At 70.7% G+C, this 112,542-nt stretch carries 107 protein-coding genes and 5 pseudogenes (2 of these 112 cut by a window edge); 45 read left to right on the top strand and 67 right to left on the bottom strand.

From position 1 onward, the window contains the following. Positions 1–2,063: the 5' portion of a branched-chain amino acid ABC transporter permease gene (locus tag OG595_RS40715; protein ID WP_329281165.1), read on the bottom strand. It extends 52 nt beyond the left edge of the window; 2,063 of the gene's 2,115 nt are visible here — the first part of the coding sequence; the start codon lies at positions 2,061–2,063; its stop codon lies off the left edge, out of view. 115 nt (positions 2,064–2,178) lie between these two features. Here OG595_RS40715 and OG595_RS40710 point away from each other — a divergent pair, with 115 nt between their 5' ends. From OG595_RS40710 to OG595_RS40690, 5 genes are all read left to right on the top strand, one after another. Next, the gene (locus OG595_RS40710) at positions 2,179–2,649 is read left to right on the top strand and encodes a pyridoxamine 5'-phosphate oxidase family protein (protein ID WP_329281164.1); all 471 of its coding nucleotides are present in this window, start codon (positions 2,179–2,181) and stop codon (positions 2,647–2,649) included. 56 nt (positions 2,650–2,705) lie between these two features. Further along, entirely contained in the window at positions 2,706–3,125 is a 420-nt protein-coding gene (locus tag OG595_RS40705; protein ID WP_329281163.1) for a nuclear transport factor 2 family protein, read from the top strand. Then, on the top strand, positions 3,122–4,222 hold the full coding sequence (locus OG595_RS40700) for an acyl-CoA dehydrogenase family protein (RefSeq protein WP_329281161.1): 1,101 nt from the start codon (positions 3,122–3,124) through the stop codon (positions 4,220–4,222). Before OG595_RS40705 ends, OG595_RS40700 begins: the two co-directional genes overlap by 4 nt. 2 nt (positions 4,223–4,224) lie before the next feature. Next, positions 4,225–5,013 (top strand): acyl-CoA dehydrogenase family protein, encoded by a 789-nt coding sequence (locus OG595_RS40695; RefSeq protein WP_329281159.1) that lies wholly within the window; start codon positions 4,225–4,227, stop codon positions 5,011–5,013. A gap of 93 nt (positions 5,014–5,106) precedes the next feature. Next, positions 5,107–5,904 (top strand): acyl-CoA thioesterase, encoded by a 798-nt coding sequence (locus tag OG595_RS40690; RefSeq protein ID WP_329281157.1) that lies wholly within the window; start codon positions 5,107–5,109, stop codon positions 5,902–5,904. A 21-nt stretch (positions 5,905–5,925) separates the two neighbouring features. On the opposite strand, the gene OG595_RS40685 is transcribed toward OG595_RS40690, so the two are convergent. Further along, the gene (locus OG595_RS40685; RefSeq protein ID WP_329281155.1) at positions 5,926–7,071 is read right to left on the bottom strand and encodes a thiolase family protein; all 1,146 of its coding nucleotides are present in this window, start codon (positions 7,069–7,071) and stop codon (positions 5,926–5,928) included. Further along, positions 7,064–8,509 (bottom strand): class I adenylate-forming enzyme family protein, encoded by a 1,446-nt coding sequence (locus tag OG595_RS40680; RefSeq protein WP_329281153.1) that lies wholly within the window; start codon positions 8,507–8,509, stop codon positions 7,064–7,066. Before OG595_RS40680 ends, OG595_RS40685 begins: the two co-directional genes overlap by 8 nt. Positions 8,510–8,563: 54 nt before the next feature. Here OG595_RS40680 and OG595_RS40675 point away from each other — a divergent pair, with 54 nt between their 5' ends. After that, positions 8,564–9,328: an SDR family NAD(P)-dependent oxidoreductase gene (locus tag OG595_RS40675; protein ID WP_329281151.1), complete on the top strand. Its 765-nt coding sequence runs from the start codon at positions 8,564–8,566 to the stop codon at positions 9,326–9,328. Then, positions 9,325–10,077, top strand: coding sequence for an SDR family NAD(P)-dependent oxidoreductase (locus tag OG595_RS40670; RefSeq protein WP_329281149.1), 753 nt, complete (start codon positions 9,325–9,327; stop codon positions 10,075–10,077). The genes OG595_RS40675 and OG595_RS40670 overlap by 4 nt, the downstream gene beginning before the upstream one ends. A 70-nt stretch (positions 10,078–10,147) precedes the next feature. Here the strand turns inward: OG595_RS40670 and OG595_RS40665 are convergent, their stop codons facing one another. Genes OG595_RS40665 through OG595_RS40625 form a run of 9 tightly spaced genes read right to left on the bottom strand, consistent with a single transcriptional unit; the run spans position 10,148 to position 19,694 of the window. Beyond that, positions 10,148–10,981, bottom strand: a complete 834-nt coding sequence (locus OG595_RS40665; protein ID WP_329281147.1) for an SDR family oxidoreductase — start codon at positions 10,979–10,981, stop codon at positions 10,148–10,150. Continuing rightward, entirely contained in the window at positions 10,978–11,433 is a 456-nt protein-coding gene (locus OG595_RS40660; protein ID WP_329281145.1) for a VOC family protein, read from the bottom strand. The genes OG595_RS40665 and OG595_RS40660 overlap by 4 nt, the downstream gene beginning before the upstream one ends. After that, complete coding sequence (locus OG595_RS40655) at positions 11,430–12,521, bottom strand: CaiB/BaiF CoA transferase family protein (RefSeq protein WP_329281143.1); 1,092 nt, start codon at positions 12,519–12,521, stop codon at positions 11,430–11,432. Before OG595_RS40655 ends, OG595_RS40660 begins: the two co-directional genes overlap by 4 nt. Next, a complete protein-coding gene (locus OG595_RS40650) occupies positions 12,518–13,474 on the bottom strand; it encodes an LLM class F420-dependent oxidoreductase (protein ID WP_329281141.1) in 957 nt (318 codons plus the stop codon). The genes OG595_RS40655 and OG595_RS40650 overlap by 4 nt, the downstream gene beginning before the upstream one ends. Positions 13,475–13,517: 43 nt before the next feature. Continuing rightward, positions 13,518–13,928 (bottom strand): cobalamin B12-binding domain-containing protein, encoded by a 411-nt coding sequence (locus OG595_RS40645; RefSeq protein ID WP_329281139.1) that lies wholly within the window; start codon positions 13,926–13,928, stop codon positions 13,518–13,520. Further along, positions 13,928–15,505, bottom strand: coding sequence for a methylmalonyl-CoA mutase family protein (locus tag OG595_RS40640; RefSeq protein WP_329281137.1), 1,578 nt, complete (start codon positions 15,503–15,505; stop codon positions 13,928–13,930). The genes OG595_RS40645 and OG595_RS40640 overlap by 1 nt, the downstream gene beginning before the upstream one ends. After that, positions 15,502–16,929: a FadD3 family acyl-CoA ligase gene (locus OG595_RS40635; RefSeq protein WP_329281136.1), complete on the bottom strand. Its 1,428-nt coding sequence runs from the start codon at positions 16,927–16,929 to the stop codon at positions 15,502–15,504. The genes OG595_RS40640 and OG595_RS40635 overlap by 4 nt, the downstream gene beginning before the upstream one ends. After that, a complete protein-coding gene (locus OG595_RS40630; protein WP_329281134.1) occupies positions 16,926–18,104 on the bottom strand; it encodes an amidohydrolase family protein in 1,179 nt (392 codons plus the stop codon). Before OG595_RS40630 ends, OG595_RS40635 begins: the two co-directional genes overlap by 4 nt. A 36-nt stretch (positions 18,105–18,140) precedes the next feature. Then, on the bottom strand, positions 18,141–19,694 hold the full coding sequence (locus tag OG595_RS40625; RefSeq protein WP_329281132.1) for an AMP-binding protein: 1,554 nt from the start codon (positions 19,692–19,694) through the stop codon (positions 18,141–18,143). 65 nt (positions 19,695–19,759) lie between these two features. On the opposite strand from OG595_RS40625, the gene OG595_RS40620 reads away from it, so the two are divergent. From OG595_RS40620 to OG595_RS40610, 3 genes are read left to right on the top strand one after another with little or no spacing between them, the layout of a single operon-like run. Then, the gene (locus tag OG595_RS40620) at positions 19,760–20,755 is read left to right on the top strand and encodes a ferredoxin--NADP reductase (protein WP_329281130.1); all 996 of its coding nucleotides are present in this window, start codon (positions 19,760–19,762) and stop codon (positions 20,753–20,755) included. A 44-nt stretch (positions 20,756–20,799) separates the two neighbouring features. Continuing rightward, entirely contained in the window at positions 20,800–21,522 is a 723-nt protein-coding gene (locus tag OG595_RS40615; protein ID WP_329281128.1) for an enoyl-CoA hydratase/isomerase family protein, read from the top strand. Continuing rightward, positions 21,515–22,348, top strand: coding sequence for an alpha/beta hydrolase fold domain-containing protein (locus tag OG595_RS40610; RefSeq protein ID WP_329281126.1), 834 nt, complete (start codon positions 21,515–21,517; stop codon positions 22,346–22,348). Before OG595_RS40615 ends, OG595_RS40610 begins: the two co-directional genes overlap by 8 nt. Here OG595_RS40610 and OG595_RS40605 read toward each other — a convergent pair. The 14 genes from OG595_RS40605 to OG595_RS40540 all read right to left on the bottom strand — a co-directional run bounded on the left by OG595_RS40605 (position 22,302) and on the right by OG595_RS40540 (position 35,378). Continuing rightward, positions 22,302–22,868: a TetR/AcrR family transcriptional regulator gene (locus OG595_RS40605; protein WP_329281124.1), complete on the bottom strand. Its 567-nt coding sequence runs from the start codon at positions 22,866–22,868 to the stop codon at positions 22,302–22,304. The two genes, OG595_RS40610 and OG595_RS40605, sit on opposite strands and share 47 nt — an antisense overlap. 183 nt (positions 22,869–23,051) lie before the next feature. Beyond that, complete coding sequence (locus OG595_RS40600) at positions 23,052–23,363, bottom strand: DUF1330 domain-containing protein (RefSeq protein ID WP_329281122.1); 312 nt, start codon at positions 23,361–23,363, stop codon at positions 23,052–23,054. 35 nt (positions 23,364–23,398) lie between these two features. After that, entirely contained in the window at positions 23,399–23,587 is a 189-nt protein-coding gene (locus OG595_RS40595) for a ferredoxin (RefSeq protein ID WP_329281120.1), read from the bottom strand. Beyond that, entirely contained in the window at positions 23,584–24,873 is a 1,290-nt protein-coding gene (locus OG595_RS40590; protein ID WP_329281118.1) for a cytochrome P450, read from the bottom strand. The genes OG595_RS40595 and OG595_RS40590 overlap by 4 nt, the downstream gene beginning before the upstream one ends. A gap of 85 nt (positions 24,874–24,958) precedes the next feature. Continuing rightward, on the bottom strand, positions 24,959–25,813 hold the full coding sequence (locus OG595_RS40585) for an NAD(P)-dependent oxidoreductase (protein ID WP_329281116.1): 855 nt from the start codon (positions 25,811–25,813) through the stop codon (positions 24,959–24,961). After that, positions 25,813–26,370 (bottom strand): DoxX family protein, encoded by a 558-nt coding sequence (locus OG595_RS40580; RefSeq protein WP_329281113.1) that lies wholly within the window; start codon positions 26,368–26,370, stop codon positions 25,813–25,815. The genes OG595_RS40585 and OG595_RS40580 overlap by 1 nt, the downstream gene beginning before the upstream one ends. Then, the gene (locus OG595_RS40575; RefSeq protein ID WP_329281111.1) at positions 26,367–27,281 is read right to left on the bottom strand and encodes an alpha/beta fold hydrolase; all 915 of its coding nucleotides are present in this window, start codon (positions 27,279–27,281) and stop codon (positions 26,367–26,369) included. Before OG595_RS40575 ends, OG595_RS40580 begins: the two co-directional genes overlap by 4 nt. Further along, positions 27,278–28,951, bottom strand: coding sequence for a thiolase C-terminal domain-containing protein (locus tag OG595_RS40570; RefSeq protein ID WP_329281109.1), 1,674 nt, complete (start codon positions 28,949–28,951; stop codon positions 27,278–27,280). Before OG595_RS40570 ends, OG595_RS40575 begins: the two co-directional genes overlap by 4 nt. Continuing rightward, positions 28,948–30,312 (bottom strand): cytochrome P450, encoded by a 1,365-nt coding sequence (locus OG595_RS40565; RefSeq protein ID WP_329281107.1) that lies wholly within the window; start codon positions 30,310–30,312, stop codon positions 28,948–28,950. The genes OG595_RS40570 and OG595_RS40565 overlap by 4 nt, the downstream gene beginning before the upstream one ends. Before the next feature lie 18 nt (positions 30,313–30,330). Next, positions 30,331–30,522: a ferredoxin gene (locus tag OG595_RS40560; RefSeq protein WP_327692831.1), complete on the bottom strand. Its 192-nt coding sequence runs from the start codon at positions 30,520–30,522 to the stop codon at positions 30,331–30,333. Positions 30,523–30,542: 20 nt separating this feature from the next. After that, positions 30,543–31,913 (bottom strand): ABC transporter substrate-binding protein, encoded by a 1,371-nt coding sequence (locus OG595_RS40555; RefSeq protein ID WP_329281104.1) that lies wholly within the window; start codon positions 31,911–31,913, stop codon positions 30,543–30,545. A gap of 57 nt (positions 31,914–31,970) precedes the next feature. Then, positions 31,971–33,179, bottom strand: a complete 1,209-nt coding sequence (locus OG595_RS40550; RefSeq protein ID WP_329281102.1) for a CaiB/BaiF CoA transferase family protein — start codon at positions 33,177–33,179, stop codon at positions 31,971–31,973. After that, positions 33,176–34,612: an aldehyde dehydrogenase family protein gene (locus OG595_RS40545; RefSeq protein WP_329281100.1), complete on the bottom strand. Its 1,437-nt coding sequence runs from the start codon at positions 34,610–34,612 to the stop codon at positions 33,176–33,178. The genes OG595_RS40550 and OG595_RS40545 overlap by 4 nt, the downstream gene beginning before the upstream one ends. 34 nt (positions 34,613–34,646) lie before the next feature. Further along, complete coding sequence (locus OG595_RS40540; protein ID WP_329281098.1) at positions 34,647–35,378, bottom strand: SDR family oxidoreductase; 732 nt, start codon at positions 35,376–35,378, stop codon at positions 34,647–34,649. Between the two features lie 311 nt (positions 35,379–35,689). Between OG595_RS40540 and OG595_RS40535 the strand changes: the two genes are divergently transcribed. Genes OG595_RS40535 through OG595_RS40515 form a run of 5 tightly spaced genes read left to right on the top strand, consistent with a single transcriptional unit; the run spans position 35,690 to position 39,770 of the window. Further along, positions 35,690–36,400 (top strand): SDR family NAD(P)-dependent oxidoreductase, encoded by a 711-nt coding sequence (locus tag OG595_RS40535; protein WP_329281095.1) that lies wholly within the window; start codon positions 35,690–35,692, stop codon positions 36,398–36,400. Beyond that, a complete protein-coding gene (locus OG595_RS40530) occupies positions 36,397–36,930 on the top strand; it encodes a carboxymuconolactone decarboxylase family protein (protein ID WP_329281092.1) in 534 nt (177 codons plus the stop codon). Before OG595_RS40535 ends, OG595_RS40530 begins: the two co-directional genes overlap by 4 nt. A gap of 34 nt (positions 36,931–36,964) precedes the next feature. After that, positions 36,965–38,230 carry an aromatic ring-hydroxylating oxygenase subunit alpha gene (locus OG595_RS40525; RefSeq protein ID WP_329281089.1) on the top strand — a complete coding sequence of 422 codons (1,266 nt, stop codon included), beginning with the start codon at positions 36,965–36,967 and terminating at the stop codon, positions 38,228–38,230. Then, on the top strand, positions 38,217–38,537 hold the full coding sequence (locus tag OG595_RS40520; RefSeq protein WP_329281087.1) for a hypothetical protein: 321 nt from the start codon (positions 38,217–38,219) through the stop codon (positions 38,535–38,537). The genes OG595_RS40525 and OG595_RS40520 overlap by 14 nt, the downstream gene beginning before the upstream one ends. 6 nt (positions 38,538–38,543) lie before the next feature. Beyond that, positions 38,544–39,770, top strand: coding sequence for a metal-dependent hydrolase family protein (locus tag OG595_RS40515; protein ID WP_329281086.1), 1,227 nt, complete (start codon positions 38,544–38,546; stop codon positions 39,768–39,770). Positions 39,771–39,873: 103 nt separating this feature from the next. Here OG595_RS40515 and OG595_RS40510 read toward each other — a convergent pair whose 3' ends face one another. The 6 genes from OG595_RS40510 to OG595_RS40485 are packed head-to-tail and all read right to left on the bottom strand — an operon-like array spanning position 39,874 to position 45,907. Next, positions 39,874–40,665 carry an enoyl-CoA hydratase gene (locus tag OG595_RS40510; protein ID WP_329281084.1) on the bottom strand — a complete coding sequence of 264 codons (792 nt, stop codon included), beginning with the start codon at positions 40,663–40,665 and terminating at the stop codon, positions 39,874–39,876. 27 nt (positions 40,666–40,692) lie between these two features. Next, positions 40,693–41,841, bottom strand: a complete 1,149-nt coding sequence (locus tag OG595_RS40505; RefSeq protein ID WP_329281082.1) for an acyl-CoA dehydrogenase family protein — start codon at positions 41,839–41,841, stop codon at positions 40,693–40,695. After that, on the bottom strand, positions 41,838–42,689 hold the full coding sequence (locus tag OG595_RS40500; RefSeq protein ID WP_329281080.1) for an acyl-CoA dehydrogenase family protein: 852 nt from the start codon (positions 42,687–42,689) through the stop codon (positions 41,838–41,840). The genes OG595_RS40505 and OG595_RS40500 overlap by 4 nt, the downstream gene beginning before the upstream one ends. Beyond that, positions 42,679–43,620, bottom strand: coding sequence for an NADPH:quinone oxidoreductase family protein (locus OG595_RS40495; RefSeq protein WP_329281077.1), 942 nt, complete (start codon positions 43,618–43,620; stop codon positions 42,679–42,681). Before OG595_RS40495 ends, OG595_RS40500 begins: the two co-directional genes overlap by 11 nt. Continuing rightward, a complete protein-coding gene (locus OG595_RS40490; RefSeq protein ID WP_329281076.1) occupies positions 43,617–44,633 on the bottom strand; it encodes a phosphotransferase family protein in 1,017 nt (338 codons plus the stop codon). The genes OG595_RS40495 and OG595_RS40490 overlap by 4 nt, the downstream gene beginning before the upstream one ends. After that, positions 44,630–45,907: an acyl-CoA dehydrogenase family protein gene (locus OG595_RS40485; protein ID WP_329281074.1), complete on the bottom strand. Its 1,278-nt coding sequence runs from the start codon at positions 45,905–45,907 to the stop codon at positions 44,630–44,632. Before OG595_RS40485 ends, OG595_RS40490 begins: the two co-directional genes overlap by 4 nt. A 175-nt stretch (positions 45,908–46,082) precedes the next feature. Between OG595_RS40485 and OG595_RS40480 the strand changes: the two genes are divergently transcribed. After that, positions 46,083–46,733, top strand: coding sequence for a TetR/AcrR family transcriptional regulator (locus OG595_RS40480; protein WP_329281072.1), 651 nt, complete (start codon positions 46,083–46,085; stop codon positions 46,731–46,733). A gap of 114 nt (positions 46,734–46,847) precedes the next feature. On the opposite strand, the gene OG595_RS40475 is transcribed toward OG595_RS40480, so the two are convergent. Then, positions 46,848–48,173, bottom strand: a complete 1,326-nt coding sequence (locus OG595_RS40475; RefSeq protein ID WP_329281070.1) for an aldehyde dehydrogenase family protein — start codon at positions 48,171–48,173, stop codon at positions 46,848–46,850. A gap of 231 nt (positions 48,174–48,404) precedes the next feature. Further along, the gene (locus OG595_RS40470; RefSeq protein ID WP_329281068.1) at positions 48,405–48,758 is read right to left on the bottom strand and encodes a YciI family protein; all 354 of its coding nucleotides are present in this window, start codon (positions 48,756–48,758) and stop codon (positions 48,405–48,407) included. Positions 48,759–48,856: 98 nt separating this feature from the next. On the opposite strand from OG595_RS40470, the gene OG595_RS40465 reads away from it, so the two are divergent. Beyond that, complete coding sequence (locus OG595_RS40465) at positions 48,857–49,903, top strand: acyl-CoA dehydrogenase family protein (RefSeq protein WP_329281066.1); 1,047 nt, start codon at positions 48,857–48,859, stop codon at positions 49,901–49,903. Positions 49,904–50,042: 139 nt separating this feature from the next. On the opposite strand, the gene OG595_RS40460 is transcribed toward OG595_RS40465, so the two are convergent. From OG595_RS40460 to OG595_RS45515, 5 genes are all read right to left on the bottom strand, one after another. After that, on the bottom strand, positions 50,043–51,188 hold the full coding sequence (locus OG595_RS40460; protein WP_329281063.1) for an LLM class flavin-dependent oxidoreductase: 1,146 nt from the start codon (positions 51,186–51,188) through the stop codon (positions 50,043–50,045). Positions 51,189–51,233: 45 nt separating this feature from the next. Then, the gene (locus OG595_RS40455; protein WP_329281060.1) at positions 51,234–52,412 is read right to left on the bottom strand and encodes an SfnB family sulfur acquisition oxidoreductase; all 1,179 of its coding nucleotides are present in this window, start codon (positions 52,410–52,412) and stop codon (positions 51,234–51,236) included. 5 nt (positions 52,413–52,417) lie between these two features. After that, on the bottom strand, positions 52,418–52,972 hold the full coding sequence (gene ssuE, locus OG595_RS40450; protein WP_329281059.1) for an NADPH-dependent FMN reductase: 555 nt from the start codon (positions 52,970–52,972) through the stop codon (positions 52,418–52,420). 150 nt (positions 52,973–53,122) lie between these two features. Further along, positions 53,123–54,244: a dimethylsulfone monooxygenase SfnG gene (gene sfnG / locus OG595_RS40445; protein WP_329281057.1), complete on the bottom strand. Its 1,122-nt coding sequence runs from the start codon at positions 54,242–54,244 to the stop codon at positions 53,123–53,125. Positions 54,245–54,361: 117 nt separating this feature from the next. Continuing rightward, entirely contained in the window at positions 54,362–54,439 is a 78-nt protein-coding gene (locus tag OG595_RS45515) for a putative leader peptide (RefSeq protein WP_443073384.1), read from the bottom strand. Between the two features lie 143 nt (positions 54,440–54,582). Between OG595_RS45515 and OG595_RS40440 the strand changes: the two genes are divergently transcribed. From OG595_RS40440 to OG595_RS40425, 4 genes are all read left to right on the top strand, one after another. Beyond that, a complete protein-coding gene (locus tag OG595_RS40440; protein ID WP_329281055.1) occupies positions 54,583–55,545 on the top strand; it encodes a LysR family transcriptional regulator in 963 nt (320 codons plus the stop codon). A gap of 79 nt (positions 55,546–55,624) precedes the next feature. Beyond that, entirely contained in the window at positions 55,625–56,065 is a 441-nt protein-coding gene (locus OG595_RS40435) for an SPW repeat protein (protein WP_329281053.1), read from the top strand. Between the two features lie 123 nt (positions 56,066–56,188). Continuing rightward, the gene (locus OG595_RS40430) at positions 56,189–56,473 is read left to right on the top strand and encodes a GlsB/YeaQ/YmgE family stress response membrane protein (RefSeq protein WP_329281051.1); all 285 of its coding nucleotides are present in this window, start codon (positions 56,189–56,191) and stop codon (positions 56,471–56,473) included. Between the two features lie 241 nt (positions 56,474–56,714). After that, on the top strand, positions 56,715–57,596 hold the full coding sequence (locus tag OG595_RS40425) for a GNAT family N-acetyltransferase (RefSeq protein ID WP_329281049.1): 882 nt from the start codon (positions 56,715–56,717) through the stop codon (positions 57,594–57,596). A gap of 34 nt (positions 57,597–57,630) precedes the next feature. Here OG595_RS40425 and OG595_RS40420 read toward each other — a convergent pair whose 3' ends face one another. Together OG595_RS40420 and OG595_RS40415 are read right to left on the bottom strand one after the other, a co-directional pair. Further along, the gene (locus tag OG595_RS40420) at positions 57,631–58,407 is read right to left on the bottom strand and encodes a GNAT family N-acetyltransferase (protein WP_329281047.1); all 777 of its coding nucleotides are present in this window, start codon (positions 58,405–58,407) and stop codon (positions 57,631–57,633) included. 151 nt (positions 58,408–58,558) lie between these two features. Then, complete coding sequence (locus OG595_RS40415; RefSeq protein WP_329281045.1) at positions 58,559–59,461, bottom strand: GNAT family N-acetyltransferase; 903 nt, start codon at positions 59,459–59,461, stop codon at positions 58,559–58,561. A 190-nt stretch (positions 59,462–59,651) separates the two neighbouring features. On the opposite strand from OG595_RS40415, the gene OG595_RS40410 reads away from it, so the two are divergent. Together OG595_RS40410 and OG595_RS40405 are read left to right on the top strand one after the other, a co-directional pair. Further along, a complete protein-coding gene (locus OG595_RS40410) occupies positions 59,652–61,283 on the top strand; it encodes an alpha/beta hydrolase (protein WP_329281043.1) in 1,632 nt (543 codons plus the stop codon). Between the two features lie 4 nt (positions 61,284–61,287). Then, positions 61,288–61,460: pseudogene (locus OG595_RS40405) on the top strand (chemotaxis protein); the annotation flags it as partial. Between the two features lie 63 nt (positions 61,461–61,523). Here the strand turns inward: OG595_RS40405 and OG595_RS40400 are convergent. Next, positions 61,524–61,964: an SsgA family sporulation/cell division regulator gene (locus OG595_RS40400; RefSeq protein WP_329281041.1), complete on the bottom strand. Its 441-nt coding sequence runs from the start codon at positions 61,962–61,964 to the stop codon at positions 61,524–61,526. Positions 61,965–62,449: 485 nt separating this feature from the next. Between OG595_RS40400 and OG595_RS40395 the strand changes: the two genes are divergently transcribed. Next, positions 62,450–63,895 (top strand): PP2C family protein-serine/threonine phosphatase, encoded by a 1,446-nt coding sequence (locus OG595_RS40395; protein WP_329281040.1) that lies wholly within the window; start codon positions 62,450–62,452, stop codon positions 63,893–63,895. 61 nt (positions 63,896–63,956) lie between these two features. Here OG595_RS40395 and OG595_RS40390 read toward each other — a convergent pair whose 3' ends face one another. Further along, a complete protein-coding gene (locus tag OG595_RS40390) occupies positions 63,957–65,453 on the bottom strand; it encodes a DNA-binding protein NsdB (protein ID WP_329281038.1) in 1,497 nt (498 codons plus the stop codon). 233 nt (positions 65,454–65,686) lie between these two features. On the opposite strand from OG595_RS40390, the gene OG595_RS40385 reads away from it, so the two are divergent. After that, entirely contained in the window at positions 65,687–66,832 is a 1,146-nt protein-coding gene (locus OG595_RS40385) for an aminoglycoside phosphotransferase family protein (RefSeq protein WP_329281037.1), read from the top strand. 219 nt (positions 66,833–67,051) lie between these two features. Further along, a complete protein-coding gene (locus OG595_RS40380) occupies positions 67,052–69,031 on the top strand; it encodes an N-acetylmuramoyl-L-alanine amidase (RefSeq protein ID WP_329281035.1) in 1,980 nt (659 codons plus the stop codon). A gap of 74 nt (positions 69,032–69,105) precedes the next feature. On the opposite strand, the gene OG595_RS40375 is transcribed toward OG595_RS40380, so the two are convergent. From OG595_RS40375 to OG595_RS40345, 7 genes are all read right to left on the bottom strand, one after another. Continuing rightward, the gene (locus OG595_RS40375) at positions 69,106–69,603 is read right to left on the bottom strand and encodes a hypothetical protein (protein ID WP_327692867.1); all 498 of its coding nucleotides are present in this window, start codon (positions 69,601–69,603) and stop codon (positions 69,106–69,108) included. 63 nt (positions 69,604–69,666) lie between these two features. Then, positions 69,667–70,278, bottom strand: a complete 612-nt coding sequence (locus OG595_RS40370; protein ID WP_329281029.1) for a CGNR zinc finger domain-containing protein — start codon at positions 70,276–70,278, stop codon at positions 69,667–69,669. Positions 70,279–70,381: 103 nt separating this feature from the next. Then, a complete protein-coding gene (locus OG595_RS40365; protein WP_329281027.1) occupies positions 70,382–70,624 on the bottom strand; it encodes a DUF397 domain-containing protein in 243 nt (80 codons plus the stop codon). An 83-nt stretch (positions 70,625–70,707) separates the two neighbouring features. Next, on the bottom strand, positions 70,708–71,874 hold the full coding sequence (locus tag OG595_RS40360; protein WP_329281026.1) for a thiolase domain-containing protein: 1,167 nt from the start codon (positions 71,872–71,874) through the stop codon (positions 70,708–70,710). Continuing rightward, entirely contained in the window at positions 71,864–72,922 is a 1,059-nt protein-coding gene (locus OG595_RS40355; protein ID WP_329281024.1) for a thiolase domain-containing protein, read from the bottom strand. Before OG595_RS40355 ends, OG595_RS40360 begins: the two co-directional genes overlap by 11 nt. Next, entirely contained in the window at positions 72,919–73,866 is a 948-nt protein-coding gene (locus OG595_RS40350; RefSeq protein ID WP_329281022.1) for a Zn-ribbon domain-containing OB-fold protein, read from the bottom strand. Before OG595_RS40350 ends, OG595_RS40355 begins: the two co-directional genes overlap by 4 nt. Positions 73,867–73,888: 22 nt before the next feature. Further along, positions 73,889–74,689: a crotonase/enoyl-CoA hydratase family protein gene (locus tag OG595_RS40345; RefSeq protein WP_329281020.1), complete on the bottom strand. Its 801-nt coding sequence runs from the start codon at positions 74,687–74,689 to the stop codon at positions 73,889–73,891. Between the two features lie 194 nt (positions 74,690–74,883). On the opposite strand from OG595_RS40345, the gene OG595_RS40340 reads away from it, so the two are divergent. The 3 genes from OG595_RS40340 (at position 74,884) to OG595_RS40330 (ending at position 79,461) form a co-directional block, all read left to right on the top strand. Beyond that, the gene (locus OG595_RS40340; RefSeq protein ID WP_329281018.1) at positions 74,884–76,503 is read left to right on the top strand and encodes an acyl-CoA synthetase; all 1,620 of its coding nucleotides are present in this window, start codon (positions 74,884–74,886) and stop codon (positions 76,501–76,503) included. Between the two features lie 174 nt (positions 76,504–76,677). After that, entirely contained in the window at positions 76,678–78,717 is a 2,040-nt protein-coding gene (locus OG595_RS40335; RefSeq protein WP_329281016.1) for a sulfatase, read from the top strand. Positions 78,718–78,894: 177 nt separating this feature from the next. Then, a complete protein-coding gene (locus tag OG595_RS40330; protein ID WP_329281015.1) occupies positions 78,895–79,461 on the top strand; it encodes a cysteine hydrolase family protein in 567 nt (188 codons plus the stop codon). Positions 79,462–79,464: 3 nt separating this feature from the next. On the opposite strand, the gene OG595_RS40325 is transcribed toward OG595_RS40330, so the two are convergent. Continuing rightward, complete coding sequence (locus tag OG595_RS40325; protein ID WP_329281013.1) at positions 79,465–80,964, bottom strand: acyl-CoA synthetase; 1,500 nt, start codon at positions 80,962–80,964, stop codon at positions 79,465–79,467. A gap of 112 nt (positions 80,965–81,076) precedes the next feature. Between OG595_RS40325 and OG595_RS40320 the strand changes: the two genes are divergently transcribed. Beyond that, positions 81,077–83,515 (top strand): penicillin acylase family protein, encoded by a 2,439-nt coding sequence (locus tag OG595_RS40320; RefSeq protein ID WP_329281011.1) that lies wholly within the window; start codon positions 81,077–81,079, stop codon positions 83,513–83,515. Between the two features lie 141 nt (positions 83,516–83,656). Here OG595_RS40320 and OG595_RS40315 read toward each other — a convergent pair whose 3' ends face one another. Continuing rightward, entirely contained in the window at positions 83,657–85,207 is a 1,551-nt protein-coding gene (locus OG595_RS40315) for an acyl-CoA synthetase (protein WP_329283572.1), read from the bottom strand. Positions 85,208–85,215: 8 nt separating this feature from the next. Then, entirely contained in the window at positions 85,216–86,373 is a 1,158-nt protein-coding gene (locus tag OG595_RS40310) for an NAD(P)H-dependent flavin oxidoreductase (protein ID WP_329281009.1), read from the bottom strand. Positions 86,374–86,555: 182 nt separating this feature from the next. Between OG595_RS40310 and OG595_RS40305 the strand changes: the two genes are divergently transcribed. Continuing rightward, a complete protein-coding gene (locus OG595_RS40305; protein ID WP_329281007.1) occupies positions 86,556–88,334 on the top strand; it encodes a serine hydrolase in 1,779 nt (592 codons plus the stop codon). A 26-nt stretch (positions 88,335–88,360) separates the two neighbouring features. Here the strand turns inward: OG595_RS40305 and OG595_RS40300 are convergent, their stop codons facing one another. The 4 genes from OG595_RS40300 to OG595_RS40285 form a co-directional block, all read right to left on the bottom strand. After that, complete coding sequence (locus OG595_RS40300; RefSeq protein WP_329281006.1) at positions 88,361–89,956, bottom strand: phytoene desaturase family protein; 1,596 nt, start codon at positions 89,954–89,956, stop codon at positions 88,361–88,363. 66 nt (positions 89,957–90,022) lie between these two features. Beyond that, complete coding sequence (locus tag OG595_RS40295) at positions 90,023–92,257, bottom strand: serine/threonine-protein kinase (protein WP_329281004.1); 2,235 nt, start codon at positions 92,255–92,257, stop codon at positions 90,023–90,025. A gap of 55 nt (positions 92,258–92,312) precedes the next feature. After that, a complete protein-coding gene (locus tag OG595_RS40290; protein WP_443073299.1) occupies positions 92,313–93,122 on the bottom strand; it encodes an oxygenase MpaB family protein in 810 nt (269 codons plus the stop codon). A gap of 170 nt (positions 93,123–93,292) precedes the next feature. After that, positions 93,293–93,991 carry a TetR/AcrR family transcriptional regulator gene (locus OG595_RS40285; RefSeq protein WP_329281000.1) on the bottom strand — a complete coding sequence of 233 codons (699 nt, stop codon included), beginning with the start codon at positions 93,989–93,991 and terminating at the stop codon, positions 93,293–93,295. A gap of 154 nt (positions 93,992–94,145) precedes the next feature. Here OG595_RS40285 and OG595_RS40280 point away from each other — a divergent pair, with 154 nt between their 5' ends. From OG595_RS40280 to OG595_RS40255, 6 genes and pseudogenes are all read left to right on the top strand, one after another. Beyond that, positions 94,146–95,093: a sensor histidine kinase gene (locus OG595_RS40280; RefSeq protein ID WP_443073298.1), complete on the top strand. Its 948-nt coding sequence runs from the start codon at positions 94,146–94,148 to the stop codon at positions 95,091–95,093. Then, a pseudogene (locus tag OG595_RS40275) lies at positions 95,090–95,742 on the top strand (response regulator). Before OG595_RS40280 ends, OG595_RS40275 begins: the two are co-directional and overlap by 4 nt. A gap of 303 nt (positions 95,743–96,045) precedes the next feature. After that, on the top strand, positions 96,046–96,795 hold the full coding sequence (locus OG595_RS40270; RefSeq protein ID WP_329280998.1) for an SDR family oxidoreductase: 750 nt from the start codon (positions 96,046–96,048) through the stop codon (positions 96,793–96,795). Between the two features lie 36 nt (positions 96,796–96,831). Further along, on the top strand, positions 96,832–97,674 hold the full coding sequence (locus OG595_RS40265) for a cupin domain-containing protein (RefSeq protein ID WP_329280996.1): 843 nt from the start codon (positions 96,832–96,834) through the stop codon (positions 97,672–97,674). 402 nt (positions 97,675–98,076) lie between these two features. Then, positions 98,077–99,345, top strand: a complete 1,269-nt coding sequence (locus OG595_RS40260) for an MFS transporter (RefSeq protein WP_329280995.1) — start codon at positions 98,077–98,079, stop codon at positions 99,343–99,345. A 274-nt stretch (positions 99,346–99,619) separates the two neighbouring features. Next, positions 99,620–99,772: pseudogene (locus OG595_RS40255) on the top strand (IS5 family transposase); the annotation flags it as partial. A gap of 62 nt (positions 99,773–99,834) precedes the next feature. Here OG595_RS40255 and OG595_RS40250 read toward each other — a convergent pair. From OG595_RS40250 to OG595_RS40230, 5 genes and pseudogenes are all read right to left on the bottom strand, one after another. Then, positions 99,835–100,206: pseudogene (locus OG595_RS40250) on the bottom strand (aldo/keto reductase); the annotation flags it as partial. 52 nt (positions 100,207–100,258) lie between these two features. After that, positions 100,259–100,387 carry a hypothetical protein gene (locus OG595_RS40245; protein ID WP_329280993.1) on the bottom strand — a complete coding sequence of 43 codons (129 nt, stop codon included), beginning with the start codon at positions 100,385–100,387 and terminating at the stop codon, positions 100,259–100,261. A 339-nt stretch (positions 100,388–100,726) separates the two neighbouring features. After that, entirely contained in the window at positions 100,727–101,827 is a 1,101-nt protein-coding gene (locus OG595_RS40240) for a malic enzyme-like protein (RefSeq protein WP_329280991.1), read from the bottom strand. Positions 101,828–102,086: 259 nt separating this feature from the next. Further along, positions 102,087–102,239 (bottom strand): hypothetical protein, encoded by a 153-nt coding sequence (locus OG595_RS40235; RefSeq protein ID WP_329280989.1) that lies wholly within the window; start codon positions 102,237–102,239, stop codon positions 102,087–102,089. 167 nt (positions 102,240–102,406) lie between these two features. Next, positions 102,407–102,604: a hypothetical protein gene (locus tag OG595_RS40230; protein ID WP_329280987.1), complete on the bottom strand. Its 198-nt coding sequence runs from the start codon at positions 102,602–102,604 to the stop codon at positions 102,407–102,409. Positions 102,605–102,791: 187 nt separating this feature from the next. On the opposite strand from OG595_RS40230, the gene OG595_RS40225 reads away from it, so the two are divergent. The 8 genes and pseudogenes from OG595_RS40225 (at position 102,792) to OG595_RS40190 (ending at position 106,426) form a co-directional block, all read left to right on the top strand. Continuing rightward, a complete protein-coding gene (locus OG595_RS40225; RefSeq protein WP_329280986.1) occupies positions 102,792–102,998 on the top strand; it encodes a hypothetical protein in 207 nt (68 codons plus the stop codon). A 2-nt stretch (positions 102,999–103,000) separates the two neighbouring features. Then, positions 103,001–103,321: a hypothetical protein gene (locus tag OG595_RS40220; protein WP_329280984.1), complete on the top strand. Its 321-nt coding sequence runs from the start codon at positions 103,001–103,003 to the stop codon at positions 103,319–103,321. Then, positions 103,318–103,688: pseudogene (locus OG595_RS40215) on the top strand (ArsR/SmtB family transcription factor). The gene OG595_RS40220 and the pseudogene OG595_RS40215 overlap by 4 nt, the downstream one beginning before the upstream one ends. A gap of 31 nt (positions 103,689–103,719) precedes the next feature. Next, positions 103,720–104,139 (top strand): CBS domain-containing protein, encoded by a 420-nt coding sequence (locus OG595_RS40210; RefSeq protein WP_329280982.1) that lies wholly within the window; start codon positions 103,720–103,722, stop codon positions 104,137–104,139. A 137-nt stretch (positions 104,140–104,276) separates the two neighbouring features. Then, on the top strand, positions 104,277–104,801 hold the full coding sequence (locus OG595_RS40205) for a universal stress protein (RefSeq protein ID WP_329280981.1): 525 nt from the start codon (positions 104,277–104,279) through the stop codon (positions 104,799–104,801). Positions 104,802–105,222: 421 nt separating this feature from the next. Then, entirely contained in the window at positions 105,223–105,603 is a 381-nt protein-coding gene (locus OG595_RS40200) for an ATP-binding protein (protein ID WP_329280979.1), read from the top strand. A gap of 56 nt (positions 105,604–105,659) precedes the next feature. After that, the gene (locus OG595_RS40195) at positions 105,660–105,830 is read left to right on the top strand and encodes a DUF6126 family protein (protein ID WP_329280976.1); all 171 of its coding nucleotides are present in this window, start codon (positions 105,660–105,662) and stop codon (positions 105,828–105,830) included. Between the two features lie 161 nt (positions 105,831–105,991). Continuing rightward, positions 105,992–106,426 (top strand): pyridoxamine 5'-phosphate oxidase family protein, encoded by a 435-nt coding sequence (locus OG595_RS40190; protein WP_329280974.1) that lies wholly within the window; start codon positions 105,992–105,994, stop codon positions 106,424–106,426. Positions 106,427–106,438: 12 nt separating this feature from the next. On the opposite strand, the gene OG595_RS40185 is transcribed toward OG595_RS40190, so the two are convergent. The 5 genes in view from OG595_RS40185 to OG595_RS40165 are tightly spaced (at most 3 nt apart) and all read right to left on the bottom strand, a layout consistent with a single transcriptional unit that may run on beyond the window. Next, positions 106,439–107,917 carry a hydrogenase large subunit gene (locus OG595_RS40185; RefSeq protein ID WP_329280972.1) on the bottom strand — a complete coding sequence of 493 codons (1,479 nt, stop codon included), beginning with the start codon at positions 107,915–107,917 and terminating at the stop codon, positions 106,439–106,441. A 3-nt stretch (positions 107,918–107,920) separates the two neighbouring features. After that, complete coding sequence (locus OG595_RS40180) at positions 107,921–109,576, bottom strand: proton-conducting transporter transmembrane domain-containing protein (protein ID WP_329280970.1); 1,656 nt, start codon at positions 109,574–109,576, stop codon at positions 107,921–107,923. After that, entirely contained in the window at positions 109,576–110,277 is a 702-nt protein-coding gene (locus tag OG595_RS40175) for a hypothetical protein (RefSeq protein WP_329280968.1), read from the bottom strand. The genes OG595_RS40180 and OG595_RS40175 overlap by 1 nt, the downstream gene beginning before the upstream one ends. Then, positions 110,277–111,239, bottom strand: a complete 963-nt coding sequence (locus OG595_RS40170) for a respiratory chain complex I subunit 1 family protein (protein ID WP_329280966.1) — start codon at positions 111,237–111,239, stop codon at positions 110,277–110,279. The genes OG595_RS40175 and OG595_RS40170 overlap by 1 nt, the downstream gene beginning before the upstream one ends. Continuing rightward, a protein-coding gene (locus OG595_RS40165; protein ID WP_329280964.1) for a proton-conducting transporter transmembrane domain-containing protein crosses the window boundary here: on the bottom strand, positions 111,236–112,542 show its 3' portion. The gene runs 730 nt beyond the window's last position; 1,307 of the gene's 2,037 nt are visible here — the last part of the coding sequence; the start codon falls outside the window, past its right edge; the stop codon is at positions 111,236–111,238. The genes OG595_RS40170 and OG595_RS40165 overlap by 4 nt, the downstream gene beginning before the upstream one ends.

The raw sequence follows: 112,542 nt of genomic DNA, 5'->3' as shown, positions 1-112,542 counted from the left end.
TCACGCCGTACGCCCCACCACTCGACCGGAATCTCCGGCTCGACGGCCGGGGCCTGCCGCGCACTCGCCCATGTTCGTAGAGCCACTGCCACGACGACGGCGCCGCCGAGGAAGGTCCAGCCGTTGACGACGTCGCCCAGGCGCAGCAGCCAGGCCGTGGCCAGCCAGGCGACGAGTGCCGTGAGCGCGATGCGGTCGCGGCCGAGCGGCTCCCACTGGCGCCGGAAGTGGGCCGAGATGCCGTCCGGGTTCTTGCCGAGGCCCATGCCCGCGAGGGCGGGCAGCAGGGCCACCGGGTTCTGCAGCGCGGGCGCCACGGCGACCAGGGCGTTGGTCGGTCCGACGAGGGCCGTACCGGTGAACAGGCCGTTGCCGACCGCGCCGAGGCCGCCGATCACCGCGACCAGGAAGATCGGCAGTCCGGCCACGAGGTTGAACTGGTCGGGGGTGATGGCCCGTTGCTGCATGCCGTAGAGCGCGCCGCCGAGGCCCGCGATCCCCGAGGCGAGTGCGAACACCAGCACCTTGGCGATGAGCAGGTTGCCGCCGAGCGTGGCGTAGGCGGCCTCGCTGTCGCGCAGGGCGATCAGCCGCCGCCCGAACCGGCCCCGCCGCAGCGCCGCCGCACCGATCGACGCGAGGCCGAGACAGACCGCGGCGAGGACCATCAGCTCCTCCCCGCTGTCCAGTCGTAGCCCGAACAGCGAGGGTCCGGTCACTTCCACCGAGCCCTGGTCGAACAGCGCGACCTCGACGCCGAGGACGTGGAAGGCGGGGAGGGTGAAGATCCAGCGGTCCAGGACGACGGCGAAGGCCGCGGTCCCCAGCGCCAGGTACACACCGGACAGCCTCAGTGCGGGCAGCGCGATCAGCGCCCCGGCGACCGCCGAGACCAGCACCGCCAGGCCCAGCGCCCACAGCTGCCCGTGGGCCCCGAAGTGCGCCCAGACGACCGCGCCGATCCCGGCCATGCTCAGCTGGCACAGGGAGATCTGGCCCGCGTAGCCGGTCAGGGGGACGTACGAGAGCGCCACCACGCCGAGCGAGAAGATCGGTCCGTAGGTGATGAGGTCGGCCTCGCCGAGCATCGAGGCCAGGACGAGGCCGAACGCGACGGTCGCCGCCGCGAAGACCAGCGTGCCGCGTGCCGTGGGCACCGGGACCGGGGCCAGCCGCCGGTCGCGTCCGCGCAGCCGCCGGTGCGGGAACACCAGCAGGGCGATGAACAGGAGCAGGGCCGGGGCGGCGAGGCGCAGGCCGGGCAGGTAGTCGTTCTGCGGCAGGTAGCCGGTCAGATAGCTCTCCGTGCAGCCGATCACGACGGCTCCGATGAAGGTGAGCGGCACACTGCGCAGCCGGCCGAAGACGGCGGCGGTGTAGGCGCTGACGATCAGGAGGGAGAGCTGCGCGGCGTCGAGGGTGACGCTCGGTGCGATCAGTATGCCGCCGAGAGCGGCGAGTTGGGTGCCCATGATCCAGGCGGCCCTGTTGGCCCGTACGGGATCGGCACCGGTGAGTCCGACGAGTGCGCGGTCGTCGACGGTGGCGCGCATCTCGGCGCCGGCGCGGGTTCGGTAGAGCAGGACGCGCAGTCCGGCGGCGACCGCGAGGGCCACGCCCATGGTGATGGCCTGGTGCCAGGTGACGGCGGCCGGGCCGATGTGGAAGGGGGCCCGGTCGGCGAAGAAGGCGGGCAGCGGCCTGGCCACGTTCGGGTCCCAGATCCAGCGGGCAACCCCAATGAGGCCACTCAATAGTGCGACGGTCATCACCAACCGTTCCGCTTCCCCGAGCGCCTGAACGGGCCGCAGGATGAACCGTTCGACAAGGAGACCGAACACCGGGGCGAGCAGGAGCAGTACGACAGCCAGTGCGACCGGAACCGGCCAGCCCCAGCCGACGGTGAGCTGCCAGTAGGTGAAGGCCGAGAGCATGCCCGCGGCACCGTGCGCGAAGTTGAACACGCCCGTGGTCGTGTAGGTGAGAACGAGGCCGCTGCCGATGACCGCGTAGATCGCGGCGGTACTGAGACCGACGATGCCGAAGGTGAGGAACTGGTCCATGACGCGCCGCCACTCGATGTCGGGGGTAGGCCGACTGAGTGTCCTCCTCTCTAGGGCTGGAAACTAGCTTCTCACTTAGAGAGAATCAACCATTCGGACAATGCTGGGAGAAACGATGACCGGACAGCGCAGGGGAACCGCGATCGCCATGACCGAGCCGGAGCGGGACGCGTTCCTGCGCACCCAGCCGGTGTGCCGGGTGGCCACCGTCGGAGCGGGCGGGCACCCCCATGTCAGCGCCCTGTGGTTCGTGTGGGACGGAACCGCCCTGTGGCTCAACTCGCTGATCCGCAGCCAGCGCTGGACCGATCTGGACCGGGATCCGCGGCTGAGCGTGATCGTCGACGACGGGGGCTCCGACTTCACGCGGCTGCGGGGCGTGGAACTGCGGGGCCTCGTGGAGGTGGTCGGCGAGACACCCCGGAAAGGCGCGCCCGTCGATGAACTCCGGGAGCCCGAGCGGCTGTTCGCGGACAAGTACGCGGGCGGCCGGGACTTCCCGTACGACGGGCGCCACGCATGGCTGCGGGTCACGGCGGAGAAGGTCGTGAGCTGGGACTTCTCGAAGCTGCGGCGGGACCGTTGACGCCTTCGCGAACCTCGTGAGAACCTTCCGCTCACTATGAGAGAATGGAATTCTCAGTGTCCACTGACGACCTGATGGACATCCAGCAACTGCTGGCCCGGTACGCGGTGTACATCACCCAGGGGAACCTGGACGGCGTGCTCGCGGTCTTCACCTCCGACGGGACCTACAGCGCCTTCGGCGACACCTACGGCCTCGACGAGTTCCCGGCACTGGTCGCGGCGGCCCCCAAGGGGCTCTTTCTCACCGGGACGGCCGTCGTGGAACCGGGCGCGGACGACAACTCCGCGTCCGGCACCCAGCCCCTGTGCTTCGTCGACCACACCACCCACGACCTGCGCATCGGCTACTACAACGACACGTATGTGCGCACCGCCGACGGCTGGCGACTGCGCACCCGCGCCATGACGTTCATCCGCCGCAGCGGCGCGCACGACTCCGGTCGCCCGCACGCCTACCAGCGTCCGGGGACATGAACGTCACCGAGTTCCGCACGGACCTGCGGCGTTGGCTCGACGCCAACGACCTCTCCCCCGGCCCCGACGACTCGCTCGACGCGCAGGTCACGCAGCTCGCCCGGGTCCGGCGCGCGCTGTACGAGGCGGGCTGGATGCGGTACGGCTGGCCCGCCGAGGTGAGGGGGCTCGGCGGGCCCCCCGTACTGCGCGCGGTGCTCGGCGAGGAGGTGGCCACCCGGGGCCTGGCCGAGCCCGGGATCTACTCCATGGTCGAGGTCCTGGCCCCGACCGTCATCTCGTACGCGCCTGCGGAGCTTGCTGCCGAGATGGTCCCGCTGCTGCTCGGCGGACGGGAACAGTGGTGTCAGGGTTTCTCCGAACCGGGCTCCGGCAGCGACCTGGCCTCGCTCGGCACCAGGGCCGTACCCCGGCGCGGCGACTGGGTGGTGACGGGCCAGAAGGTGTGGACGAGCCTCGCCCAGTACTCCGCCCGCTGCGTCCTGCTCACCCGCACGGCCCCCGGCCACGCGGGCATCACCGCGTTCTTCGTCGACATGGACACCCCGGGGATCACCGTCCGGCCGCTGCGCACGATGCACGGGGTGGACGAGTTCGCTGAGGTGTTCTTCGACGACGTGGTCGTCCCCGGCGAACGGATGCTGGGCCGCCCGGGCGACGGCTGGCAACTGGCGATGGACCTGCTCCCGCACGAGCGCTCCACATGCTTCTGGCACCGGATCGCCCATCTCTACACACGCCTCGACCACCTGCTGCACCAGATGCCCGCGTCGGACTCCGGCCGGGACGACGACGCCCTCGGCGCCGCCTACCTCGCCCTGCATACCGTCCGATGCCGCTCCCACACGACACAGCGGCGCCTGGCGGAAGGGGAGCACCTGGGCCCGGAGACCTCGGTCGACAAGGTCCTGCTGGCCACGGCGGAGCAAGAACTCTTCGACACAGTAAGGGACTTGCTGCCCGGCACGCTGGAACTGACGGAGACGCCCTGGCGGTCGGAGTACCTGTACTCACGTGCGGCGACCATCTACGGCGGTACCGCCGAGATCCAGCGGAACATCATCGCCCGCCGGTTGCTGAACCTCGGGAAGGAGTAGCCATGGACGCCGCCGAACGGGACCTGCTCTCCTCGACCCTCCACAAGGCGATGACGACGGCCACGGGTCCGGCGCTCGACGCCTCACTGGCCGGCCTCGGCTGGGCCGACCTGCTGACGGAGGTCCCCGAGGCCGCGGTCCCGCTCGTCTTCCGGCTGCTCGGCGAGACCGGCGCCCACGCCCCGCTCCTCAACGACGTGATACTGCACGCGGCCGGCCGCCCGCTCGGGGGCACACCGCCGCTGCCGTACGCGGGCGGTTCGTGGGTGGTGTGGGAGCGCGGCGGGCGCGGGGCACCGGGTGTCTGTCTCGACGGTGAACTGCCGTTGCGGGTGGGCCCTGCCGGGGAGCCGATTCCGCTCGGCGCGGGTCGGCGGGCGCTCGGCTGGTGGCTGGTGGGCACCGGGCGGGCGATGCTCGCGCTGGCCCGCTCGCACGTGCTGGACCGCACCCAGTTCGGCCGCCCTCTCGCTTCCTTCCAGGCCGTGCGGCACCGGCTCGCGGAGACGCTCGTCGCCCTCGACGGCGCCGAGGCGACCCTCGTGGCCGCCGACGACGACCTCGGCGCACTGCTGGCCAAGGCCGCGGCGGGGCGGTCGGCGCTGACGGCGGCCCGGCACTGTCAGCAGGTCCTGGGCGGGATCGGCTTCACCGCCGAGCACGATCTGCACCGGCACGTCCGGCGGGCGCTCGTGCTGGACGGACTGCTGGGCAGCGCACGGGAGTTGACGCGGGAGGCGGGGACGCTCGTACGGGAGGGGCGGTCGGCGCCGCGCCTGGTTCAACTCTGACAGCCGCCTTCGCATCAGCCTCACGCCTGCTTGCTGTGCACCTCATGTCTGCCTCATGTCTGCCTCATGTCTGCCTCATGCCCGGGAGCCCCTGTGACGGATCTCTGGAGTGACCTCCTCGCCTGCCTCGACCTGCGTCCCATCGACGGGGACTCGCAGTTCGAGGGCACCAACCAACACCTTGGCCATCACCGGCTGTTCGGCGGGCAGCTGCTCGGCCAGTTCGTCAGGGCGGCCGAACTCGCCTGCCCGGACAAGGCGGTGAAGTCCGTACACGCCCTCTTCCCGCGCGCGGGGCGACCCGACGAGCCCGTCCTTTACGAGGTGACGCGCCATCACCAGGGCTCCGCCTTCGCGACCTTGGGGATCGTCGCCCGCCAGTCCCCCGGCGTCATGGCCACCGCCTCGGTGTCGATGCACGCCGTCGAGGACGGGCCCGAGCACCAGACACCGTTCCATGTCCCCGCCGTACCCGGCGAGAAGCACGCCGTGCACCTGGATCTGCTGCCCTGGGACACCCGGGCGGCCACCGCCCTGGACACGCCCGGGTCGGAGGCGCCCGAGTACGAGCTCTGGATGCGCACCCCGGCCGTCGGGCCCGGACCGGCCCCCGCCCTCATGGCGTACGCCACCGATCTGAGCCTCATCGGCACCGCGCTGCGCCAGGTCGAAGGGGTCGGTCAGCACGATGCGAACACGGCGTTCACCTCGGCTGTGACGGCGCACACCGTCCGCTTCCACCGGCCCTTCCGGACCGACACCTGGCTGCTCCTGCGCCAGCACAGCCCCCTGCTGGCACACGGCCGTTGCTACGGACTCGGTGACGTCCTCACCGAAGAGGGCTCCCTGGTCGCCTCGTACGCGCAGGAAGCCCTGCTCCGCTTCAAGTGACCGGTCTGCCGTCGGTTCGGCCTACGGCGCCGGTACTTCGATCACCGTGGCCGAGCCCATCCCCCCGCCCGCGCACATGGCGGCGACGCCGATCCCGCCGCCGCGCCGCCGCAGTTCGTGCACGAGAGTGACCAGCATCCGGGCGCCCGTGGCGGCGACCGGGTGACCCAGCGAGCAGCCGCTGCCGTTGACGTTGACGAGGTCCGGGTCGAGCCCGAGTTGTTTGACGGCGGCCACGGGTACGGCGGCGAAGGCCTCGTTGATCTCGAAGAGGTCGACGTCGGAGAGTGAAAGCCCGGCGCGCTTCAGGGCCTTGGGGATCACGGTCACCGGGGCGAGGCCCATGTCGGCGGGGTCGACGCCCACGGACGCCCAGGACCGGACCGTACCGAGAGCCGGGAGGCCGAGACGGTCACTGGCGATGACCAGGGCCGCCGCGCCGTCGTTAGCGCCGCCCGTGTTTCCTGCCGTGATGCTGAATCCCTCGATCTCCGGGTGGAGCGGCTTGAGCGCGGCCAGCCTCTCCGCGCTCGTGTCACGGCGCGGGTGCTCGTCGACGGCGAAGAGACCGTGCGGAGTGTCGATCGGGACGAGTTCGGCCTCGAAACGGCCCTCGTCGATGGCGCGTACGGCGTTGCGGTGCGAGCGCAGCGCCCAGTCGTCCATCTCGGCGCGGCTGAGACCCGCTCGGACGGCGGTGTTCCAGCCGACGGTGATCGACATGTCGGTGTTGGGGGCGTCCGGTCGCGCCGGGTGGGTCGGGGACATCCAGGGTTCCCACTCGCCGTCGACCCTGGTCACCGAACGCGGCGTGGTGGAGGCCGAGTTGACGCCGCCGGCGATGACGAGTTCGTCCATGCCCGCGCGGATGCTCGCCGCCGCGCTCTGGACTGCGGCCTGGCCCGCCGCGCAGTGCCTGTTGTGGGCGAGGCCGGGCACCCAGGTGAGACCGGTGGTCACGGCGGCGTGCCGGGCGATGACTCCACCGCCGTACAGACCCTCGCCGAGGACGATGTCGTCGATGAGGGCCGCTTCCACTCCGTCCGTGGCGGCTGCGGCGGCGACGATGTGATGGGCCAGGTCGAAGGCCGTGGTGTCGCGCAGCGTGCCCTTGAAGGCGGTGCCGACGGGAGTGCGCAGGGCGGACACGATGACTGCTTCAGGCATGGGTGGTCTCCAGGTCGGCGAGCAGGGTGCGGCGCAGCAGCTTTCCGGTGTCGGTCTTCGGCAGTTCGGCGCGGAAGACGACGGTGTCGGGCGTCTTGGCGGAGCGCAGGCGTTCCCTGGCCCAGGCACGGATCTCCTCCGGGTCGCCCTCCCCGACGAGCACGGCGACGATCCGCTGCCCCCATTCGGGGTCGGGCAGCCCGAGCACCGCCGCCTCGACGATGCCGGGATGGGTGAGGAGGACGTCCTCGATCTCGGCCGGGGCGATGTTCTCGCCGCCGCGGATAATGGTGTCGTCGGCGCGCCCCTCGATGAACAGATAGCCGTCGGCGTCGAGCCGCCCCCGGTCCCGGGTGGCGAACCAGCCGTCGCCGTCCAGCGCTGCGGCGCGTCCGCCGTACTCACCGGAGATCTGCTCCCCGCGCACGAACACCAGCCCGGTACGGCCGGCTTGGACCGGCTCGTCGGCTTCCTCGGCGCGGATCCGGATCTCGACGCCGGGCAGGGCCCGCCCCACCGAGCCGAGCCGTTCACGCACCGCCGGATCGTCGGACACCAGTGCCTCGCGATGGTCGTCGGGGCCGAGCACGGCGATCGAGGACGTGGTCTCGGTCAGGCCGTACGCGTTCACGAAACCGGTGTCCGGGAAGGCCCGCAGCGCCCGTTCGACGACGGGTCGCGGGGTGCGGGCGCCCCCGTACGCCAGGCTGCGCAGCGTCGGTGTCCCGGCCGTGGCGCCGTCGGGGACCTCGGCGACGATGCGGGCCAGCATCGTCGGGACGACCAGCGCGTGGGTGACGCGTTCGCGTCGGACGGTCGCCAGCCACTCGGACGCCTCGAAGGCGGACTGGTACACGATCCGGCGCCCCGAGTAGAGGTTCGTCAGCAGGTTCATCAGGCCGGCCACGTGGTACGGGGGCACCGCCACGAGCGTCGCGGCGTCGGGTTCGGCCGAGCCGAACTCCTGGGTGTTGAAAACGTAGGCGAGCAGATGACGGTGGCGCAGGAGGGCTGCCTTGGGCTCGGCCGTCGTCCCGCTGGTGTAGAGCACCACGGCTACTGCGTCCTGGTCCTGCGGGGCTGCCGCGTCGTAGCCCTCACCCTTCTCCGGCCCGGCTTCGAGGAGTGCGTCGAGGTCGGCGGGGTGCAGCACCAGGGCATCCGGGTGGCGATCAAGGAGCCGGGCCAACTGGTGTTCCCCGAGGCGGTAGTTGAGGGGGATGAAGGGGACTCCCGCCAGGGCCGCGCCGAACAGGGCCACGGGGTGGGCGAGATGGTTGGCGCCCAGGTAGAGGACGGCCGAACGGCGCCGGAAGCGGTGTGCGGCGGCCCGGGCGCGGTCCAGCAGCTGCGAGGCGGTCAGGGAACGGCCGTCCGCCGTCACCACCACCCTGTCTCCGGCCGAGCTCGCCATCTCCAGAAGCATGGTTATATTCATGAGAATGCTATTCTCATCTGACTAGAGCCCTGCTTGCAAGAGAGGAAAACCTTGATGCAGATCAGTGGCAGCTCAGCAGTCGTCGTCGGTGGGGCGGGAGGCCTGGGCGAGGCCACCGTCCGCCGGTTGCACGGAGCCGGAGCGAAGGTGGTCGTCGCCGACCTCGCCGACGACAGGGGCAAGGCGCTGGAGCAGGAGCTCGGCGTGCGCTACGTACGGACGGACGCCACCAGCGAGGACGATGTCCTGGCGGCGCTCGCCGAGGCGGAGTCGGCCGGCCCGCTGCGGATCTCGGTGGACTGCCACGGCGGCCCGGCGAGCGGCGGCAGGCTGCTCGGCAGGGACGGCACACCGATCAGCCTCGACGGCTTCCGGAAGACCATCGACGTCTATCTGACGGGCGTCTTCAACGTGCTGCGCCTGGCCGCCGCCGCCATCGCCAAGCAGGAGCCCGGAGAAGACGGCGGCCGGGGGGTCATCGTCAACACCGCCTCGATCGCCGCGTACGAGGGCCAGATCGGCCAACTCCCCTACGCGGCGGCCAAGGGCGGGGTCGTGAGCATGACGCTGGTGGCCGCCCGTGACCTGTCCCCGCTCGGCGTCCGGGTCGTCACCATCGCACCGGGCACCTTCCTGACACCGGCCTACGGCAAGGCCGGCGACCAGTTGGAGGCCTACTGGGGTCCCCAGGTTCCGCATCCCCGGCGGATGGGCCGCTCCCCCGAGTACGCGGCGCTCGTCGAGCACATCTGCGAGAACGGCTATCTCAACGGCGAGGTCATCCGCCTCGACGGAGCGCTCAGGTTCCCGCCCAAGTGAGCGGCGCCGGTGGTTCGTTGACGGGAAAGGTCGCGTTCGTCGCCGGGGCCAGCCGGGGCATCGGGCGAACGGTCGCCGTCGCCCTGTCGGAGGCCGGGGCGTCGGTGGCGGTGGCCGCCCGCTCCGAGGAGGAGGGCCGGCTGCCGGGGACGATCCACTCGGTCGCCGACGGCATCACCAAGGCGGGCGGGCGGGCGCTCGCCGTGCCCTGCGACGTCAGCAGCGAGCAGTCGGTGGAGGCTGCCGTGGCGGCGACCGTCGCCGAGTTCGGCGGTATCGACATCCTGATCGCCAACGCCGGGGTGCTGTGGCTCGGCCCGGTCGAGTCCACGCCCCTGAAACGCTGGCAGTTGTGCCTGGACGTCAATCTGACGGGCGTCTTCCTCGTCACCAGGGCCGTGATCCCTTACGTCCGGGAACGCGGCGGCGGTTCGCTGGTCGCCGTGACGACCACCGGGGTCGGGACGACCGACCGGGGTGCCAACGCGTACTGGGTGTCCAAGGCCGCCGTGGAGCGCCTCTACCTCGGGCTCGCCGGGGACCTGCGGGCCGACAACATCGCCGTCAACTGCCTGGCCCCGTCCCGGATCGTCCTGACGGAGGGGTGGCAGGCGGCGGGCGGCGGCCGGGAGATCCCGCCGGAGATGGTGGAGCCGCCGGAGGCGATGGGCCGGGCCGCGGTGCTGCTGGCCGGGCAGGACGCGGGCGGGATCACGGGGACCGTGCAGCGCTCGGAGTCGGTCGGCTGAGGAGCGAACGCCGGATGCCGGCCACCGGGCGGGGCTCGGTGGCCGGCATCCGGCACTTCCGGTGTGTGTCCTACCGCCCCGCCCCGCCTCGCACCGCCGCGCAGGCGCCGCCGTCGATCAGGAGGTCGATGCCCGTGATGAAGCTCGCCTCCGCCGAGAGCAGGAAGGCGACCCCGGCGGCGACCTCCTCGGCGCGGCCCGGGCGGCCGGTCGCGGACCGGCGTACGAGCGCGTCCATGGTCGGCTGGTTCGCCGCCTCCTGCCTGCCCTGCGGAGTGTCGATGACACCGGGCGAGACCGAGCAGACACGGGCGCCGAGCGGGCCGAGCCGCAGCGCCTCCCGCCGGACGAGACGGTGTACCCCGTGTTTGGCCCAGGCGTAGGCGGTGCCGCTGTCCTCGACGGACGGTCCCAGGGCGTCGTGGAGCCGGTCGAGGAAGGCGTCGTCGAGCGGGTCGTCCAGGACGGCGGCGACGGCAGGATCAGCTTCGAGGCCGCCGAGGAGCGGGGCCATCGAGGCGAAGCACACCAGCGCCGTGCCGTCCGTGGCGAGCGGGCGCAGGGCCTCGGCGAGCCGCGCCGTGCCCACCAGGTCGACCGCGAAAATGGTTCGCCAGTCGGCCATCGTGGGCGAGATGCCGGCGGCGTGGGCGACGGCGCGCAGAGTGCCGGCCCCGGCGGTGCGGGCGGCGAGCCGGGCCAGGCCGTCCCGGTCGGTGATGTCGAGGACGAACGGCTCGACGGCCGCGCCCCCGCCGGTATCTCCCAGTTCCTTCGCCGCCGCTGTCACGGTCTCCTCGTCCCGGTCGACGAGCAGCAGTGTGTCCACCGTGCCGGCCAGGCGCCGCGCGCACGCCAGTCCCATACCGCGCCCGGCGCCCGTGGCGATGCCCACGGTGTTCATGTTCCGCTCCCTCCGTCGGCCCAGAACTTCTCCAGCATCGGCTGTGCCGCCCAGTCCACGAGTTCCACGAGGACTCCGCCCGGACCGCGCAGGAAGGCGAAGTCGGACCCGGAGGAGCCGATGCGGGACGCCTCGACCGTGTATCCGAGGCCGGCGAGTCCGGCGCAGTCCGCGCCAACGTCGTCGGACCAGTAGCCGACGTGATGGACTCCCCCGCCGGGCGCCGCCTCCCAGAGCGTGCCGGGGATGCTGCGCAGGATCTCCAGCCGGGGTGAGGTCCGCGAGTAGACGCAGCTGAGCCGCACCTCGGCCTCGCCGGTCGGCAGGGTCACGGTCAGCGGGCCGGTGATCTCCGCGCACCACCCGTATCCGAACGCCGCCGACAGGCCGGCCAGTGTCTCCTCGAAGTCCTCGGCGACGATGCCGAGATGGAACTGGTCCTCGCCTCTCATGACTCGACGGCCTCGCTCTCAACGGAGCCGCGCAGGACAGGACCGTCGTGCTCGCCCAGCCCGGGGGGCGGCCGGTAGTCGGGCTGGTGGCCCGCGATCCGTACCGGGCTGCGGACCAGGCGGTAGTCACCGGCCGTCACCACGGCCTCGGGTGTGGCCGCCAGCGCCTCCGGCAGCGTGCGGACGGCGGCGGCCGGTACGCCCAGGGGCCGCAGGCGGGCTTCCCATGCCTGGGCGGTGTCACCGGCCAGTGCCTCCGTGACCGCCGCCAGCACCTCTTCCCGCCGCGCCGCCCGCTCGGCCATGGTCGGGAATCCCCCCACGCCCGCCTCCGCGGCGAAGGTCTTCCAGAACCCGTCGTGGGTGATGAACAGCGCCAAGTGGCCCTCGGCGGTGGGGAAGAGCTGCGCCGGTACGTAGTACGAGTGCGCGCCGAGCGGCAGGCGCCGGGGCTCGGTGCCCTCGTTGAGGTAGGCCGAGGCACGGTAGTTGAGCTGCGACAGCATCACATCCCGCAGGGACACGTCGACTTGACCGCCGCGACCGGAGACGATCTGCGCGAGCAACCCCAACGCCGCTGTGAGGCCTGTCGAGTTGTCGGCGGCGGAGTAGCCGGGCAGCGTCGGTGGTCCGTCGGGATCGCCGGTGAGCGCGGCGACTCCGGTGGCGGCCTGGACGACGTAGTCGAAGGCGGGTTCGTCGCCCGTGGCCAGCCCGAAGCCGGTCAGCGCGACGCACACGATCCGCTCGTTCCACTTCCGCAGTGCCTCATAGGTCAGCCCCAGCCGGTGGATCGCCGACGGTTTGAGGTTGACGAGCAACGCGTGTGCGTCGGCGGCGAGTTCGCCGAGCCGGTACTGTCCCGCCGCGGTCGTCAGGTCCAGGCGGACGCTGCGCTTGCCCCGGTTGAGGCTGGCGAAGTAGGCGTCGCTCACCTGCCGCGAGATGTCCCCACCGGGCGGCTCGATCTTCGTGACCTCGGCTCCGAGGTCGGCGAGCATCATCGTGGCGTACGGGCCCGCCAGCATGTGGCCGACCTCCAGGACACGGATGCCCGCCAGCGGTCCGGCCGTCGGCCCGGGGCTCATCGCACTTCCGTCGCGAGGGCAGCCAGCATCTCCCGCGTTCGGCGCTTGGAGGCGACCAGTTCCTCCCTGCCCTCGCCGATCGGCAGCAGCCGTACCGACAGGTCGGTGACCCCGGCGTCGGCGAAGCGGCGGAACCGGGCCAGGACGGCCGCCTCGTCACCGGCCGCGCACAGGTCGCCGATGTCCCGGGCGTCGCCGTAGTCCAGCAGGCGCTGGTAGTTGGGTGAGATCTCGGCCTCCCCGAGGATGCGGTTCGCGCGTTCGCGGGCCGCGTCGACCTCCGTCGGCCGGCACAGACACACCGGGATGCCCGCGACGACCCGGGGTGCCGGGCGGCCCGCGCCCTCGGCGGCCTTGGTGATGCGCGGGACGACGTGGTCGGCGACAGCGCGTTCGTCGGCCATCCAGAGGACGGTGCCGTCGGCACGCTCGCCCGCGAGAGCCAGCATGACCGGGCCGAGCGCCGCGATCAGGACGGGCAGCGGGCCGACCGGGCCGAGGTCGAGGGGGTTGTGCACGGTGAAGGTGCCGTTCTCGACGTCGACCGGGCCGGGGCCGCGCAGCGCCGCGTCCAGGACGTCCAGGCAGTCACGGGTGAACGCGGCCGGCCGCTCGTACGGGAGCCCGAGCATGTCCCGGACGATCCAGTGATGGGAGGGCCCGACACCCAGCGCCAGCCGTCCCCCGGTCGCCGCCTGAGCGGACAGCGCCTGCCGGGCGAGGGCGATCGGATGCTGGGCCTGGAGCGGCACGACCGCCGTCCCGATCTCGATCCGTTCGGTCCGCGCGCCCATCAGCGCGACGGCTGTCAACGCGTCGAAGTCCGTGGGTATCTGGGGCACCCACGCGGTGTCGAGGCCCGCCTGCTCGGCCCACGTCACGTCGTCGATCATCCGCGCGACCTTGCGCGCGGAGTCCCCACGCTCCGGCCCGATCATCACACCGACCCGCACAGTGCCTCCAGGTGTCCGACAGGTGTCCAGCTACAGGTAGGTCCTACGCACCGGTGTCCGCGCTCCCCGTGAGCGCCCGCATCTCCGCCACGAGCACGTCGAGCGGTGTACCGGTCGGGAAGACCGCCGCCGCGCCCGCCGCCCGCATCCGGGGTACGTCGGCCGGCGGGATGGTTCCGCCCACGACGACGGCGATGTCGTCGGCCCCGGCGGCCCGCAACGCCTCGATCACCTTCGTGGTCAGGGCGAGGTGCGCGCCGGAGAGGATGCTGAGCCCGACCACGGCCACGTCCTCCTGGACGGCCGTCGCCACGATGGTGTCGACGCGCTGGCGGATGCCGGTGAACACCACCTCGAACCCGGCGTCGCGCAGGGTCCGCGCGACGATCTTGGCCCCGCGGTCGTGTCCGTCCAGGCCGGGCTTGGCTACCAGGATCCGGGTGGCGGCGCCCATCAGAACACCACCGGCTGCTGGAACTCGCCCCAGACCGCCTTCAGCGCGGCGACCATCTCCCCCACCGTGCAGTAGGCGTTGGCGCAGTCGATCAGTACGGGCATCAGGTTCTCCGTCCCGTCCGCCGCGCGCGCCAGCCGGGCCAGTTGCTCCCGCACGAGGGCGGCGTCCCGGGTGGCCTTCACGTCGGCGAGGCGCTTCAGCTGCCGGTCGCGGCCCTCCGCGTCCAGTTCGTAGGTCGTCAGGTCCGGCGGCGGTTCGTCCGACACGAACCGGTTGACCCCGACGACCGGGCGGGTGCCCGCCTCGACGGCCAGGTGCAGCTGGTAGGCCTCGTCGGCGATGAGCCCTTGCAGGTAGCCGTCCTCGATGGCGCGGACCATGCCGCCGTACCGCTCCAGATCGTCCATGATCTCGACGATCCGCGCCTCGGTCGCGTCGGTGAGCGCCTCGACGAAGTACGAGCCCCCGAGCGGGTCCGCGACGCGGGTCACGCCGGTCTCGTGGGCGAGGATCTGCTGGGTGCGCAGGGCCAGGGTCGCCGACTCCTCGCTGGGCAGCGCGAACGGTTCGTCCCAGGCGGCCGTGAACATCGACTGGACGCCGCCGAGAACGGAGGCCAGCGCCTCGTACGCCACTCGGACGGTGTTGTTCTGCGCCTGGGGCGCGTACAGGGAGGCCCCGCCGGCCACGCAGCCGAAGCGGAACATCGACGCCTTGTCGGTCGTGGCGCCGTACCTCTCCCTGACGATGGTGGCCCAACGCCTGCGTCCCGCACGGTACTTGGCGATCTCCTCGAAGAAATCGCCGTGGGTGTAGAAGAAGAAGGAGATCTGCGGGGCGAACTGATCGACCGTCATCCGGCCGCGCTCCAGCACCGTGTCGACGTACGTCACCCCGTCGGCGAGCGTGAACGCCATCTCCTGCACGGCGTTGGCGCCCGCGTCGCGGAAGTGCGAGCCGGCGACCGAGATCGCGTTGAACCGGGGTACCTCGGCGGCGCAGAACTCGATGGTGTCGGCGATCAGCCGCAGGGACGGCTGGGCGGGCCAGATCCAAGTACCCCTGGACGCGTACTCCTTGAGGATGTCGTTCTGGATCGTGCCGGTGAGTTTCGCGCGCGGCACGCCCTTGCGTTCGGCGGCGGCGACGTAGAAGGCGAGGAGGATCGCCGCGGTGCCGTTGATGGTGAAGCTGGTGCTGATCCGGTCGAGGGGGATGTCCTCGAAGAGGATCTCCGCGTCGGCGAGGGTGTCGAGGGCGACGCCGACGCGGCCGACCTCCTCGGTCACCTCGGGGTCGTCCGAGTCGTAGCCGCACTGCGTGGGCAGGTCCAGCGCGACCGACAGTCCCGTACCGCCCTGGTCGAGGAGATAGCGGTAGCGGCGGTTGGACTCCTCGGGTGTCCCGAAACCGGAGTACTGGCGCAGCGTCCACAGCCGTCCCCGGTAGCCGGTGGCGTAGTTGCCGCGTGTGAAGGGGTAGTCACCGGGGTCGGGCGGGTCGGCGCCCCGGTCGGCGGGTCCGTAGACCGCCTGGAGCGGGATGCCTGAAGCGGTCTCGTCCGGTTGTGTCATCTCAGCTGGTCCTTCATCACCTTGCCGGTGGCGTTCAACGGCAGCTCTTCGAGGAACTCCACGAACCGGGGCGCCTTGAACCCGGCCATCCGCTTTCGGCTCCAGGCGATCAGCTCGTCCGCCGAGACGGGTGCGCCGCGCACGACGAACGCCTTGCCGACCTGGCCGAGCCGCTCGTCCGGTACGCCGATCACGGCGGCCTGCGCGACGGCCGGGTGTTCGAGGAGGAAGCCCTCGATCTCCGCCGGGTAGGCGTTGAAGCCGCCCACGATGAACATGTCCTTCTTGCGGCCGACGATCCTCAGGTGTCCCCGGTCGTCGAGGGTGCCGAGGTCCCCGGTGTGCAGCCAGCCGTCCGCGTCGATCGCCTCGGCGGTGGCCTCGGGATCGTCCAGGTAGCCGCGCATGACGCTGTACCCGCGGATCAGTACCTCGCCGTCGTCCGCGACGTTCACCTCGACGCCCTCGCAGGGGGTGCCGACCGTCGTCGCGATGTCCTCGAAGGAGTCACCGGGGCGGGAGGCCGTGGCCGTGCCCGCCTCGGTCAGGCCGTACCCCGTCATGACGTGCCGGAAGGGCAGGTCGCTGACGATCCGGCGGATCAGCTCGACGGGGATGTCGGCGGAGCCGGTCACCGCCACCCGCAGGGAGGACAGGTCGTGCCGGTCCCCCGCCGCAAGGAGCGAGTGGTAGAGCGTGGGCGGTCCTGGCAGGACCGTCACCCTCTCGCGCTCCACCAGCTCCAGGACGCGGTCCACGTCGAAGACGGGCACCGGCAGGATGGTCGCGCCCCGGATCAGGGAGGCGACGAGGCCCGCCTTGTAGCCGAAGATGTGGAAGAACGGGTTGACGATCAGATAGCGGTCACCCTCGCGCAGGGTGGCGAGGTCGCACCACTCCCCGTAGAGGCGGAGCGTCTGGGCGTGGGTCATCAGGACGCCCTTGGGCCGTCCGGTGGTTCCCGAGGTGAACGTGATGTCGCTGACGTCGTCGGCGCTCACCGCCCGCTCGAACGGCGAACCGCTCGCCAGGAAGCCCGACTTGAGGTCGATCACCGGCACACCCTGCGGTGCCTCGAAGTCCAGGCCGAGGAAGCCCTCCTCGACCAGGACGAGCTTGGCACCGCTGCGGCGGACGATGTCGTGGGCCTCGTCCGCCTTGAACCGGGTGTTGACCGGGACGAGCACCCCGCCGGCGGTGAGCAGCCCGAAGGCGGCGACGATCCACTCGGCGGAGTTGGGCGCCCAGATCGCGACCCGGTCGCCCTTCCCGATCCCGGCCGTGGCGAAGGCGCCCGCGGCCGTTCGGACCCGGTCGACCAACTCGGTGAAGGTGAGCCTGAGTTCGCCGTCGACGACCGCCTCGGCGTCACCGAAGCGGTCGGCCGCGCTCAGCACCATCCGCGGGATGGTCTCCCACTTCATTCCGGGATCAGCCTGGAGAGGTTGCCGCCCATGATCTTGGCCTGGTCGGTGACGCTCAGGTGCTGGATGGCGTCGACGTAGCTCTGCGGCTGGGCCAGGCCCTCGGGGTGCGGGTAGTCCGAGCCGAACAGCACCCGGTCCACGCCCATCAGGTCGATGAGGTCGCTGAGGTCGTCCTCGTAGAAGGGGCTGACGTGGATGCTGTCCTTGACGGCCTGTACCGGGTCGCCCAGGAACTCGTTCGGCATCTTCTTGTAGACGTCCCGGAGTTGGTCGAGCAGCGGCGCCACCCAGGAGGAGCCGTTCTCGATGAGCGCGATCTTCAGCCCCGGGACCCGGAACAGGGCGCCGTGGCACACCCAGGCGGCCACCGCGTCCTGGATCGGCCGCCACTCGGACACCGTGCGGAAGGCGTTGGGCTTGAACGGGAGCATCTCGTTGGTCCCGCCCTCCCAGTCGCTGGTGTACCGGGCGTAGCCGCTGTCGGAGGAGTGCATCGCGACCAGGACGCCGGTCTCGACGGCGCGCCTCCAGAACGGGTCGAACTCGGGTGCCGCGAAGGAGCGCGAGCCGCCGTAGCCGGGGACCGGGGCGGGTCGTACGAGGATGGCGCGGGCGCCGCGCTCGACCGCCCAGTTCAGCTCCGCGATCGCCTTGTCGACGATGGGCAGGGTGATGACCGGGGTGGTGAGGATGCGGTCCTTGTAGTTGAAGCCCCATGTCTCGTGCAGCCACTCGTTGAGCGAGTGGATCACCGCGTGGATCAGCTCGGGGTCGTCCCGCATCCGCTCCTCGATGAGGCTGGCGAGTGTCGGGAACATCAGCGTCCTCTGCACTCCCAGCTCGTCCAGCAGCTCCAGCCGGGGCCCCGGTTCACGGAAGGCGGGGATGGAGCGCATCGGCTCGCCGAAGATCTCCCTGCGGCTCTTCCCGTCCGGGTTGCCGAACTTGAAGTAGTCCTCCATCGCCCCGGGGCGGGCGACCACCTCGAAGGTGGGGTTGGGGATGTACTCGCTGATCTGCCCCCGGATCGCGATCTTCGTACGGCCCTTCACCTGCACGTACTGGATAGCGCCCTCGTATTGCTTGGGGAGGTGCCTGGTTAGCGCCTCTTCGGTCTCGTACAGGTGGTTGTCCGCGTCGAAAAGCGGATACGGCAGCTCGCGCGACGGCATTGAGATCCTCCTTCGCAGATTGCGAGAATCTTATTCTCACTTCTTGCGGCTCGCAATGTCCTTGCGGAGAACGAACTTCTGGACCTTGCCGCTGGCGGTGCGCGGGAACTCGTCGACGACGTGCAGTTCCTCCGGCCACTTCTGACGGGCGAGGCCCTCCCGGCCGAGGTGTACGCGCATCTCGTCGAGCGTGGGCGCGGGGTGACCGGGTTTCAGCCGCAGGACGGCCGCCGCGTGTTCGCCGAGCCGCTCGTCGGGCGCGGCCACGACCGCGGCCTCCGCGACGGCCGGCAGGGCGAGGAGCACTTCCTCGACCTCCAGCGCGCCGATGTTCTCGCCGCCCCGGATGATGATGTCGGCCTTGCGGTCGGTGATCGTGAGATAGCCGTCGCCGTCGATGACCCCGATGTCGCCGGTGCGGTACCAGCCGTCGGGGTCGAAGGCCCGGCCGGTCAGCGCGGGGTCGGTGTAGCCGAGGCAGAGGTCCGGTCCCCGGCTGACGATCTCGCCGTCCTCGGCGAGCCTGACCTCGACGCCGGGCAGGGAGTCGCCGTCGGTGTAGAGCCGCTTGGCCTCGGGCGCGGTGTGGCGGGAGCCGGTGACCGAAGGGTGCTCGGTGCTGCCGTACGAGCGGAAGACCGTGATCCCGAGGCGCGCCAGCCTGTCGGTGACGGCGGACGGGACCGCGGAGCCGCCGAGGCCCGCGTACTTCATGCCGGCGAGGTGGGCGGGGGTGAAGTCGGGATGGTCGAGGAGGCTCGTCATGTAGTACGCGGCGCCGCCGCCGACCGTCAGCCCGTCGCTCTTCATCAGGCCGAGGGCCGCGCCGGGGTCCCAGACGTCGGCGAGGTTCACCGGGGTGCCGTCCAGAACGGGGATGAGGAAGGCGTTGACCATGCCGATGAAGTGGCCGACGGGTGCCGAGGTGAGCTGGCGGCCCCGGTCCGGCGGGTAGAGCCCGGCCAGTTGGCGGGTCTCGCAGCCGAGGGTCTGATGGCTGTGCACAACTCCCTTGGGATCACGGGTCGTTCCGGAGGTGAACGCGACCAGCGCCGGGCCCGCCGGGTCCGTCGCGAGGACCCCGGGCAGGGGCTCGTCGGCGAGCAGGTCGTCGAAGTCCCGTCCGACGACGCCGACCACGGGCACGCCCGCGCTCAGCTCCGGCCGGTGTTCGAGGTGTCCGAAGCGGGCGGCGGTGACGAAGACGCGCGGGCGGACGGCGTCCAGGATGTAGCCGACCTCCTTGCGCCCGTAGAAGTGGACGACCGGCACGACGACCGCGCCGAGGAAGGCCGACGCCCAGAAGACCGCCGCCGCCTCCATCCAGTTGGGCAGCTGGAAGGCGACGGCGTCACCGGGACCCACCCCGCGCGCCCTGAGTCCGGCCGCCAACCGGCGTGCGACACGCTCGACTTCGGCGAAGGTTCCCGTCCACGGCCGCACCGCCGAGTGCACCCGGAACTCCGTGCCGGGGGCGGCCGTCAGCCCGCGGGCCAGCAGGTCACCGAGTGTGTCGCGGGTCCACCAGCCCTCCGCCTCGTAACGCTCGACGAGTTCGGCGGGGACTGTGCGCGTGGGGATCGTTCGCATTGCGGAAACTCCCTCCCTCATGAAGAGAATTGCACTCTCGCAGAGGGAGAAGGTAAATTCCACACATGGTACGAGACCACGGTTTCCACCCGGTCCGGATCAAGCGGATCGTCCAGGAGACAGCCGACACGCGCACGTACGTACTCGACGCCCCCTTCCCCTACCGCGCCGGGCAGTTCCTCACGGTGCGAGCGTGCGGCGCCCTGCGCAGCTACTCGATGTCGAGTTCCCCGGACACCGACAGCGAGTTGACGACCACGGTGAAGCGGGTGCCGGGCGGTCTGGTGTCGAACTGGATGCACGACCACCTCGCACCCGGCGACCTCATCGAGACCACGTCCCCGGCAGGCGTGTTCTGTCTGCGCGAGGGCACGGCGCCGCTGGTCGCGCTCTGCGGAGGCAGCGGGATCACACCCGTCCTGTCCCTCGTGAAGAGCGCGCTGGCCACGACCGGACGGCGGGTGCGGGTCCTGACCGCCAACCGGGACGCGGAGTCGGTCATCTTCGGCGACACGCTGGCCGACCTGGCGAAACGGCACCCGGGCCGGTTCGAGGTCCACCACCATCTCGACGACCGGCAGGGTCTCGTCACCGAGGCCGAGGTACGGGAGTTCACGGGCGGCGACCTGGGCGCGGACTTCTACCTCTGCGGGCCGGCGCCCTTCATGGCACTGGCCGAGAACACCCTGCTCGGGCACGGTGTCCGGGCCGGACAGATCGTCACCGAACGCTTCACGGTGCCGGGGCCGACGGCCGAGGAGTCCGCCGCCCCGCTGGCGCCCGGTGCCGGCACGGTCACCGTCGTTCTCGCCGGGAGGCGCCGCACGGTCGACCAGCATCCCCGCGAGTCACTGCTGGAAAGCGCCCGCCGGGCCGGTCTCATGCCGCCCTTCTCCTGCGAGATGGGCAACTGCGGCACCTGCATCGCCCGCCTCACCGACGGCGAGGCCAAGATGCGCGTCAACAACGCCCTCGACGACGACGAGGTCGCCGAGGGCTGGGTCCTGACCTGCCAGGGCGAACCGGTGACCCCGCACGTCACGGTCGAGTACGAGAGCTGAGTCCGGGAACCGAAGTCCGCGCCCCACCGACCGAAGAGGCACACATGGTTGATCTCGAACTCGAACTGGAAGCGGGCCTGGCGGTCATCACCATCAACCGGCCGCACGCCCGCAACGCCATCGCGCCCGCCACCATGGACGAGCTGGACCAGGCCCTCGACGCGGCGGCTGACGCCCGGGCCCTGGTCATCACGGGCGCCGGCGACAGGGCCTTCGTGTCGGGCGGCGACCTCAAGGAACTCGCCGCGATCCGCACCGAGGACGAGGCACTGGCCATGGCCCTGCGGATGCGCGGCGTCTGCGACCGGCTGGCCGCCTTCCCCGGACCGGTGATCGCCGCACTCAACGGACATGCCTTCGGCGGCGGCGCCGAGGTCGCGGTGGCCGCCGACATCAGGATCGCGGCCGACGACATCAGGATCGGCTTCAACCAGACGGCCCTGGCGATCATGCCTGCGTGGGGCGGCGCCGAACGGCTCGCCGCGCTGGTCGGCAGGGGCCGGGCGCTCCTGCTCGCCGGCACCGCGCAGGTGCTCGGCGCGTCGGAGGCCGAACGCCTCGGCCTGGTGGACCGGGTGCTGCCCCGGGCCGCCTTCGAGGAGGGCTGGCGCGCGCTGGCCCACCGGCTCGCCACCCGCCCCGCCCAGGAGATCAAGCGGGTGGTGTCGGGGAACCTGACGGCGGACGAGGCGGCCCACGCCTTCGCCCGCCTGTGGGTGTCCGACGAGCACTGGCAGGCAGCGGAAAGGGTGATGTCCCGTGGATGACAATGGAGTTGAGACCGAGTGCGTAGACGTCGGCGAGCACCGGGTCCTCGTACGGGTCCGGCCCGCCGACTCGGCCGGCGCGGCGGCCGACGCGGATCGGGTCGGCCCCGTACGGATCGAGTCGAGTCCGATCGGGCCGGTGGTGACCCCGCCCGACCCGACCGATCTCGTGATCCTCCATCTGCACGGCGACCGGCATCTCTCCGGTGCCCCGGAGTCGGCGCTCGACCTGGCCGAGCGGCTCGCGCTGCGCACGGGCGCGGTGGTCGTCCGCCCGCGCTACCGCACCTCGTTCCCGGGTGCCCTCGACGACGTGCACGCGGTGTACGACTCCTGCCGGGCCCGGGGTCCGGTGGTGCTGGCCGGGGAGCGGCTCGGCGCCGGGCTCGCGGCCTCGCTGCTGGTGCGGCTGCGGGACATGGGGGCGGCGGCGCCGCAGTGCGCGGTGCTGGGTTCGGCGCTGCTCGATCTGACCCTGGACGCGCCGAGTCTGCTGTTCAACGCGGCTGCCGAGCCGGCTTTCGACCTGGACGGACTCCGGCTGCGCGCCGCGCTCTACGCTGCCGGCACCGAGCCGACCAACCCGCTGCTCAGCCCCCTGCACGCCAATCTGCACGGGCTGCCGCCCGTCCAGCTGCTGGTGGCGGGCACCGATCCGCTGCTGGACGACTCGCTGGGGTTCGCCGCCCGCGCGGCCCGTTCCGGGGTCGCCGTCGACCTGCGGGTCCGGGAGGACGCCGAGCGGCTGCGGGCCGGGACGGTGACGGCCATGGCCGAGTTCATCCGGGCGTGGACCCGATCAGAAGGGTCATCACGTCCCGCATGATCTCGGGATAGTCGGACTGCTCGTCGTCCAGCAGCCACTGGAGCTGCATCCCGTCGAGCATCGCGACCAGGGCACTCGCCGCGGCGCGCGGGGTGAGGCCGCTGGGCAGGCGGTCGCCGTAGATCTCGGTCAGCTGGGCGACGGTCTTGTCCTGGATCGACCGGAAGTGATCGTGGAAGAACGCGTGGGAGGGATCGTCGCTGATGATCCCCTCCGCCACCAGCACGCTGTGGATCTGGACGAGCGCGGCGTTCTGATGATCGTAGGCGACGACCTCCGCGACCAGGTTCGGCAGGTCCAGATCCGCATGGTCGGCCAGGTGTTCCCGGGCGAGGTCCTCCCGGCGCTGAAGCAGCGCGTGCAACAGGCGCTTCTTGCTGGGGAAGTAGTGCAGGACACCCTGCCGGGTCAGCCCCGCCCGCTCGGCGACGGCGTCCATCGAGGCCCGTCTGTAACCGCGCTCGGCGAACACTTGCAGGGCGGCACCCAGGATTTCCTCACGCCGGGCCGTCGTCTCCACGCGTCACCTTCTCCGCCGCCGGCACACCGCTGTGCCGGTCCGGTCACCACACCACACAAGTGCCTCCCGCGGCCACTGCCGGACGCCCGGCTTTTTCGGCAGCACACGCGCGGCGCGCCGACGCCCGCCGGGCAGGCGGGTGTCGGCGCGCCGTGAAGGCAGGGCCGCGGTGACGGACCGGTGTCAGCCGTTCCCGGCGGGCGGCTCGAACCCGGCGACGATCACCATGTTGGTGTCGGCCGCCGCGTGCCGCAGGGGCTTCGCCTTCTCGTACTCGGCGGACTCGTACCAGGTGCGGGCCGCTTCCACCGACTCGAACTCGAGGACGATGGTCCGGTCGCCGTGCCACTCGCCCTCCAGCTGCTGCGGCCCGTCGTCGACGGCGAGGATCGACGCGCCGCTCGCGATCAGCGTCGCCCCGGCGGCGCGGGCGTAGGCCTCCAGACCGACCGGGTCCTTGATGGCCTCGGTGACGATGATGTACCCCTTGGGCATCTGCCCGTCCTCTCGAATCGCTGTACGAACAGGCCTCAGCTCAGCACGATGGCCCGCTCGGGGCAACTGCCCACGGCGGTACGTACCGCGTTCTCGTGCTCGGCGGGAATCTCGGGCACCAGCACCTCGGCGTACCCGTCGTCGGTGAGGTCGAAGACCTCGGGGCACAGGGTCCAGCACACGCCGTGCCCCCGGCAGCGCTCCTCGTCCACGGCGGCCTTCATCGGGTGCGCTCCTCTGCGGGTGTGAACTCCAGGCCGAGGTGGGTCAGCCCGCGCAGGATGTACGTCGGCAGGTACCGGTACCGGCGGGCACCGGCGGGGCCGTGGACCTCCTCGGAGATCCTGATGTCGGCCGTACGGTCGAGGATGCGCTCGATGGCCACACGGCCCTCGGCCCGGGCGAGGGGCGCGCCGGGGCAGGTGTGGACACCGCGGCCGAACGCCAGATGGTGGCGGGCGTTGGCCCGCGTGGCGTCGAAGGTCTGCGGGTCCTCGAAGTGGCGCGGGTCGCGGTTCGCGGCGCCGTTCAGGACCATGAGCGTGGTGCCGGCCGGGATGTCGACCCCGCCCACCGTGGCCGGTACGCGGGCGAGCCGGAAGTCGCCCTTGATGGGGCTCTCCATCCGCAGCACCTCTTCGACGAAGTTCGGGATGCGATCACGCTCGGCCCTCAACAGGGCCTGGATCTGGGGCTGTTCGGCGATGATCTGGAGTGCGTTGCCCAGCAGCCGCACGGTGGTCTCCTGACCTGCCGCGAAGAGGTTGGTGGCGACCCGGGCGACATCGGCGACGTCGGGGGTCGAGCCGTCGGGGAAGGTGGCGACGGCGAGGCCCGTGATCACGTCGTCCCGGGGTTCACGGCGGCGGTCCTCGACGTACTGCGCGAACCGTTCGTACAGGTACTCCAGGGGCGTGTGGGCCATCTCGCCCTTGGTGCTTCCGACGCCCGCGTCGGAGTCCGGCCGGTTCTGGAGCTTCTCGGCGAACTCGTCCCGGTCGACCTCGGGGATGCCGAGCAGGTCGGTGATCACCCGCAGGGTGAAGGGACCGGCGAAGCCGCCGATGAAGTCGCCCTCGCCCGCGGCCAGATACTCGTCGAGCTGGGCGTCGGCGAGGTGCCACATGGACGCCTCGTTCTCCTTGAGGCGCCTGGGCGTGATGAGCCGCATCAGCAGCCCGCGGTGGGCGGTGTGCAGGGGTGGGTCGAACGTCGGCAGTTGGTCGCTCATGGGGAGTTCGTCCCGGTGGCGCTCGATCAGCTCGCTGATGTCGTCGCCCTCCAGCGGGACCGGGAACCCCGGGAAGGGCCCGGTCACCGACACGCACGACGAGAACGTCTCGGCGTCGCTGAAGACCTGCACCGCCTCGTCGTAGCCCGTCACCATCATCACGTCGTGATGGTTCTCGCGCTGTACGGGGCACTGGCCGCGCAGGGCCTCGAAGTACGGATAGGGGTCCGCGACGGCCCCCTCGTCCCGGAAGAAGTCGATCGCCTCGAAGTCACTCACGGCCTGTACCGCTCCCTTCGTCACCCTGACGACAGACGATAGCAACGCTCGCAAATAATGAGAAGGTCATTTCCGTCTCGGGGAATCATCCCGGGACCCGCCTCGTGGCGACCAGCGGCCGGTCGGTCCGCGCCATGACCGCGAGGGCGTCGTCGGCCGTCCGCATCACGGTCGCGCCCGCCAGAGTGCCCGCCCCTTCGGCGAGATCCGCCAGCAGCCGGGCGTCCTTGCGCAGCAGCGGACCGCCGCGGACGGCGATCCGGTCGAGGGTGCCACCGGCCGCGGCGACCCGGCCGAGCGCGAAACTCGCCCCGCTGCCGTGCGCGAGGACGTCGGCGAGGCCGACGGGGTCCACGTCGAGGGTGCGCCCAAGGGCCAATACGTCGGCGGAGGTTGCCAGATTCGCTGTGAACAGCGCGTTGTTGAGCAGTTTGGCGACCTGCCCCGAGCCCAACGGGCCCATGTGGACGACCGGATCGCCGAACGTCTCGAACACCCGTCGGCAGAACGCGACGGTCCCGGACTCGCCCCCGACCATCACCAGCAGCCGCCCCTCGGCCGCCGCCGCGCCGCCCCCGCTGACCGGCGCGTCGACCAGGGCGACCCCGCGCAGCCGGGCCCGGTCGGCGAGCCGCCGGCAGGTGTCCGGGTGGACGGTGCTGTGCACGGCGATCACCCCGCCCTGCCGGAGCCCGGCGAGCACACCCTCGTCGCCGACGACGACCTCCTCGACGTCCGCGTCGTCACCGACACAGACGCATACGAGGTCACTGACGGCGGCCAGGTCGGCGGCGGAGACGGCACGTCGGGCGGATGTACCGGCGAACGGGGTCAGCGAGGCGGGTCGTCTCGCCCACAGCGTCGTCGTGAACCCGGCGTCGACGATCCGCCGTGCCATGGGCCCGCCCTGGTTCCCGAGCCCTATGAACCCCACCCGCATCAGCCGGTCTCCTGCCCGGCCACTCCGCCGACGGCCGGCTCCTCCGTCGTCGCCGCCCGCTCGGGGCGCTCCGGCCGCCAGAACGTCGCCAGCAGCCCCGCCGTCGCGACAACCGCGACCCCGAGCGCGATGCCGCCCCCGGCCCAGCCGGTGATCTCGATGTCGGCGGCGTGGTCCACGGAGACCTTGCCCGGCCCCAGCACCCCGAGCGCCAGGGAGACGGCGGCCAGCATCAGGACGTACTCATAGCCGTCCTTGAACACGAAGAACCCGTTGGGCCGGTGGGCGAGGAGCCCCGCGACCAGCATCACCGAGACGACCGCCGCGCAGGCCAGCGGGGTGAACAGGCCCAGGACCAGCAACGCGCCCGCGCCCACCTCGGTGATCACGCTCATCCACGCCTGCAGCGTCCCGTGCCGCAGCCCGAGTCCGGCGAACCAGCGGGCCGTGCCCTCGATCTTTCCGCCGCCCCGCCAGTGGTTGAGCCCGTGCGCGATCATGATGACGCCCAGGACCACTCTGACGACCAGCACCGCGACCGCTTCCGCGTTCGTCAACTCGCCCTCCCCTGCTGCCGTTCGGCGACTTCCGTCACCGCTGCCGTTTCTGGTTCCTCGCGTGCGAGCACGCACTCCTCAACGAACGACAGCACCTTGAGGTGATAGGCCAAAGACGTCAACCCAATGCTCAAGTTGTGTCCGCCGCCCGCCTGTTCGTCGACGGCGGCCCGGGGCGACGCGGTGAACAGGGAAGCGATGTCGGCGAGTGCCGAGGGCCCCGAGCTCCACACCCGCTCGTGTTCGCCGAGCGTGTAGTGGACGGGGACCCGGATCAGCGGGGCGAGCTGGGGAAACGTGTCGATCCAGGTCCGGGCGACGACACCCTCGTACCCGGGTGAGCGCGAGGAGATACGGGCGCCGCCGACCACGTCGTCGGCGTACAGGCGGGACGGCTGCCACAGCAGGTCGCGCACCCCGCTGTTCGGTGGCCGGTGCCGCCAGTCGCCGAGGATCCCGGCCGCGTCCTCGTGGTGACGGCGTCCGGTGCCGGCGATCTCCAGGCCGAGCAGGTCCGGTCCGCGCCGCTCGTCGGCCGCCATCCGGACGCCGAGTTCGCTGCCGATGGAGTGGGCCCACACGAAGACGCCGGCCCCGCGCGGGCGGTCCGCGAGGAGGCGCCCGACAGCCCCGTAGGCCACGTCGACGCGCCGCTCGGCGGACGTGAACTCGTCGGCGTACGGGGCTGAACTGCCGTACCCCGGGCGGTCGATGGCGATGACGGTGAAGCCGAGGGCCGCGCCGGTGCGCAGCAGGGACATGCGGGGCCGGTCCGGGTAGTCGAAGTAGCCGGAGAAGGCGGCTCCGCCGTGCAGCGCGAGGACGACGGCGCGCGGCTGCCGTGCCTCGCGCAGCAGCGCCGATACGGGGATGCCGTCCACGTCGACGACGACGCGTGAGGCACCGGTCATGTGTCGGTCCGCAGGAGGATCGCACCGCTGGGGGCGAGCCCACCGGTACTGACCACGGCGACTTCGGCATCCGGCACCTGGCGCGCGTCGGCCTCGCCGCGCAACTGGGTGATCGCCTCGTGGACCAGGCCCAGTCCGTGGGTGCGGCCGTGCGAGAGCTGCCCGCCGTGGGTGTTCAGGGGCAGCAGGCCGTCGCGGGCGATGTTCTTGCCGCCGTCCAGGAAGTCCTTGGCCTCGCCGATCCCACAGAAGCCCAACGCCTCTATCCAGGAGAGGCAGTTGAAGGTGAAGCCGTCGTAGAGCTGTGCGACGTCGACGTCCGACGGCCGCAGCGAGGTGCGGGTCCACAGGTGGGCGGACTGGCCGAGCACCTGGGGTTCGTGGGTGAGGGTGCTCTGGTCCCACTCGATGCGTTCGAGGATCTGGGTGCCGACCGCCTCGACGAGGACGGGCGGTTTGGCCAGGTCCCGGGCCGCGTCCACGGCGGACACGATCACGGCGACCGATCCGTCGCAGGGCACGTCGCAGTCGTACAGCCCGAAGGGGGTGGTGACCGTTCTGGCCCGGAGGTAGTCGTCCATGGTCATCGGGTCGCGGTAGATCGCGGTGGGGTTGAGCGCGGCGTTCGCCCGCTGGTTGAGGGCGATCCAGCCGAGGGTCTCGCGGGTGGTGCCGTAGCGGTCGAAGTGGCGTTGCGCGTTCATGGCGAGGGTGTGCGAGGCCGAGATCGCACCGAAGGGCTTCATCCAGCCCGCCGCCGCGCCGCCCCCGGGCGGGGTGATCCGGCCGCGTTTGACCAGTTCGCCGTACGACGACTCCCAGACCGTACGGAAGCACAGCACATGCCGGGCCAGCCCGCCCGCGACCGCGAGCATGGCCGCGATCATCGAGCCGCCGGGGCCGAAGGTCTCGCTGCCGCCGTTGTACCAGGTGGGCCGGACGCCCAGCGCCGCCTCCAGCGCGGTGACCCCGCCCTCGGCGAAGCCTCCGTACGCCCCGGCGCCCGGGTAGGCCGCCAGTCCGTCGATGTCGGCGATGGTCAGCCCGGCGTCGGCGATGGCCCGTTCGCAGGCCTTCACCGTCAGCGACAGGGGCGGTACGAGCAGGCGGCGCCCGATCTCCGAGGCGCCGACGCCGGTGATCGCGACCTTGTCCTCGAACTTCTCCGGGGTCGCCATCGGGCGTACGTGGGAACGGAATTGGGCGGGTTCGACTGCGTCCACGGGGAAGGGAGCCGGTGCCTCCTGGTCGGCCGCCGGGCGGAACAGGGGGAGCCACGCGTCCCCGGCCCGCTCGAAGACGACCTCCATGCGCATGCCCAACTTCAGCTGCTCGGGCTCGCACTGGACGACGTTGGTGGTGAGGCGGACCCGGGGGTCCTCCTCGACAGCGACCTGGGCGACGACGAACGGCGTCGGCAACCCGGGTGCGGGGAAACGGTGGTTGACGGTGAAGCCGATCAGGGTCGCGCGGCCGGAGACGGCCCGCACGCCGGTCTCGTGTCCGTGGCAGTAGCGGCACACCGGCTGCGGCGGATGGATGAGGGCCGCGCAGGACCCGCACTCCGTCAGACGCAGCCGGCCGTCCGCGCCGGAGGCCCAGAAGAAGGCGTTCTCCTCCGTGATCTCCGGCGCGGCCCGCCCCGACGTGTCGGGCGTCTCCTCGGTCATTCGGCGATCTGCGCCTTCGCCCTGCGCACCGTCACCGGCTCGGCGAGCCGCTGCTCGTCGCAGACCCGTTGCAGCTTCTCCAGGGTCTCGTCGAGCCCGGCGCCGAGCCGGGGGCCCGGTGTGAAGGTCGCCGGGAGATGGCGCATGCCCTGGATGATGCCGATGGTCTCGTAGTGCACAGTGCCCTCCGGGTCGCACCGGTAGTCGGGCATACGGTCGAACACCTGGGTGACCATGCGCTTGAAGACCGTACGGGCGACGTTGGATCCGATGCAGCGGTGGATGCCGAGGCCGAAGCTGCTGTGCCGGTTGGCCGGGCGTTCCAGATGGATGGTGTCGGGGTCGGGGAAGACGGAGGGGTCGCGGTTGGCCATCGCCCAGGACAGCCAGAGCCGTTCTCCCTCCTTGAACCGTGTTCCGGCGATCTCGCAGTCGGCGGAGAACGTGCGTCCGTCGCCCGGTGCGGGTGCGAAGAACCGCAGGAACTCCTCCGTGGCAGAGTCCAGCAGGGTGTCCCGGTCGCGGCTGAGGCGGTCCCGCTCAGCGGGATTCTCCCCGAGCCACTCCAGCGCGTGCGCGGTGAGCGCGGTGGTGGTGTCGAAGCCGCCTCCGATCAACAGGGCCAGTACGCCCAGGAGTTCGCTGTCCGGCGGGGTCCTGCCGTTGATGTCCGCGTGGATCAGGGCGTCCACAAGGCCGGGCCTGGGGTTGGCGCGGATCTCCGCGATGGCCCTGGCCAGGCCGACGGCCATGTTCCGGCCCATCTCGGCGACCCGCTTCATGTCGGGCGAGTCCGGCGGTGTGTAGACGGAGGCGTGGGCGGGCTCGTTGTAGACGGTCCAGTCCTTGAGCGGGATGCCCATCATCGCCAGGGTGAGGACGGCCGGGACGACGTTGGCCAGGTCGTCGACGAAGTCGATCCGGCCCTCCTCGATCTTCTCGTCGATGGCCGCCCGCACCACCTCGTCGATGACCGGGATCCAGCGGCTGATGGCGGCCGGGGAGAGGTAGGGGTTGAGCGACTGGCGGTAGTGGCGCTGCTCGGGCGGGTCCATCTCCAGGAACCCGCCCTGGACCTGGCCCCGTTCCTTGGACGGGGGCGGGATGGTGATGCCCTGGTATCCGCGCCGCTCCCCCCTGACGTCGTGGTCGTTGGAGATGAACTCGGCGGCCCGGGCAAGTTCGAAGACCTCGCGGTTGCCACTGGCGACCCAGTGGCCGCCGTGCGTGTCGGTCCAGGCGATCGGGCACTTGGACTGCAACTCGTGGGTGGTCTCGATGAACTGGTGCCGGTACTCGGGGGTGTGCCGGTCGAAGTGGACCGTGTGCTTCTTGCGGTCGGTGTCGTCGTCCGTGGTCATCGTGTTGTCGTTCTCCCCTCAGGAAACGAAGATCGCGCGTTCCGGGCAGGACCTGACCGCCTCGACGACCTGGTCCTGCTGGTCGTCCGGAACCTCCTCGTCGGTCACCGACGAGTGACCGTCGATCTCGCTGAGCTCGAACACCTTCGGAGCTCTCATCGCGCAGAGCGTGTGGCCCTGACAGCGCTCCGGGTCGACCCGTACCTTCACGACCTGATCCCTTCCTGCCGCTACTTCAGGTCCGCCATCGACTTGCCGACGTCGGCGAGCGTCATCGGCTTGCCGTAGGACCCCTTGTACTTGTACGCCGGAATGTCGCAACGGTAGGCACCCTGATCCGGCTTGAAATCGGCGACGGTCCAGCCCTTGTCGGTCGCCTGCACCACGTTGAAGCACTTGGGCGGGTTGGTGACCTTCGTCAGGTCCATGGGGGCCTGCAGACCGCCCGCGGTCCACTCCGTCTGCTTCATCGCGTTCTCGTACACGCACTTGCGGGTCAGGTCGTCGCACTCGCCGGCCGCGGTGGCGAAGAGCAGCCAGGCCGTGAAGGAACGCAGCGCGGGCAGGGTGACCTGGGCGTCGGGCGCGTACTTGGCGAACAGCTCCTGGACCTGCTTGGTCGCCGGGTTGTCGGCGGCCTGCTCCAGCGGGGTGACACCGCTGAGGTCGGCGAAGTTGTTCTGCTTGGCGATCGCGGGTCCGGCCAGCTTGAGGAAGGCGGGGCCGTAGGCGTTGTTGTTGGTGTCGATCCAGTCGAGCTTGTAGCCGGTGTTGGTGAGCGCCTGTTCCAGCTTGGCGAGCTCGGCGAAGGAGCCGTTGAAGATGAGGCCCTTGATCTTCTTGCTCTTGATGGTCTGCGCGTAGGGCGTCCAGTCGGAGACGCCGGCCGCCGGGTAGACGTCCGCGTAGTCCAGCTTGCCGCCGAGCGCCGGAATCAGTTCCTTGTCCTGCTCAGCGATGACCTTGGTGATCGGAACGTCACCGGAGATGACACCGACGTGCTGGGCGGAGTCCGGGAAGGCCTCCTTGATCAGCCAGGAGTAGTAGCCGGTGTAGACCGCGTAGCCGACTCCCGCGCTCTGGGCGAGCACCTGGAGGTCCGCGCCGACGGCGTTCACCATGCCGGACTGCGCGGGGAAGTCGGGCAGCAGACAGTTCAGCCGTGCCTTGACGCCGAGCCCGTCGAAGGCGGCTCCCCCGCCGACGAGGGCGAAGTCGTCCCGGCACGCCTCGATCATCCGCTGCTGGACCTCCATGAGCTTGGAGTCGCGGGTGACGGGGACGATCTTGCGTCCGTTGATGCCGCCGGCGGCGTTGCACCACGAGGTGAACACCTTGGCCGCGTTGACGAACTCCGGGTTCTTGGTGAACCCGATGTCGCTGAACACACCGACCTTGATCTCGCTGTCGGTGACTCCCTGTTCGGTGACGGCCTTGGGGCTGCCGGAGTGGCAGACGTTCTTGAGTGTGCCGAAGTCCGCGTTCGCGGTGGCACCGGACGCGGATGTGGACGGCTCGCCGGCACTGGATGTGGTGGTGGAGCGATCGGAACACCCGGCCAGGGCCAGGACGAGCGCGGTCGCGATGAGCAGTCGTCTCATCGGTCCTCCCGGTGAAGTGGTTTCGCTGGAACTGCGGTGATCACCCAGGTGCGGTGATCAGGTGACCGCGCCCGCCTCTTTCAGTTCGAGGATTCGGGCCCAGTCCAGGCCCAGTTCGAGGAGGATCTCCTCGGTCTGGGCGGCGAACTCGGGCGCGGGCCCGAGTGGTACGGGGGCGGTGACGTCGAACTGCACGGGACTGGCGGCGAGTTCGAGCTCGCCGGCCGTCACGAGGTACTCGTTGGCCCGGACCTGGGCGTCCTCGCCGACCTGGAGGGTGTTCTGTACGGGGGCCCAGGGTCCGGCGAGGGTGGCGAAGCGCTTCGTCCAGTCGGCGAGCGTGCGGCCGGCGAGCACCTCGCGCAGGATCTTCACGGCCTGCTCCGTGTTGGCCGCGATGAGCTCGGCGGTGGCGAAGCGGGGGTCCTCGGCGAGTTCGGGGCGGTCGATGTGCCGGCACACGTCGGCCCAGAACTTGCCGGGCTGCATCATCACGAAGGCCAGGTGGTGGCCGTCGGAGGTGACGTACAGCCCGGACAGGGGGTTGGCCGGGGAGCCGTGGGCGCCCGCGGGAGGCGCCGCCCAGGGCCTGCCGAGGTGGAGGGAGAGCGCGGTGGCGTGTCCCATGGCCCAGACGCCGCTGCCGAGCAGGGACACGTCGACGACGGACGCTTCGCCGGTGCGTTCGCGGCGCAGCAGTGCCGCCGCGATGCCGCCGGCGAGGTTCGTCCCGGAGATGGTGTCCCCGTAGGCGGGCCCGGGCGGGTTGATCAGACCTTCGCTGCCGGCCGGGGTGATGCTGGCGGCGGTTCCGGCCCGGCACCAGAAGGCGGTCATGTCGTAGCCGCCCTTGACGGCCTCGGGGCCGCGCGGTCCCAGAGCGCTCCCCCGGGCGTAGACGATGTCCGGGCTGACGGCGCGGATGTCGTCCACGTCGATGCCGAACCGTTCGCGGTGTCCGGGCAGGAAGCTGGTGAGGAACACGTCCGCCCGCCTGGCCAGGTCGTAGAGCACCTCGCGTCCCTCGGGCCTGGAGATGTCGAGTCCCAGGCTGCGTTTGCCCCGGTTGGCGTGTTCGACATTGGGGTTGGGATCGCCCTCGACCACGAAGGTGCCGGTCCGGCGCAGGCCGCGCTGCGGGTCGCCGTTGACGGCGTGCTCGACCTTGATCACGTCGGCGCCCCAGTCGGCGAGCACGGCGCCGGCCGAGGGGACAAAGCCGTACATGGCGACTTCGAGGACGCGGATTCCCTCCAGCGGCCTCACCGGACGACAGCCGCGAATGACTTGTACTCCAGGAACTCCTCAAGCCCGGGAACACCGCTCTCGCGGCCGATGCCGGACTGCTTGTAGCCGCCGAACGGCACGTCCGCGGCGAAGTAGTTGCCGCCGTTGATGCTGAACGTGCCGGTCCGGACACGACGGGCCAGGGCGATGGCCCGTTCCTCGTCGGCGCTCTGGATTCCGCCGGAGAGACCGTAGACCGAGTTGTTGGCGATACGGACCGCGTCGTCATCGTCGTCGTACGGGATGACCACGAGCACGGGTCCGAAGACCTCGTCCTGGGCTATCTCGCTGTCCGGGTCGACGCCGGTGAGCAGGGTGGGCGTGAAGTAGAAGCCGGGGTCGACCTTCGTACCGCCGGTGACCAGTTTCGCGCCCGCGGCGACGGCCCGCCGGACCATGTCGTCGACCTTGTCGCGCTGTTTGGCGCTGATGAGCGGGCCGACGAAGGTCTTCGGGTCGGTGGGGTCGCCCTGACGCATCCGGGCGAGGCCCGCCGCGACCTTCTCGACGATCTCGTCGTGCTGGGCCCGGGGCACCAGCAGCCGGGTGGTGAGCGCGCAGCCCTGTCCCGAGTGGGAGCAGACGGTACCGGCCGCGAACATGGCGGCCGTGGTGAGGTCGGCGTCGTCAAGGATGATCATCGCGGACTTGCCGCCGAGTTCCAGGAACACCTTCTTCACGGTGCGGCCGGCGACCTCCATGATCCGGCGGCCGGTGGCGGTGGACCCGGTGAAGGAGACCATGTCGACGCCGGCGTGGTTGGTGAGCACCTCGGCGGCCTCGACAGAGGTGGAGGTCAGCACGTTGACCACGCCGGGCGGGATGTCCGTGTGCTCCGCGATCAGTTCGCCGAGGAACAGCGTGGTCAGGGGGGTGTCCGGAGCGCCCTTGAGGACGACCGTGCAGCCCGCGGCGAGCGAGGGGGCGAGCTTGGCCAGGGCGAGCTGGTTCGGGTAGTTGTACGCGGTGATCGCGGAGACGACCCCGACGGCCTCCTTCTCCACCCAGCGCCGGTGCCGCTGCCCGCGGATCTCGACCTCGCCGAGGTCCTCGGTCAGGGGGTACTTGCGCAGCAGGTCGGCGTAGTAGCGGACGAGTTTGACGGGGTCGTCGAGCTGAGGGCCGTAGGTGAGCATGCGGGGTGCGCCGACCTCGGCGATCGTCAGCTCGCGCAGCTCTTCCAGATGCTCGGTCAGCGCCTGGTGGAGCTGGTCGAGACAGCGGATGCGGAACTGGACGTCGGTCGGCCAGCTCGTGGTGTCGAAGGCGCGGCGGGCGGCGGCCACGGCGGCCTCCGTCTGGGCGACCGTGGCGTCGGGGGCCTCGTCGAGGACCTCTCCGGTGGCGGGGTTGAGTGAGGGGAAGGTGTTCCCGGTCCCGACGAGCGCTCCGTCGATGAGCAGCCGCTTCACCGCAAACCCCCCTGTACGGCGCTGACTTGCGGCCTCACAGCCGGACCCCCTGGCCGCCGTCGACGGCGATGACCTGGCCGGTCAGCCAGCCCGCGGCGTCGGAGAGCAGGAACAGCACGGTCGGGGTGAGGTCGCCGGGCTGCCCCATCCGTCCGAGCGCCAGCCGCTGCGCCATCGCGGCCTGGTGCTCCTTCGGCAGGACGGTGCCGGTGGCCTCGGTGTCCGTCGGCCCGGGGGCGATGCCGTTGACCCGGATGTTGCGGCCGCCGAGTTCGGCGGCGAGCGAGGCGGTGAGGTGGTTGATGCCTGCCTTGGCGAGCCCGTAGTACCCGGTGGCCATGTAGGAGGCGGTGGACGACTGGTTGACGATCGCGCCGCCTCCGGTCATGTGCGGGACGACCGCCCTGGTGCAGTAGATCGCGCCCATCAGGTTCACCTGGATGAAGCGGTTGAGGTAGTCCAGGTCGACGGTGGTGATGCCGTCGCGCTTCATGCTGTGGTAGATCGCGGCGTTGTTGACCAGGTAGTCGATCCGGCCGAATTCCGCGACCGTGGCGGCGGCCAGCGCCTCGGCCGACTCCGGGTCCCCCACGTCGACCCTGACGAAGATCGCCCCGTCGATGTCCTTGGCGACCCGCTGCCCCTGCTCCTCGTTGATCTCGGCGACGACGACGCGGGCACCCTCGGCGGCCAGTGCCCGTGCGTAGTCCTCGCCGATTCCCTGTCCCGCACCGGTGACGATCGCCACCTTGTCCTGGAACCGCATCCTGTCTCCTTGCTCGGATGGGCGGCTTGCTCCAATGTCGCGGAAACTACATTCTCACTTTCAGCAAATCAACCATCCGAACACGAGAATGTGCGGCATCACAGATAGTTGACGGCGAACGGAGGGTCCCGGCCCCCCGCCCCCGAGGCCCCCACCACAGACCCGAGATCCGCGCGGCACTTCCCGGCGACCACCAGCGAGAATATCATTCTCGCTCAGGGAAGGGATATTTTCATGATCGATACGAGGGTGTCGGACCAGACCCCGGGCCACAACCGGCAGACCAGCGACCGCACAACGTGGGAGACCGCATGAAGACCGCAGTTGTCACCGGAGGCAGCTCCGGAATCGGGCTGGCCGTCGCCGAGCGGCTGACGGCCGACGGCTATCACGTCGCGACCCTCGACCTGAACCCCTCCGACTCGGCCCCGGCACTGTCACAGATCGCCGACGTCACCGACCGGACCCAGGTGGACAAGGCACTGGCCGCCGTCCGCGAGCGGCTCGGGCCATGCACCATCCTGGTCAACGCGGCCGGGGTGGCCGGCTACAAGCGCTTCCAGGATCTGACGTTCACCGCCTGGCAGCGGGTCGTCGACATCAACCTCAACAGCGTCTTCCACTGCGTCCAGGCCGTACTGCCCGACATGCTGGAAGCCGGCTGGGGACGGATCGTCAACATCTCCTCCTCCAGCGCGCAGTCCGGGCAGCAGTTCATGACGCACTACGTCGCGGCCAAGTCGGCCGTCAACGGCCTGACCAAGGCTCTCGCGCTCGAACTCGGCCCGGCCGGCATCACCGTCAACGCGGTGCCGCCGGGCTTCATCGACACACCCATGCTGCGCAGGGCGGAGTCGCGCGAGCTGCTGGGCGGGACGGTCGAGGAACACATCCAGCGCACTCCGGTACGGCGGGTCGGACGCCCCGAGGACATCGCCGCGGCCTGCGCGTTCCTCGTCTCGGAGGAGGCCGGGTACATCACCGGGCAGATCCTGGGCGTGAACGGCGGGCGCAACACATGAACCGCACGCGCCGCATCGCGCCCCTTCCGCACGCCGAGTACCTGAAGGCGCTGGGCTCCTCTGCCCCCGACCCGCAGAAGCCGCCCTCGAACGCGCTCGGACTTCTCGCCCGGCACCCCGGACTCGCCAAGGCGTTCCTCGCGTTCAACAAGTACCTGCTCGTCGACTCGACGCTGCCGAAGCGCACCCGCGAGCTGGCCATCCTGCGGGTGGCCCGGCGGCGGGACTGCCGGTACGAGTGGGCGCAGCACGTCCTGATCGCCCGTCGCGCCGGGATCAGCGACGAGGAGATCGACCTGGTCCGGACCGGCGCCCCCACACCCCTCAACCGGGCGGTGGACGAGCTGGAGACGGACTCACGGCTGTCCGACGCGACCTACGCGGCTCTGGGTGCGGACCTGGACGACCAGCAGCTCCTGGATCTGGTGTTCACGGTCGGCACGTACGGCGTGCTGGCCACGGCCCTCAACACCTTCGAGGTGGAGCTGGATCCAGGAATCCCTGACGAGAACTTCAATAGCCAGACATGATAATGCTATTCTCACCCTAGAGAAGGGAGTGCTCATGCCACACTTCGCCAAGCCGTCCGCCGGCAGCTGGACCGAGCAGTACCCCGAGTTGGGGACGAGCCCCGTGAACTACGAGGACTCGATCGACCCCGCGTACTACGAGGCCGAGCGGGAAGCCGTCTTCAAGCGGACCTGGCTGAACGTCGGGCGCGTGGAGCAGGTGCCGAAGACCGGCAGCTACTTCACGAAGGAGCTCGCGGTCGCGGACACCTCGCTGATCGTCGTGCGGGGCAGGGACAAGGAGATCCGCGCCTTCCACAACATCTGCCGGCACCGCGGCAACAAGCTGGTGTGGAACGACTTCCCGGGCGAGGAGGTCAAGGGCACCTGCCGCCAGTTCACCTGCAAGTACCACGCCTGGCGCTACAGCCTCGACGGCGAGCTGACCTTCGTCCAGCAGGAGCAGGAGTTCTTCGACCTGGACAAGTCCGAGTACGGCCTCAAGCAGGTCCGCTGCGAGGTCTGGGAAGGCTTCGTCTTCGTCAACCTGGACCCGAACGCGCTGCCGCTGCGGGAGTACCTCGGCGACCTGGCCAAGGGCCTGGAGGGCTATCCCTTCCACGAGATGACCGAGGTCTTCACGTACAGGGCCGAGATCGGCAGCAACTGGAAGCTGTTCATCGACGCGTTCGCGGAGTTCTACCACGCCCCCGTCCTGCACATGAAGCAGGCCGTCAAGGACGAGGCCGACAAGCTCTTCAACGTCGGGTACGAGGCACTGCACTACGAGATCCACAGCCCGCACTCGATGATCTCGTCCTGGGGAGGCATGTCCCCGCCGAAGGACCTGAGCATCGTCAAGCCCATCGAACGCGTACTGCGCAGCGGCCTGTTCGGCCCGTGGGAGGCACCCGACATCGGAGGGCTCGACCCCCTTCCCCCCGGACTCAACCCGGGCGGACACCGGGCGTGGGGCAACGATTCCTTCGAGTTCTTCCCCAACATGACGCTGCTGATCTGGAAGCCCGGCTGGTATCTGACGTACCACTACTGGCCGACTGCGGTGGACAGGCACATCTTCGAGGCCAACCTGTACTTCGTGCCCGCCAGGACGGCCCGCGAGCGGCTGAAGCAGGAGCTCGCGGCGGTCACGTTCAAGGAGTACGCCCTTCAGGACGGCAACACCCTGGAGGCCACGCAGACCATGCTCAAGAGCCGGGTCGTGACCGACTTCCCGCTCTGCGACCAGGAGTTGCTGCTCCGCCATCTGCACAAGACGGTCGCCGACCACGTCAAGGAGCACACCGATGCTGCCCAGTGAGTTCGCGGCGCTCGAACCCTTCACCCCATGGGTCCTCGAAACCGAGCGGGAACGCTACAGCAAGCGGCTGGCCAGCTCCATGGAGGAGATGCAGGCCTTCTACGACGTGGCGTTCCCGCTCCTGGAACAGGCGTCCGAGCACCTCGACAACTACCCGCTGGACGAACTGCCGGAGCCCGAGCGGAATCTGCTTCTGCTGATGTTCTCCCTGGTGAACGTCTCGTTCCCGGTCGAGGTGTGGAAGCAGGCCCGGGTGCCGGACAGCGGGGCCGCCTACATGGACCTCGTCGTCGAACCCAAGGTCTGACCGGCCGTGGTCACGCTCAGGGCCGCGCGTGTACTGCACGTCGAGACCGGGGAGTTCGAGAAACCGGGCCTCGTCCATGTGGACGGCGACCGCATCGCGCGGGTCGGTGCCGGGGCTGGCGTACCGGATGGTGACGTACTGGATCTCGGAGACGTCACCCTGCTGCCCGGCCTGATGGACATGGAGGTCAACCTCCTCATGGGCGGCCGGGGCGAGACCCCGGTCCTGTCGATGGTCCAGGACGATCCGCCGCTGCGCATGCTGCGGGCCGTGGGCAACGCCCGGCGTACCCTCCGGTCGGGCTTCACCACGGTCAGGAACCTCGGACTGTTCGTGAAGACCGGCGGCTACCTGCTGGACGTCGCCCTCGCCAGGGCCGTCGACGCGGGCTGGATCGAGGGGCCCCGGATCGTCCCCGCCGGGCACGCCATCACCCCGACCGGCGGTCATCTGGACCCGAGCGTGTTCGGTGCGCTGGCCCCCGGCATCATGCCGCTCTCCGTGGAGGAGGGCGTCGCCAACGGGGTCGACGAGGTGCGCCGGGCCGTGCGGTACCAGATCAAGCACGGGGCGCGGCTCATCAAGGTCTGCGCGTCCGGGGGTGTCATGTCCCACACGGGCACCCCCGGCGCGCAGCACTACTCCGACGCGGAGCTGCGGGCCATCGTCGACGAGGCCCACCGGCGCGGACTGAAGGTCGCCGCGCACACCCACGGGGCCGACGCGGTGCGCTCGGCGGTGGAGGTGGGCATCGACTGCATCGAGCACGGTTTCCTGCTGGACGACGAGACCATCGCGCTGATGGCGGAGCGCGGCACCTTCCTCGTCCCGACCACCGCGCTGATCGACGGCATGGACGTGTCCCGGGCCGCACCCGAACTGCGCGCCAAGGCCGCCGAGGTGTTCCCGCACGCCCGCTCCGTCGTCGCCAGGGCCACGAAAGCCGGAGTCCGTATCGCGGTGGGCACGGACGCGCCGGCGATCCCGCACGGACGGGGCGCCCAGGAGATGGTCGCGCTCGTCGAGCGGGGCATGGAACCGCTGGAGGTACTGCGGGCGGCGACGGTCAACGCGGCCGAACTGATCGACGCGGACGACCGCGGACGTGTCGCGGAGGGCCTGCTCGCGGACCTGATCGCCGTACCGGGCAACCCACTCGACGACATGTCGGTACTGGCCGACGTGCGGTTCGTGATGAAGGGGGGCAAGGTCTTCCGCGACGAACCGCGGTGACGGGCCGGTCGAACCGTACGGAAGGGGCCGCTCGGCGGGGTACTCCCACCCCCGCCGAGCGGCCCGCTCGCGTCCGCCGCCGCGAACCCCGACTCCCGCTCGTCTACTGGCCCTTGATGTGCTCCTTCATGCCCTCCAGCCGGGTCAGCACCGGATACCCGCTCACGCTCAGCGCGTTCCCGTGCCCCGTCTCATGGATGTCGAACACCGACTGGATGGCCGCGTAGAAGCCCTGCACGTCCAGGCTCTGGTTGACGGCCCGCTTGGCCTGGCGCAGCCCGAAGGCCGGCATCTGGGCGATACGGTCGGCCAACTCCATGGTGGCCGCGTCGAGTTCGTCGAGCGGGACGACCTGGTTGACCATGCCGACCCGCTCCGCCTCTGCCGCCGTGACGGCCCGCCCGGTGAAGAGGATCTCCTTCGCCTTGCGGGCGCCCAACTCCCAGGTGTGACCGTGGTATTCGACACCTCCGATGCCCATGTGCACGACGGGGTCGGAGAACTCGGCGTTCTCGGCGGCCACGATGAGATCGCAGGGCCAGCAGAGCATGAGCCCGCCCGCGATGCACTTGCCCTGCACCGCGGCGATCGACGGTTTGGGGATGTTGCGCCAGCGCAGGGTGTACTCCAGATACCGGCGGGTCTCCGCGTTGTAGATCCACTCCAGGGTGATCTCCTTCGGCCCCGGCCAGCGGTCCTTCAGATCGTGCCCCGCGGAGAAGTGCCGCCCGTTGCCGCGCAGCACGACGACGCGTACGTCCTCGTCGGCCGCCGCCCGGCTCCACGCGCCGTCCAGATCGTCGAGGAGCGACATCGTCTGGGCGTTGGCGGCCTCGGGCCGGTTGAGCGTGATGACCGCGACCCGGTCCTTGACCTCGTACAGAATCTGGTCCATCCGCGTGCTCCTTGTCGGTCCCGGCGGCTATCTGGGCAGGCCGAGGATGCGCTCGGCGATGATGTTGCGCTGGATCTCGGAGGTGCCGCCGGCGATGGTCCCGCCGAAGCTGCGCGCGTACCGTTCGAACCAGCTGGCGGAGAACACCTCCATGTTCATGTGGAAGTGCGGTGCCGTCGGGACGGGGTGGCGCAGGGCACCGGTGCCGTGCGCCTCAAGGGCGCGCAGGGTGGCGTTCTGCACGGCCTCCGAGCCGAACAGCTTCAGCACGGACACCTCGGCCGGGTTGCGGTCGGCGCCGAGCTGGCGGTAGCCCAGCAGCTTCAGCGCCTGGAAGTCCATGAGGAGCGTGGCGTACCACTCCTCGTCGCTCGGCGCGTCCCGGATCAGGTCCTCCAGCCGCTCGGCGTAGCTCAGCCACAGCAGGGTCCGCTCATGGCCGAGCGAGCCGTTGGCCACCTTCCAGCCCTCGTTCAGCGGGCCGATCAGGTTCTCCTTCGGCACCCGGACGTCGGTGAAGAACACCTCGTTGAAGTCGAAGTCGTCGGGAGCCGCGATGGATCCGAAGGGACGTCTGACCACGCCGTCCGTGTCGGTGGGGACGAGCAGCACGCTGATCCCCCTGTGCTTGGGCGCCTCCGGGTCGGTGCGGACGAACGTGAGCAGCACGTCCGCGTCATGGGCGCCGGAGGTCCACACCTTCTGCCCGTTGACGACGAAGTGGTCGCCCTCCAGGGCCGCGCGGGTACGCAGCCCGGCGAGGTCGGACCCGGCGCCCGGCTCGCTCATCCCGAGGGCGGCCGTCAGCTCCGCGCGCAGGATGGGCGCCGCCCACCGACGCTTCTGCTCGTCGGTGCCGAAGCTCAGGATCGAGGCCGCGATGATGCCGACGCCCTGCGGATTGAAGCTGTGGTAGATGCGGCGCCGGGACATCTCCTCGGCGTGGGCGAGCAGTTGGGGCAGGGTGGCGTTGCGCCCGCCGTACTCGGGCGGGTTTCCGGGCACCAGCCAGCCGGCGTCGAACAGTTTCCGCTGCCACGTTCGCGCCCATGGGGGCACGTCCGCGCTCGACTTCGCACGCGGTACGGCCTCCTCTGCGGTGGGCAGGTTGGCGTCGAGGAAGGCGGCGAACTCGGCCCGGAACTTCTCGATGCCGGGATCGGCGGCGAGTCTCATACCAGCAGCGCCTTCCTGTGCACGGCCGCCGTCCCCAGCAGCAGGTCACCGGCCTTGGCCCGTTTGAGGTGGATCTGGAGCTCGTTCTCCCAGGTGTAGCCCATCGCGCCGAACAACTGGAACCCGCTCTGGAAACAGAGCCGTTGGCACTCCCCCGCCGCCGCCTTGGCCATCGCCGCCGCCCTCGCGCGTTGCCTGTCGTCCTCGGCGATGGTGAGAGCCGAGTAGAGGGCGAGCGCCCGGGCCCGTTCGATCGCGACGTACATGTCGGCGGCCTTGTGCTTCACCGCCTGGAAGGACCCGATGGGCACCCCGAACTGTCGGCGCTGTTTCACGTGCGCGACCACCAGGTCGAGGATGCGCCGACAGCTGCCGACGGTGGAGATCGCCAGCCCCATCAACGCCAGCTCCGGTACACCGGCGACCAGTTCGGGGTGGTCGACCCGGGCGACATGGATCGTCGGGTCGAAGACGGCGACCCGCTCGGCGCGTACGTCGGCACCACTGCGGACGACCACACCGTCCGGGGTGAGCAGCGCGATCTCGTCCGCCCGGTCCGCGTCGAGGACGAACTCCCCGACGCCGTCGAAGACCGCCGTCCCCGAGCCGTTCGGCAGCCGTCCGGCCAGCGGCGCGAACCAGGTGGCGGTGGCCAGGAACGGCGTCGGATCGGCGGCGTACCCCAGCTCCTCCAGAATGATCGCCAACTCCACCGGAGGAGCCTCCAGCCACCCCAACTCCAGGTAGGTGGACCAGAGTTGTTCTTCGGACAGCGCCCGCGACCTGGCCACCGTCTCGCGGACCACGCGTTGCAGCATCCGCTGGTCCTCGTCGAATTCAAACTCCACGGGCGACCTCCAGAAGGACCTTGCCGATGGCATCGCGGCCCACACGCAGCGCGGCGTCCACCTCGTCGAGCGGATGGACTGCGTGGATACGGGGGTGAACGGCTCCCTCGGCGAACAGTCGGTGCAGTTCGGTACGGGCGGCGGCCAGTTTCTCCCGGTCGTGCCGGGCCCAGCCGCCGAAGTCGAAGCCATGGATCGTGACGCCCTTGAGCATCGCGAGGTTGAGCGGGACGGCCGGGATCTCGCCGCTCGCGAACCCGACACTGACGAACCGGCCGCCCCAGCGCATCCCGCGCAGCGCCTGCTCGGAGTGCGGCCCGCCGACCGGGTCGACGACGACATCGGCGCCGCCTGCTTCCCGCAGCGCCCGTTTCAGGTTCTCGTACGGCAGGACGGTGTGGGCGCCGAGTTCGGCGCAGGCGGCGCGCTTCTCCTCGCTCGACGCGACGGCGATCACCTCCGCGCCCATCAGCAGGGCGAGTTCGACGGCGGCGAGGCCGACCGCGCCCGCGGCGCCGAGCACCGTGACCCGCTCGCCCTCCTGTACGTCGGCGACCAGGCGCAGGGCGTTGAAGGCGGTGGCATGGGACACGCCGAAGGCGGCGGCGCGTTCCATGGGCACGGCGGCGGGGATCCGGTGGAGGCCGGCGGCCGGGACGGCGACGCGTTCGGCGTAGGCGCCTGTGAAGGCGGAGCCGAAGACCCTGTCGCCGGCGCCGAAGCCGTGACCGTCCCGGGCGACCACCCCCGCGAACTCGCTCCCGGGGGTGAAGGGCACCTCGGCCTTCACCTGGTAGGCGCCCTGGATCACGAGCACATCTGCGAAGTTGACCGCCGCGAAGCGCACGTCGACCGGTACCCCGCCCCGTGGTTCGGGAACCTCCTCGACGACCAGCGGGCCACCGAGGGTGTGACAGCGGACGGCCCTCACAGCCGGGTCGTCGCGGCCAGTTCGGCGGCCTGGGCGGCCATCGTCAGGACGGTGTCGCCGTAGTAGGCCATCTTGGGGTTGCCGCCCTCGCCCTTGACGTGCCGGGCGTAGCCGCCTTCGAGGACGATGGCCATCTTGAAGCGGGCCAGCACCACGTAGTAGTCGATCTCGCTCACGTCCCGGCCGCTGACCTTGGCGTAGTGCTCCAGCAGATCGGCCCGGTCGGGCATGCCCTCGTAGCTGACGTACCCCTTCTGTGTGCGGTCCTCGTCGGCGTTCGGCCAGCCCATGACGACCCAGGCGAGGTCGAGGAGCGGGTCGCCGACGGTGGCCATCTCGAAGTCGACGAGGGCGGCGAGGCGGGCGGGGGCGCCGTGCTGGAACATCACGTTGGCGAACTGGTAGTCGCCGTGGATGATGCCCGGGGTCCAGTGGCTCGGCCGGTGCGCGCGCAGCCAGGCGGCGGCGGTGTCGAGTCCGGGTATCTCGCGGAACCTGAACTTCGCCAAGTGGGCCTGCCAGCGGTCCACTTGACGGTCGTGGAAGCCGTCGGGCCGGCCGAAGCCCTCCAGGCCCCGCGCCCGCCAGTCGACGTTGCCGAGCCGGGCGATGCCCTCCACCATCTCGTAGGCCAGGCCGGGGCGCAGGGAGAGGTTGCTCCTGAAGGGCTCCGGCCAGCCGCCCTCGACGTTCATCGGCGACCAGCCGTCGACATGGCCCATGAGGTAGAAGCAGGAACCGATGACGTCGGTGTCCTCGCACACCGCGACGGCCTCCGGATGCGGAACGTCAGTCCCGTTCAGGGCGTTCAGCACCCGGAACTCGCGCAGCATGGTCTCGTCGCGGCCCGGCGGGACCTTCTCCGGCGGCTTGCGCAGGACCAACCGGCGGTCGCCGCGCCGGATTTCGTAGATGTCGTTGGAGGTGCCCCCGGAGATGAGGGAGACCTCGACGGGTTCGCCGGGGGCGATGTCCCGGCCGTCCAGCCAGCGGGCGAGCGACTCGGTGTTCACATGTTCTCCAACTGCTTGCGGGCCCACTCCCGGCGTGCGGGCAGGTGCTGGGTGGGCCAGAGTCCGGGGGTGGCCTCGTAGCCGCGCAGGAGGTCGCGGGCCACGGTGATCTTGTGGACCTCCGTCGGTCCGTCGACGACGGCCATGACGGCGGCGCCGGTCCACATGTCGGCGAAGGGCATCTCGTTGGAGACGCCCAGGGCGCCGTGCAGATGCATCGAGCGGTAGACGACGTCGTGCAGCACCTTCGGCGTCAGGAACTTGATCGTGGCGATGTCCTTGCGGACCCGCTTGTAGTCGTTGTACCGGTCGATCTGCCAGGCCGTGTAGAGGACCATCAGCCGGAACTGGGTCAACTGGGCGTAGGAGTCGGCGAGATCGGCCTGCACGAGCTGCTTGTCGGCGAGCCGGCTGCCCTGTGTCTCGCGTGACAGGGCGCGCTCGGCCATCATGTCCAGCGCCCGCCGGCACTGCCCCACAACACGCATCGCGTGGTGGACGCGTCCGCCGCCCAGCCGGGTCTGCGCGATGGCGAACGCCTGTCCCTCGCCGCCGAGCAGCGCGTCACCGGGGACGCGGACCCCGTCGTACGCGATGAGCGCGTGCATGCCGTCCTCGGGGCCTTCGCCGAGCAGCCCGACGTTGCGTTCCATCCGGATGCCGGGGGTGTCGCTCGGCACCAGGAACATCGACATGCCCTTGTACGGGCTGACGTCCGGGTCGGTCACCGCCATCACGATGACGAACTTCGAGGTGCGGGCATTGGAGGAGAAGTACTTGCGGCCGGTGATGACCCAGTCGTCGCCGTCGCGCACGGCCTGGGTGGTGAACATCGTCGGGTCGGCGCCGGCCTGTGGCTCGGTCATGGAGAAGCAGGAGAAGCACTCGCCTTCGAGCAGCGGCCGGAGGTAGCGCTCCTTCTGCTCCTCGGTGCCGTAGCGGGCGATGATCTCGGCGTTGCCGGTGTCGGGGGCCGCCGTCCCGAAGACGACGGGTGCCCAGCTCGACGCGCCGAGGATCTCGTTGATGAGGGCCAGCTTGACCTGCCCGAAGCCGCGTCCGCCGAGTTCGGGGCCGAGATGCGGGGCCCACAGCCCCTGGTCGCGGACCTGTTGCCTGAGTGCCCGGACGATCGGGCCGGTCTCGTCGTCGAGGGGATGGTAGGCCCGGTCGGGGTGGAGGAGGTCCAGTGGGTCCACGCGCTCGGCGCGGAACCTCCTGATCCACTCCAGCTTCTCCTCGAACTCGGGCTCGGTGGAAAAGTCCCATGCCATGTCAGACGACCCTCGTTTCGACGACTCGATGCCGCGCGGGCACTGCTCCGGACGTCCGCGATGCAGGCGAGAATAACATTCTCATTCCATGCAAGTAAGGGTCTCGAAAGCTGCGGTGCGTGATTCGGTAGGGAGCTTCGACTGATTACCGCTGAAGTGCAGTATCGTTCTACGCGTGACCGCCATCCCCGAAGAGCCCGCATGGCGCCAGCGCGCCGTAGAGCGATCCACCCGCGCCGCGAAACAGCGCGCCGAGCAGCGCGTTCAGCGCTTCCTGGACGCCGCGCAGGAACTCATCGCGGAGAAGGGGACGACCGACTTCACCGTCCAGGAGGTCGTCGACCGCTCGAAGCAGTCGCTGCGCAGCTTCTACCAGCACTTCGACGGCAAGCACGAGCTGCTGCTCGCCCTGTTCGAGGACGCCCTGTCCACGTCGGCCGTCGAGATCCGCGAGGCCACGTCGGGCGGCGGTGAGCCGCTGCCCCGGCTGCGGATCGCGGTGGAGATGCTGTTCGAGCAGTCACTGCCCAACCCCGGTGTCCAGCGCCCCCTGTTCAGCGACTTCGCCCTACAGCTGCTGGTCAAGCACCCCGCCCAGGTGGCCACCGCGCACCTGCCCCTGCTGAACCTGTTCACGGAACTGCTGGAGCAGGCCGCCGAGGCGGGCAGCGTCCACGCGGACAAGCCCCGCCGGCTGGCGGCACTCCTCATGCAGACCGTCATGTTCTCCGCGCAGGCCAACAGCGTCCCCTCGGACAGCCAGGCCCACCCGGTGACCGCGGACGAGGTGTGGCAGTTCTGCCTCGGCGGCATCTCGGGCGCGTGAGCCACTCCGCAGCCGCCACGCACACCTGAAAGCGATCGCCCGTCGCGCCGAGAACGTCGTTCTCTGCACGGCGGGCGATCGACGTTCCGGCCCGACGGCTGCGGGCCATGGGCGTCAGCTCAGGGGCTTCGCCAGCACCGCCTTGCGGTGGCTGAACGTCTCGATCGAGTAGCGGCCGTGATAGCTGCCCATCCCGCTCTCCCCCACCCCGCCGAACGGCAGGTCGGAAACGGTGAGATGGGCGAGCGGCAGGCCGTAGCCCACAGCGCCGGAGGACGTCTCGGCGGCGATCCGCTCCCGGGTCGTCCCGGACTCGGTGAACACGTACAGCGCGAGCGGCTTGTCGCGGTCGTTGATGAAGCCGATCGCGTCGTCCAGTCCGGGCACCGTGACGATCGGCAGGATCGGGCCGAAGATCTCCTCCCGCATCACGGGCGAGGCGGGGTCGACATCGGCGAGGACGGTGGGCGCGATGTACTTCGTCGTACGGTCCTTGACTCCGCCGGTGACGACCCGGCCCGAGTCGAGCAGGCCGCCGAGCCGGTCGAAGTGACGCTCGTTGACGATCCGGCCGTACTCGGTGGAGGTGGCCGGGTCCGCGCCGAACAGGTTCTCGACGGCCTTGGCGAGCGCGGGCTCCAGCGCGGCGGCGGTCTCCGGGTCGGTGAGGACGTAGTCGGGGGCGACGCAGGTCTGGCCGGCGTTGAGGAACTTGCCCCGGACCAGCCGGTCGGCGACGACGTCCACATCGATGCCGGTGTCGACGAACGCCGGGGACTTGCCGCCGAGTTCAAGGGCGACCGGGGTGAGGTGCTCGGCGGCGGCGCGCATCACGATACGGCCGACGGCGCCGTTGCCGGTGTAGAAGATGTGGTCGAAACGCTCGGCCAGCAGGGCCGTGGTCTCCGGAACGCCGCCCTCGACGACGGCGACCGCGTCCGTGTCCAGATACCGGGGCAGCAGCCGGGCCACGATGTCCGAGGTGGCGGGGGCCAGTTCGCTCGGCTTGACCACCACCGCGTTTCCGGCGGCCAGCGCGCCGACGACCGGGGTCAGCAGGAGTTGGACCGGATAGTTCCAGGGGGCGATGACCAGGACGACACCCAGCGGGTCGTACTGCGTCCAGGCCGTGGCGTCGGCACCGAGGCGCTCGGGGACCGGCGCGGGCTCCGGGCTCAGCCAGCCGTCGAGGTGGTCGAGGGTGTGGTCGATCTCCCGGATCGTGAAGTCGATCTCCGTGCGGTAGGCCTCGGTCGAGCTCTTGCCGAGATCCGCGTGGAGAGCGGCGGCCACGTCCTTGCCGTGCTCCGTGAGCAGTTCGCGCAGGCGGCCGAGCTGGGCCTTGCGCCACTCGACGGGCTTGGTACGGCCCGTACGGAATGTGGTGCGCAGACGCGTCACGATGTCGGCGGGCTGCTCGGGGGGCGTGGGGTGGTTCACGGTGCCTCGCTCACGGTGTTCTGATGCGGTGGTCTCGGGCGCGGAAGGCCGGCTCGATGCTCTCGACTCACATGCCAACCTTTCGCGCGGCAAAATATATTCCACATACACGAAAGTAACCGTGAGCAACCAACTGTTACTTCACGTGTCAGATCCGGTCGCTCCCGGGGATGCACTCATCGTATGAGCCATCCGAAAGTTCGCCCGGCCGAGCCGACGCCACGACGCCCGTCAGTCGTCGACCTGGCCCAGGAAGGGCCGGACCTCGACCGGCAGGGTGGTCGCCAGGGCGGCCTTGCGGCCCCACTCCAGCGCGACGTCGAGGTCGGGTGCCATCAGGAGACAGATCCCGCCCAAGAACTCCTTGTTCTCGGCGTACGGCCCTTCGGTCTCCTCGACCTCGTCGCCCATGGGCCGCAGCACGGTCGCGGCGTCCGGGCGGTGCAGTCCACCCGCGAAGACCCAGGCTCCGGCCTCGCGCAACTCGTCGTGGAAGACGCTCAGTCTGCGATTGATCTCCACCATCGACGCGGGCGCGGACGGTTCCCCGACCGGCTTCATGGCGCTGAGCAGGTAGTACTTCATCGCGTCCTCCTGGGCATCACGGCTCTGCCCCATCTCCTACACGAAGGGCGCACCTCTGAGGAGGCACAACGCACCGCGACACCGGGAGAATCTTGTCCATGACCGCCATCGCGCACCCGCTCGTCACCGTCGCCCGCCGGCTCGCCGCCGACGTCCTGGCCCCGCAGGCGGCCCGGGTCGACCAGGAAGGCGTGCCCGCGAGCAGCATCAAGGCCATCAAACAGTCGGGGCTGCTCGGGGTGGGCGCGCCGAAGGAGTACGGGGGTGCGGGCGCACCCGCCTCGGTGGCCCGGGAGGTCGCCGAGATCCTGGCCGGGGCCTGCTGCTCGACCTGGTTCGTGCAGACCCAGCACCACACGCCGGTGAAGCTGCTGACAGAATCCCAGTTCCCGGTACGGGAAAGCCTGTTGGGCTCACTGTCGACGGGCGCGCTGCTGTCCGGGATCGCCTACGCGCACCTGCGTTCCTTCCCCCGAGTCCCGGTGCGGGTCGGGTACGAGCGGGGCGGCTGGCGCTTCGACGGGACGGTCCCCTGGTACACGGGCTGGGGTCTGAACGACGTCATGCTGCTCGCGGGACTGTCCGACACGGACGAGGTGGTGTTCGCCTTCGCCGACGCGCGCGAACAGTCGGGGCTGCGCGCCTCCCCGCCCATGCGCCTGGCGGCACTCACGGCCGCCCGGACCGTCTCCCTGGAGCTGAAGGGCCTGCGGCTGCCGGAGGAGGCGGTCGTCCTGCGCACTCCGCGCGAGAAGTTCGCCCTCGTCGACCTGCCCCGGGCCGCCAACACGAACCCGGCGGTGTTCGGGGTGGCGTACGCGGCCCTCGATCTCCTCGACGCCCACCCGGACGCCACGGCGACCGCGCGCTCACTGCGCACCCGCCTCGACGCCGTACGACGCAACGCGTACGCCCTCGCGGACCACCGCCGGCCCCAGGAACACATCGCGGACCGGCTGGCGCTCAAGACCCGTGCGTACGACCTGATGCGTTCCGCGACGACCGCCGCGATCGTCGCCGGCGGCGGCCGGTCCCTGGACCTCAACAGTCCCGCCCAACGCCTGGCCCGCGAGGGCCTGTTCCTGCTGGTACAGGCCCAGACGACGGACGTACGCGGCGCCCACCTCGCCGCACTGGCCGACTGACCGCCGAGGGGCGCGGAGTGCCCCCTCAGGGGCGCGGGGAACTGCGCGACAAGCCCCCACGGACCCGCAGCATGAGAACTGCCGATCCCGGGGAGCGCCCAGAACGTGTCCCTGGGTCGATCAGTTGATCCGATACCTCCTAACTCGCGAACGGCACCTGTGCCTCCGGGGCGGCGGCCGACGCGAACGGATGCCTCCACAGCCCCCGCGCGGCCAGCCGCGGCAGCACCCCCTCGCCGAACCAGTACGCCTCCTCAAGGTGCGGATAGCCGGAGAGGACGAACTCGTCGATGCCCAGGGCGTGGTACTCGGCGATACGGTCGGCGACCTCGTCGTGGCTGCCGACGAGGGCGGTGCCCGCCCCGCCGCGCACCAGGCCGATGCCGGCCCAGAGGTTGGGGTGGATCTCCAGCCCGTCCCGGTTGCCGCCACCGTGCAGCGCGAGCATCCGCTGCTGTCCCTCCGACTCGCTGCGGGCCAGCCCGGCCTGGATGTCCCGTACGGTCTTCGGGTCGAAGCCCGCGAGGATCCGGTCCGCCTCCGCCCACGCCGCCTCGGCGGTGTCGCGGGTGATGACGTGCAGCCGGATGCCGAACCGCAGCGTGCGCCCCTGCCTGGCGGCCAGCCCCCTGACCCAGGCGATCTTCTCGGCGACCTGCGCCGGTGGCTCGCCCCAGGTGAGGTAGACGTCGACGTGCCGGGCGGCGACCTCACCGGCGATGGGCGAGGAGCCCCCGAAGTACACCTCGGGGATCGGATCGGGCACCCGCGCCAGTTTGGCGTCCTCGACGCGGAGGTGCTCACCGGTCAGGCTGACCGTCTTGCCCTCCCACAACCCCCGTACGACTTCCAGGAATTCGCCGGTACGACGGTACCGGGCGTCCTTGTCGAGGAAGTCGCCGTAGGCCTTCTGTTCGTGGCTCTCGCCGCCCGTGACCACGTTGAGGAGGAGCCGTCCGCCGGTCTGGCGCTGGAAGGTGGACGCCATCTGCGCGGCGAGGGTCGGGGAGACAGAGCCGGGGCGGAAGGCGACCAGGAACTTCAGGCGCTCGGTGTGCTGGCTGACCATGGCGGTGGTCAGCCAGGCGTCCTCGCACCAGGCACCGGTGGGAGTGAGCGCGCCGACGAAGCCCAGATCCTCGGCGGCGCGGGCGATCTGGCCCAGATAGGCGACCGTCGGCGGCCGGTCCTGCCCGAAGGCGGTGGCCGGGGTGCCGTGACCGCCGCCGACGACGTGGCGGCTGTCGCCGTTGGTGGGGAGGAACCAGTGGAAGGTGAGGGACACCGCAGATCTCCGATCGGGAATGTCGCGTACGTGGCGCGGGTCGCGTTACAGCAGGCCGTGGCGGGGCGGTTTCGTGCCGTTCAGCACGTAGCGGCCGATGTGCTGGATCTTCCAGCGGACCGGGTCGTGCAGGGTGCGGGCGTCGCGCCAATGCCGGTGCAGATTCAGCGAGTTGAGAGCCGAGCGGGTTCCGGCGACCTCGAAGAGGGCGCCGGTGATCTCCACGGCGGCGGTCGTCGCGTGCGCCTTGGCGACGGCCACCGCGATGGACGCCTCGGCCGCCGAGTCGTCGGTGAGGTCGGCGCGGGCCGCGTCCACGGCACGGGCAGCCTCGCGCAGCAACGCCTCGGACGCCCGTAGCCGGACGGCGAGTTCACCGAACCGCTGGATCAGCAGCGGGTCGTCGTCGGCGGTCCCGGCGCCGCTCTCGAACCAGGGGCGGCTCTTGGTCCGGACGAACTCCGCGGCCTCGGTGAGCGCGCCCCCGGCGATGCCCACGTCGATGGCGGTGTGCAGCAACTGGGCCACGGCACCGTGGAGTTGCGGTCCCCGGAAGGTGAGGTGGTGCGGGAGGACCCGGTCGGCCGGGACGGGGACCGCGTCGAGCCGGACGGTGCCGCTGGCCGTCGTGCGCTGGCCCATGCCGTCCCAGTCGTCCACGACCGTGAGGCCGGGCGCGTCGTGCGGGACGTACGCCACATGCAGGTTGTCGTCCTCGGTGCGGGCGAGGACCGGTATCCAGTCGGCGAACAGGGCGCCGGTGGAGTAGTGCTTGACACCGGTCAGGACGAACGAGCCGTCCGGCTGCCTGTCCAGGCGGGTGCGGATGTCCTGGACGTTCTTCGTGCCCGCCTCCGACTGGGCGTTGCCGAACCGGCGCCCCGCGAGAATCTCGCCGAAGAAGAACTCCCTCTGCTCGGACGTGCCCTGACGGCGAATCACATTGACGTACACGAAGTGGTTCTGCGGGATCTGGGCGAGACTGGCGTCGGCCGAGGCGAGCAGGCGGAAGATCTCGGCCAGGGTCTCCTGGCGTACGTCCGCTCCCCCGTACCCGGCGGGCACGGTGACCGCGAGCAGTCCCGAGGCCGAGAGACGGTCCAGCTCCGCCCGTGGGAGCCGTCGTTCGGCGTCCCGCGCGGCGGCCCCGGTGCGGAACTCGTCCGCCAGGGCCGCCGCCACGGTCAGGGCCTCCACGTCGTCGGCGACGACTTTCGCGGTCATGCGGGTCAGACCGCCGCGGCGAGGAGCGGGGAGCGGCCGAGCGCCGCCGAGAACTGGTCGAGGACCTGGGTGAGGGCCTCGGCGGTGGCCGGGGCGACCGCGATGGAGCCGTCCTCGTGTGCGGTGATGTCCTTGTCGAGGGTGAACCAGCCCTGGACGATGTGGGCGGCGCCCATGGAGTTGAGGACCGGCCGCAGGGCGTAGTCGATGGCCAGGACATGGGCGGTGGTGCCGCCGGTGGCGAGCGGCAGCACGGTCTTGCCGGTGAGGGCGTACTGCGGGAGCAGGTCGAGGAGCGCCTTCAGGACACCGGAGTAGGACGCCTTGTAGACCGGGGTGCCGATGACGACGCCGTCGGCGCGGGCGAACAGCTCGGTGGCCTCGACGATCGCCGGGTGCCGGAAGTCGGCCCCGAGGAGGGCCTCGGGGGGGATCGTGCGTACGTCGAGCGGGATCACCTCGTGCCCCTGGGCGACGAGACGGGTGTCCAGGTGACGCAGGAGTTTGCCCGTACGGGAAGAGACGGAGGGGCTGCCGGAGACGGACAGGACGGTGGCCATGGGTCCTCTTTCGGGAGGCTTGCCGGGATCCCGGGGCGCCTGTGCGTGGCAGGCGTCCGGGGCGAGCGGGCGGTCGGGGATGCCGGGCGGCGGGCGAAGCGGTGCTCAAGGTGGACCTCTGCCGCGGCGGCCGTGCGTACGGGACGGGCGTCAGGCGTGGACCGCTACGGACTCGGCCTCGTTCTGCGGGAGTTGGGCTTCGAGCTCACGGACCAGGGGCAGGACCCGGCGGCCGAAGTACTCGACCTCCTCGTGGTAGTGCAGGAAGCCGAGGAGGAGCAGGTCTACGCCGAGGCGCTTGTAGGCGACGATCCGCTCGGCGATCTGTTCCGGGGTGCCGATGAGCCCCGTACGGAAGCCGTCGTTGTACTGGACGAGGTCCTCGAAGGTGGAGTCCTGCCACATGCCCTTGCCGTCACCGGCGGACTGTCCGGCCTGCTTGACAGCGGCGCCGAACCCCTCGACGGCCTCCCGGTCGGCGTTCGCGACGATCTCGCGGAGCGTCTCGCGGGCCTCGGCCTCGGTGTCACGGGCGATGAGGAAGCCGTTGAGGCCGACCTTCGGTGCCCGGCGGCCGACTTGGGCCGCCGATGCCCGTACGTCGGCGATCTGCTCGACGACTCCGTCGAAGTCGTTGCCGTTGGAGAAGTACCAGTCGGAGACCCGGCCCGCCATGGCGCGGGCGGCGGTGGAGTTGCCGCCCTGGAAGATCTCCGGGTGCGGGCGCTCAGGGGTGTTGAGGGGTTTGGGCTTGAGGGAGAAGTCGCGCAACCGGTAGAAATCTCCGGCGAGTTCGGTGTGGTCCTCGGTCCAGATCTGGCGCAGGGCTCGGATGAACTCCTCGGAGCGGCGGTAGCGCTCGTCGTGCTCCAGCCACGGTTCGCCGAGGGCGGTGAACTCGCCCTTGAACCAGCCGCTGACGACGTTCACGGCGAAGCGGCCGTTCGACAGGTGGTCGGCGGTGGCGCCAAGTTTGGCCAGGACTCCCGGGTGCCACAGGCCCGGGTGGACGGCGGCTATGACCTTCAGGCGCTGGGTGGCGAGGAGCAGGGCGAGGCTGAAGCTGGTCGACTCGTGCTGGAACTCGGCGCCGTAGCTGGCCATGTAGCGGACCTGGCTGAGCGCGTACTCGAAACCGTTGTTCTCGGCGAGGACGGCGAGTTCCCGGTTGTAGTCGTAGCCCCAGTCGGTGCGCTGCTCGATCCGGCTGGTGACGAGTCCGCCACTGACGTTGGGGACCCAGTAGGCGAATTTCACGGGCTCTGCGGACATGCGGAACTCCTGTTGCGGAATGCGTTTTCGGGCACGCCGATCACCGCCCGGAATGACATCCGGCAAAAGCTCAGGCGGTCGCGGAATCGGAACGGGCGCGGCGGATCAGGATGGGGATCAGGCCGCGGGGTAACAGGAGGCGCTGGAGACGCGCGCGAGGTCGACGTGCCGTCGCCGCGTGAGGTCCAGTCGCATCTTCATGTCATCGATCGTGACAGTCGCCGAAGAAGGCAGTCAAGGAAAACCCGACCGGTCTCGTATCCCGGACCACCTGATTTCACGAAGGTGTGACAGGGAAACCCTTGAACGGGCCGCTCGTGCGTCCGCATTCTGCTGCGGTGCGTATTGAACAGCTGGAATACATCGCGGCGGTCACCCGGCTCGGTTCACTGCGCCGGGCGGCGGAGGAACTCCGCCTGTCACAGCCCGCGTTGAGCGAGACCGTGCGCAATCTGGAGCGCGAACTCGGGGTCGACCTGCTGGAGCGGAAACGGTCCGGGGCGACGATGAGCGCGGAGGGCCGGGAGCTGCTGCCGCACATCATCGACGTCCTCGACGCGGTGGACCGGCTGCGGGGCGCCGCGGGCGAGCAGCACCGCATCAGCCGCATGGTGCGCGTCGGCACGGTGAACGCGGCGACCGTGCCGCTGCTCATCCCCGCCGTCCGGGAGTTCCGCGCGACGCACGGGCTGACGCAGGTGGAGGTGGTGGACGTACAGCAGGCGGAGATCCACCGGGGGCTCACGGAGGGCGGTTTCGACCTCGGGCTGGTGAACCAGTTGGAGGGTGACGACGTCCCCACCGGCTTCGAGAGCACCGAACTGCTGCGCGGACGGCCCGTGGTGTGTGTACGTCCGGACAGTCCCCTCGCCGCCCGGGCGGCGGTGCCGGTGGCCGACCTGCTCGCCGGGCCACTGATCGCGATGCGCTCCGGATACGTCATGCACCGCTACCTGCACCGGCTGCTGGAGGGCCACGGCGTGGCCTTCGCGTACTCCACGGACGGCGCCGAGATGGGCAAGCTGATGGTCGCTGAGGGGCTCGGGGCGACGGTGCTGCCCGACTTCAGCGTGATCGGCGACCCGCTGGAACGGCGGGGCATCCTCACCTACCGGCCGATCGCGGAGGACGACACCACCCAGGTGCTGCTGACCCTCCAGCGCCGCCGCGCGGAATCCGTGCCCCTGGCCGCGCGCGACCTGCACGAGGTGTTCGTGCGCCGGGCCAGGGAGCTGGGCGGGACACTCACCGTGCAGGGTGGGTCACCCAGCATCACTGGGCTGCACATAAGGGATAAATAAGAGCACAATATGGGTAAGCGGCGTTCACCGCATACCGCAACAGAAGCGGTCAGGCCTGCACAGTCGAAGGAGACGAGTCATGGCCAATGTCTCGCACACCAGTGGCGACATCCACAGTCACCCTGATGTATCCGAAATGCGGGCGCGGTACGCCCGTATGCTCGGCGGTCGCGATGTGGCGCTCGTGGACGGACCGGTGTTCCTCGTCGGTCTGTACTGCGCGGCATCCCCCTGGATCCTCCACTACACGACAAGCCAGCCCCCGCTCGTGACCCACAACCTGATCATGGGCATCGCGATCGGCCTGCTGGCCCTCGGGTTCACCAACACTCCGGAACGCATGTACGGCCTCAGCGGGGCCCTGTGTGCGATGGGCATCTGGATGATCGTCTCGCCGTGGATCGTCGGCGACAGCCCCGACGCGGGTGTCGTGCTGAACAACGTCATCATCGGCGCCCTGGCCCTGTTCCTGGGGCTGTTGAGTGCGGGCGCGACAGCGAGAAGTGCCCCCAGGGCATAGGTGACAGCGGCCCGGTCCCCGCCAGGGACCGGGCCCGCTCGCCCTTCAGCACGCCGGCGGACTGTCCGAGGCCGCAGTGGGCAGGAGAGAGGATGTAGCCAACTCCGGCGTATTGGGGCGGAAATGACGATCTCCAGCATCATCGGTGCCATCATCATCGGCACCGTCATCGGCATCCTGGGCCGGCTCGTCATCCCGGGGCGCCAGCGCATCGGCATCCTCTGGACGATCATCGTCGGCATCGCGGCAGCGCTCATCGGATCGGCGATCGCCGCCGGGTTCGACGTGTCCGACACGGACGGCATCGACTGGGTCGAGTGGCTCATCCAGATCGGGCTCGCCGCCCTCGGAGTGGCCGCGCTGGACCGGGCGAAGTCGCCGCGCCGCACACGCAGCAGGCGGCGGTAGGAAGGGCGAGCAGCCTGTGGTCCGGGTTCCGTCGGAGCGCTGGACCGCGCAGGGGCACCGGGAACCGCGCGACCGGCCTCCGGCGGGCCCGCACCCGACAGCCGGCCAGGACGCCGGAACTCCGTTGCGGACAGTGAGCGACCGGGGCTAGCTTCGGCGGGCCCACCGCACCGTGCGTACCAACGCGCACGATGCGGCCGTCGTACTGCCCGCACGGCCATCTCAGCATCACGGAGACCTCTTGCCCCCGCGCATCACCGCACTCGCCGATCCCGCACCCGGCGCGTCGAGCCGACGGCTCGCCTGGCTGGCCGCCGACCCGGGCGGTGTACCGCTCGGCTCCGCCTTCCTGCGCCTGTTCACCAGGGAGGGCCAGGAGCATCTCGCCGAACTGGAGATCTCGGTCCACCGCGCCGAACGGCGGCAGGGCGTGGGCACCCGGCTCCTGGAGGCCGCCGTCGCCGCGGCCCGGGACGACGGACGACGGTCGGTCGTGGCGCAGGCCGAGGAGGGCTCCCCCGGCGACCGTTTCCTCGCGGGCCGGGGTTTTCAGCGGGTGCTGACTCTGGCGTACGCCCGGCTGGTGCTCGCCGACGCGGACCTGACGGAGATCACCCGGCTCGCCGAACTCCCGCACCCCGGCTACCGGTTGACCGCGTGGGAGGGTGCCGTGCCGCCCGAACTGGCGCGGAGCTACGCCGACTCGCGCCGCGCCATGGACGACATGCCGATGGAGGACACCGACTACGGCACGGTCGTGTGGGACGTCGACCGCGTCCTGGCGGCGGCCGAGGCGGTCGCCGGGCGCGGCGACCTGCTGCACACCGTGGCCGTGCTGGACACGGCGGACGGGTCGGTCGTCGGCTTCTCCGAGCTGGTGGCGCCGGGCGACGGCCGGGGGGACGCACAGCACTACGGCACGGCGGTGCTGCCCGAGCACCGCGGACGCGGCCTCGGCCGCTGGATGAAGGCCGAGTCGATCCGCCGGGCCCGCCGGCACCACCCCGGGCTCACCGGGCTGGTCACCGACACCGCGACCGGCAACACGCCGATGCTCGCCATCAACGACGAACTGGGGTACGTGTCCACGCACAGGGCGGTGGAGTTCCAGCTCGGGCTGTGAGACCGGCGCCGTCCCGCGGTCCGGACGTCCCGGGTCAGGACTCGTACACGTAGGGCGTCGTCGTGGTGAGCGGTTCGAAGCCGAGGCGTTCCAGGACGGGCCTGCTCTGGTGGGAGGCGTCGACCTGGAGGTAGCGGTAGCCGCGCTTCACGGCGTCGCGGGCCCGGTGGGCGACCAGTGCGCGGTAGATGCCCCGGCCGCGCCAGCCCTCGACGGTGCCGCCGCCCCACAGACCGGCGAACCGGGTACCGGGTACGAGTTCCATGCGGGCCGCGCTCACCGGCTCGTCACCGGCCAGCGCCACAACGGCCGTGACCGTGTCCGGGTCGTCGGTGAGCCGGGCGAGCAACTGGTGCCGCATCCGGGAGCTGTCGGTGCCGAACGCCTTCTCGTGCACGTCCGCCACGAGTTCGACACCGGCCCGGTCGGTCACCGGGACGAGGCGGATCCCCTCGGGCGGCTCGGTGTCGAAGGTCAGACCGGCGACCTCACCGATCATCAGCGTCTCCTCGGGTTCGGGCGTGAACCCCGCGGTCCGCAGCCGTTGCCCCAGGTCGATGGGCAGGTCGTGGCCGTAGAGCTTCCACTCGAACGTGCGCCCGAGATCGCCGTAGTAGCGGATCTGCTCGGCGATCGCCTCTTCGGCCCGCGCCGCGTCGAGGTCGGACCAGACGACGCCGTTCCACCCCTGGGCGTCGGCGACCTGGCGCACCACCCCGCCCACCCGTTCGATCCGGGCGCCTGGCCCGTCGGGCTGCGCCCCTTCGCGCATGTCCCGGTCGTAAAGGGCGAGCACTCCTACATGATCCATGCCGTTACTCCAGCATCCCCATGCGGCAAGCGCAACGGTATTGGCGACCGCAATACGTCACCTCCTGACACATTCGCACCTGCGAATTACTGTTCGGTGCCGCCACGGTGCCGTCCCGCCCCGGCAGAGCGGACCATGCAGGGCCTCGCCGCTACCCGAGTTCGAGCGTCGTCACCCCGAAGATCCGCTCCCGCGCGAACTCCCGCACGGGGCCCGTGTACATGCGTGCCGTCTCGAAGGACGGCGTGAAGTCCGCCTCCTCCACCATCGCGACGGCGGGCGCGTTCGGCTCGGGGACGTCGATCGCGACCGCCGACCCGGCCACCTCGGCCGTCAGCGCGGCGAAGAGCGCCCGGGCGTCCTCGGCGGTGTCGGCGAACAGCGGGCCGATGCGGTGCGCGTCCCGGCCGGGGCGGACGACTCCGTAACCGGTGAGGGCACGGCTCGCGTTACCGCCGCCGGCGCCGCCGGTGACGGTCTCGCGCACGAAGGCCCGATGGCCGGGGGCCATCAGCCAGTACTCCAGGAAACGGGGCCGGTCGGCGGGGTTGCAGGAGGCGTCGTACGCCGTGATCGCCGCCAGATCCTCCCGCCGTACGGGACGCACCCGTGCCGGGGTCCCGGCGGCGGGGGCGGTTCCGGTGAACCGGACGGTGCGGTAGGCGGGTTCGAAGCCCGAGCGGCGGTAGTTGTGCTGCTGGGCGACGACTCCGTCGAGGCCCACGGTACGGCTTCCGGCATGGGCCAGCGCGGTCTTCCAGGTGGTGATCCCGTAGCCACGGCCGCGCAGATCCGGACGGACCAGATAGAAACCCAGAAAGGCGTACGCGTCCCCGTAGTTGACGACCGAGATCGCCGAGACCGGCTCCCCGCCGACCCTGCCGACGAAGAAGCCCTCGGGGTCCTGGGCGAAGAACCCGGCGGTGTCCGACAGCCCCGGGTTCCAGCCCTCGTCGGCCGCCCACCCGGTGACCACCGGCCAGTCCTCGGGCGTGGCCCGGGTGACGACAAGGTCTTCGGGAGCCGCGGAAGGAGAGTCTGCGGAGGAGGTCATGGACGGGCTCCGTTCCGTTCGGTGGGGGGATGCGGCACCATCCGACCACGGATCCGGAAAGGACCGCGACCAGCCGACACCGCAGCCCGCACGCGGAGCCGCCCGCCGGGAGGCGAGGCCCCGAGGGCCCGCTTATCGTGTTCGAGGGCGCCGTCCCGGTCCGCAGCCGGGCCCGCCCCTGGAGGCACTCATGCGGTCCGCGTACCGACGCCGGGCTCTCGCCTCGGCCGCGACCCTCGCCCTGCTGGGTACGGGTGCGCCGACGGTGGCCGCGGCGGAAGACGAGCCCGGTCTGTCCCGCTTCTACCACCAGAAGATCAAGTGGTCGTCCTGCGCCGGCGAGGCGGCGATGGACGACGTACCGACGGACGACCTCCAGTGCGGCAGGGTCACCGTGCCGCTCGACTACGCGAAGCCCGGCGGCGGCACCCTCGACCTGGCGATGGCCCGCTACCGGGCGACCGGCGGGTCCCGGGGCTCCGTGCTGCTGAACTTCGGCGGGCCCGGTGGCGCGGGCGTAAGTCAACTCGCCTATGACGGCAAGGACTTCATGGGCCTGACGAACGGCTACGACGTGGTCACCTTCGACCCGCGCGGTGTCGGCAGGTCCTCCCCCGTCAGCTGCGGCGAGGGCACGGACACGGACGCCGATGTGGCCGGCGGCGCGGCCGGGGACGATCCGGGTGCCGTCCTCGAACAGCTGCGCAGGGCCGCCCAGGCCTGCGTACGGCACTCCGGGCCCGTCCTGCGCCACATCGGCACCGTCGACGCCTCCCGCGACCTCGACGTGATGCGTCAGGCCCTCGGCGACAAGAAGCTCAACTACCTGGGATTCTCGTACGGGACCCGCCTCGGCGCGGTGTATGCGGCGCAGTTCCCCAAGAAGGTGGGCCGGTTCGTCCTCGACGGCGTCGACACCCTCACCGAATCGCTCGCCGAGCAGGGTCTCGCGGGCGCCGCCGGTCAGCAGACCGCGCTGGACAGCTTCCTCAACTGGTGCGTGACGGACATCGCCTGCCCGTTCGGACAGGACGCGCGCATCGCCCGCCGCCGGGTCGTCGACCTGGTCGCCTCGCTCGACCGGGACCCGGTGCCGACCGGCTACGGCGACCGTTTCTCCGGCCAGGACCTCGTGGGAGCCATCGGCCAGGGGCTCTACAGCAGGCGGATGTGGTCACCCCTGGAGCGGGCCCTCGCCGCACTGGTCGAGGACGGGGACGCACGAGGGATCATGGGGTTCGGCGGCGGAGGTGTCGCCGTCCCCATCCTGCCTCGGCAGAAGCCCGTACGACAGAGCTCCGTACCGCGGAGCCCCGTACCGCGGAGCCCCTCCCCCGATTCCGACGGCGGGCTCGTCGACGAGGTGGAGGTACCGATCGACAACCTGCCCGCCGCGCTGATGGCGGTCAACTGCGCGGACGACCCCGACCGGCCCACCGCGGCCCGGATCACCAAGGATTTCGCCGCTCTGCGTGCCACGTACGAGAAGGCCTCCCCGGTGTTCGGCCGCTACCGCCTCACCGAGGTCCTGACGTGTTACGGCCGCCCCAGGGGCACGGACTTCATCCGCACGCGGGTACGGGACGTCGACACCCCGAAGATGCTCCTGGTGGGCACACGCGGCGACCCGGCCACGCCCTACCGCTGGACCACGGAGACGGCCGAGCGGCTCGGCCCGTCGGCGGTGGTCCTCGACAACAAGGGCGAGGGGCACACCGGGTACGCCTCCTCGAAGTGCGTGCACCGGACGGTCGACGCGTTCCTGCTGTACGGCTCCCTGCCGCCCGACGGCAGCTCCTGCGGCGCGGACGACGCGGGCTGAGAGCCGCATCCGCGTGACGGTACGGGACGACGGCGGCGGCGGCGACCAGCTGTGCCAGCCGGGAGCGGCGACCTCGACGCCCGCGAGGACATCGTGGACGAGATCGTGGAGCGGTGCCTCGACACCGGGGCTGAGGTCCGCTTCGTACCGGACGGGACGCTCGCCGAGGCGGGGGGATCGCCGGCGTGCCGCACCAACGGCCTCCGCGTCACCGGTCCCCGGGCAGCGCCCGCTCCGCCCTCACTGCTCCCTGCCCTCGCTCCCCGCCGACGGGGCGCCGAGAAGGTCCGCCAGGCCGCGGTCGACGGCGTCCCCGAGGTCCTCTCTCCCGGCCGCCACGACGGCGAACGTACGGAGCAGGAACCGGCGCAGGGCGGGGGTGCCGAACTGGAGCAGGGCCAGGCCGTGCGGCGAGTGGAGTTCCAGGACCGTGCGTGCGGGGCCGCAGGGCCAGATGTGGACGTCACCGCCCCCGGCAGGACGCCGTACTCCTTCCTCCAGCAGGCTCCGGGCGAAGGTCCAGCTCACCACCTCGCCGTCCAGGGCGACCTCGGCCGGGAAGTCGATGTGCACGGCCAGCGGATCCGTCGAGGCGTAGCGAAGCGTGGCGTGCACGGGGAGCTCCTGCTCCTCCGAGGTGATCAGGCGTGCACGCGCGGGCTGTTCGAGGGTGACATCCATGGCAGTCTCCGCTCCGGTTCGGGCCGACGATGGTGATGCCGACGCGTTGTGCCGACGTGGTGTTACGACCCCTAAATGGCCCCTCCGATTACGCGGAATCCGCAGCTAATAATGTGAGCTGCATCACTAATGCGCGTGGTTTTCCGCATGGATCACGGACTGCTGGGCGATTCGGGGGCAACCTGGCGATGCGCCCCCGCACCACATCGCCATGCATCGCACAAAAGACCGTCGAACACTCGCTTGAATGAGTTGGCCCTCATCTTCATCGCTCCACCAAGTCGCGTACCCCACCTACGACTTGGCACGCCCGGCACATACCGTCTCCGCACCAGGAAACTCGTCCAAGAAGACTGTGGCATATGCCAGAAGCACCACCGCCCCGTGTGTTGCCAAATCCCTTACAGGGCGTCGCAGGCTGTGCAACAGTCGTAACCGGTCCTTCCGTCAGCCTTGGTCGAACCGTCCCTTCATCGGAGTGCGTCATGCCGCCCCATCTCTCCGCGGACCGTCCAGCCGCCCAACCGCCCTCGCGCGGCTCGGTCGACGCGCTCATCACGCGGACCCGACAGCTCAAAGGTGACGTGGACGCCGTGCGCCGGGACACACCCGCCGACGGATCGGACCCGCAGGGACGCTGGCAGCGCGCTCTGTACGACCTGGCGCTGCATCAACTCAGCGACCTCGACGAACACCTGGCCCAGCTGCGGGACGGTCCGCAGCCCCTGCCCGAGGCTCCCGTCGCCGCCGAGGCAGTACCCGCTGCCGTCCGCGCCGCACCGGCCACCCCCCGGCACGACTCGCTCCTCAGCCGGGTCGGCAGCGCGGAGTGGAATCTCCTCAACGACGAGGCCAGCTGGTCCGGTGAGCTCTACCAGATCCTCGGCCGGGACCCCGCCGCCGACCCGCTCACTCTCGACGAGCTGCCCTCCCTGGTCCTCGACGAGGACCGGCCGAGGCTCACCGCGATGGTCACGGACTGTCTCATCGACGCCAAGCCGATAGACGGTGAGTTCCGCATCCTGCGGCCCGACGGCGGCATCCGGACCGTGCACATGATGGGCGAGCCCGTGCTCGACGCCGACGGCAGCACCGCCTCGATGTGGGCCGTGCTGCGGGACGTCAGCGAACTGCGACGCAGCCAGCGGACGGTGAGCGAGACCCGCGACTCGTTGCAGCGCCACCGGCACCACGCGCAGTCCGAACGCCGGCTCGCGGTCGAACTGCAGGAGGCGGTGCTGCCGCCGTGGCGCGGCTCCCTGCGACTACCGCACCAGGGGCCGCAGGCCCTGGACCTCGCCGCCCACTACCTCCCCTCCTCGACAAGCGCGCTGATCGGCGGCGACTGGTACGACGCGCTCGAACTGTCCGACGGCGACACGCTGTTGAGCGTCGGCGACCTCACCGGCCACGGGGTGACCGTGACCTCGGGCATGGCGATGCTGCTGGGCGCGCTGCGCGGCATGGCCGTCGCGGGCACGCAGCCGGGGCAACTCATGACCTGGCTCAACCAGTTACTCGACGCGGCCGTCCAGCCGGCGCTGGGCAGCGCGGTGTGCTGCCGCTACCGTCCCGAGACCCGCACCCTCACCTGGGCCCAGGCAGGCCACCCCGCCCCGCTGCTGTTCCGCGACGGGACGGGACGCATGCTGACCCCACCGGACGGCGTTCTGCTCGGCGCCACCTCGGGCGCCGTCTACGGACAGGCCGAGGAGACCCTCGAACCCGGCGATGTGCTCCTCCTGCACACCGACGGACTGGTGCCCGGACGCCGCGAAGGCACCGCCGCCGCGCACCGCCTGCTCGAACTGGCCCCCCGCTTCGACGAGGCGCGGACCGCGCAGGAATGTGTACGGGCGGTGGTGGAGGAGTTCGGCGAGACCGAGCGAGAGGACGACGCCTGCGTACTGATCGCCAGGGTGACCCCGTAAAGGTCACGGCATCGCGACCCTCAGGGCCCCGTAGCGGTCAGGGCGAGGCCCGGCAGGCGGCTCATACCCGTGCGTTGGTGCCGTTCCTTCCCTTCACCTGCTTCGGCAGCGACAGTTTGATCTCCTCGCGGAGTTCGTTGACCTTCGGATAGCTGGAGTACTCGGCGGTGAGCCGGTACATCTCGCGCAGCCGGTCCCAGGTGCGGTGGGACGAGTTCGAGCCCATCGACACCAGGGCCAACCGCGCGTATCCGGCGGCCTGTTCGGGGTCGTCCGCGATGAAGCAGGCGGAGGCCATGGACAGGAAGTCGAAGATCTTCGACCGCTGGCGGCCGTCGACCCTCAGTTCCAGGGCCTTCTCGGCGTAGTACTGGGCCTGCACCGCCGCGGCCGGTTCGTGCTCGGCCAGGGTGCGGTAGGCCAGCGCCTGCATGCCGTACAGGTCCTCCGCCTTGAACATCTGCATCCAGCTGGGCGGCGGCACATCACCCTTGTCGGAGACGAAGAGATCCTCCGCCTGCCCGAGGGTGCGGCGCATCGCCTGTCCACGCCCCATCGACGCCTGCGCCCAGGCCTCGACGGTGTACAGCATGGCCCGGGTTCGGGGCAGGGTCTCGTCGCCCGAGCCGGAGTTGGCGAGCTTCATCAGGTCGAGCGCGTCGTCGGGCCGGCCCAGGTGCACCATCTGGCGGGCCGCCCGGGAGAGCGCCTCCCCGGCACGCGGCCGGTCGCCGCCCTCCCGGGCCGCGTGGGCGGCGATGACGAAGTACTTCTGGGCCGTGGGTTCCAGGCCGACGTCGTGCGACATCCAGCCGGCGAGGACGGCGAGGTTGGCGGCGACGCCCCACAGGCGCTGCTGGATGGGATCGGGGTGCCGGTAGGCGAGCATGCCGCCCACTTCGTTGAGCTGACCCACCACCGCCTTGCGCTGGAGCCCGCCGCCGCGGGCCGCGTCCCACTTCCGGAACACCTCGACCGCGGTTTCCAGTTCCTCGATCTCCTGCCACCCGATGGGGGCGGCCTCGTACCGGTCGAAACCGGCGGGATCGGCGTGCAGGGGATCGTCGAGATCGGGAGCGTCGGCGGAGAGAGTCGGGTCGGTGTGCAGCCAGTCGTGCATGGCACTACTGAGTGCGGAGCCTGCGGTGAGCGCGACGCCCGCACCCACCAAGCCGCGTCGGTTGAGCATGAGGTCCATTCCCGTGAATTCGGTGAGGACCGCGGCAGTCCGTCCGGGCGCCCACGGCACACCGTCGGGAGCTTCCGCACTCCCGGCGCCCGGCCGTTTCCCCACACGCCCATGCCGGACCAGACCTAAGTCCTCTATGGTCACGACACGGCCGAGACGCTCGGTGAACAGGGCAGCCAGTACGCGTGGCACCGGATCACGCGGGATCTCTCCCGTGTCGATCCACCGACGCACCCGCGAGGTGTCGGTCGCCAGCTGGGGGTGGCCCATGGCCGCCGCCTGCCGGTTGACCAGCCGCGCGAGTTCGCCCTTGGACCAGCCGGCCAGGCCGAACAGGTCCGTAAGACGAGTGTTGGGTTGTCCGCTCACGTCAAGCCCCCAGGTTCTCGGCTGAGTTGACAGTAACCGTCTGTCAGTTGCTGAGCGACTATTCGCCAGGGTTCGCCAGGGTTCGCCAGATGGTGTGCCACTGGTCGACGGGTGTCAGGTAGGAACGCGCCACCCCGACCCGGTCACCGAGGAACACTCCCCAGGGTGCACCTGGGAGGCCGGGCCGGGTAGCGCATGACCGCCGTCGGCACACGAAGGGATCTGTTTCTCCCATGTACGCAGCATCGTCCTCCGTGTCCGCCCCACCACGGCTCCTGCACCCCCGTCCGGGTGGCAGCGGCCCCTACCTCGACCCCGCACGACCGGGGGCTCCCGTACTCGGCGCCGGTGCAGGCCGGGCACGCCGGCTGCCGGGGATCGGCACGCAGCCGCTCAGCGGCAGACTCGACCTGTCCGGCCCCCAGGGCGCCCAACTGCGCACGGCCATCGCGTCGGTGCACCGGATCTGCCCGGAGTTCGCCCCGGTGCAGGTGCTGCGCCGCAGCGGACGCTCCGTGCTCCTGGTAGGGACGACAGGACGCAGCACGGCCGTCGCGAAGTGTTTACTGGACCACTCCCCCGCGTGGGCCGAACGCATCCGGCACGAAATAGCCGCTTACCGCTCGTTCGTACGGCACCGCCCGCCGGTGCGGGTGCCCCGGCTGATCGCGGCGGACCCGGACAACTGCACACTGGTCATCGAGCGGATGCCGGGCCGGGTCGCGGCCCTCCAGAGGCATCCGGCCGAGGCGCCGCCGCGAGCCGACATCAGGGCGGCGCTCGGCGCGATCTGCCGGCTCAACGCCTGGCGTCCGCCGGCTGGCACGTTCGACGCCCCGCTGGACTACGCGGCGCGCATCTCCCGGTTCCACGAGCTGGGGCTGCTCACCGACCGGGACATGGGCGACCTCCAGAAGCTGGTGCACGGCATCGCGCACTCGGCGGGCCGCCAGGGCATGGGCCAGTTCTGCCACGGCGACGCACTCCTGTCCAACATCCTCCTCTCACCGGCCGGTCCAGTGCTGGTGGACTGGGAGCACGCGGGCTGGTATCTGCCGGGGTACGACCTGGCGACGCTGTGGGCGGTCCTGGGTGACGCGCCGGTGGCCCGACGACAGATCAGCCAACTCGCGCAGACGGCGGGGCCGGCGGCCCGGGACGCGTTCCTGGTGAACCTGATGCTGGTACTGACACGCGAGATCCGTACGTATGAACTGGCCGTGCAGCGTTCGATGCACGAGACGACCCCGGCGGCACCGGGACCGGCCCATCCGGGTGCTGCGCCGTCCGGCGAGGAACAGCGGCTGCTGCTGAGGCGGCTGCACGACGACTGCCAGCTGGCCCGACGGGCCGTGCGAGCGGCGGTCGGCACTCGCTGACGGGGACGAGGGCCCGCGATGCGCCTGGACAACGGCGCGGCGCGGGCCTTCGCCATGTCTGCGAACGGGCCGCCACGAAAGTTCCCGTACCGCTCTTGACAAGGGAAGTCTCCGGTCTCCGGGCATGATTGACGGACCGTCGGGCAGCCGAGCCACTAATGTGCGTACCGGCCCCGCCGGCCCGCCGCTCCCCCCACCCGCCAGACCCCGGAGGCCGCATTGCGAGGACACGCCACCGCCCCCTCCCGCCCCACCGATCCCGGGCACAGACGCCTGCGCAGATCCGCCGGCGCACTCGCTTCGGCGGCGCTCCTGCTGCCGCTGCTCGGCGCGGCCCCGGCCGACAGCGGCACGTCCGCCACCCGGCTGCAACGCGCCTTCGGCACGGCGGCGGACCAGTACCACGTGCCGCAGAGCCTCCTGCTCGCCGTCTCCTATCTCCAGTCCCGCTGGGACACGCACGCCGGGGCGCCCAGCGTCACCGGCGGCTACGGCCCGATGCATCTCACCGACGCCCGTACCGCCCTCGCGAACGCCCCGCACCACAGCGAGGGCTCTGAGGACGCGCGGGGCGACGGCGCCCGGCCGGCCCTGCACCCCACCTCCGAGGTGCCGACGCAGGCCGAACTCCCTCCCCGTCTGCGGACGTTGACGAAGGCGGCCGAGCTGACCGGCCTGCCCGCCGAGCGACTCCGCACCGATCCCGCCGCCAACGTGGCCGGCGGTGCAGCGCTGCTGGCCGCCGCCCAGCGGGACCTGGCCGAGCCGCTGAGCTCCGACCCGGCGGACTGGTACGGGGCGGTGGCCCGCTTCTCCGGCGCCGACGACACCGCGACGGCGGCGGCGTACGCCGCTGACGTGTACGACGTGCTGCGCACCGGCGAGGAGCGCACGACCGACGAGGGACAGCTGGTCGCCCTCGCCGCGCACCCCGAACTGGCCCCCGACACCGCCCAGTTGAAGCGGACCGGGCTGCGGAAGGTGTCCGCGGCGGGCACCGAGTGCCCGGCGACGGTGTCCTGCGAGTGGATTCCGGCGCCGTACGAGGAGTTCGGCGAGGGCGACTACGGCAACCACGACCTGGGCGACCGGCCGGCCGGCCAGAGCATCCGGTACATCGTCGTCCATGACACCGAGGGCGCCTGGGACGGCGTACTGACCATGGTCCAGGACCCGACCTATGTGTCCTGGAACTACACACTGCGCTCGACGGACGGGCACATCGCGCAGCACGTGAAGGCGAAGGACGTGGCCTGGCACGCGGGCAACTGGTACGTCAACGCCAAGTCGATCGGGCTGGAGCACGAGGGGTTCCTGGCGAACCCGGACGCCTGGTACACGGAGGCGATGTACCGGGCGTCCGCCCGGCTGGTGAAGTACCTGGCGGCCAAGTACGGCATCCCGCTGGACCGGCAGCACATCCTCGGCCACGACAACGTGCCCGGTCCGACCACCTCGACGGTTTCCGGGATGCACACCGACCCGGGCCCGTACTGGGACTGGCAGCACTACTTCACGCTGCTGGGCCACCCCTTCGAGCGCACCGCCCACCTGCGGGGCGACAGCCCGGTGGTGACGATCCGGCCGGACTACGCGTCGAACCGGCCGACGTACACCGGCTGTGTCACGTCGGGCCAGACTTGCGCGGCGCACGGTTCGAGCGAGGTACGGCTGTACTCGCAGCCGGACACCGCGTCGGCGCTGGTCAAGGACATCGGTACGCATCCCCCGGGCGGCGTCTCGTCGATCGGCGTCAACGACGTCGGGGCGCGGGCGTCCACCGGCCAGCAGTACGCCGTCGCCGAGCGCAGGGGCGACTGGACGGCGATCTGGTATCTGGGCCAGAAGGCCTGGTTCCAGAACCCGGCCGCGAACCCGACGGCGGTGAGTGCCGTCGGCGCGGTCGTGACACCGAAGGACGGCCTGACGGAGATCCCGGTGTACGGGAGGGCGTACCCGGAGGCTTCGGCCTATCCGGCGGGCGTGCCCGCCCAGGCGGTCTCGCCGCTGCCGTACAAGCTGCCCGCGGGCCAGAAGTACGTGGCCGGGGAGAAGGTGCCGGGCGAGTACTACTACGCCGTCACCTTCGACACGGCCTCGCACCGGGTGGTGGTCGGCAAGGATCAGTACTACGAGATCCAGTTCGGCCACCGGGTGGCGTTCGTCCGGGCGGCGGACGTACGGGTCACGCTGTCCTGAGCCGTCGACGACAGAAGTGGGGGCCGGTTCTCGCCGCGCGGCGGAAACCGGCCCCTGCCAGTGCCGGTGTCACTTCAGGCGGTCTGGAAGAGCTCCGCGGGCAGCGGCTTCAGCAGCGCGTACAGATCGTCCGTGATCGGACGGTCCCATGCTGCGATGGTCACCAGGACGTTGTCGCTGCGGTCGAACTGCACGCAGGCGATCCGGCTCTCGGAGAGCTTGAGGCGGCGCACGATCAGGAGGTTGTCGCCCTGCATCACCGGGACGTCCTCGGTGCCGACGACGGTGACCTCCTCCTCGTTCTCCAGGGCCACCAGCAGCTGGGCCACCTCGAACGGGACCTCGTCCTCGGCGACATCACGGGCCGGGGAGCCCTCGGGCAGGTTGCCGATGACCATCGCGGGGCCTCGGCCGCCGAACAGGTCGTAGCGCAGGAACACGCCCTGGCAGCTGCCATCGGGGGCGGGCAGCAGGCCCGCGCCGAGATTGCCGGGCCAGTCGCCCGGATCCATGGCGAGCACATCGAAGTCGGGGCCCGCGGGAGTGGCGCTGCGGCGGCGGAGGAACGACATACAGCCATGGTACGTGTCCGGCCGGGCCTCTCGTCCCGCGGGCGTGGCACACGCACACAGGCCCTAGCCGGACTGCTTGTGCCGCTCGTGGTGGCGGGCGACGCGGGCCCGGTTCCCGCAGGCGGGCCTGCACCACTCCTGGCGCGGATGCTCCTTGAGGAAGTAGCGCACACAGCGCGGAGCGTGGCAGGCCCGCAGGCGTTCCCGGTCCGCACCGGCGAGAAAGCCGACGGCGGCACGCGCGAGTACGGCCACGACCTCCCCCTCACCCCGGACGCCCTGGTGACGTACGACGGGTTCGGCGTCGTCGGCCCAGTCGAGCACGGGGACGGTGGGCGTGCGGGCGGCGGCCTCGTTGAGCCGGCGCAGCGCCTCGGCCAGGGGCAGCAGCCGGGTCGCGTCGGCCGGGCTCGGTTCCCCGGGCCGCACCGCGCGGGCGAAGAGGGTCCGTACGGCGGCGCGCAGCTCTCGTACGGCGGCCAGTTCCGCCTCGTCGGCGACGAAGCCGTCCGTGCCGGGCAGGGCGTCGCGGTGGGCGCGGACCCAGGTGGTGAGGCCGGCGGTGTCGGTGAGGTCGTCGGCGATGCCGCCGTCGCCGTCGTGGCGGACGGTGAGGGCGAGGTCGAGGGCAAGCCGCGCGTCGCTCGTGATGTCGCTGGTGATCGGGTCCCGCATGAGGCTAATGGTAATCCCCGAGGCATCCATTAGCACCGCAGGGGCGGCCCCGCCTTCCGCCGGGCAGCCCCTGTCGCGGCCCCACCTCAAGGTCGACGCGGTCTCAGGTCAGGTCGAACTCCCCTTCCCGTGCCCCCGAAACGAACGCGCCCCACTCCGCGGGCGTGAAGATCAGGGAAGGGCTGTGCGCGCGGCCACTGTTGCGCATCGCGATGAACCCCTCGACAAAAGCGATCTGGACATCCCCTCGCCCGCTGCTGCTGGACTGCCAGTCGGCGTTGCTGAGGTCCAGCTCCGGCTTGTCCCAGCCCGCGAGCGGGTGCTCCTGGATCGTGCTCTCGGCCACGTCCGTGCTCCTCCCGGTTACGTCGTCCGCCGTCAGCCTAGCCATCGGTTCCTGCCGCCGACAGGCCACGTGAGGGGGACGCTTCAGGAGGTGGGCGGTTCGCTGCCGACGAGCCACATCGAAAAGAACTGCGAGCCACCGCCGTAGGCGTGCCCGAGGACCCTGCGGGCCCCGTCCACCTGGTGTTCTCCGGCCAGCCCGCGCACCTGAAGGGCTGCTTCCGCGAAGCGGATCATGCCGGAGGCGCCGATCGGATTGGTCGACAGAACACCGCCCGACATGTTGACGGGCAGATCACCGTCGAGCTCGGTGACCCCCGCTTCGGTGAGCTTCCAGCCCTCGCCCTCGGCGGCGAAGCCGAGGTTCTCCAGCCACATGGGTTCGTACCAGGAGAACGGGACGTACATCTCGACGGCGTCGATGTCCCTGCGCGGGTCGGCGATCCCGGCCTGCCGGTACACGTCGGCCGCGCAGTCCTGGCCCGCCTTCGGCGAAACGGCGTCCTTGCCCGCGAAGAGCGTGGGTTCGCTGCGCATCGCGCCGCCGTGCAGCCAGGCGGGCGGGCGAGGTGCGCGTCCGGCGCCGGCACGGTCGGTGAGGATCATCGCGACGGCGCCGTCGGAGGAGGGGCAGGTCTCGGAGTAGCGGATCGGGTCCCACAGCATGGGCGAGGCCTGGACCTTCTCCAGCGTGATGTCGTGCTCGTGCAGATGCGCGTACGGGTTCAGAAGCGCGTTGCGCCGGTCCTTGTACGCGACCAGCGAGCCGACCGTGTCGGGGGCGCCGCTGCGCCGCATGTACGCGCGCACGTGCGGGGCGAAGAAGCCGCCGGCGCCGGCCAGCAGCGGCTGCTGGAAGGGGATCGGCAGGGAGAGTCCCCACATGGCGTTCGACTCGGACTGTTTCTCGTAGGCCAGGGTGAGGACGGTGGCGTGGACGCGGGACCTGACGAGGTTCGTGGCGACCAGGGCCGTGGATCCGCCGACCGAGCCTGCCGTGTGCACGCGCAGCATCGGTTTGCCGACCGCGCCGAGCGCGTCGGCGAGATACAGCTCGGGCATCATGACGCCCTCGAAGAAGTCGGGCGCCTTGCCGATGACGACGGCGTCGATGTCGGCCCACGTCAACTCGGCGTCAGTCAGGGCACGTTGGGCTGCCTCCCGCACCAACCCGGCCATGGACACGTCCCGGCGGGCGGCGACGTGCTTGGTCTGGCCGATCCCGACGACCGCCACGGGTTCACTGGACATGACGGGGCTCCCCTTCGAGTACGGCGACCAGGTTCTGCTGGAGACAGGGCCCGGAGGTGGCGTGGGCGAGGGCCCGGTCGGACTCGCCCCGGTGGATACGAGCGGCGGCCTCGCCGATGCGGACGAGCCCGGCGGCCATGATCGGGTTGGCGGCGAGGGCACCGCCGGAGGGGTTCACACGGACGTCGTCGCCCAGCCGGAGGGCCTTTCTGAGGACCACCTCCTGCGAGGTGAACGGCGCGTGCAACTCGGCGGTGTCCACAGGCCGTTCGAAGGCGCCGGCCTTCTCGGCGGCGAGCCGCGTCGAGGGCGAGTCGGTCAGTTCGCGGACGCCGAGCGAGTGTGCCTCGATGCGGTGGTCGATGCCCCGGATCCAGGCGGGCCGCTCGCACAGTTCCCGGGCGCGGTCACCGGCCGCGAGGATCACGGCGGCGGCCCCGTCGCCGATCGGCGGACAGTCGCCGGTACGCAGCGGATGCACGACGTACTCCCCGTGCGGCACCGAACCCCGCAGCTGGGCATGAGAGTTGGCCTGCGCGTCCGCCCGGCTCCGGGCGGCGACGGCGGCGAGCGCCGGCTCGTCGGTGTAACCCTCGTCGATGAGTGCCTGCGCCTGGAGCGCGGCGAGTGCCACGGAGTCCGGCCACAGGGGGGCCACGTAGTACGGGTCGAGCTGCCGGGTCAGGACGTCCCGCACCGAGCCTGGCGAGGACTTGCCGTACGCGTAGACGAGTGCCGTGTCGGTGTCGCCGGTGAGCAGTTTGGTCCACGCCTCGTACAGCGCCCACGCCCCGTCCATCTCCACGTGCGACTCGGAGATCGGCGGCCAGGCGCCCACACCGTCGAGCGCGAGGGTGAAGGAGAAGGCGCGGCCGGCGAGGTAGTCGGAGGAGCCGGAGCAGGTGAAGCCGATGTCGCTGGTCTTCAGGCCGGTCCGGTCGAGCACCTCGTGCAGCACCGGCATGAGCATCTCGACTTCGGAGAGCTCGTCGCTGGTGCGCCGGTGATCGGTCTGTGCGAAGGCGACGACGGCGATCTCGCGTGTCACAGCGACTCCTTGTACGTCTCGTAGTCCGCGTCGGGCTCGCCGGTGGGCCGGTAGTGGTCGGGATAGCGGCCCCCTTCCGTCCACACCGGCTCCACCCGCAGTCCCATACGGACCTGGTCGTAGGGGATGCCGCCGATCCGGCCGTGCAGGGCGAGGTCAGCGCCGTCGAGGGCGATGTGCGCGTAGACGTAGGGCACTTCGATGTCGAGGTTGCGCGCCTTGATGTTGACGATGCAGAAGGTGGTGACCGTGCCCCCGGGCCCCACCTCGACCTGCTCGGCCGTGGCGACACCGCAGGTGGGGCACGCGCCCCTGGGCGGGACGTACACCTTCCGGCAGGCCGGGCAGCGCTCGCCGACGATCCGCCGCTCGGCGAGGGCGTTGATGTAGTCGGTCTGCGCGCGGCCGGGCGAGTAGGTGTAGTCGAGGCGGGCCGAGGCGACGATGCCGGTCACCATGGACTCGAACCGCCCGTCGTGGTCGGCCGCTTCACCGCCGATCACGCTGTCGTCGGGCTCGAAGCAGGCGATGTCCGTGATCGCGCCCGTGCGCTCCGCCGCCCAGCGGATCCGGACCCGCATGCCGCTGTGGACGGCGTCGGGGCCGGGAGCGTCGAGCGCGTGCAGCAGGGCCGTGTCGGCGCCGTCGAGCCGGACCAGGACCCAGGCGAAGGGCGTGCCGAGGGGCTGGCCGCGGCGCGGGGCGTGGTTCCAGGCCCAGGTGGTGACGGTGCCGGTGGGGGCGACCTGTACGAGGTCGCGTATCTCGTCGGCGGTCACCGGGTCGTACTCGACGGGCGGGACGAGGGTGCGGCCGTCCGTGGTGCGGACACCGAGGACGACCTGTTCTCGCAGGCCGGTCAGGAAGGCGCTCTGGACGGGACCCAGGGAGCGGGTGAAGGGGAATTCGACGACCAGGGGGGCTTTGAGGACTTCGGTGGTCATCCCGGGGTGCTCCTTCGCGGGGTCAGGCCCGCCGGTAGACGGGCGGGCGCTTCTCGGCGAAGGCACGGGTGCCTTCCTTGGCGTCGGCGGTGTCGAAGACGGGCCAGCCGCGCTTGAGTTCGGCGGCCAGGCCCTCGGTCTCGGTCATCTCGGCGGTCTCGTAGACGGAGGCCTTGACGGCCTCCACGGCGAGCGGGCCGCAGGCGTTGATGCGTTCGGCGATCTCCAGGGCCTTGTCCAGGGCGGTTCCGTCGGGGACGACGTGTCCGATCAGGCCGATGGCGGCGGCCTCCTGGGCGCTGTACGGGCGTGCGGTGAGCAGCATTTCCAGGGCGTGGGTGCGCGGGATCTGCCGTTGGAGGCGGACCGTGGAGCCGCCGATCGGGAAGAGTCCCCGCTTGACCTCGAAGAGTCCGAAGGTCGCCGACTCGCCCGCGACCCGGATGTCGGTGCCCTGGATGATCTCGGTGCCGCCGGCGACGCAGTACCCCTCGATCGCGGATATCACCGGTTTGCGGGGGCGGTGGTGGCGGAGCATCGCCTTCCAGTGCAGGTCCGGGTCGGCCTTGAGCCGGTGGCGGTACTCCTCTCCCTCCAGACCGCTCCCGGCCAGGGCTTTCAGGTCCATCCCGGCGCAGAAGGCGCCCCCGGCCCCGGTGAGCACGATCGAGCGGACGGCGTCGTCCGCGTCCGCCTCGACCCAGCCGTCGTACAGCCCGACGAGCATCGGCAGCGAGAGCGCGTTCTTGGCTTCCGGCCGGTTGAGTGTGAGCACCAGTGTGGCGTTCTCACGCCGAACGGTCAGGTGTTCCGTGCCACCCATCGCCCATCTCCCCTCTGAAAGAACGAGAACAGGTGAAAGAACGAGAACAGGTTGCAGGAGCGGAGGAAGCACTTCAAGGGTTTTCTGACAGGTAGTCAGATTTCTTCGGCGCCGCCCCTTCACAGTTGCCGCGCCCTTTGCTCTGATGACGGCGAGCCGACAACCGCCAGGGATGCCCAGGGTCAGGAGGAGCGGTGGAGTACAACCTTGCCGACCTGTTCGAGTCGGTCGTGGACGTGGTGCCGGACCGTGCGGCACTCGTGTACCTCGACCATCCCGGTACGGGCGCGGAACGCCGCCTGACCTACGCGGAGTTGGATGCCGCCGCCAACCGGGTCGCCCATCATCTGATCGACAGCGGGATACGCCCGGGCGAGCATCTGGGCCTGCATCTCTACAACGGGGTCGAGTACCTCCAGACGGTGCTTGGGTGCCTGAAGGCACGGGTCGTGCCCGTCAACGTCAACTACCGCTATGTGGAAGAGGAGTTGGTGTACCTCTACCAGGACGCCGCCCTCGCCGCCCTGGTGTTCGACGCGGAGTTCACCGAGCGGGTGGCGGCGGCACGGCCGCGGGCCACGGCGTTGCGGCACCTGATCCGCGTGGGCGAACCGGAGCCGGGCTCGCCCGAGCTGGAGGCAGTGCCCTTCGCCGAGGCGGAGGCCGCCGGGTCCCCGGAGCGGGGCTTCCCGGCCCGCTCGGGCGACGACCAGTTCATCATCTACACCGGCGGCACCACCGGCATGCCCAAGGGCGTGATGTGGCGCCAGGAGGACCTGTTCTTCGCCGGCCTGGGCGGTGGCGCCCCCACCGGCGAGCCGGTCAAGTCCCCGCAGGAGCTGGCGGAGCGGGTCGCGGCCGGCGGCGAGGGAATCACCTTCTTCCCCACTCCCCCGCTGATGCACGGCACCTCGACCCTGACCGCCTTCATCGGCTTCAACTTCGGCCAGCGGGTGGTGATCCACCGCAAGTTCACCGCCGAGGACGTGCTGCGCACGATCGAGAGGGAGAAGGTCACCAGCGTGTCCCTGGTGGGCGACGCGATGCTGCGTCCACTGATCGACGCCCTCAACGGGCCCATGAAGGGCACGGACTGCTCGGCCCTGTTCAGCGTCTCGTCGTCCGGCGCGATCATGTCGGAGACGGTCCGCGCCGAGTTCCAGGCCCTGGTCCCGAACGTGATGCTGCTGAACAACTTCGGGTCGTCGGAGTCCGGCTTCAACGGTACGGCGACCGCGGACTCGGGCCCCGAGCGCGGCTTCCGTATCCGCGTCAACTTCCGGACCCAGGTGGTGGATCCGGCCACCCACGAGCCGGTGGCGGCGGGCGAGGTGGGCCGGATCGCCCAGTGCGGCAACGTACCGCTCGGCTACTACAACGACCCGCGGAAGACGGCGGACACCTTCTTCGAGAGGGACGGCGAGCGGTGGGTGCTGCTCGGCGACATGGCGACGGTCGACGAGGAGGGCGTCGTGACCGTCCTCGGCCGGGGTTCCCAGTGCATCAACACCGGCGGCGAGAAAGTGTATCCGGAGGAGGTCGAGCAGGCGCTCAAGTCCCATCCGGACGTGTACGACGCACTCGTGGCCGGTGTCCCGGACCCGAGGTGGGGAAACCATGTGGCGGCGGTGGTGCAGTTGCGCACGGGGGCGCCACGGCCCTCGCTGGAGGACGTCCAGTCCTACTGCCGTAGGCATCTGGCCGGTTACAAGATCCCCCGGCAGCTGGTGATCACCGAGACGATACAGCGGTCGCCCAGCGGCAAGGCGGACTACCGGTGGGCCCAGGAGGTGGCGGTCGGGGCGGACCGGTAGGCGGGGCCGCGACCTGCCGGTGGGCCGGACGGGGGACGACGGGCGTACTCTGTGCGCGCGGTTGACCCGGGTGTTTGAACGGAGGGTGACGCAGGGCCGTACGCGAGGTCGGCGGTCCTGCCCTGCGGGCCCGGTCCGCCGTGCCATCAGCGGATTCGCACGGAAGGACCCCGGGTGTCGCACCACACGCCCCCTCGTCAACTGCCGGAGACGAACGCGGACGCACCGGACCGGACCCCGCCCGAGGAGGCCTCGGCCGCTCCCGCGGTGAACGACTCCGAAGCGGGCGTCCCGGCGGCCGTGGAGCCGGCGGACGAGGAGGCGGCCGGCGCGACGGACGAAGCGACCGGGCCGACGACGACCGTGGAGACGCAAGCGCCGGACGCACGCCCTTCGGCGGCGGACACGGCCGGCGGCACGGAGGACGGGAAGACACCCGACCAGGCTGTCGTCCCCCACGAGGCCTCCGGCAACGACGGATCCGCCGACGCGGCGGCCTCCGATTCCACGTCCACCGACGAACCCGACCCGAGCGTCGCCGCCTCCTCCGCTGCCGCCCGCCCCGGCTGGTTCGGCTGGCGCCGTCGTTTCCCCCGCGCCGCACGGGCCGTGCGGGTGGGCACGAGCGTTCTGGCCGGTGCGATGGTGCTCGGCGTGCTCCTCATGCCCAACCGCCTCGACCGGATCACCCCGCAGTCGTTCCTCCGCCTGCCCGTGGAGGCGATCTTCCTCGCTGCCGTGCTGCTCGTACTGCCGTCGAGGGCACGGCGGATCGCGGCCGTCGTCCTGGGGGCGTTCCTCGGGCTGTCCACCGTCCTGAAGTGCCTCGACATGGGCTTCTACCAGACCCTGGCCCGGCCGTTCGACCTGGTCTTCGACTGGATTCTGCTGAGCAACGCGGTGGACTTCCTCAAGGACTCGCTCGGTCGCTCGGGCGAGGTGCTCGCGGTGATCGGCGTGATCGTCCTGCTGATCGCCGTTCTCGTGCTGAGCGCGCTCGCGATGGTGCGGCTGGCGGACCTGATGGCCCGGCACCGCCCCGTGGCCGTGCGCGGCACGCTGGTCCTCGGCACCGCGTGGATCGTCTGCTTCACCATGGGCGTGCAGCCTGGCGGCGTGACGATCGCCACCAAGGGCTACTCCCAGTACCTCTCCAACAAGGTGCAGTACGTCCGCGAAGGCCTCGGGGACGCCGAGGTCTTCGAGAAGCAGCTGCACGTCGACGCCTTCGCCGACACCCCGTCCGACCAGCTGCTGACCGGGCTGCGCGGCAAGGACGTGCTGTTCACCTTCGTCGAGAGCTACGGCCGGGTGGCGATCGACGATCCGGCGATGGCACCGGAGATCGACGCGACGCTCAAGGACGGCGACGCCAGGCTCAAGTCAGCCGGGTTCGCGGCGCGCAGCGGCTGGCTCACGTCACCCGTGACGGGCGCCGGCAGCTGGCTCGCCCACACGACGTTCCTGTCCGGTCTGTGGATCAAGAACCAGCAGCGGTACCGGACAGTGACCACCAGTGACCGCGCCACCCTCACCAGCTACTTCCAGAAGACCGGCGCCTGGCGCACGGTCGGCATCGTCCCCGGCGTGCGGAAGTCCTGGCCCGAGGGCAAGTACTTCGGCCTCGACAACATCTACGACTCCACGCACCTCGGCTACCAGGGTCCGTACTTCAGCTGGACGCCCGTGCCGGACCAGTTCAGCCTGGAGGCCTTCCAGAAGCTGGAACACGGCAAGAAGGACCGCGACCCGATCATGGCGGAGATCATCCTGGCCTCCAGCCACAACCCCTGGTCCCCCATCGCGCACATGATCGACTGGGACGACCTCGGGGACGGTTCGGTCTTCAACAAGATCAAGGCGGAGGGCACGAACCCCACCGAGGTCTGGAAGAGCGCCAAGCGCGTGCGGACCGAGTACCGCAAGGCCATCCAGTACTCCCTGGACAGCCTGGTCCAGTGGGTCCAGCGCTACGGCGACGACAACACCGTCCTCGTCCTCCTCGGCGACCACCAGCCCGTCCCGACGGTCACGGGCGGCACCACCAACAAGGACGTGCCCATCACGATCGTCGCCCGCGACCCGAAGGTGCTGGACCGCGTCGCCGACTGGGGCTGGACGGACGGACTCAAGCCCGCGGCCAACGCCCCGGAGTGGGGCATGGACAAGTTCCGGGACCGCTTCATGACGGCGTACGGGCCGGAGAAGAAGTAGCGCGGTCCGTGCCGGGGACGGCTCACCGTCCGCGGCAAGGTCCGCCCCGGTGCCGCCGCCGAGCTGCGGGACGCGGGGGTCGGCGGGGAAAACACCAGGTCAGGTGCCGTTGTCAGTGGTCGGTTCTAGTGTGGGTGGCGCTATCAGGATTCGCGCCGAGGAGACGAAGAGGTTCCCATGACGACCCTGTCCGACCGCCCGAACAGCGCACTGCTCGTCATCGACGTCCAGAACCAAGTGGTGGACGGCGCCCACAACCGCGACGAGGTGCTCGCGAACATCAACACCCTCGTCGACAAGGCCCGTGCGGAGGGCGTGCCCGTGGTCTGGGTGCAGCACTCCAGCGACGAGCTGAAGTCGGGCAGCGAAGGCTGGGAGTACGTGCCGGAACTGGTCCGCCGCGACAGCGAGCCGCTGGTCCACAAGAAATACGGCGACTCCTTCGAGGCCACCGAGCTGGAGGACGTGCTCGCCGAGCACGGGGTCGGCCGACTGGTCGTCACGGGTGCCCAGACCGACGCGTGTGTCCGTTCCACCCTGCACGGCGGCCTGGTGCGCGGGTACGACGTGACGCTCGTCGGTGACGCCCACACCACGCAGGACCTCACGAAGTACGGCGCTCCGGCACCCGCCGAAGTGATCGCGCACACCAACCTCTACTGGCAGTACCAGAGCGCCCCCGGGCGCACCGCCGGGACGGTCAGCACCTCGGAGGCGGCCTTCACCGCCGCTGAGGAGGGCTGACGGTCAGGAATCCGCGAACCGGTCCCTCAGCTCGCGCTTGAGGATCTTCCCGCTCGCGTTGCGCGGCAGCTCGTCCACGAACAGAACCCGCTTCGGTGCCTTGAAGTGGGCGAGCTTCTCGCGGGCGTGGGCGACGAGTTCGTCCTCCGTCACCTCGCCGCGCGCGACGACGACCGCCGTGACCGCCTCGATCCAGCGCTCGTCGGGAAGGCCGACGACGGCCACCTCGGCGACCGCCTCGTGGGTGTACAGGGCGTCCTCGACCTGACGTGAGGCGATCAGTACGCCACCGGAGTTGATGACGTCCTTCACCCGGTCGACGACGGTGTAGAAGCCGTCGGCGTCCCGGACGGCCAGGTCACCGGAGTGGAACCAGCCGTCGCGGAAAGCGGCTGTCGTCTCCTCGGGCTTGTCCCAGTAGCCCTCGCACAGCTGCGGGGACCGGTAGACGACCTCGCCGGCCGTGCCGTCGGCCACCTCCACACCGTTCTCGTCGACCACCCGCGCGTCCACGAACAGAACCGGGCGCCCGCAGGAGTCCAGCCGGCCCTTGTGCTCGTAGGGCCCCAGAACCATGGAGAGGGGGCCGATCTCGCTCTGGCCGAAACAGTTGTAGAAGGCGAGTTTCGGGAGCCGCTCGCGCAGCCGCTCCAGGACGGGGACCGGCATGATCGACGCCCCGTAGTACGCCTTGCGCAGTCCGCTCAGGTCGCGGGTCGCGAAGTCGGGGCGGCCCGCGAGGCCGATCCACACGGTCGGCGGTGCGAACAGGCTGTCCGCCCGACCGGCTTCGACGAGGTCGAGGATCGCGTCGCCGTCCGGTGCGTCGAGGATGACGTTCGGGGCGCCTACCGCGAGATAGGGCAGTAGGAACACGTGCATCTGCGCCGAGTGGTAGAGGGGCAGCGAGTGCACGGGCCGGTCACCGGGGCTCAGGTCGAGGGCGGCGATCGCGCTCAGGTACTCGTGCACCAGGGAGCGGTGGGTCATCATCGCGCCCTTGGGCAGCGCGGTGGTCCCGGAGGTGTACAGCAATTGCACCAGGTCCTCGGTGCGCGACTCGGGACCGTCGTAGGGCGCGGTGTCGGCCAGCCGGGCGAGCAGTGAGCCGTCGGCGTCGCGCAGCGGCAGGGTCCGCACGCCGTCGGGGAGCCGGTCGGCGAGGTCCGGGTCCGCCAGGACCAGGGTGCTGCCGGACTGGTCCACGATGTAGGTGAGATCGTCGCCGGTGAGGTTCTGGTTGACGGGGACGTGCACGAGTCCGGCCCGGGCGCAGGCGAGGAAGGCGATCAGGTAGGCGTCCGAGTTGTGGCCGTAGGCGCCGACCCGGTCGCCGGGGGCCAGGCCTTCGGCACGCAGAACGCCCGCCGCACGGGAGACGGCCTCGTCGAGTTCCTCGTACGTCCAGACCCGCTCGCGGTACTCGACCGCCGTCCGCGCCGGAACGCGCTGGGCGCTGCGCCGCAGCACTCCGTCAACCGTGCTCCCGTATTGCTGCGTCATAGCCCATGATCCTCGTTCCGTCACCGAACGAGGTCAAGCACCGGAGGGGGTCAGGGAACATACCCGTTGGTACGCTCAACCGCTTCTTCCCTCAATGACGTTGGGAGGCACGATGCGCACCCGTTTGAGACGGCTCGTCGTCACGGCCGCCGCATTACTCACCGCCACGACAGCACTGCCCGCCGCCACGGCGCAGAGCGGGCCGTCACAGGCATCGCAGGCGCCACAGCAACATCCGTCCCACGGCGGTCTGTCCGCCGTGATCCGCTACACCGAGTACGGCATCCCGCACATCGTCGCGAAGGACTACGCGAACCTCGGCTTCGGCAGTGGCTGGGCGCAGGCCGCCGACCAGGTGTGTGTGCTCGCCGACGGTTTCGTGACCCTGCGCGGGGACCGCTCGCGCTGGTTCGGGCCCGAGGCGGCGAGCGACTTCTCGCTCTCCGACGCCTCCGACAACCTCTCCAGCGATCTGTACTTCCGTGGAGTGCGGGACAACGGCACGGTCGAGCGGCTGATCGCCCAGCCCGCGCCGCTGGGCCCGAGCAAGGCCGTCAAGGACCTGATGAACGGCTGGGCGGCCGGCTACAACGCCTGGCTGAAGCAGAACCGATTCAAAGACCCGGCCTGCGCGGGCGCCGCCTGGGTCCGGCCCGTGACGGGTCTCGACGTGGCCACCCGCGCCTACGCCCTCGCGGTGCTCGGCGGACAGGGCGGCCTCGTCGACGCGATCACCGCCGCGCAGCCGCCGGCCGCGTCCACCACAGGCACGACCACGGCCACGGAGTCCGCTCTCCCGGGCGCCTCCGCCGCCGCCAAGGGTGCGCGCGAGCTGTTCGACCTCTCCGACATGGGTTCCAACGCCGTCGCGTTCAACGGCAGTACGACCGCCGACGGCCGCGGCCTGCTGCTCGGCAACCCGCACTACCCGTGGCAGGGCGGACGCCGGTTCTGGCAGTCCCAGCAGACCATCCCGGGTGAACTGAACGTCGCGGGCGGGTCGTTGCTCGGCTCTCCGACGATCTCCATCGGGTACAACGCGAACGTGGCGTGGAGCCACACCGTCTCGACCGGTGTGCCGCTCAGCCTCCACCAGCTGAAGCTGGATCCCGCCGACCCGACGACGTACCTGGTCGACGGCAGGCCCGAGCGGATGACACGCCGGTCGGTGACCGTCCCGGTGAAGGACGGCTCGCCGGTGACCCGCACCCAGTGGTGGACCCGCTACGGCCCCGTCGTCCTCTCCCCCGCCGGCAATCTCCCGTTGCCCTGGACCACGACGACGGCGTACGCGCTCAACGACCCGAACGCGGCGAACCTGCGCTTCTACGACACCTCGCTCGGCTTCAGCAAGGCGCGCGGTACCGCCGACGTCCTCAACTCCCTCGACCAGCACCAGGGCATACCCTGGGTGAACACCGTCGCCGCCGACTCCTCGGGGCACTCCCTGTTCGCCCAGTCGCAGGTACTCCCCCGGATCACCGACGAGTTGGCCGCCGCCTGCTCGACGCCGCTCGGCAAGGTCCTCTACCCGGCGGCGGGCGTCGCGGTCCTCGACGGCTCTCGCGCCGACTGCGCGATCGGCGACGACCCGGACGCAGTGGCGCCCGGAATCTTCGGGCCCGCGCGGATGCCGACGCTGAAGGACACGCCGTACGTCGAGAACTCCAACGACAGCGCGTGGCTGACCAACCTCGACAAGCCGATCACCGGCTACGAGCGGATCTTCGGCCCGGTGCGCACGGCCGCCTCACCGCGTACCCGTGGTGCCGTCGCCGATGTGGCGGCGCTGGCCGCGAAGGGCGGGCTGACGGTCGCGGATCTCCAGCGGCAGCAGTTCGCGAACCGTTCGACGTCGGGCGCGCTGGCCGCCGCCGACGCGGCCCGGGCCTGCGCGGCCCTGCCGGGCGGTACGGCAACCAGTAGCTCCGGTACGGCAGTTGACGTCAGCCAGGCGTGCGGTGTGCTGGCGTCCTGGGACCGCACCATGAACAGCGACAGCCGGGGGGCGCTGCTCTTCGACCGCTTCTGGCGCAAGCTGCTCGGCGCTGTGCCATCCGCGCAGCGCTGGAAGGTGCCGTTCTCTGCGGCGGACCCGGTCGGTACCCCCAACACGCTCAACACGGACGCGCCGGGCTTCACCAGGGCCCTCGCCGACGCGGTGACGGAGCTGCGCGCGGCGGGCATCCCGCTGGACGCCCGGCTCGGCGACCACCAGTACGTCGTACGGAACGGTCGGCGCCTGCCGGTCGGCGGCGGCACCGAGTCCCTGGGAGTGTGGAACAAGATCGAGCCCGTGTGGGACACGGCGAACGGCGGCTACCGGGACAACGCGTTCGGGTCCAGTCACATCCAGGCCGTGGGCTGGGACGGCAGCCGCTGCCCGGTGGCCCGCACGCTGCTGACGTACTCCCAGTCGTCGAATCCGAACTCGCCCCACTTCGCGGACCAGACTCGGCTGTTCTCGGCCGAGAAGTGGGTCAAGGCACGGTTCTGCGAGAAGGACATCCTGTCGTCGCCCGCGCTGCGGGTGATCCGGGTGCACGGCTGATGAACTGCCGGACGGACTGACCTACCGAAGGCCTGATGCCCCGAAGGCCCGAAGGACATGAGTACGGTCGGTCCGGTGTGGTTCCGCCCCGTCGCCGGGGCGGGACCACACCGCGGTTCGCGCCACCGTTCACACGGCCGCTCACACTGGCCGCGTACGGCCCTCCCAGTACGGGTCGCGCAACCGCCGTTTGTACAGCTTGCCGTTGGGATCGCGCGGCATTCGGTCGATGAAGTCGACGCTCTTGGGCCGCTTGTACCCGGCGAGTTGGCGCGCGCAGTGGCCGAGGATCTCGGTGGCGAGGTCGGGCCCCGGCACATGTCCGGGCGCCGCCTCCACGACCGCCTTGACCTCCTCGCCCCAGTCGTCGTTCGGGATGCCGAAGGCGGCGGCGTCGGCGACGGCGGGGTGGGCGAGCAGGGCGGACTCGATCTCGGCCGGGTAGATGTTGACCCCGCCCGAGATGATCATGTCGATCTTGCGGTCCCGGAGGAAGAGGTAGCCGTCCTCGTCGAGGACACCCAGGTCGCCGACGGTGAAGAAGTCCCCGATGCGGTTCTTCCGCGTCTTGCCCTCGTCCTTGTGATACGCGAAGCCGCCGGTGCTCATCTTCATGTAGACGGTGCCGAGTTCGCCGGGCGGCAGCCGGTTGCCGTCGTCGTCGAAGATCGCGAGTTCACTGATCGGCCAGGCCTTGCCGACCGTGCCGGGCTTCTTCAGCCAGTCCTCGGCGGTCGCGAACGCCCCGCCGCCCTCACTGGCCGCGTAGTACTCCTCCACACAGTCGCCCCACCAGTCGATCATGGCCCGTTTCACATGGTCGGGGCAGGGCGCGGCACCATGGATGGCGTGCCGCATGGACGACACGTCGTACGCCCGCCGCACCCGTTCCGGCAGCGCCAGCAGCCGGTGGAACTGGGTCGGCACCATGTGGGTGTGCGTGCACTTGTGGGCGTCGATGACGCGGAGCATCTCCTCCGGCGTCCACTTGTCCATCAGTACCAGGCGGTGCCCGATGTGCAGGGACGCGCCCGCGAACTGGAGCACTGCGGTGTGGTAGAGCGGCGAGCAGACGAGGTGGACGTTCCCGCCGAACGGCTTGATGCCGAAGATGCCGAGGAACCCGCCGAGGTACGCCTCCTCGGGCGGCTTGCCCTGCAACGGGCGCCGGATGCCGCGCGGACGGCCCGTGGTGCCCGAGGTGTAGTTCATGACCCAGCCGAGGGTGCGCTCGTCGGGCGGCGACTCGGGCTGTCCGTCGAGGAGCCCGGCGTACGGCCGGAATCCGTCGACCTCGCCGACCGCGTACCGCCGCTCCGCCGGAAGCTGTGCCTCGTCGGCGGCGGCTCGGGCCGCGTCGGCGAACCGCTCGTGCGCGATGAGCACCTTGGCGCCGGAGTCGGAGACGATCCAGGCGATCTCGGGCCCGACGAGGTGGTGGTTGACCGGGACCAGGTAGAACCCGGCCTGGGAGGCGGCCAGGTACGCCACGAGGAACTCGACGCCGTTGGGCAGGACCACGGCGAAGGCGTCACCGCGTTCGAGTCCGGCGGCGCGCAGCCCGTGGACCAGTTGGTTGGTGGCGGCGTGCAGCCGTCCGGCGGTCCACTGCTCACCGTCCGGCGCGATGAGGACCATGCGCTCGGGGTCGGCGGCGGCCTGCGCCCAGAAACCGTTGGGGCTCTCGCTCACCTTCTCGCTCAAGACTGGCCGCCCTTTCCGTCCGTGTCGCTTCCCTCGGCATTGCTTCCGTCGGCGTTCCGTCCCGCGATCCGGTTGACTCGGTTCACGGCCTCCTCGAAACCGCTGGTCAGGTCGTCGAAGACGGCCTGGACGCTCCGCTCGCTGTTCATCCGGCCGACGATCTGACCGACCGGTGTGCCGAGGAGCGGTGCGACCTCGTACTTCTGGATGCGCGACACGGCCTCGGCGACGAGCAGCCCCTGCAGGGGCATGGGGAGGGTGCCGGGTCCGTCGGGGGAGTCCCAGGCGTCGGTCCAGTCGGTGCGGAGCTGACGTGCGGGTTTGCCGGTCAGGGCGCGGGAGCGGACGGTGTCGCCCGAGCCGGCCGCGAGCAGTTTCTGCGTGATCGCGGTCGAGTGCATGTCGGCCTCGGTGACGGTCAGCCAGAGGGAGCCCAGCCAGACCCCCTGGGCGCCGAGGGCGAGCGCCGCGGCCACCTGCCGTCCGCTGCCGATACCGCCGGCGGCGAGCACCGGCAACGGGTCGACGGCGTCGACGACTTCGGGAGTCAGCACCATGGAGGCGATCTCGCCGGTGTGCCCTCCCGCCTCGTAGCCCTGCGCGACGACGATGTCGATGCCGCCCTCGGCGTGCTTGCGCGCGTGCCGGGCGCTGCCCGCGAGGGCCGCGACAAGCACATTCTGGTCGTGCGCGCGGGCCACGACATCGGCGGGCGGCGAGCCCAGGGCGTTCGCCAGCAGTTTGATCGGGTAGTCGAAGGCCACGTCGAGCTGGCTGCGGGCGACCTGTTCCATCCACCCCGTGATGCGCCACCCGGACGCCTCGCCCTCGGCCAGCTCGGGCACGCCGTACTTGGCCAGGGTGTCCCGGACGAACTGGCGGTGCCCCTCGGGGATCATCGCCTCGACCTCGGCCTCGGTCACCCCCTCGACCTTCCGGGCCGGCATGACGACGTCCAGGCCGTACGGCCGGCCGTCGACATGGGCCTCGATCCAGTCCAGGTCGCGTTTGAGGTCGTCCGGCGCCGTGTATCGGACCGCGCCGAGCACCCCGAAACCCCCGGCCCGGCTGATGGCCGCGGCGACGGCGGGGAACGGCGTGAAGCCGAAGACGGCGTGCTCGATTCCCAGTTTCTTGCTCAGCTCCGTCTGCATGGCCGCAGGATGCCGCAGTCCTCCGGACGAGGGAAGACCTTTTCTGATACACCGTCAGATTCTTGGCCGTGAGAACCCTCGCGGCCCGCATACGGTTGACACGCGCCTCGGGTGACACGAATGTTTCACCCTGCGGGACAGTCGCGAAAAATACTTTCAGACGGTGCGCCGGGAGGCCCTCGATGACGGAAGACGCGGCGGGCGACAGGCTGACGCGACGTCAGCTGGTCGGCCGGACCATGGCGTTGGGCGGCGCCCTGGCCTTCGCCTCCCTCCCCGCCGGACCGGCCGAGGCCACCCCCAGGACAACGGGCCGACACCCGGCCCTGCGTCACGGCTCACCCGAACGGGCCGGGCTCCTCCCCCGGCACCTGGACCAACTGGTCGCGGACGCCGAGGCGTTCCTCGCCCCCTCCCCGAACCACCCCTGGTACGCGGGCGCGGTGCTGCTCGCCGGCCGCGGCTCCACCGTGGCCCTCCATCGGCCGATCGGCATGGCGGTGCGCTATGCGGCCTACGACGAACAGACGGACACCGGCGTCGAGTTCCCGGCCTCGGAGCAGATCCGGATGTCCGAGGACACGGTGTTCGACCTCGCCTCGGTCTCCAAGCTGTTCACGTCGATCCTGGCCGTGCAGCAACTGGAGCGGGGCGCACTGGAGCTGGAGGGAAGGGTCGCCGCGTATCTGCCGGAGTTCGCGCGGGCCGGCAAGCAGGGGGTGACGATCCGTCAACTTCTCACCCATACATCGGGATTCCGCGCCTGGATCCCGCTCTACAACGCCCCGTCCCGAGAGGAGAAACTCGAACTCATCTGGAACCAGGCGCCCCTGAACCCGCCGGGCACCAAGTACCTCTACTCGGACCTCAATCTGATCTCGCTCCAGCTGGTCCTGGAGAAGATCACCGGCCTCCCCCTGGACACCCAGCTCCGCGAGCGGATCACCGCTCCGCTCGGCATGCACCGCACGCGCTACAACCCGCCCGCCTCCTGGAAACCGGCGATCGCCGCCACCGAGGACGCCCGCGCGCCCTGGTCCGGCCTCGACCGGGGCCTGGTGTGGGGCGAGGTGCACGACGAGAACGCCTACAGTCTCGGCGGAGTCGCCGGCCACGCGGGCGTCTTCTCGTCAGCCTGGGACCTGGCCGTTCTCGGCCGCACGCTGCTCAACGGCGGCGCCTACGGCAGGGCGCGCATCCTGTCGCCGGCGTCGGTCGAGCTGATGTTCACCGACTTCAACACGGCCTTCCCCGGGGACGAGCACGGACTCGGTTTCGAGCTCTACCAGCACTGGTACATGGGCGCGATGGCCACACCCCGCACCGCGGGGCACACCGGCTTCACCGGCACCTCGCTCGTCCTCGACCCGACGACCGACTCCTTCCTCGTCGTCCTCGGCAACTCCGTGCACCCCGTGCGCAGTTGGCGCTCCGGGTCCGCGCCCCGGGTCGCCGCCGCGAACAACCTGGCCCGCGCGGTGCCGGTCCGGCCCCGTCACGGACGTACGGCCTGGTTCTCCGGCATGGCGAGCGCGACGACGGCTACGCTCACCCTCCCGCCCCTCGCCACCACCGCCCGCTCCCGTCTGCGCTGCGCCCTGTGGTGGGACACCGAGCCGCAGTCGGACGTCCTGGTCCTGGAGTCCTCTGCCGACGGCGGCACGACCTGGCAGCCGGTCCCGTTCATGACAGCGACCCCGGACGGCACCGCGCACGAGCATCAGACGGGTTCGGTCACCGGCTGGTCGGGGCGCGTCTGGCAGCGCCTCTCGGCGGACCTTCCCGCCGCACCGGCCCTTGTCCTGCGCTGGCGGTACACGACCGATCGGCTGTACACCGGCCGTGGAGCGTACGTGGACGGCCTGACCGTACGCGGCACCGACGGCACCGCGTTCGACGAGACGCGCCCGGCGGACGCGGCACGTATCGAGGCGGTGGGCTGGACCGCGTCCACGAACTGACCCGGCGAACCCGCCGGAACCCGCGCTCAGCCCTCGTCCGCCTCCAGCACGGCCATGGCCGCGTTGTGTCCCGGCACCCCGCTCACCCCGCCCCCGCGAACCGCGCCCGCCCCACACAGCAGGACGTTCGCGTTCCCGGTCTCCACTCCCCAGCGTCCGCTGTCCTCCTGGGCGTACGGCCAGCTCAGGTCGCGGTGGAAGATGTTGCCGCCGGGCAGGCGCAGGTCGCGTTCCAGGTCGAGGGGGGTCTTCGCCTCGATGCAGGGACGTCCGTCGGCGTCGGTGGCCAGGCAGTCCGCGAGGGATTCGGCGAGGTGGGCGTCGAGCTGGGCGAGGGTGGATTTCAGGAGCTCGTCCCGTACCGCGTCGTGGTCGCGCGTGAACAGCCGTGCGGGCGTGTGCAGGCCGAAGAGGGTCAGCGTCTGGTAGCCCCGCTCGACGAGGTCCGGGCCGAGGATCGTCGGGTCGGTGAGCGAGTGGCAGTAGATCTCGGACGGCGGTGCGGCGGGCAGTTCACCGGCCGTCGCCTGGGCATGGGCGGCGGCCAGCTGCTCGTACCCCTCGGCGATGTGGAAGGTCCCGGCGAACGCCTCGCGCGGGTCGACGGAGGTGTCCTTGAGCCTCGGCAGCCGGGTGAGCAGCATGTTCACCTTGAGCTGGGCACCCTCGGCGGGGCTCGGCGGCGCCTCCCCCGTCAGCGCGGCCAGTTCCTGCGGCGAGGCGTTCACCAGGACATGCCGGGCGCCGACCGTGCCCTCCCCGTCGGCCGTCCGGTAGGTCACCTCGGCGGCGCGGCCGTCCGTGTCCACCCGCACGGCCTCGTGGCCGGTGGCCAGCACGGCGCCCGCGTTCCGGGCGGCGGCGGCCAGCGCGTCGGTCAGGGCGCCCATGCCGCCCACGGGCACGTCCCAGGCGCCGGTGCCGCCGCCGATGACGTGGTAGAGGAAGCAGCGGTTCTGCCGCAGGGAGGGGTCGTGGGCGTCTGCGAAGGTGCCGATCAGGGCGTCGGTGAGGACGACACCGCGTACGAGGTCGTCCTCGAAGTTCGCTTCGACGGCGGCGCCGATCGGCTCCTCGAAGAGGGTGCGCCAGGCGTCCTCGTCGTCGATGCGGCGGCGGAGCTCGCCACGGATGGGCAGGGGCTCGGTCAGGGTGGGGAACACCCTTTCGGCGACGCGGCCGGTCATGGCGTAGAAACGCTGCCAGGACTCGTACTCGCGTTCCCCTCCGGTGAGGCGCGCGAAGGCCTCGCGGGTGCGGCGCTCACCGCCGCCGACGAGCAGTCCGGTGGGCCGGCCGTCCCGTTCCACGGGGGTGTACGAGGAGACGGTGCGCCCGCGCACCCGGAAGTCCAAGCCGAGATCCCGCACGATCTTCCGGGGCAGCAGGCTGACCAGGTAGGAGTAGCGCGACAGCCGGGCGTCCACCCCCGCGAACGGACGGGTCGACACGGCGGCGCCGCCGGTGCCCGCCAGCCGCTCCAGGACCAGCACCGACTTCCCGGCGCGGGCCAGGTAGGCGGCGGCGACGAGGCCGTTGTGGCCGCCGCCGACGATCACCGTGTCGTATCGGTCGTGGCGGACGGGTCGGCCGGATCGGTCGGGGCGCTCGTGTGCGGGCATGGTTCTTCGTAACACGTGATGATCCACCCGGGCCAGAGCTGTACGGCCGAGGGGCCGCCCGCCTGCTCAGTGACCGGACGCCCGCTGCTGTCGCAGTACGGCCACCCTCCGGTACAGCTCGACGGCCTCGGCGGCCCGGCCGAGCTGTTCCAGGCAGTGGGCCTCGTCGTTGCGGCTGGCGAGGGTGTCGGGGTGGTCGGCGCCGAGCACCTGTTCGCGGGCTGCGGCGACCCGCCGGTACTCGGCCAGGGCGTCGGGCCAGCGGCCGAGCCAGCCGAGGCCGACGGCCACCTCGCGGCGGCTGACCAGCGTGTCCGGATGGTCGGCGCCCAGGATCCGTTCACGGATCGCGCACACGTCGCGCGACTCGGCGAGCGCCTCCTCCCAGCGGTCCAGGCGGCCCAGATTGACACCGAGACCGTGCCGGGCACGCAGGGTCTCGGGGTGCGCGGGACCGTTGACGCGCGTGCGGTCGTCGATCAGGTCGCGGTACAGCTTGAGCGCCTCCGCGCTGCGGCCGAGCCGCCCGAGGCTGATACCGACCTCGTAGCGGGCGGCGAGCGTGTCGGGGTGATCGGGGCCGAGCGCCTCGGCGCGCGCCCCGGCGACCTCCTGGTACGTCCGGAGAGCCTCGGGCCAGCGCCCCAACTGGCCGAGCGCGTAGGCGACTTCGTACTGGGTGACCAGCGTGTCGGGATGGGCGCCGCCGAGCACCCGGGCGCGCGCCGACACCACCTCGCAGGCCATGCGGTACGAGTCCTCCAGGCGCCCCAGGCGGCTCAGGTTGAAGGCGAGGTTGTGGCGGCAGCGCAGGGTGTCCGGATGGTCGGGGCCCATCGTGCGCTCCCGGGCGGCCAGGACACTCGTGTAGGCCTGGTGCGCATCGAAGTGACGCCCCAACTGCCCCAGGACGTAAGCCATTTCCTGTCGGGCGGCCAGCGTGTCCGGGTGGTCGGCGCCGAGCACCCGCTCCCGTTCCCGGGCCACATGGGTGTACTCGCGCAGGGCGTCGGCCGCGCGGCCGGTACGGCTGAGGGTGAAGCCGACCTCGTAGCGGCTGGCGAGGGTCTCGGGATGGACGGGTCCGAGGAGGTGCTCGCGTTCGGCGGCGACCGCGCGGTGCACCTCGCCCGCCTCGGCCCACCGGCCGAGACGTCCAAGACTCAGGCCCGCGTTGTGCCGCCCGGCCAGCGCGGTGAGCGTCTGCGGCGAGGGAGCGGGCGGCAGTTGCGGCAGGAGTTCCTCGGGGCAGCCGGTGACCGGGCGGGCGATCCAGTCACCGGTGAGGCCGGCCGACGGGTCCGGGGGCGCGGTGCCGACCCCGGCGCCGGTCGCCTTGTGCCCGGTGGTCATGCCCCGGGTCCAGGACGGCAGCCGGGCGTCACGGGCGGCGGGCTCGGGGTGCCTGAACTGGGGTTGCGGGGTGACGACCGTCGGCACGTACAGCGGAGTGGCCCGGCCCGCGCTGATCCGGCGGGCCAACTCCCTCGCGTCGCGCGGGCGTTCCTCCGGGAGCTTGGCCAGGAGGGCGAGGATGGCCCGTTCCAGGAACTCGGGGATCTCGGAGCGGTGGCTGCGCGGCGGCTCCGGCGGGGTGTCACGGTGCCCTATGAGCACCGCCCACGCGTCGTCGAGGTCGAACGGCGGTACCCCGGTGGCCAGTTCGTAGAGAACGCAGCCGAAGGAGTACAGGTCACTGCGCTGGTCGACCTCGCCACCGCTGATCTGCTCCGGCGACATGTAGTGCGGGGTGCCCATCGCGATTCCGGTGCCGGTGAGCCGGGAGGTGAAGCCGATGTCGTGACCGAGGCGCGCTATGCCGAAGTCGCAGATCTTCACCGTACCGTCGGTCAGCCGCATGATGTTCGCGGGCTTCAGGTCGCGGTGGACGATGCCCTGTTCGTGGGTGTAGGCGAGGGCGGCGGCGACCTGGTCGGCGATGTCGACGACGTCCGGGACGCGCAGCGGATGATGCTTGTTGTCCTCCAGGAGCTGGCTCAGATTGCGCCCGTCCAGCAACTCCATGACGAGATAGAGCACCCCGTCGGACTCGCCGAAGTCGTGCACGACGGTCACCCCGCGGTGCTGCAACGCGGCGGCCACCCGCGCCTCGCGCCGGAACCGTTCCCGCAGGACACGGGTGAAGGAGTGGTCGTGGTGCGGCCCGAGCGGTTTCAGACACTTCACGGCGACCTGCCGCCCCAGCGACTCGTCGCGAGCACGCCACACTTCCCCCATGCCGCCGCGCCCGATCAGATCGATCAGCCGGTACCGGCCCTGGATCAGTCTGGTGTCCGCCATGTCGTGCTGCCGCCCCCGGTCCTGTTCACCCTCCTGGCCCGTCCAGTATGGCGAGCTATCCTCCGAGTTTGTACGGCGCGGGGCGCGAGCCGGGGCCGAGCCGTGACATGGCCCGCAGTACGTGTTTGGGCGGGAGTTGCCAGCGAAGACGTGCGGGAACGCGGCGCAGCAGGGTACCGGTGGCACGCAACTGCCGCGTGACGGTGGCCGGTTCGGCTGCGGCTCTGCCGTACAACTCGTGGGCGTACGGCGGCAGGGAGGCGTACGCCAGCTGCGCCATGCGCCGCCACAGCACCTCACGCGCCGGGACGAGCAGCGGATGCGTCGGCGGACGGCGGAGGAAGTCGTCCACTTCGCGTGCCTCGGCTCCTACGGCCAGTTCGGGCCGGACCTTCTCGAAGTACCCGCGCAACTCGTCCTGGTCGGCCGGTACGGCGTCGGGGTCGAGGCCCACCAGACGGGCACTGACCAGGTGTTCGCGGATGTACCGGTCGGCGTGGGCGTCGGTGATCGGGTATCCGGAGCGCCGCAGGACATGCAGATAGGAGTCGATCTCGGCGCAGTGCACCCACAGCAGCAGTGCGGGTTCGTCGACGCCGTACCGCTCCCCGGTGTCCGGGTCGACGACGGACAGCATGCGGTGGATCTTCCGGACCCGGGCGCCCGCCTTCTCGGCCACGTCCACGGTCCCGTAGGTCGTGGTGCCGACGAAGCTCGCGGTGCGCATCAGCCGGCCCCAGGCTTCCTTCCCGAAGTCGGAGTTCTGCGTGACCCCGCGCACGGTGCGTGGGTGCAGCGCCTGGAAGTACAGCGCGCGGACTCCGGCGATCCACATCATGGGGTCGGCATGGAGCTGCCACGTCACGGACCGTGGACCGAACAGTCCCGGGTCACCTGATTGTGTGCCGTCCACTCGACGCCTCCCTTGTCGGGCTGCCTGAAGGGGCACGCCCTCCACCACGACGCCACCCGCATCCTTCCCCCGGCACCCCTGGGTCATTCCCGCGACGGGCCGTGATGGTACCGGCCCTGATTTCAGCCGCCCTCCCCCGGTTCGGGTGCGGTGACACCGGCGGGGGCATTGCGGAGCATCGCCCTGTAGAGGGCCTCGTGCGCGGGCGAGGGGGGCAGGGTGCCGCGGGCGGGCGCTTCCAGGGACTGGATCATCAGGGCGACGACGCGGCGCCAGGCGTCGGGGGCGGCGTCGCCGGTGGCGTTGACGACGCCGGCGTTGGCCATGTGGATCAGTACCAGGTCGGAGGGGTCGAAGTCCTCGCGGAGACGGCCCGTGGCCTTGGCCCTGCCGATGAGCCGCACCATGCCCTCGTAGGCCTCGTTGCGGCGCTCTTCCATGGCCTTGGCGGTGGGGAAGGTCGTGGTCAGGACGTCGGCGAAACCGTAGTCGGCTGCCTGCATCGCACAGGCGGTCTCGATGTAGCCGACGAAGCCGTGCCAGGGGTCGGGGTCGTCGAGCGCGACGGCGACCGCGTCGGCGTAGGCGTCCATGCGGTCGGCGAACACGGCGGCGACCAGTTCCTCCTTCGTGGGGAAGCGCCGGAAGATCGTGGCGATCCCCACCCCCGCCTCGCGGGCCACGGAGGCCATGGAGGCGTGCAGTCCGTCCCGCGCGAACACCCGGCGTGCGGCAGCGATGATCCGCTCCCGGTTCCGCTCGGCGTCGCTGCGCAGCGGCTGGGCGGCGGGTTCGTCTGGGCGCTGGGCGCGAGGGTTCATACTCGCGAGTTTACCAATCGGATTACCCTATCCACTTCGCGTGCCAGTACGGCTCCAGGCAGGCGGATGAGTATTTCCGGATCTCCGGCACGACGGCACTGAAGCAATCTCGGCAGCAGCGCTGCGCTGGCCCGCCGCTCCGGTACTGGTCACCGTGGCCACGGCCTGGTGGGGATCGTTGCTGCTGCCCATGCTGGCGGTCGTCCTGTACGACCTGGCCGTGGACCGCCGGGCGCGGATCGCGGTGGGCTGTGCTGTCGCCGCGCTGGGTGCCAACCTGCTCAGCTACCGGGCCACCTCCCTGTGGACGGGCCAGTCCTACGCGGCCACGGTGGTCCTGCCGGTGCTGGCCGTGCTCGTCGGGCTGTGGCTGGGCAGCCGGCGCCGTCTGCTTCTGGCGCTGGCGGCCGACGTCGAGCACCTGAGCGTCGAGGCGCGGCTGCGCGAGGAGGCGGCCCGCATCACGGAACGGTCCCGAATCGCCGCCGAGATGCACGACGTCCTGGCCCACCGCCTGAGCCTGATCGCCCTGCACACCGGTGCCCTGGCCACCCGGAGCGACACACTGCCCGCACCGGTCGCCGAACGCCTCGCACTGCTGCGCACGACCTCCGTCGAGGCACTCACCGATCTGCGCGACGTTCTCGGCGTGCTGCGCGACCCCGACGCCGCGCCGGCCGGCGACACCCTCACACCGATGATGAGGGAAGTGGAGGTACTGGCCGACGAGGCGCGCGCCGCCGGCCAGCACATCGACCTGACCACCGACGGCCGTCCCGAACAGGCTCCCACCACCCACCGTCTGGCCGTGTACCGCATCGTCCAGGAAGCTCTGACCAATGCCCGCAAGCACGCCGACGGCGCTGCGGTGACCGTGCGCATCGGCTACGGGCCGCCCGCCACCCTCGTCGAGGTCACCAACCCCGCCGGCGCTCCCCGCACGGACACCGTCGGCAGCGGATACGGACTCATCGGCCTGCGCGAACGCGTCACCGCCCTCGGCGGGCACCTCGACTCCGGACCGGCCGGCGCGGGCGCCTGGCGGCTGACCGCAGGCATCCCCCACCCCGCCGGCGTCCAACAGAACGGCACCCGCACATGATCCGCACCATGATCGTCGACGACGACGCCCTGGTCCGCCTCGGCCTGGCCGACCTCCTCGCCGACGACCCCGGCATCGAGGTCGTCGCCCAGGCCACCGACGGCCTGGAAGCCATCGAACAGGCCACCGCCCACCACATCGACGTCGCCCTCGTCGACGTCCGCATGCCCCGCATGGACGGCATCACCGCCACCGCCCGGCTGCGAGCCCTCCCCCACCCGCCGAAGGTGATCACCCTGACCACCTTCGACCTCGACGAGTACGTCTACGACGCCCTCGCCGCCGGAGCCGACGGCTTCCTGCTCAAGGACACCGACCCCGCCGAAATCCTGCGCGCCGTCCACCTGGTCGCCGCCGGCTCCGCCATGCTCCACCCCACCGCCGCCCGCCGACTCATCGACCGCTACCACGCCACCAACCAGCCCGAGGCAACCGCCGCCAAAGCCCGGCTGGACCGGCTCACCCCCCGCGAACGCGACGTACTCACCCTCCTCGCCCACGGCGACACCAACGCCGACATCGCCACCCGCCTCGGCATGCGCGAGAGCACCGTCAAAGCCCACGTCAGCCGCGTCCTGACCGCACTGGAGGTCACCAACCGCGTCCAGGCCGCGCCCTCCTGGCCCGCGACGCGGGACTCACCCCCTGACAAACCTTCTTCCTCCTCAGCACCGTTCACCCGCACGGTGACGTCGCTCCGGTTCCGCGCCCGGTCGGCCACGATGACGTACGCCGTGGCCTTCCCGTTCCGCCACTCACAGCCGACCTCGTAGCCGCCGCGGACGCGCGGCCCGGTGAAGGATTCCTGGGCCTTCCAGTCCTCCGGCGGAGCGGGTACAGGCAGGGACCGCCGATCCATGGACAAACCTTCCTCTCCCGCCTTCGCACAGGCGCTCCTACGGCCGAACCGCGGGCGCTCACCGGGCCGCCACAGCCAAGGAGAAGAACCCCCATGAAGATCACCGGCAACACGATCCCGATCACCGGCGGCACCTCGGGCATCGGCCGCGGACTCGCCGTACGCCTGCACGAGGAGGGCAACAAGGTGATCGTCGCCGGTCGGCGCGAGGAACTCCTCGACGAGATCACGGCCCAGCGCCCGGGCATCGACGCGCTCGTTCTCGACGTCGCCGACCCCGACTCGATCGCCCGGGCCCGTGAGACCGCGGCGACGAGTCACCCGAAGCTGAACGTCCTGGTCGACAACGCCGGCATCATGCTGCGGGAGAACCTCCTCGACCCGGCCGACCTCTCGATCGCCGAGGACCACGTCACGGTCAACCTGCTCGGCACGATCCGGGTGACGTACGCCTTCCTGCCCCTCCTGATCGGCAAGGACGACGCGGCCGTCATGAACATCACGTCCGCGCTGGCCTTCGTCCCACTGCCGATCACCCCCACCTACAACGCGACCGAGGCAGCCCTGCGCTCCTTCTCCGCGAGCCTGCGCGTCCAGCTCGCCGGGGCCGACGCCGGCGTCCAGGTCATCGAGGTGGCTCCGCCCGGCGTGCGCACGACCCTGCTCGGCCAGCAGGACTCCCCGAACTCCATGCCGCTGGACGAGTTCCTTGCCGAGACCCTCGGCCTTCTGCGCGAGCAGCCGGACGCCAAGGAACTCGTCGTTGAGCGCGCCGAGTTCGTCCGTTACGCGGAGGCCAACGGCGCATACGACCAGGCCCTCGCCATGCTCAGCGGCGCCTGAACCTTTTCGTGCGGCACGGAGGAGAAAAACGACGACATGAGACCCACGAACGAGGACACCGTCGAAACAGCACGGGTGCTGGCCCTGTGGGGTCACATCATGGACGACCACGAGCTGGACCGGCTCGGCGAAGTCCTCACCGAGGACGCGGTGTGGGACGCCGGCGCCTTCGGTCTCGAAACGGCCGTCGGGCCGGCGGCGGTCACCGCGGTCCTGGGTGGCGAGGGGCACGCGCGGGCTCATCACACGACGAACATCGTCGTGTCGGAGGGCCCTGGCGTTCATGACCTGCCGCGGGTCTGCCTCGACCGACCCGTAGTGGGCGGGTACCTCGATCCGCAGCTTGAGCAAGCTGGTCGGCGGCTGGGACGTCAACGCGTCGTTCGACCGCCACGTCGAAATACAAGGATGGCAACCACCCCCAGGAATGCAGACGAGCACCTTCGCGTGTGCGGGCTCGACCTGCTCATGCGCCATGGTTCCGACGGCCGACCTCATGATCGAGGAGAACTGACAGGATGTGAATCCAAGGATGGTGGTGTCGTGATGGACCGTTGGGTCAATGCACACGAGGTCGAGCTCACCCCGTTGCCGCTGGAGGAGGGCGACATCCTCGCCGGACGCCCAGTGGCAGCCGCGAGGACTCTGGGTGAGGTGGGCGGCGCGGAACTCGGCCTGTGGGCATTGACCGTCGGCACGGTCCGCGATGTCGAGGTCGACGAGCTCTTCGTCGTACTCGAAGGAGACGCGACCGTGCGATTCGAGACCGGGGAGAGCATCGAGCTCACCCCTGGCGTCGTCGTACGTCTGCACGCGGGGGAACGGACCGAGTGGGAGGTCCGCTCCCCCCTGCGAAAGGTCTATGTGTCCGCCGGCTGACTGAATCCGCATCCGCGTGGCTGGTGCCGCACCGCGCCGCGAACCCCGGATCGACCCGGCGATCATCCACTCGCGGTCGCCGGATCTCCACCCCGGAGGACACCGCGGACCGGATCGCGGAGCAGGGCGGCGGGCTGCAGGTGGGTGTGGGCTGGTTCGTCCTGGTCACCGCGTTGCGGTGGGCCCTCTTTGCCGTTACGAACCAGGTGATGGTGGCCTTGACCGAGTGCGGGACTCGAAGGTGACGATGGCGCCCGCGAGTTCCCGGGGCACCCGAGTCTGCCGCGCGACCATCGGGCTTGGAGACCGCCCAATATAGTGCGCGAAGCATGGACTGGAGGTTCCGGTCGGCGGCGGAGGCCCAGCACTGATGATCACCGGAGTCACCAGGGAGCCCGCGGCATGACCGGCACCACGGAGGCCCTTGACGGGTCGGCTGCAGTCGACGACGCAGCACGAGGTGTGACGCGCCCGTTCTACCTATACGCCGTGCTCGCCAACACGCTGTTCCAGCGCGGCGTATTCGTCATCTTCCTTTATCAGCGAGGCTTCTCCGTCGGGCAAGTGGCCCTTCTGCAGACACTGCTCTACCTGGTGAGTGGACTCGCGGAGTTGCCGACGGGAGTCATCGCCGACCGAATAGGCAGGCGTGCCAGCATCGTGATCGGCCAGATGCTGACAGCCGGATGCCTGCTCGGTCAGGTGGCGTCCTCCAACTACTGGGTGTTCCTGCCGCTGTTCATCGGCCAGGGCGTGGGCATGGCGTGTGTGTCCGGTTCGGACACCGCCCTGCTGTACGACCTGCTCGTGCGTCGTGGGGCAACGGCCGACTACGTCAGGATCAAGTCCCGGTTCACCATGCTCGGGACGGTCACCTCGGGAGCCGCCATCGTCCTCGGCGGCCAACTGCAGCAGATTTCCTGGGGAGTCGTCTACGTCGGTTCGGCGGCGTGCCTTGTCCTGGCCGTGGTGGTGCTGATGTCACGGGTGCCCGAGATCCGTGGCGCGGACGCGGTGGACGAGCAGGACGGAGCCGAGGAGCACGGCGACGCCACAGCGTGGCGGGCGATGCTCCGGGTCGCCACGCCGGCGCTCGTGACGCTTGTCATGGTGTCCGGATTGATGCACGCGACGTTGACGCCGTACATCATTTTTACCCAGAAGACCCTCTCCGATCAGGGAGCGGGCACCGCATTGGTCGGCGTGGTCATAGCGGCGGGATTCTTCGCCGGCGGACTCACTCCGCTGCTGTCGGACCGCGCGGACCGGCGCATCGGGTATCGGGCCGTCGTCCCGGTGTCTCTCCTGACGCTCGCCGCGGCGCTCGGCCTCAGCGGCCTCGGCCTTGTCTGGGTCACCATCGCCGCGTTCCTGGCCCTGGTCGGAATTCCCGAGATCACCGCCGTGATCGTGGACAACGTGTTCAACGAGGCGGTGCCGTCGCGCCACCGGGCGAGCCTGCTGTCGATGATCGCGTTCGTGGAGTCGGCGCTCATCGGCATCGGCTATCTCGTCCTCGGCGCGCTCATGGACGAGTTCGGCTCCAGTGCGGGCATGGCCACCTACGCCGCGGTCCCCCTGATGGCATGTCTCCTGTGGCTCCCGGTGCTCGTCCGAGGGGCACGGGTGACCACCGGGATCCAGAAACCCGCCGACCAGAAGGCATCCTGAAACGGATCATCTCGCGCGACGCCCCGGCCGACGGCAGGAGCGTCGCTCGTTGACAACCGCCGCCTGTGACCAGGATTGATAGTTGGCACTAGGCAACGTTCGTGACCTGCACTGATGCCAAGTAACTTCAGCGCGGGTGGCGCAGATTCAGAGAGATAGTTGGCACATTGGTACAGCGCAGGTCACGAGGGGTGTCGCGGCCGTGGCGACGGCTCTGCAACCGACGGACTTCAAGTCCCGCGGCAGTTCCTAATCCGTGAGTAGGTGGTTCCAGGTCAGCGAACTCGGCGTCCGCCTGCACCGAATGGTCCGTGAGCAGAAAGGACGCGCTGCCGAGCCCACGGCTTGCGCCATCGACGCGCAGAGCGTCAAGACCGCTCCCAGCGTGCCTACCGACTCCCAGGGCACCGAAGCCGGCAGGAAGATCTTTCCCTCGCCCTTCAGTTCCTGCCACAACGCCGACGGTACGGCGACACACATGAACCCAGCCTTCTCGCGGGCCCTTTCGGGGTACTTGCCACCGGCCAGGACGGTTGAGACCGCAGGGTGAGCAGCGCCGAACCGGAGTGCCGCCGCCCGGATGTCGACGCCGTGGCCGACGCAGATCCGCTGGATGCGGTCCCGTTTCGCGATCATGTCCGGTGCGGCTTCGGTGTAGTCGTAACGGTTTCCGCCGGCCAGGATGCCGGAGTTGTAGACGTCTCCGACCATGACGGGGATGTCGCGCTCGGCGCACAGGGGGAACAACTCGTCGAGTGCCGGCTGCTCAAGAAGTGTGTATCGTCCGGCGGTCTGGATGATGTCGCGGTCCGCCTCCTTGATCGCGCTTCGGGCTCCACAACGTTGTTGCCCAGGTCCCACGCGTAGATGACCCCCTGGTCATGTGACTCGGCGAGAGCCCGAAAGCAGCCGTTCACTGCCAGGTCGAACTGCTGCTCCCATGCGTCGTGTCGCCAAGGCGATCGGAGCCGGTGTCGTGCACGAAGACGAAGTCGATCTCCAAGATGCCCAGCCGCTGACAGCTGTCCTCGACCGAGCGCATGACGGCGACGTAGTCGTAGCAAGCCCGTCACGCTCCACTCGCAGTGTGCCTGTATCAATCTTGCGGGCGAAGCGAACGTCACGGACGGACGGCGCCACAGCCTGCGCCGGGGCGCGCACGGTCAGGCGGCCGTACTCCTTCATGTGCACGGCGTGCCAGACGCGGCCCCCTTCACGTTATGACTACACCCGCCGCCCTGGGTGGCCCGAGAGCAGCCGCGCAGCCTCGGTGTCAGAGCGGCCAGGCGGCGGACGGTTCGTCGCGGTGTCTTTGTCCGTGATGTGCTCGGGCTGCCCCCGAGTGAGGGTTCGTCATGGGTGTCCTGCGGCGGTCGCGGGCTCAGGCATCGGTGGAGTGCGCCGGGTCGCGGGCCAGCGCGGCGGTCAGGGCCTGGGCGACCCCGGGTTGGTCGATGGAAGGAAGCAGCTGGCCAGGGCCGGCCAGCCCGGCCAGGGCACGGGTGGCGGTCAGGAGATTGTGGTGGGTGAGACGCCGGGTGTGTGCAGCGGTGGCGAGCAGGGCCGGAAGAGCGTGGAGCGGGTGCGGCCGGTGGGCGGTCCCCTGGAGCGGGGGCAGCTCTTGGGGGCTGGCGCGCAGCACGGGCGTGCCGTCCTCGGGGGCGGGCAGGCCGGTCAGGTCGACGAGAAGGTCGGCGGGGCGGGCCGGATCCTTGGGGGGTGCGCCGGGTTCATGCAGGGTGAGGCTGCTGACACCGAGGGCGAGGAGGAGGCCACAGAGGTCTCCGCCGCGGTCGGCGCCGGCGAGGATCACGCGGGCGGTCCTCGTGGGGACCGCTTTATGGCGCAGGGCATTGAGGGTGGCGGCGGCCACGGCGACCGCGTGGGCGTGGCCGGTGGTGTCCACTACCGGAGTGCCGGTGTGTTCCAAGGCGGCGCGAACAGCGGCGACGTAGACGGGATGGGTGTGCGAGAGGCACAGTGCGGCGAAGCCGGGAGCCAGTGCGGCGGCCGTGGTGGCCAGGTCCTGGGGCGTGTGGGCGGTGACCGGCAGCGGGTGGATGTCCAGGCCGGTGGCGCGGCGCAGGTGGGCGGCGGTGGATTCCAGGCCCGGCAGGACGGTGGCAGCGGGCAGGGGGCCGAGGTCGGCGACAGCGGAGGCGTTGGAGATCAGTGCGATACGGCGGCGCCTGCCCGTACAGGAGTCGACGCTGTCGGGGTTGAGGATCAGATGCTGGATGACGCGGTGGTCGGCCTCGGTGTCGAGCAGGGCACGCTCCCGGGCGGTGCCGACGGGCACACACAGCCGTTGGCTGATCTTGCCGGTGGCCGCGGCGTCGAGGACCGGATCGCCCAGGTGGATCAGTTCCGTACCGAGGCGCTCACGCAGGAGCGTGCGCAGCCGCAGCAGGGAGAGGAGGCCGTCGGTGTCGGCGCTGATGCGACACAGGTCGGTGTCGGGGTCATGGTCCGATTCGGTCATGACCGCTCCCGGGACGCAGGCGATGACGGCGGCCACCGTGGGAGCACAAGCCGTGCGGACGTGCGCCTGGAGACCGAAGGCAGGCCGTGGCCTGCCGGGAGAGGGTATGCGGGGATGGCTGCTGGGAGTCATGTGAGCCGGCCTCCGTGTCCGGGCTGGTGCTGGTCTTCCGTGGAACAGTCCCGGGCCCCGGCCGTAGGAGCAGGTCGGACGGGTGGGCCGGGCACTCTGCGAGGTGACTTTCAGAGGACCGCGTCCGTCAGGACACGTCGCGGACGAGGCGGTATCCGGTGCCGATCCGTGGACGGATCCGCACGAGCTGCTCATACCGGTCGTCCGGCCGCGCCCGCAGCGGCAGGCAGTAGCGGTCCTGTCGGTACGCGTCGGTGATCGTCTCCGCGGAGCCTGTCACCGTCCATCCCGTTGGGAGAGACAGTGCCTCACGGAACGTCAGCGCGACGAGCCGGAGCAAGGGTCGCCTCATCGGCAGTCGTCCGGGATGTCCCGCCACCCGGTCCTCCGCCTGCGCGCCCGCGCAGGACGGAGACAGAGACAAGGACCCCGGCCGCGATCGGCTCATCAGCCTCGCACCGCACCGGCCTGGTCCACCCCGCCCGTGAGGTCCACGCCCAGCTCACGCCCCACGCGCTCGACCTCCTCGAGATCCACAGTGTGCACGGCGGCCGACCACGCGTCCCCGCGCCCTTCCGCCTCGACACGCGCCTGCCGCAGCTCCGCCGCCAGCCGACGCAACGCGGACTCGTGTCCTTCACTCATTCATCGCCTCCCGTGCCTGCCGTCGCACCCGCCCCACGCGACTGCGACGTCATGTGAAGTCGTGCTTCCCCGCCGGTACTTCAGCGGTGGATGCGGCTGCCCCGCCCCGCCCCGGAAGGGACAGTCACTGGCTGCGTACGTTATCAGTTGCTAAGATTGGCAATTGATGGATTACCTAGGAGGTGCGATGCGCGTCACGCCGATTCGCGGCACGAGTGCTCCCGTCCTGCTCTGCTCGGCGTGCGGACTGCTGTGCCGGCCCTCCGCGTTGGACAGCCAGGGACGGTGTTCACGATGCGGGAGTTCCCGCCTCGTCCAGTCCATGTCCGGCACCCGCCGCAAGCCGGCGCGGACCGGCCCGCTGCGCTTCTGGCAGCGACTGGGGCGGTGGTGAGCATGCGCTGGGACTCCACGGAGCACGACGGCGTGGGCGTGCTGCACTTGTTCGGCTTCCTGGGCAGTCAGGACACGCACCGCTTCGACGGGGCCGTGGACTGGGTCCGCTCCCGCTCGAACGGCATCCTCGTGCTCGACATGTCCGGCCTGCTCGGCTGGAGCACGGAGGGGGAGGCCGCCGTGCTGCGCGCCGCCCAGAGCGGGCTGGCCGTGTGCGGACTGCTCGACCGCCCCGCTCCGCTGCTGAGCGGAGACACGACCGGGTTCATCCGGATCTACCCCGACCTCCGCTCCGCCCTGGCCGACCTGGCCACGGCGTGAGCACACCACCGCTGTACCAGCTCAAGGCCGAGTTCTTCAAAACCCTCGGTCACCCGGTGCGCATCCGCGTGCTGGAACTGCTCAGTTCGCGCTCGTACACCGTGGCCGAGATGCTCCCTGAGGTCGGCGTCGAAGCCGCCCACCTGTCGCAGCAGCTGGCCATCCTGCGCCGCGCGAATCTGGTGGCCACGCGCAGGGAAGGCTCCACCGTCCACTACCGCCTCACCACCCCGAGGTGACCAACCTGCTGACCGCGGCCCGCTGCATCCTCAGTGGTGTCCTGGCGGGCCAGGCCGACCTCCTCGCGGGTCTCCAGGCGACGCCTGCCGCGATCCTCCCCCCTCGACCTCGACCTCGCCCGGCCTGACGCTGTGGCCCTCCTGTCCCCGGAGCCGACGATGCCCTCCTCTACGCACCCCACCGCCGCCGACGCGATGCTCGCGCCAGAAATCCAGGTCAGTGACCACAGCAGCATCGACAGGGCCCTCGACGTACTCCGGGGGTCGCACACCGAATTCGTCCCCGTCCGGGACGACACCGGGCGATGCGCCGGCATCGTCACCCGCGATCAGCTCGCCGCCCATGGAGCGAAGCCCGGGTACACCGAGAACACCCGCGTTCGTGACATGGCACATGACCACAGCGCGTTCGCGCGCCCCGGCATGCCGGCTGCGGACGTGACCGCCGACCTGCGTGAGCGCTCGCTGACGGCTCTGCCCGTCGTCGACGACGACGGCTTCGCCCTGGGCATCGTCACCGCCACCCGGTTGCAGACGGTTCTCGCGGCATCGGCAGGCGGTACTGCCGAGCAGCCCTGACTGAGTCCTGGCCACCGATTCGCCACCGCCCGCCCCGACCGCCTGCTGAGCCCCGTCCCTTCCCTGCGGCCCGCACGATCGCCCGAGACCTCCTGCGGCCACCGAGAGTTTCCGCCTCCTACACCAGGAATGACCCCATGAGCCAGTGGCTACCGCGTAAACGCCACAGCGGCGAGCGCCGTCCGCCCCTGCCCGACGCGGCACCCGACCCCGGGGCGGCGCTTCCGCTCCGGCACGATCCCTTCCGGCACGCAATCGTCGTGGGATACAGCGGATCTCCCTCCGACGAGCGCACTCTGGCCTACGCCAGCGGCATGGCACACCGCGCCGGCCGGGGCCTGGTGGTCGTCCACGTCACCCACCGGCTGCCCAGCCCCAGTTGGTGGGAGGGCGGCGAGCCGATGGCCCGCCTCGACCTCCCCGAGGACAACAGCCAGAGTCTGGCCGACACCCTGGCCCGTACCGGGCAGCTCATACAGGTGCCCTGGGTCGCCGTCCACACCCGCGGCGACATCTGCCACGAACTCGAAGAGATCAGCAGGTGGTACGCGGCCGACGCCATCGTCGTCGGCGCCAGTCGCAGCGTCACCGCCAAGCTCTTCGGCCGCGTCGGCAGCCGCCTCGCCCGGCAACCGCGGCACCCCGTGATCGTCATCCCGTAGCGACAGACACGTCGGTCCGCCTCCGGCAAACGGTGGCGCCGCTTATGGCGAGCGGTCCCCACCGGGAGCTTCACCCGGCTTAGCATTGCAGAGTTCTTCAATTAGGCAGTTGCCGAATTTCCTAGTACCGAAGGAGTAGGGGCCATGGGGGCGAGGTCACGGATCCGCTCGCGATCACAGGGCGAGCCGGTCGACGCTGAGCGGCCGCGCAGCGGTCGGTGGCTGGACATCGGGGCGGGCGAGGAGTGAACAGGATGCCGACTGCGCTGCCCGTTCTCCTGTCGGCACGGCAGGACCTGCTGGGCGAGTTGCGCGCGGCGGAGCCGGCGCGGTGAGGGGCAGCGACCGGTTCCGGCCGTGCCGAAGGGGCCGGCCCGCGACGGCTGTCAGCCCCGCTCCGCCGTCGGTGGCCCGGTACTGCGTGTCTGTCGAGATGGCGCCGGAGGCGGTGACACGGGCTCGCGAGGCAGTGACCGAGGGCCTGGCCGAGGTCGGCGTCGTGGCGGGTTCCGCGTTTGCCGACGCGGTGCTGCTCGTGGTCAGTGAACTGGTCGCGAACGTGCTGCGGCACGCGCCGCGCTGCCCGGTCGCCGACGTGGAGCTCACGGTCGGAGCGGGGCATCTCGTCGTGGGCGTCGCTGACGCCGAACCCCGGCTTCCCCTCCTGGGACCCGGTGAGATGGGTACGGGGCTGCGCTTGGTGGCCGAGTTGGCCGCCGAGTACGAGGGCGGCATCGGCGCGAAACTGACCGTCGACCGTGAAGGCAAGGTCGTCCTGGTCCGGTTCCGTATGCCGTCGTAGCAATCGGTTCCATCGATGGAAGTCCGTGGAGATCGCAGGATGAAGGGAGACGGCACGTGAGTGACCAGACGGCCCACCGGCCGAAGGGCAAGAAGAAAGCCAAGGCCAGAGACCGGGACGGTTGGATCGAGCGCGGGGTCATGATCCGGGCGGGCTTCTACATCTTCGGTACACACATCATCGCCGGATGGGTGATGCTGCTCTTCTACCTCGGCCAGCACAAGTAGCCGAGGAACCGACCGGCACAAGAGACGATCACCCAATGGCGGGGCAGGATGACCCTTGCGTCCATCTTTGTACGGATGTGGCCATGTTGTTCAACGGGGAACGGTGAGACGGCACTGTGGCGGGAGGGCATCGGACCCGTGACCCTGTACGGAGAGGAACCATGACGGCTGTCGAACCATCGCGGAGCCGCCTCGTCCCCATGGACCCGGTAGAGGCACTGGCCCTGTTGGCCGAGGCGCCGTTCGGCCGCGTGGTCTTCTCCCACCAGGCGCTGCCAGCGATTCGCCCCGTCAACCACCTCGTTGAAGCAAGCGGCGACATCGTCATCCGTACCCACACCGGGATGGCGCTGCTCGGCCGTGACGCGCTGTCGGCGGTCGTGGCGTACGAGGCAGACGATCTCGACCCCGTCACGCGGACCGGCTGGAGTGTGGTGGTCACCGGCACCGCGTCCCCGGTCTCCGATCCCGCCGAACTGGCCCGCTACCAGGCCGCGCTCACGTCCTGGGTGGAGGCGGACATGGAGCATGTGGTGCGGATCCGGGCCGACCTCGTGACCGGCTACCGGCTGGTGCGCGGCGAAACAGGCTCCTGAACGGTCACATGGTCACAGGTCGTTGCCCGCGTAGGAGAGATTGAAGCTCTTGTTGGTCAGCGGGAAGTCGGGGACGATCGTGCCGTTCAACGCGACCGGCAGCGCGGGCCAGTTGAAGAACGACGGGTCAACCGGCTTGACCCGCTTGAGGGTGTTGTCGGCGGCGAGTTCGACGCGGGTGGCGATGGTGCCGCGCCAGCCCTCGACGAGACCGACACCGCTGCGGGGACCCTCCCCGGGAGTGGCGGCGTGCCCGAGCACCACGCCGCTCTCCGCACAGTCGAGGAGTTCCCGGATCAGCGTGAGTGCTGTGTCGATCTCCTCGGCGCGGACGATGAAGCGGGCCAGGACGTCGCCGCTGGTGTGCACGGGGACTTCGGCCGGTTGCCCGTGCGGGGCGAAGGGGTGGGCGATGCGGGCGTCCTGGGCGAGGCCGCTGGCGCGGGCGACGTAGCCCAGGCAGCCGATGTCGCGGGCGGCTTCGGCGGGCAGGATCGCGGTGCCGGTGAAGCGGTCATGGACGGTGGAGTGGCCCAGCGCCAGTCTGACGATCTCGTGGATGTCGTCGCCGATCGCCTCCAACTGGGTGCGGCTGGGCAGGTGGTGCAGGGCGCTGCCGCCGGGGACGACGCCGCCGCGCAGCAACCGGTGCCCGGTCACCGTGTGGTTGAGACGCAGGAGGCGTTCGCGCACCCGCTGGGCGTGGGCGTTGAGGATGCCGTGTCCGACGTCGTTGCAGAGCATGCCGAGGTCGGCGACGTGGTTGTGGAGGCGTTCGAGTTCGAGGAGTAGGGCGCGGGCGCACTGGGCCTGTTCGGGGACGGCCGTGCCGGTGGCCTCCTCGACGGCGAGGCAGTAGGCGAGGGCGTGGCCGACGGCGGTGTCGCCGCTGATGCGCTCGGCCAGCGGCAGCCCGCCCACGATACTGCGGCCCTGGAAGAGCTTCTCGATGCCCTTGTGCACGAACCAGAGGCGGGCCTTGAGTTTGAGGATGGTCTCGCCGACGACGGAGAACCGGAAGTGGCCGGGTTCGATGATCCCGGCGTGCACGGGGCCGACGGGGATCTCGTAGACGCCGTCGCCCGTGACCTCAAGGAAGGGGTAGGGCCCTTCCTGTTCGCCGAAGGCGGGCGGGTTGCCGGCGTCGGGATGCATCGGGTACCAGCCGCGCGGCCAGTGGAAGTGGCGTACCAGGCGGCGCGGTTGCGGGTGGTCGAGGGGGACGATGCCGTGCAGGTCGTGCATCTCGCGTTCGAACCGGCCGGCGGGAAAGGAGAGATGGGCCAGGCTGGGCATCTCGGGGCGGGCCGGGTCGAGGCGCACGTGGAGTTCGATGCGGGTGTCGGGCGGCCCGGAGACGAAGAGGTGGACGAGACGTACGGCGTCTGCGTCGTGGTGGGCGGCGATCAGGGCGAGACGATGTCCGTCGCGCAGCAGCGACTCGGCCCGCTTGGGCAGTTCGGCGGCGGGGACGTCCTGCACGGTGCGCATCGGTCAGGGCCTTTCGATGACGGCGGCGGCCTGGGTGAGCAGGTCGCCCAGCGGGCCGGTGGCGATGCCGATGGCGGCGCAGGCCATGAGGCCGAGAACCAGCGGCCACAGGGCGGATGGGCTTTCCCCGGATGGCTCCGCGGGGCCGAGCAGCATCCGCGCCGTGCGGGTGGCCAGCGCCGCGAAGGCGATCAGGACCAGCAGGAGGGCGGCGGCCGTGACCCAGCCCAGCCCGGCTCCGGCGGCGAATCCGGCGCGGGCGATGCCCAGTTCGGAGGCGAAGAGGCTGAACGGCGGGAACCCCAGCAGCGCCACCACTGCCAGCCCGAACAACGCGCCCAGCCAGGGTGATTGGGCGAGCAGCCCACGGACGCGTCCGATCTTCGACGTGCCCCGTAGCCGCAGGATGCGGCCCGACGCGCAGAACGCGGTGCCCTTGGCCAGGCCGTGCCCGGCGATGTGCAGCAGGCCGGCCGCCAGGGCGAGCGGGCTCCCGATCGCCGCGGCGAGGGCGATCAGGCTCATGTGCTCCATGCTGGAGTAGGCCAGCATCCGCTTGTAGTCCCGTTGGGCCAGCAGCAGGCCCGCGGCGAGCGCCAGTGTGAGCAGCGCGATGCCGGCCAGCAGGACGCGGGTGAAGCCCGCACCCAGGGCGGCATCGGCGATGACGCGGTAGCGCAGGATCGCGGCCAAGGCGACCGCCAGCAGCACCCCGGACATCAGCGCGGAAACCGGGGCCGGGGCCTGGCTGTGCGCGTCGGGCAGCCAGGCGTGCAGCGGCACCAGGCCCGCCTTGGCGCCGTATCCGAGGATCACCAGGCTGATGCCGAGCCGGGTGACCGCCGGGTCGAGCCGGTCCGCACGGGCCACCAGAGTGGGCCAGTCCAGCGCCCACGCCTCGGAGATTCCGGCCTGCCGGGCCGCGTAATAGAGGAGCACGGTGCCCAGGAAGGCGAGCGCGATGCCGGCCGAGCAGATCACCACGTACTTCCACGCGGCCTCGACGGAGGTGCGGGTGCGGCGGTGGCCGACGAGGAACGCTGTGACGACGGTGGTCGCCTCGATGGCCACCCACAGCACGCCGAGGTTCGCGCTCACCACGGCCAGGCACATCGCGCCGAGGAACGTCTGGACCAGCATGTGGTAGCGCCACACGGTCCACGCCGTCGCGCTCCCGGCGGCCCGCTCCGCCGCCAGATGTGCGGGCGCCGAGGCACAGGCGATGAAGGCGACGGCGCCGACGACCAGCAGCATCCAGGCCGTCAGCGCGTCGGCACGCAGCAGTCCGGAGTACGCGGACACGGACCCGCCGTCGACGCGATCCGCGGCCAGCAGTGCCGCGCAGGTGAGGATCACCGTCGGGGAGGCCACTGCGGCCCAGTCGGACGGGTGGCGTGCCCGCTCCGAGGAGGCAACAGCCGACTCCCCGGGTGGGGAGGGGTCTGCCCCTTTTCCCCTGGGCGGGATGCTCGTGGCGCCTTGGACAGTGACCGGAGCGGCTTTCTCCGCATGTTGTGGACGGCTCCTTTCCGCCCGCCGTACCGTCGGCAGCCCGCGGGGCAGCTCACGCCTGGCGAACCCGGTGAGCGCGTACCCGGCGGCCACGACCAGCGGTACGGCGGCGGGCGCGGTGAGGAACAGCGCGGTGGCGGCGGTCATCAGTCGTGCAGCTCCCGCAGGTCGTCGATGTCGGTGGTGCCGAACGCCTCCCGCACCCGCACGGTGAGTACCTGCAGGACCAGGACGGCGAGCAGCACGTCGAAGGAGACTCCGAGTTCGACGATCAGCGGCACCCCGGAGGCGGCCAGGAAGGCGGTCGCGGTGATGCCGTTGTCCAGCAGCAGGAAGCCGACCACCTGGGCCAGCGCGCGGCGCCGGGTGACCAGGACGAAGAAGCCGATCAGCACGACGGCCAGGCCGACCGGCAGCGCGCGGGTGGCGGGAGTCGGATCCAGTTCGACCAGAGGGCGGGCGACGGCGTAGGCGAGAAGGGTCAGCGCGGCGGCGGTCAGCAGTGAGGCGGCGACGTTGACCAGCGGCTGGGTCTCGCGTGCCTCCTCGCTCCAGCCGTGTCCGCCGGGCCCGCCGTCCCGCTCGGCGACGAACGATCTGAGGGCGCGGCGGATCAGGTACGGCAGCAGGCCGGCCCGCAGCACCCCGATCCCCACCGCCACCACGATCAGGCCCCACCGGTTCTCGTGCAGTCCCAGCAGTAGGGCGATCGCCGCGAGTGCGACGCCCTGGAGGGCGAAGAGCCGGACGATCGCGGCGAGTTCGCGCCGCCACAACACGACCACGGCGGCCAGCAGGAACGCCCCGCAGGCCAGGTCGAGCAGCTGGGTGAACAGACCCTCGCTCATCACTGTCCCCCTTCTCCGCCGAGGAAGTACGAGGCCGTCACCGCGAGCAGCGCCAGCAGGAAGGAACCGGCGAGGAGTTCGGGCACGCGGAACAGCCGGAGCTTGGCCCAGAACACCTCGGCCGCCGCCAGCGCCATCCCCAGCGCCATCACCTTGAGCACGACGAGCACCAGAGCAAGCAGCACGGCCGCGAGTGAGGCAGTGGCGGCGATCCCCCATGGGGCGAACAGCGAGGCCAGCAGGCCCAGCAGCACGGTCAGTCGCACCTGGGCGCCGAACTCGACCAACGCCAGATCCGGGCCCGCGTACTCCAGGACCATGGCCTCGTGGACCATGGTCAGCTCCAGGTGGGTCGAGGGATTGTCCACCGGCAGCCGGCCGCTCTCGGCCAGCACCGCCACCGCGAGCGCGGCAATCGCCAGCAGCCCGGCCGGGGAGGTGAGGCGGGCGGGCTGGTCGGCGGCGCCGGCGACGATGACGGGCAGGTTGGTCGACCCGGCCGGTATCGACAGCGCGAACACCGCCATCAGGATGGTCGGCTCGACCAGTGCGGCGATGGTCATCTCCCGGGAGGCGCCCATGCCGCCGAACGCGGTGCCGGTGTCCAGGCCCGCGAGCGCCAGCGCCATCGTGCCCAGCGCCAGCAGCGCCACCACCACGATCAGGTCCGCCCGGCCCCGCACCGGCGTGTCGGTGGAGATCAGCGGCACCAGTACGGCAAGCACCAGCGAGGTGGCCACCAGCACCAGTGGCGCCCACCTGAACGCCGGCCCGGTGCCGACCGGCGTGATCGGTTCCTTGCGCAGCAGTTTGCGCACGTCACGCCACGGCTGCAGCACCCCGGGCCCGGCCCGGCCCTCCAGGCGTGCCCGGGTCTGCCGCATCAGACCGGTCAGCAGGGGTGCGCCTGCCGCCACCGCGCCCATCTGGAGGGCGATCGCCGCGTATCCGACCGTGTTCACCAGCCCACCACCAACACCACCAGCAGAGCTACCAGCCCGAAGAAGCCGTAGCCGAGATAGACGTGCACGCTGCCGCCCGCCAGTCGGCGCGCCGACTGCCCGGCGGCAGCCAGCAGACCGAGGACCGGCCGGTAGAGGCGGTGCTCGATCCGGTCGGGCACCCGGTTGCGGAAGGCCACCCGCTCCACGAGATACGCCGACTCGCGCACCGGCGTGACGTCCACGTCCTGCTCCGGGGCGAGCACGTCGTCGAAGACCCGCTGCAGCGGCTCGGCGAACGAGGTGGCCGTGTAGGCCATGCGCGGCGTCGGCGCCCCGCCCCCGCAGTCCCACAACCTGGCCCGCGTACGCCGCCGCCGGTGCCGCGACGCCCACCGCACGGTCGCCATGACCGCGCCCAGCGCCACCACCAGTGCCGCGAGGATCCACAGAGGGGAGAGCACGGCGGACACCTCGTCCAGGCGCACCCGCAGCCCGCCGCCCGTGACCGGCCGTGTCCCGGTGTGCCCGGCCGCCTCCACCGCGCGGTCCAGGCCGTCGGCCAGCAGCCCCGGCACCAGGGCCAGGGCCGCGCACAGGGCGGCGAGCAGGCCCATCCCGGCCAGCATGAGCCGCGGCGACTCCTCGGCCACTGCGGCCTGTTCGCCGCGCGGCCGGGCGAAGAAGCCCACGCCGAGCGCCTTGACGAACACCGCCGCCGCAAGCCCCGCCGACAGCGCGATCACCGCCACCGCCAGCGGAAGCACGATCGCCGTGGTCACGCCGGGCACGGCCAGCCCGTGGATCATCGACTGCAGCATCAGCCACTCGCTGATGAACCCGTTCCCGGGCGGCAGCGCCACCGCGCCCAGCGCACCGACCGCGAACAGTCCCGCCGTGACCGGCATCCGCGCCCGCAGCCCGCCCAGCAGATCCAGGTTCCGCTCGCCGACCGCGCGCAGCACCGAACCCGCCGCGGTGAACAGCAGGGCCTTGAACGCCGCGTGGTTGACCACGTGCAGCAGCGCGGCCGCCAGCGCCAGAGCGGCCAGTGCGTCGTTCCCGGCGTGGGCGAACAGCCCGGCCGCGCCCACGCCGAGCACCACGAGACCCATGTTCTCGCTGGTCGAGTAGGCCAGCAGCCGCTTCAGGTCCGAGGCCATGGCGGCCTGCAGGATCCCGTAGACCGCTGACAGTCCGCCCATGGCCATCACCAGCAGCCACCACCAGGCCGGTCCCCCGCCCAGCAGATCGAAGCCGACGCGAACGAGGCCGTAGATCCCGAGGTTGACCATGGCCGCGCTCATCAACGCCGAGACGGCGC

It is taken from the genome of Streptomyces sp. NBC_01451, assembly GCF_036227485.1.
In the GTDB taxonomy this organism is placed as follows: Bacteria; Actinomycetota; Actinomycetes; order Streptomycetales; family Streptomycetaceae; genus Streptomyces.
Note: the sequence above shows the minus strand (reverse complement) of the source record. Positions and strands in the feature narration are given on the sequence as shown.

Bases quoted from the DNA above. Each gene is read 5' to 3' on its own strand.
- OG595_RS40710 (WP_329281164.1), top strand. From the start codon at position 2,179: ATGACCGGACAGCGCAGGGGAACCGCGATCGCCATGACCGAGCCGGAG.
- OG595_RS40700 (WP_329281161.1), top strand. From the start codon at position 3,122: ATGAACGTCACCGAGTTCCGCACGGACCTGCGGCGTTGGCTCGACGCC.
- OG595_RS40695 (WP_329281159.1), top strand. From the start codon at position 4,225: ATGGACGCCGCCGAACGGGACCTGCTCTCCTCGACCCTCCACAAGGCG.
- OG595_RS40685 (WP_329281155.1), bottom strand. From the start codon at position 7,071: ATGCCTGAAGCAGTCATCGTGTCCGCCCTGCGCACTCCCGTCGGCACC.
- OG595_RS40680 (WP_329281153.1), bottom strand. From the start codon at position 8,509: ATGAATATAACCATGCTTCTGGAGATGGCGAGCTCGGCCGGAGACAGG.
- OG595_RS40675 (WP_329281151.1), top strand. From the start codon at position 8,564: ATGCAGATCAGTGGCAGCTCAGCAGTCGTCGTCGGTGGGGCGGGAGGC.
- OG595_RS40665 (WP_329281147.1), bottom strand. From the start codon at position 10,981: ATGAACACCGTGGGCATCGCCACGGGCGCCGGGCGCGGTATGGGACTG.
- OG595_RS40660 (WP_329281145.1), bottom strand. From the start codon at position 11,433: ATGAGAGGCGAGGACCAGTTCCATCTCGGCATCGTCGCCGAGGACTTC.
- OG595_RS40655 (WP_329281143.1), bottom strand. From the start codon at position 12,521: ATGAGCCCCGGGCCGACGGCCGGACCGCTGGCGGGCATCCGTGTCCTG.
- OG595_RS40645 (WP_329281139.1), bottom strand. From the start codon at position 13,928: ATGGGCGCCGCCACCCGGATCCTGGTAGCCAAGCCCGGCCTGGACGGA.
- OG595_RS40640 (WP_329281137.1), bottom strand. From the start codon at position 15,505: ATGACACAACCGGACGAGACCGCTTCAGGCATCCCGCTCCAGGCGGTC.
- OG595_RS40635 (WP_329281136.1), bottom strand. From the start codon at position 16,929: ATGAAGTGGGAGACCATCCCGCGGATGGTGCTGAGCGCGGCCGACCGC.
- OG595_RS40630 (WP_329281134.1), bottom strand. From the start codon at position 18,104: ATGCCGTCGCGCGAGCTGCCGTATCCGCTTTTCGACGCGGACAACCAC.
- OG595_RS40625 (WP_329281132.1), bottom strand. From the start codon at position 19,694: ATGCGAACGATCCCCACGCGCACAGTCCCCGCCGAACTCGTCGAGCGT.
- OG595_RS40620 (WP_329281130.1), top strand. From the start codon at position 19,760: ATGGTACGAGACCACGGTTTCCACCCGGTCCGGATCAAGCGGATCGTC.
- OG595_RS40615 (WP_329281128.1), top strand. From the start codon at position 20,800: ATGGTTGATCTCGAACTCGAACTGGAAGCGGGCCTGGCGGTCATCACC.
- OG595_RS40600 (WP_329281122.1), bottom strand. From the start codon at position 23,363: ATGCCCAAGGGGTACATCATCGTCACCGAGGCCATCAAGGACCCGGTC.
- OG595_RS40595 (WP_329281120.1), bottom strand. From the start codon at position 23,587: ATGAAGGCCGCCGTGGACGAGGAGCGCTGCCGGGGGCACGGCGTGTGC.
- OG595_RS40585 (WP_329281116.1), bottom strand. From the start codon at position 25,813: ATGCGGGTGGGGTTCATAGGGCTCGGGAACCAGGGCGGGCCCATGGCA.
- OG595_RS40575 (WP_329281111.1), bottom strand. From the start codon at position 27,281: ATGACCGGTGCCTCACGCGTCGTCGTCGACGTGGACGGCATCCCCGTA.
- OG595_RS40570 (WP_329281109.1), bottom strand. From the start codon at position 28,951: ATGACCGAGGAGACGCCCGACACGTCGGGGCGGGCCGCGCCGGAGATC.
- OG595_RS40565 (WP_329281107.1), bottom strand. From the start codon at position 30,312: ATGACCACGGACGACGACACCGACCGCAAGAAGCACACGGTCCACTTC.
- OG595_RS40555 (WP_329281104.1), bottom strand. From the start codon at position 31,913: ATGAGACGACTGCTCATCGCGACCGCGCTCGTCCTGGCCCTGGCCGGG.
- OG595_RS40540 (WP_329281098.1), bottom strand. From the start codon at position 35,378: ATGCGGTTCCAGGACAAGGTGGCGATCGTCACCGGTGCGGGACAGGGA.
- OG595_RS40535 (WP_329281095.1), top strand. From the start codon at position 35,690: ATGAAGACCGCAGTTGTCACCGGAGGCAGCTCCGGAATCGGGCTGGCC.
- OG595_RS40530 (WP_329281092.1), top strand. From the start codon at position 36,397: ATGAACCGCACGCGCCGCATCGCGCCCCTTCCGCACGCCGAGTACCTG.
- OG595_RS40525 (WP_329281089.1), top strand. From the start codon at position 36,965: ATGCCACACTTCGCCAAGCCGTCCGCCGGCAGCTGGACCGAGCAGTAC.
- OG595_RS40520 (WP_329281087.1), top strand. From the start codon at position 38,217: ATGCTGCCCAGTGAGTTCGCGGCGCTCGAACCCTTCACCCCATGGGTC.
- OG595_RS40510 (WP_329281084.1), bottom strand. From the start codon at position 40,665: ATGGACCAGATTCTGTACGAGGTCAAGGACCGGGTCGCGGTCATCACG.
- OG595_RS40505 (WP_329281082.1), bottom strand. From the start codon at position 41,841: ATGAGACTCGCCGCCGATCCCGGCATCGAGAAGTTCCGGGCCGAGTTC.
- OG595_RS40485 (WP_329281074.1), bottom strand. From the start codon at position 45,907: ATGGCATGGGACTTTTCCACCGAGCCCGAGTTCGAGGAGAAGCTGGAG.
- OG595_RS40470 (WP_329281068.1), bottom strand. From the start codon at position 48,758: ATGAAGTACTACCTGCTCAGCGCCATGAAGCCGGTCGGGGAACCGTCC.
- OG595_RS40465 (WP_329281066.1), top strand. From the start codon at position 48,857: ATGACCGCCATCGCGCACCCGCTCGTCACCGTCGCCCGCCGGCTCGCC.
- OG595_RS40455 (WP_329281060.1), bottom strand. From the start codon at position 52,412: ATGACCGCGAAAGTCGTCGCCGACGACGTGGAGGCCCTGACCGTGGCG.
- ssuE (WP_329281059.1), bottom strand. From the start codon at position 52,972: ATGGCCACCGTCCTGTCCGTCTCCGGCAGCCCCTCCGTCTCTTCCCGT.
- sfnG (WP_329281057.1), bottom strand. From the start codon at position 54,244: ATGTCCGCAGAGCCCGTGAAATTCGCCTACTGGGTCCCCAACGTCAGT.
- OG595_RS45515 (WP_443073384.1), bottom strand. From the start codon at position 54,439: ATGCGACTGGACCTCACGCGGCGACGGCACGTCGACCTCGCGCGCGTC.
- OG595_RS40435 (WP_329281053.1), top strand. From the start codon at position 55,625: ATGGCCAATGTCTCGCACACCAGTGGCGACATCCACAGTCACCCTGAT.
- OG595_RS40430 (WP_329281051.1), top strand. From the start codon at position 56,189: ATGACGATCTCCAGCATCATCGGTGCCATCATCATCGGCACCGTCATC.
- OG595_RS40420 (WP_329281047.1), bottom strand. From the start codon at position 58,407: ATGGATCATGTAGGAGTGCTCGCCCTTTACGACCGGGACATGCGCGAA.
- OG595_RS40415 (WP_329281045.1), bottom strand. From the start codon at position 59,461: ATGACCTCCTCCGCAGACTCTCCTTCCGCGGCTCCCGAAGACCTTGTC.
- OG595_RS40410 (WP_329281043.1), top strand. From the start codon at position 59,652: ATGCGGTCCGCGTACCGACGCCGGGCTCTCGCCTCGGCCGCGACCCTC.
- OG595_RS40400 (WP_329281041.1), bottom strand. From the start codon at position 61,964: ATGGATGTCACCCTCGAACAGCCCGCGCGTGCACGCCTGATCACCTCG.
- OG595_RS40395 (WP_329281040.1), top strand. From the start codon at position 62,450: ATGCCGCCCCATCTCTCCGCGGACCGTCCAGCCGCCCAACCGCCCTCG.
- OG595_RS40385 (WP_329281037.1), top strand. From the start codon at position 65,687: ATGTACGCAGCATCGTCCTCCGTGTCCGCCCCACCACGGCTCCTGCAC.
- OG595_RS40375 (WP_327692867.1), bottom strand. From the start codon at position 69,603: ATGTCGTTCCTCCGCCGCCGCAGCGCCACTCCCGCGGGCCCCGACTTC.
- OG595_RS40370 (WP_329281029.1), bottom strand. From the start codon at position 70,278: ATGCGGGACCCGATCACCAGCGACATCACGAGCGACGCGCGGCTTGCC.
- OG595_RS40360 (WP_329281026.1), bottom strand. From the start codon at position 71,874: ATGTCCAGTGAACCCGTGGCGGTCGTCGGGATCGGCCAGACCAAGCAC.
- OG595_RS40350 (WP_329281022.1), bottom strand. From the start codon at position 73,866: ATGACCACCGAAGTCCTCAAAGCCCCCCTGGTCGTCGAATTCCCCTTC.
- OG595_RS40345 (WP_329281020.1), bottom strand. From the start codon at position 74,689: ATGGGTGGCACGGAACACCTGACCGTTCGGCGTGAGAACGCCACACTG.
- OG595_RS40330 (WP_329281015.1), top strand. From the start codon at position 78,895: ATGACGACCCTGTCCGACCGCCCGAACAGCGCACTGCTCGTCATCGAC.
- OG595_RS40325 (WP_329281013.1), bottom strand. From the start codon at position 80,964: ATGACGCAGCAATACGGGAGCACGGTTGACGGAGTGCTGCGGCGCAGC.
- OG595_RS40320 (WP_329281011.1), top strand. From the start codon at position 81,077: ATGCGCACCCGTTTGAGACGGCTCGTCGTCACGGCCGCCGCATTACTC.
- OG595_RS40310 (WP_329281009.1), bottom strand. From the start codon at position 86,373: ATGCAGACGGAGCTGAGCAAGAAACTGGGAATCGAGCACGCCGTCTTC.
- OG595_RS40305 (WP_329281007.1), top strand. From the start codon at position 86,556: ATGACGGAAGACGCGGCGGGCGACAGGCTGACGCGACGTCAGCTGGTC.
- OG595_RS40300 (WP_329281006.1), bottom strand. From the start codon at position 89,956: ATGCCCGCACACGAGCGCCCCGACCGATCCGGCCGACCCGTCCGCCAC.
- OG595_RS40295 (WP_329281004.1), bottom strand. From the start codon at position 92,257: ATGGCGGACACCAGACTGATCCAGGGCCGGTACCGGCTGATCGATCTG.
- OG595_RS40285 (WP_329281000.1), bottom strand. From the start codon at position 93,991: ATGAACCCTCGCGCCCAGCGCCCAGACGAACCCGCCGCCCAGCCGCTG.
- OG595_RS40270 (WP_329280998.1), top strand. From the start codon at position 96,046: ATGAAGATCACCGGCAACACGATCCCGATCACCGGCGGCACCTCGGGC.
- OG595_RS40265 (WP_329280996.1), top strand. From the start codon at position 96,832: ATGAGACCCACGAACGAGGACACCGTCGAAACAGCACGGGTGCTGGCC.
- OG595_RS40260 (WP_329280995.1), top strand. From the start codon at position 98,077: ATGACCGGCACCACGGAGGCCCTTGACGGGTCGGCTGCAGTCGACGAC.
- OG595_RS40245 (WP_329280993.1), bottom strand. From the start codon at position 100,387: ATGCGCTCGGTCGAGGACAGCTGTCAGCGGCTGGGCATCTTGGAGATC.
- OG595_RS40240 (WP_329280991.1), bottom strand. From the start codon at position 101,827: ATGACCGAATCGGACCATGACCCCGACACCGACCTGTGTCGCATCAGC.
- OG595_RS40230 (WP_329280987.1), bottom strand. From the start codon at position 102,604: ATGAGTGAAGGACACGAGTCCGCGTTGCGTCGGCTGGCGGCGGAGCTG.
- OG595_RS40225 (WP_329280986.1), top strand. From the start codon at position 102,792: ATGCGCGTCACGCCGATTCGCGGCACGAGTGCTCCCGTCCTGCTCTGC.
- OG595_RS40220 (WP_329280984.1), top strand. From the start codon at position 103,001: ATGCGCTGGGACTCCACGGAGCACGACGGCGTGGGCGTGCTGCACTTG.
- OG595_RS40210 (WP_329280982.1), top strand. From the start codon at position 103,720: ATGCCCTCCTCTACGCACCCCACCGCCGCCGACGCGATGCTCGCGCCA.
- OG595_RS40205 (WP_329280981.1), top strand. From the start codon at position 104,277: ATGAGCCAGTGGCTACCGCGTAAACGCCACAGCGGCGAGCGCCGTCCG.
- OG595_RS40190 (WP_329280974.1), top strand. From the start codon at position 105,992: ATGACGGCTGTCGAACCATCGCGGAGCCGCCTCGTCCCCATGGACCCG.
- OG595_RS40185 (WP_329280972.1), bottom strand. From the start codon at position 107,917: ATGCGCACCGTGCAGGACGTCCCCGCCGCCGAACTGCCCAAGCGGGCC.
- OG595_RS40180 (WP_329280970.1), bottom strand. From the start codon at position 109,576: ATGACCGCCGCCACCGCGCTGTTCCTCACCGCGCCCGCCGCCGTACCG.
- OG595_RS40175 (WP_329280968.1), bottom strand. From the start codon at position 110,277: ATGAGCGAGGGTCTGTTCACCCAGCTGCTCGACCTGGCCTGCGGGGCG.